This is a genomic window from Segatella copri (assembly GCF_026015295.1).
In the GTDB taxonomy this organism is placed as follows: domain Bacteria; phylum Bacteroidota; class Bacteroidia; order Bacteroidales; family Bacteroidaceae; genus Prevotella; species Prevotella copri_C.
Genome location: NZ_JAPDUW010000001.1, coordinates 1,324,324 through 1,439,666 on the forward strand (window position 1 = coordinate 1,324,324; position 115,343 = coordinate 1,439,666).

The window sequence follows — 115,343 nt, forward strand, 5'->3', positions numbered from 1 at the left end:
AATGGTTCGGGTACACTCCGCATCTACGACGGCATGAGCGCAGAGGGCGATTTCTCTAAGGTTACACCTACCAGCTATTCAGGCTTCGGCAAGATTGTAGATGCTACTTACCGTGAGCGTACCAACTAATCATCAACTTTAAAAAAGAAAGTAAAAATGAAGAATAGAATATTATCATTGCTTCTGTTCCTGCTGGCTGCAGTGAACATGCACGCCGCTGAGGGCATCACCATTAGATTTGACGTCAAGAATCCGGTGCTCTCCAATGTAGTACTCGTTTACCACATGAGCGTCAACGAATTTCCACTGACCGACGGAAAGGCTACCATGCAGCTCGACGGCATGGATGCTCTCTACGCCAACGTTTATTATGGCGAGAAAACCAAGAACGTATATCTTCAGAAGGGCGACGATGTAACCATCTCGTTCGATGCCAACGATTTCGACAACACCTTCGCCGTGAAGGGCGGCAACGAGAAAGCTATCGATTACTTGAACAAGATTCAGTTAACCGGCTTGCCTAATGAGGCTTACATCCAGCCTTGGAGCGAGTTTAAGGCTACCATTGACAAGAAGATAGCTTCGATGAAACGCCTGCTGAAGGCACGCAAGTTTGCTGCCGACGACAAATTCCTGAAGATGGAAGAAGGCAGAATCACCTACTTCTATGCCAATGCCTTCCTGATGTATCCGGTAAGTCATACTTATCTCACTCAGGATACCACTCTGGTATTGGGTAAAGACTATTACGATACCCTGCGCCAGTATGTGAAGGAGGATGATGATCTCGCCGACAACGATGAGTATCGCAACTATATGATTGAGACAGCCCACGTATTTGATGAAGCGGGAAAGAACATCCGCCAACTCTATCCTAAGGTGCTTGCAGAGATGAGCTATATCGGCGAGAATACGAAGAGCGACAAGGTGCGCGAATCGCTGATTCATTTCCTGGCTTTCACCTATGTTGAAGGTAATGGCGTGGAGAACATCACCGATCTGCAGAATCTGTACTATACCTATGTTACATCGCCTCGCCTGAATGACATCTTCAAGAAGGCATGTGCCAAATGGGACAAAGCGGCTGTGGGGCGTCCATCACCTATGTTCAAGGGTGTGGATGTAAACGGCAAGGAGATGACGCTCCGTGATTTCCGTGGCAAGTACATATATATAGATATGTGGGCTACCTGGTGCGGACCATGCCAGAAAGAGTTGCCATTCCTCAAGAAACTGGAAGAGAAGTTCAAGGGCAGAAACATCGTTTTCGTAGGTCTTTCTATCGACCAGGACAAGGCGAAGTGGGCTGCCAGGGTGAAGAGCGGTGCACTGAGCGGTACACAACTTTATATCGGTAAGGGCAGCAAGTTCCAGAGCGATTACCGCATCAGCGGCATTCCTCGCTTCATCCTCCTCGATCCTAACGGCAGAATCGTGAATCCAGACATGACCCGTCCTTCAAGCGAGGACACAGAGAAGATTCTGAACAGTCAGCCTGGGTTGTAAGAATAGAGTTTAAAAACAATATATTTATTAATTTAAACACAGCACTATGAAAAAATTGATTTCAATGATGTTGATGCTTTGTGCATTCATCACTTTCTCAGCGTGTTCGTCAGACGACGATGGTCCTACTAACCCAGTAAGCAATGCAGTGGTTCCAACTTCTGCAAAGATTGGTGCCGAGGTAACCGTACAGGGTAGCGGTTTCGCTGCTGGTCAGACTCTTTATCTCCAGCCAGAGCAGGGAACTGAGGTTAACACCAATGCCAAGATGACTTCTAACGGTGCAACCTTCACCATTCCTTACACCATGACTGAAGGTAAGGTAAACGTAGTATTGAAGACAGGTAATGATAGCTGGACATTGGGCAGCATGACTCTTCTTGCAGCTGACAACCCAATCTCTACCTTGTCATTGCCAGGCGAGATGGGTATTGGCGAGGAAGTAACCCTTACCGGTATCGGTTTTGCCCAGGGCGACAAGATTGTAGTTGGTGACAAGAAATTAGAGACAACAGTTACAACTGATGGCGTAAAGGTTACTATTCCTGCTGATTTGGCAGAGGGCGAATATGCCGTATCTCTGGTTCGCAGCAATGCTTCTTGGGAGTTAGGTAAGGTATATGCCTTCCAGAAACGCCAGGTTGAGAGCATTACTGTATCAGATAATGCGGCACTCAACCTGTATGCCCCTACCTTGGGTCTTACAGAAGGCGTTTTAACTCTCAACATGTTTTACAATGAAGATGGAACTCTCAAGGAAATTACTTCTAATGGTAGTCTTGGTTGGGTTTTCAATTACAACGGAAAAACTGTTTCTGTAGAAAATAATCCTTATACTTATACTCTTGATGATCAGGGTCGCGTTATCAGCAGTACAGGTATGGATATGATGACAGGCGAAAAGGCAACTTATACTTGGAGCTACGATGCAAACGGTTACCTCACAAGCGTTAAGCAGGTAGGTGCAGCAGATGACGCTGATGTAAATTTCCTGAGCACTTATACTGATGGCAACTTGTCTGCATATACTCTAAGCTTAACTAACGAGTTCACAACAAATAAGAGTATCCGTACATGCCCAAACACCGTAGAGCCTTATTATTTGCTGAACACCTTTAGCTGGTTAATGAGCCGTGATGACTTATTCCTTGGTTTCCTTCTCAACCGCAACGTAAAGGTATCTACCTATGTTCCAAATCAGGTAGTTGCTGATGATCAGAATATGGAGACAGGAGAAATGATCAAAGCCACAACAGGTATTGAGAGTTCATTTGGGAACAACGCTTTGACCATACAGAGCACAGGTGCTGCCATTTCACAGGCACAAGGCATTTATGCCAACAAGGTAGTTGTCAAGTACAAGAACAAGTAATCGGTTAAGCCTTTACAAATCGCTTAAACGATACATAATAATTAAAGCCCGACAGGAAGCAGCAACGCTCTCCTATCGGGCATTAATTATTGTGTAAAGAAGAGACATTCAAAAAAAAAATATGGAAAAGGCTTGCAAGTTTCGGAATATTGGCGTATATTTGCAGAAAAAAAGAAAGGCTTATGAAATATTTGGATCCTAAGGCCGATTTGACCTTCAAAAAAGTGTTTGGCGAACATCCCGAGTTGGTAAAAAGTTTGCTTAACGCCCTTCTTCCTTTTAAGAGTGAGGAAGAGGAAATCACTTCTGTGGCATATCTTACGCCTGAAATGGTTCCCCAGACACCCACACGAAAATATAGCATAGTGGATGTGAGATGCGAGGATGCCCAGGGACGTCAGTTTATTGTAGAAATGCAGATGGTTTGGTCTGCGGAGTTTAAGCAGCGAGTTCTCTTCAATGCTTCCAAGGCATATGTAAAGCAGCTAAACAGGGGAGAAGATTATTCTCTTCTGAAGCCAGTTTATTCTCTCAACTTGGTTAATGAAGTATTTGAGCCTGAACTGGATGATTATTACCACTATTACCATCTTGTACATGAGGAACATACCGAAAAAGTAATTGATGGTTTGCATCTGGTATTTGTAGAGTTGCCGAAGTTTACGCCTCATACGTTTACAGAGAAGAAAATGCAGGTTTTATGGCTTAGGTATCTGACAGAAATTGATGAGAAAACGAAGGAAGTTCCGGCAGAACTGCTGGCAAATCCGGAGATAGCCAAAGCCGTATCAGAGATTGAAGAATCAGCCTATACCGAGGAGGAACTTCTGGGTTATGATGAATTCTGGGATATGGTGAGCGTAGAGAAGACGCTTGCCGGCAGGTTGGAGCGTTTGACGAAAGCTAATGATGATACTGAGGAGAAACTTAAGGCAACCTCTAGTCAGTTGGTGGCAACGTCTAGTCAGCTGGAGGCAACGTCTAGTCAGCTGGAGGCAACATCTAGTCAGCTGGAGGCCACATCTAGTCAGCTGGAGGCAACATCTAGTCAGTTAAAAGAAGCTGAGGAGCAGAGAAAAGAAGCTGAGGAGCAGAGAAAAGAAGCTGAGGAGCAGAGAAAAGAAGCTGAGGAACAATTAAAAAGAGCTAATGAGGAAAAATTGCAATCAGCCCAAAAACTTCTACAGGCTGGAGTATCAGCTGATATTGTGGCAAGTACTCTTAACTTAAGTATGGATGAAATAAAAATTCACTAACTTTGCATCAGATATATACATTAGAATTCTTTACAAACAATAAAATGGAGAATAAAATAACGACAATGGAGCGGGGAATGCAGCGACGCACCGAACTGCTCCTGGGAAAGGATAATCTTGAGAAAATTCAGAAGGCAAGAGTGCTCATCTTCGGTATCGGAGGAGTAGGATCATGGTGCGCAGAAGGACTCCTGAGAAGCGGCGTGAGAAACATCACAATCGTAGACAGCGACAGGGTATGCGTAACCAACTGCAACCGCCAGCTGATGGCTACAAGCCGAACCATAGGCGAAGTGAAGGTAGAGGCGCTGCGCAACCGACTGCTCGAAATCAACCCCGATGCCAACATCACAGCCTATCAGAAAATATATCAGGCAGAAACTGCCGATGAATTCCACATGGAGCAATACGACATCATCATCGATGCCATCGACTCGCTGAAGGATAAGGCTGACCTCATTCTGCGTGCCACTGCCCTGCCTAAGGAAATCACCTTTATATCTTCTATGGGAGCTGCCCTGCGCACCGACCCCTTCAAGGTAAGAAAATCTGAATTCTGGAAGGTGGATGGAGACCCGCTGGCAAGAGCACTGCGAAAGAAATTCAAGAAGAACAAAACCTTCCCACGACGAAAATTCCAGTGCGTATACAGTGAAGAAAAGCCGATGCAGAACCAAGGGGTGAACAAAGCCTGCGGCACGGGCGGATGCCTATGCCCGAAAGCCAAACTCATTAGCGGAGAGAGGGGTACTGATACTGCCGTATATGATGCTCCGGGCGACCAGCGACTGGTAGAACACGAATGGTGCTCTACTAAGGCACAGATCAACGGTTCGCTCTGTCACATCACCGCAACCTTCGGAATGGCTATCGCTGGAATGGTCATCAACCACATCATTGAATAACTATTTTCTTTACAACAGTCACTTGAAAAGAAACTTACAAAACATACGCAAAAGGCGAGGCGCTTTCACAAGCTCCCCGCCTTTATTAATTATTCAAGTTCAGAAGTTTCTCGGGAGTAGTCTTATCGGCATTCGCCTCTATTCGTCTCTTCATATCTTCAAAAGAATAAAGGTTAAATCCGATAAATCTTGTTAAACAAATTCTATCTTACCTCTTATGTTTATACCTTTGCACGCAAATTTATAATCACAAAGGACATTTTCATGTCCCAAAAAGGATAATATTTAATTTAAATAAGAGAAGAAAAATGAAAGAAAAAGCAGAAAGTTCAGTAGCCTGCAATCATCACAAAGTAGGCTTTCTGGGATTGCTCGTTACATTAGGCATTGTATTCGGAGACATCGGAACATCACCTCTCTATGTGATGAAGGCTATCCTGCATACGGGCGAAAGCATCAGCGAGAGCACCATCCTGGGTGCACTGTCATGCATCATCTGGACACTCACCCTCCAAACCACCATCAAATATGTATGCGTGGCGCTACGTGCCGACAACAATGGCGAGGGAGGCATCCTCGCCCTCTATGCCTTGCTGCGCCGACTCAAGAGCAAGTGGATTTACCTACTGGCCATCATTGGCGCAAGCACCCTGCTGGCAGACGGAATCATCACCCCTGCCATCACCGTGACCACAGCCATCGAAGGACTCGAAAGCATCAGTCCCAACCTGCCAGTTATCCCCATCACCCTGGGCATCATCACCATCATCTTCTTCGTGCAGCGGTTTGGCACAGAGAGTATTGGCAAATCGTTTGGCGTATTTATGCTGCTATGGTTCCTGCTGCTGGGCGTGGTGGGAGCTTTCAGCATCACGTCTTACCCATTGATACTGAAGGCTTTCAACCCCTATTATGCTGCCATGCTGCTGGCAAAATCGCCTGAATGGTTTCTGATTCTGGGTGCCGTATTTCTCTGTACTACCGGTGCCGAGGCTCTCTATTCCGACCTGGGACATTGCGGCAGAAAGAACATCGCCATCAGCTGGGGCTTCGTAAAGACCATGCTCATTCTCAACTATCTGGGACAGGGAGCATGGGTGCTGAATCATGCTGATACGGCACTGGCAGCGAATCCGTTCTTTGCCATCATGCCGCAGAGCATGCTCTTCTTCGCCATCATCATGGCCACGGGTGCGGCAATCGTTGCGAGCCAGGCACTCATCAGCGGAACCTTCTCCATATTGAGCGAAGCCATGAACCTGCACTTCTGGCCGCGCATGCGAATCAAGCATCCTACCCATGTTAAGGGGCAGCTCTATATCCCGATGATCAACCTCGCCATGTATATCGGCGTGGTTCTCATCATCCTGCTCTTCCGCGACTCCTCGCACATGGAGGCAGCCTACGGACTCGCCATCACCATCACCATGCTGATGACTACCCTGCTGCTCGGTTTCTACCTGCACAGCAAGGGAGTGGCACGGATTTTCACGATGCTGTTTATGGGCGCATACTGCATCATCGAAGCCATCTTCCTGACTGCCAATCTGTCAAAGTTTCTTGCAGGTGGATGGTGTACGATGCTCATTGGAGGAATCCTGTTCCTGATGATGTACGTGTGGGTGAAAGCCATGAAGATACGACGCCATTATATCAGCACCAAACCGCTGGATGATTATTATCAGATTATCTCCGACATCAAGGCCGACGAGAGCATCCCTAAGTACGCTTCCAACCTGGTTTATGTGAACCACGCCAACAAGGAAGGTGCCGTAGATGACAAGTTGCTCTACTCCATCATCAACAAGCAGCCGAAACGTGCTGACCATTACTGGCTTATCAACATGGAGTTTGTTGACACTCCTGACACGCTGGAGTACAACTGCGAGACCCTGATTCCCGACACCCTCTACAGCGTAACCATGCACATTGGTTTCCGCATAGAGCCTAGGGTGAGTCTCTATCTGCGACAAGTAGTGGAAGATCTGGTAGCAGACGGAAAGGTAGATTTGCAAAGCACCTATCCTTCGCTGCGCAAATACGGAATTCCGGGCGATTTCCGATTCATCATCATTCACCGCGTATATTACCCGGAGAGTTCAGATAATCGCCAACAGAACCTGCTGATGAGTATCTACGCTCTTATCAGCAAGATAGGCATTGACGAGCCTAAGGCATTGGGCCTCGACACTTCCATGGTAGTGGTAGAAAGAGTGCCGCTCATCATCAACCATCCGGTCATTAAGGACAAGGTCATTAAGGTTATTAAGGATTCTGAAACATCACAAAGCTGACAATAAGCAAAAAGGCGAGGCGCTTTCTCAAGCTCCCCGCCTTTAACCTATTAGCTAGAAGATTATAGCTAACAACTAACACAAAACCTTATAACTGTTTTTCAAATCTTAATCGTTATTTGAACCTATGAACGAACATGTTTTTTTTATTAGAGGATAGTCTTAACAGCCTCCAGCATGCCCTTCTCCTGAATAAGGTCAAGATCTTTCTTAACCAACTCAGTCAAGCCAGGAACTGTCTTGTTCAAATCCTCGTGCCAGATATAGTCGAAGCCCAATACGCCCTCAGCTACCTTCTGGGTATCGCCGGTAGCCCAAAGCTCGGTGAGCTTGTCCATAATCTTCTGGTCATCGTTTGGCTGGATAGGAGCACCATCCTCGCGAACACCACCCTTATAGTAAGTGATGATAGCAGCGAGACCGAATACCAAACCCTGTGGCAACTCGCCCTTACGCTCAAGATAAATCTTGACACCAGGCAGGTCGCGAGTCTCATACTTAGGGAATGAGTTGAGCATGATGCTGGTTACCTGATGATCTACGAATGGATTCTCGAAACGCTCCAATACGTCAGAAGCGAACTTCTGCAGCTCATCCATTGGGAGGTTCAGCGTCTGCATCAACTCCTCAAACTGTACCTTGTGGATGTACTTGCCCAATACCGGGTGCTCGCAGGCATCGCGAACAATGTTTACACCGCTGAGGTATGTAACAGGGCTCAATACGGTGTGAGGACCATTCAGCAGGGTAACCTTACGCTCGTGGTATGGCTTCTCATTATCTGTGATAAGCACGTGGAGACCTGCCTTGTGAGCTGGGAACTCCTCCTTCATCTGCTCTACGGTCATATTTTCTGCCTTCTCGATAACCCAGAGGTGGAAGCTTTCTGCCTTAACTACGAGGTTGTCCTTGTAGCAAATCTTCTGCTGAATCTCCTTGATGGTATCGCGTGGGAAACCAGGAACGATGCGGTCTACCAATGTAGCGCAAACGTAGCAGTGGTTGGTGAACCACTCCTTGAAGCCCTCGTAATCAGCACCCATATCGCCCTTCCAGAGCTCGATATACTGATAGATGCACTCCTTGAGGTGGTGACCGTTGAGGAAGATCAGCTCACATGGCATCAGGATCATACCCTTGGTTGGGTCGCCCTCGAAGAACTTGTAGCGGTGGAACAAGAGCTGAACCAACTTGCCTGGATAAGAAGCTGCAGGAGCATCTGTAAACTTGCAAGAGTCATCGAATGCGATACCAGCCTCTGTAGTGTTAGAGATGATGAAACGCATCTCTGGCTGCTCAGCCAAAGCCATGAAAGCCTGGTTCTGAGAATATGGATTCAGTGCACGGCTGATAACGTCGATACGCTCCAATGTGTTGATAGCCTGGCCGTTCTCCTTACCCTGAAGGTTTACGTGATAGAGGCAGTCCTGACCGTTCAGCCAGTCAACCATACCACCAGCCAATGGCTGAACTACAACGACAGAACCGTTGAAGTCGGTCTTCTTGTTCATATTCCATACAATCCAATCTACGAATGCACGGAGGAAGTTACCTTCACCAAACTGAATGATTTTCTCTGGAGCGACGCTCTTAGGAGCAGTGCGCTTGTTTAATGCTTTTAGCTCTTTCATGATTTGTTTATTTTGTCTTTATTATTTTTACTTTCCGTTTTAAATTCCAATCTATTCATCAGATTGTTTTTTTCTGAGTGCAAAGGTAGTAAATATTTCGTTTGATTGTTCCAAAAACAGCGAAAAACTTCACGCAAACCTTTACGCTCCACTCCGGTTCTATACCTTATTATATATAGAACTGCGCAGGCACAAAATAAAGAAGTAGGGATTTTCCCCCACCCCTTTAGGGGAAATCCCGACCGTGGAAGCAAAAAACATCGTATCTTTGCACCAGAAAAAAGAAACATGAAGTATAACAATTTAAAGATATACGATTATGAAACGAATGATAATAGCTCTGGTAGCCATGTTCATGATGACATTCACTACCGCTTCTGCAATGAGTTATGAGCAGGCAAGACAGCAGGCTCTCTTCCTGACAGACAAGATGGCTTACGAGCTCAATCTTACGGAAGACCAGTATGAGGCAGCTTACGAGGTGAACCTCGACTACCTGATGAGTGTAGATACATACGATGACCTGTATGGTGCTTACTGGCGCCAGCGCAATATGGATTTGAGCTATATCCTGCTCGACTGGCAGTATAGAACATATCTCAATGCCACCTATTTCTACCGTCCGCTCTACTGGAATGCGGGCTACTGGCACTTCGGCATCTACGCCCGCTATCCGCGCCGCGACTATTTCTACTTCGGTCGCCCTCACTTCTACGTATCTTACCGTGGAGGTCATAGCTGGCGAGTAAACGGAAACAGAAGCTGGTATCACGGAAGAAGTTTTGGCGGACCTCACCCAGGAGGACATCCTAGAGTAGGTATGAGAGACGGATTCAACCGTGGTGATTACGGCAGAGGAAGATCTTTCGGAAATCTGAACCGCGAGAACAGACCTCAGATGAACCCAAACCGTGGTTTCGGTAATGCAAGCCGCCCTAACAACAACGCTGGCTTCGGAAACAGCAACCGCCCTCAGAACGGAGGCTTCGGAAACAACAACGGAGGCTTCGGCAACAGCAGCAACCGGGGCTTCGGCAATAGCAACAGTCGCCCTAACCGCGGGTTCGGCAGCAGCAACAGCAGCACCAGCAACAACCGCGGGTTCGGAAACAGCAGCCGTGGTTTCGGAAACAGCAGCTTCGGAAGCGGAAGAAGTAATATCTTCGGGGGCAACCGCAGCAGCATGAGCCGTTCATTCAGCAGCGGGTCTGGCAACCGTGGCGGCGGATTCACCCCTCGCTCTTCTACACCAAGCAAGAACAATGGCGGTGGAAGCTTCGGACACAGAAGATAAGAAAAGAGAAAGAGTTAAAATTTCAAGTTTATAAAGACAGAGAGTTAAGAAAAATCAAGACCTCAAGCAAGAGTGTAAGAAAAATCAAGACCTCAAGCAAGAGAGTAAGAAAAATCAAGTACAAAAAATGGGAATTTGCATCGGTTCATACCATTCGCAAATTCCCATTATTATTTTATCAACTTTCAGTAAAAGTTTTACTCCAATCCGAAGAGCGATTTCAAACCGCCATCTACGCCCGAGAATCCCATGAAGGCGAGGCTGAGGAGCGCTGCAGTTACCATGACGATAGCTACGCCCTGCATGCCCTTAGGAATACGGACCAAAGCCTGCTGCTCGCGAATGCCGGCAAAGACAATGAGAGCTAGGGCAAAGCCGAGAGCTGTAGAGAAGGCGTAAACCACGCTCTCAAGCAGGTTGTAATCCTTCTGGATAACCAGGATGGCTACACCCAGCACGGCACAGTTGGTAGTAATCAAAGGCAGGAAGATACCGAGTGCCTGATAAAGTGCAGGAGAAACCTTCTTCAGGATAATCTCTACCATCTGAACCAAGGCTGCAATCACGAGGATGAATGCCAGGGTCTGGAGATATTGCAATCCGAACGGATCGAGTACATACTTCTGAACACACCAGGTAATGATGGTTGCCAGGGTCAAGACAAAAGCGATGGCACCACCCATACCGATGGCTGTATCAACTTTCTTCGATACGCCCAGGAATGGACAGATACCGAGAAACTGCGACAAGACGATGTTGTTGACGAATATCGCAGAGATAAATATCAATAAATATTCCATAATTTCTATTTTATTTCATTGATTTGAAGCGATGCCTACGCTTACTTCTTTACCTTATTAAATATAGCAATAATATATCCCAAGGTGAGGAAAGCTCCAGGAGGCAGGATGAACATCAGAATGTTGGTAGTCTCTGGCAACAGAGTGATACCGAATACACTACCTGCACCGAGTATCTCGCGGGCACTACCCAGGATGGTCAAACCGAGGGTGAAACCCAAACCGCAACCAATGCCATCGAAGAGGCTGGCAATAGGCGAATTCTTGGCAGCAAAGCTCTCTGCTCTACCCAGGATGATACAGTTTACTACAATCAGCGGAATATAAATACCCAGCGCCTGATTGATGCTGTCAGGAGCATAAGCGCTCATCAACATCTGAAGGATGGTTACGAAGGCTGCAATCACTACGATGAAAACAGGGATGCGAACCATATCCGGGGTAATCTTCTTGATACAGGAAATAACAAAGTTGGTACAAATCAGCACCGCCATGGTAGCCAATCCCATAGAGAGACCGTTGATGGCGCTAGTTGTTGTAGCCAAAGTAGGACACATACCGAGAAGCAACACGAAGGTTGGATTCTCCTTGATGAGTCCGTTCATCAAAATCTTAACATTACTCATATCGGTTTATCCTTTCTTTTCGTTATGTTCAACTTTAGATGCACCACTCTCTGCATCTGCTTTCTGAGATGCACCGCTCTCGCCGTCAACATCCTTCTTGGCATAAACGGCATAAGCCTGGTTGATAGCCTTGAGGAAGGCACGGCTGGTAATGGTAGAAGCGGTGATGGCATCTACTGCATTGCCACTCTTATCGTCCTTAGATACGTGGAGGTCGCCATCCTTTGGAGTCTTACCGATGATGCTACCCTTTCCGTCTTTCTGGAACCAGGTAGCAGCCTTGGCGCCCAACCCCGGAGTTTCTGAAGCCTGAAGCACGGTATAACCCATAATCTTGCCCTCGGTATCGAAGCCTACGAGCACCTTCAGATCGCCACCGAAACCACCGGTAGTACTCTCTACGGCAGCACCCAGCTGCTTGCCGCTCTTGTCTGAGCACTTGTGGATGGTGAAAGAGAATTCCTTACCGCCAAACTCCTGCTTTACCTCTTCAGGCTCAGCCACCTGGAGTTCTTCTGTGCCCATCACACTCTTGATACCGGCAGCCAGACTCTGTGCTGCCTTCTCGGCGATAGGACCAGATGTAAGATGATTGATATATGCAAGCACGGCACCTACGATGAGCGCTACGCCCACCAGCACAAGCACCATGTTCTTCAATGATGATTCTAATTTCTGCATGTCTCTGTCCTCCTTATTTCTTAGCTGGCTTCTCACCGAAGCGCTTTGGTTTAACGTATGTGTTAATAAGAGGTGTGAACGCATTCATGATGAGAATGGCGAACGACATACCTTCCGGATAGCTACCCCAGTTACGGATGATGACGGTGAGAAGACCGATGCAGACACCGTAGATGAGCATGCCCTTGTGGGTCATCGGAGAGGTTACATAATCAGTAGCCATGAAGATGGCACCGAGCATCAGACCACCGCTGAAGATGACTGCCAGAGGATTGGCATAAACAGGATTAGCCAAATGCATCAAACCGCTGAAAACGAATACGGTAGCGATGATGCTGACAGGAATATGCCAAGTGATGACCTTCTTCCAGAGCATGTAAGCCAAACCGAGCAAGAGGGCGAATGCACAAACCTCACCGGTAGTACCGGCTCCGAAGGTATCGCCAGTAGCACCGAAAAGCAGACTCAGCGCATCAGGCAACTGGTTGAGAACAGAAGCATCGCCCGTCTTGATGGCTGTCTTCATGATAGCCAGCGGAGTAGCACCCGTTGTAGCATCAGTATAGCTGAGCATCTGTCCGGCTATAGGCCATGAAGTCATCTGGGCAGGGAAGCTGACGAGCAGGAAGCAACGGCCTACCAAAGCGGGATTGAAAGGATTGTTACCCAGACCGCCGAAGCTCATCTTACCTACACCGATGGCAAACAGGGCACCGATGATGATGATCCAGAGAGGAAGGTTACTTGGCAAGTTCATGCCGAGCAAGAGACCGGTGATGATGGCAGAACCATCGAGCAAGCTGGTCTCCTCCTTCAGGAGATATTTTGTAATTGCCCACTCAAAGAAGACGCAGGCTGCCACAGAGGTAAGCAGTACGACTGCTGAACCCAAGCCGAAGAAATAGAAAGATGTGAGGATGGCAGGCACGAGAGCGATAATCACTCCGTACATGTTCTTCTCTACGCTCTCATTTCCATGAGCGTGTGGCGATAATGAAACGATTAATTTTCCCATTTTATATTTTAAATTCTTTCTTAAATGAAATTCATTCTTGACGTGAACGCTTACTTCTTGGCGTTGCGAGCTCTGATAATGCCCATTACCGCACCCTTACCATTGATAATATTATCGAGGATAGGACGATGTGAAGGACAGGTGAACTGGCATGAACCGCAGGCGATGCAGGATGTTACCTCTTCTGCCTCCAGGCGCTCATAATCCTTCACTACGCTCAAGGTTGCAAGCAAGTATGGCTCCAGGCCCATTGGACAGGCATCCACACACTTGGCACAGCGGATACATGGCTGAGCCTTCTTGCGATGAGCATCAGCATCGGTCAATACGGTGATGGAGTTGGTACCCTTGGTTACCGGTACATCGAGGCTGATTACAGCCTTACCCATCATCGGACCACCAGCCAACACCTTGTTGTCACCCTCTGGCAAACCTCCGCAATTCTCAATCATCTGAGAGAATGGAGTACCCATACGTACGAGGAAGTTGCCCGGGTTCTTCACCTGCTTACCGGTTACGGTAGTATAGCGCTCGAAGAGAGGTTTGTTCTTCATAACTGCCTGATAAACAGCGAAGGCAGTACCTACATTCTGAACAATTGCTCCAACGTTGACAGGGATAGCTGGAGGAGCTGGAACCTGACGGCGGATAACCGCATCCACCAGCTGCTTCTCACCTCCCTGAGGGTACTTCTTAGCCAGAGGTACAATCTCGATACGAGAATCATTGGCTGTCTTCTCCTCGAAGAGTTTGATAGCAGCAGGCTTGTTATCCTCGATACCGATGTAGCCCTTCTCTACCTTAGCCGCCTTCATCAGGAGGTTCAAGCCAACGAGAATCTCATCGGCATGCTCCATCATCAGGCGATAGTCGGCTGTGATATAAGGTTCGCACTCTACACCGTTGATGATGACGCACTCAGCCTTGGCTCCTGGAGGAGGACAAAGCTTGATGAAGGTAGGAAAACCGGCACCACCCATACCAGTGACACCTGCTACCTTGATGCGGTTTACGATTTCCTCTGGAGTAAGCTCAGTATGAGCCTCAAGCGTCTCGAGTTTATCAGAGCGGTCGATACTCTCCTCCCACTCATCGCCTTCTACATTAATAATGATGCAAGGCTTGCGATAACCGGTAGCATCAATAGATGTATCTACCTTGAACACAGTTCCTGATACGGAACTGTAAATAGGAGCACTCACAAAGCCACCAGCCTCAGCAATGAGTGTACCCACCTTCACCTTGTCGCCCTTGGCAACTACAGGCTTGGCAGGAGCACCGATGTGCTGACCAAGTGGGAAAATAGCCTGCTTAGGAAGAGGAGCTACCTGAGTAGCCATCTCGGCAGTAATCTTATTCTCTTCTGGGTGAACTCCACCAATTCTAAAAGTTCTCAAATTCATGATTTAATCCTCCTTCTTCTTAACTGGGAAATTAACTTTTACGAGAGCACCTGTTGGGCATTCGTCAACACACTTGGTACACATGCGGCACTTATTGAAGTCAACATAAGCCACATTGTTCTCAATGGTGATAGCATCAAACTTGCAGACCTTCTGACACTTACCGCATCCGATGCAAGCAACACTACAAGCCTTCTTGGCAACAGCGCCCTTGTCGTGGTTTACGCACTGAACGTAAACTCTACGGCCCTTAGGACCCTTCTTGCGGAGCTCGATGATATGACGTGGACAAGCGTTGGCGCAAGCACCACAACCCGTACACTTCTCTTCATCAACCTCAGGAATGCCAGTTTCAGGATTGATAGAGATTGCGCCAAACTGGCAGGCAGCCACGCAATCGCCACAACCCAGACAGCCGAACCCGCAGCCTGTTTCGCCAGCGCCACATGAATTCATAGCTGCACAAGTGTGCAAACCATCATACTCGGCAATGCGAGGACGATTCTCGCAAGTACCATTACAACGAACCACAGCCACCTTTGGCTCGGTATTGGCTACTGCCATACCTAAAAGGTCGGCTACCTTGCCCATCACGTCGGCACCACCTACCGGACACATCAGTCCATCGATAGAACCGGCATCAGCACCCTTCACCAGAGCTGCAGCCATACCGGAACATCCGGCAAAGCCGCAACCACCACAGTTGGCACCTGGCAAAATCTCTCCTACCTGGCCCAAGCGAGGGTCTTCTTCGACGGCAAACTTCTTAGATACTCCGAAGAGAACCAACGCTGCAATCAGCGCGATTGCTCCGAGAACCAAGACAGCAATCAAAATAAAATTCATAATTTTTTGTGTTTTGTTTTGTTATTTTCTTTGTTTTAAAATAAAAGCTCATCGCTGAAGCCACAGAAGCACATCACGTACCCTATGATTCTATAGAGAAGCTCAGTTTGTTTTTAAGTTTGTTTCTGAATAAGTAGAGCACCACATAGTATGGAATGAGAATGCCCAATGCCGAGAGCGCTGCGGCTCCCTCTGAGTGAGTAGCTTTCAGTACACCCACCAAAGCGATCACCATCAGTATCAGCGGCAACAGATAGCCATAGAAACTGGCTCTGAATCCTACAGCCGAATCAGCCGTCACCACTACGCTATCGCCTTTGTGGTAGAGAGACGCCTCTGAGGTAGAAACCTCAATCATCTTCTCTTTCGATTCAGATGCAGTACAATGAGCAGCCACCTTGCAAGCGCTGCAGGCTGACGACTGTACGATGCGAATGCACACACAACCTTCTTCTACGCTTTCTACGATGCCAGAATGTTTTATTTTGTTATTCATTTGTAATGTTGAGATTGCATTTTTGCAATTCAAGTGCAAAGATACTACATTATTTAGAAATGGCAAACAAAATCGAAAAGAAAATATAAAAAAAGAAGCGTAAACGTTATCTATACCCTGGAATCAGGCAGTTTGAGAACAAATTAAAAGCAAAAATGCTTTTTTTTAGCAACTTCTTTTGGTGATATCAATTTTTTATGTATCTTTGCATTGATTATTAAAGAATTGATATGGAAACATTAGAGCAAACAATCATGCAAGTAGAGCGCTTTATCAGAAAAGTGGCTCAAAAGTTCCCAGCGCCAGAATCTGACGACGAGACTTCTCAAATGACCGACATCCACGTAAGGGTTTCGCAAGACAGTGGCGAACTCCTGGCCTTTGACGACGATGACAACGAGATTACCCGCTGCGTTGTTGAGCAATGGATAGAAAACAAGGATGAAGACTTCTACGACGAGGTAGCAAAGCTGCTTCGCGATGTATTGCGCAAACAGGCTGATATCATAGATCATCTCGGCATTCTCAAGCCATACAGCTTTGTGCTCGAAGATGAGGATAAAGAGCATATTGGCGAGCTCTATCTTGCTGACGATGATACGATCATCGTAGGTGGTGATTTGATGGAGAATCTGGACAACGATCTGGATAACTTCCTGAACGACCTGCTGAAAGAATAAAAAAATACCGGATGAAAGAACTACCCGCTCCCCCATCCCAACAAAATAAAAAACCGTTGCACTCTCTCCTATCGAGTACAACGGTTTTCTGTTTTTAACGGTCTTTCCGTTTATATCATCTAACCAATCTAAAAAGAAATTTTCTTTTTCTTACCTTTACTTTCGTTTCCTACACGGTCGAGAGCAGTTACTACATACACATATTTCTTGCCACTCACATAAGGGATGCGATAGAAATTATCATAAGTAACTGCCTGGAGTGCAGAAACATCATTGAGATTTACCTTAGCACCTTTCTCAAAACGGTAGATAGCAAAACGGTTCACCTGATCGCCCCACTTTTTCTTGCTAGCCTTAGGAGCCTTCCATACCAGCAGCGGACCTTTCTCGGTCCACATCAGTTTGACACCCTTTACCCCCTTTGGCGCCTTATTATCAAGGAAAGGCATAGAGGGTGGCAATGCTGGATACTTCCAATAATTGTTGCGGAGTGTATGTCCTATATTACCTACATTATCGGCAGCTGTCTGCGCATACCAGAGCACAGTGCCCTTCACATTATTCATCTGCTGATGCAAACGGTGCTTGGCAGGCAACTGATGACTGCGCGGATTGACTGGGTCAGCAAACTTGGCTGTACGCTCTATATCTTCACCTATATATAATGGGCGGTTGCCAGCATGCTTATTCCACCAGGTTATGAGCGTCTTGTAATCGGCAGCACGATTGCCTATCTCCCAATATATCTGAGGCACACAATAGTCTATCCAACCATTATTCACCCAAAGCAATACATCTGCATAAAGATCATCATAATTCTGGAGGCCGAAAGTTTCTGAACCATTAGGATCGGTACGCTTGTTGCGGTAGATGCCGAATGGAGAAACACCAAACTTAACCCAAGGCTTAACGGCATGAATGGATTCGCTGAGCTGCTTTACAAACCGGCTCACGTTATCACGGCGCCAATCACCGATGTTTCGCATGCCGCGCGACTGCTGGCGGAAGAGCTGCTGATCAGGAATCTGACGTCCGGCCTCTGGATATGGATAGAAATAATCATCAATATGGAATCCATCAACATCATATCGGCTTACAATGTCCACAGCCACCTCGCAAATATAGTCGGCTGCAGCCTGCAACCCAGGGTTCAACAGCGTCAGCTTGCCATACTGAAAACAGAGATCAGGACGCCTCTTCACGATATTCTTCGGCGAAACTTGCTCATAAGAAGTTACGCTATGCTTGGCACGATATGGATTAATCCATGCATGAAGCTCCATGCCACGATTATGACACTGCTCTATCATCCACTGCAACGGATCCCAATAAGGAGAAGGAGCCTTTCCCTGCACCCCCGTAAGAAACTTGCTCCAAGGCTCTAAATCACTCTTATACAGAGCATCACACTCGGCACGAACCTGAAAGATAATCGCATTCACGCCATCCTTCTGCAGTTCATCAAGCTGTCTGGTAAGCATCGCCTGGATCTGCTGCGTACTCTTGCCAAGATACTGTCCGTTAACACACTGTATCCAGGCTCCACGAAACTCTCGTTTGTTCTGAGCCTTCATTGTTGCCGACGACATCAGCATCATTGCAACAACGAGCATCAAAATCGCTTTCAGTCTTTTCATCTGTTATCTGTTATTTATCAATTTCATTTTTTCCTTTTCATTCTACAGTTTGTTCTTCATCCCTCAGCTTCGGGAGTGAAATATGGTATCTTACAGCCAGCAATCGGATGGCGCAGACCACACTGAAAGCTACAATCACCGTAATATAGAGGCTCACACCCAGATAGCTCAATCCCCAATAAGCCAAACCACCGGCGACACAAGCCATCGCATAAATCTCCTTTCGGAAGATGACCGGCTCTTCATTAAGAAGCACATCGCGGATAACACCGCCTGCAGCACCCGTAATACAGCCCATGATGATGGCTACCCAAAAAGAGAAACCACATTCGAGCGACTTCTGGATGCCCGCAATATTGAAAAGCGCCAAGCCCAATGTATCAAACAGAAACCAGGTATTGTCAAGACGCTTAAGATAGCGGTGGCAAGCAATCACTACCAACTGAGCAAACAGCGTACAAATCAGGTAGATAGGACTCAACATCCAAAACGGACGCACACCAAGCATCACATCTCGTATGGTTCCACCACCTATGGCTACAGCCACACCACAAACAAAACCGCCCAGCCAATCATAGTGCTTACTTGCTGCCAGGCGAATGCCCGAAAGGGCAAAAGCAAATGTACCGATGAATTCTATCACACTATGAAGCGTGAGCACGAATTCAGGATCGCCATGTATCATCATTTTCTCGTATCAGTTAGTTGCTCTAAATATCAATTCCTAATTATTCTTTCTAATCACTAATTCTTGAATCTTTCTCCCCAGCAGGTAACCATCCAGTTGTAGAGGCGCTCCTCGGAAGGCGAATGCTGCGCATGCCAGAAGCGGGCATCCTTCAGTTCGTCTGGCAGATACTGCTGCTCTGTGAAATGTCCTGGATAATCGTGAGGATACTTATATCCGTCATGATAGCCCAAATCTTTCATCAGTTTGGTAGGAGCATTGCGGATGTGCAGCGGAACAGGCAGATTACCCGTTTGCCGTACAGTAGCCAGCGCATCATTAATGCCCAGATAAGCACTGTTGCTCTTCGGACTCGTGGCCAGATAAACCACAGCCTCAGCAAGGGCGATACGCGCTTCGGGCCACCCTATCTTCATCACCGTATCGAAGGCAGCATTGGCAAGCAGGAGTGCATTCGGATTGGCAAGTCCCACATCCTCAGAGGCACTAATCACAACCCTACGGGCTATAAACTGCGGGTCTTCTCCACCTTCTATCATCCTCGCCATCCAATAAAGCGCAGCATCGGGATCGCTTCCGCGAATACTCTTGATAAAGGCAGAGATAATATCATAATGCATCTCACCCTGTTTATCATAAGCCAGCGGATTCTGTTGCAACTGCTCTTCTACCATCTTGTCGGTAATCACAATCTCTGAAGAGCCGGCAGATTCTACCACCAGTTCCAGGATATTAAGCAGTTTTCGGGCATCTCCACCACTATATCGCAGCAGCGCGCCCGTCTCTTCCAGTTTAATATTCTTCTCTCTGAGTTCTACATCCTGCGTAATGGCACGATGCAGAAGCCCTTCAAGATCAGCCTTTTCGAGCGGTTTGAGCACATAGAGCTGACACCTGGACAACAGCGGCCGAATCACCTCGAATGAAGGATTCTCGGTGGTAGCACCTATCAGCGTAACAATACCCTTCTCTACCGCACCCAAAAGCGAATCCTGCTGACTCTTGGAGAAACGGTGAATCTCATCAATAAACAATATAGGAGAAGCCGAATTAAAGAATCTACCACTCTTTGCTCTTTCTATCACCTCGCGGACATCCTTTACGCCACTGGTCACCGCAGAGAGGGTGAAGAACGGCACCTTGATGGTTTGTGCCACGATTTGAGCAAGGGTAGTCTTGCCCACTCCAGGGGGTCCCCAGAGGATAAAAGAGGATATGCGCCCTGCATCAATCATCTTGCGCAGCACGGCCCCCTCACCTACCAAATGCTGCTGTCCTACATAGTCAGCAAGCGTGTGAGGTCTCATTCTTTCAGCTAACGGTTCACTCATAGTACGTGCAAAGGTAATGAAAAAAATCGAATTCCAAATAAAAAAGTGACCAAAAACACAAAAAAACAGCAAGAAAATTTGGATATATAAAAAGAAGTACTTACTTTTGCACACACAAACATAATTGAAGATGAATAAAGATAAAATATTAACACTGAAGAATGTTACTAAAAGTAGCATTTGGGAATTGCAGGAGAACGATGTGTTCCGTCTTTGGGAAGCAGCAGAAAAGGATGCTGACCTCAAGGATTTCCAGAACAAGTATATCGCAGTGATCCGCAGCGCATTCGAAATGGAACCAGTGACGGTAGACCGTCCTGAAGTGATTGACAAACTGATGGCACGCGGCTTTAAGATTGGCACTTTCCGTATCAACGACAAGAAAGAAAAGTATGCCATCAAAAAGCGCCCTATCATGCGTGTTACTGATCTTACTTACGAAAATGTAAGTCACATCACCGCCAATAAGCTCATCGAACTCTTGGAGCGCAACTTTGGTGGTGGCTGGGAGAGTCTGCCTCAGAGCATCCAGGACATCATCGAAAGTAATTTCGACATCAGCACAACTACTCTTCCTGCTGACCGCCTGAAAAAGCCAGGAGGTCTGTACGAGAAAAAGCTCGCCGATGACTACGAAGTGCTCGTGGTACCAAAAGGTTCTTGGGTAGAAGCTATCTTTGCCAAGGAGAAGCCAAAGGTAGAAAAGGTTCGCATGAGATTCGAAGATGAGAATGATTTGAAACGCAACGACGACCTGCTCGACCCAGACGAGGATGAAGACGAGGATGCACCAGAAATCGAGGATCACTACAACGATCCAGATGAGGATGACGATGCATTCGATGACGACAAGCTTACTGAGGAAAGCTACCGTACTACCTTCGAAGACCCGGAGAACCTCGGTCTTGATGATGCAGAAGACGTAGCCGACGATGATTATTAATTCAGTTTATACATTATTATAATATAAAGAGAAATGAACGCATTAATTGGATTTGTTGCATTAATCGCTGTAGGCCTCGTAGGTTGGGCGATTGCAGAATTTAAGTACAAGGCTTTCACTTTCACCCGTTCAGAAAAGGACATCGAGGAAGAGAAAGAGCTTGAAGAACAGAAACGCGCAGAGGGTTTCAAGGAGATGAACATCCGCGACATCATGCGCAAAAACTCAACCAATGGTTATAACGCCGTAGGTTAGTATTATATTAATTTACCTATGCTTATGATACAGTATATCATCATAGCAATCATATTGGCGGCATGCATCACGTATGCCGCCATTTGTATCTACCGCTCCATCAAACAAGCACGAGAGTGTAAAAACTATCAATGTTCAGGTTGCCCGTTCGTTGAAAAATGCCAAAAGAACAAAAAGAAAGAGGCTACTCAGCGGAAAGAACAAGAGCAGTTCTCATAAAAGAGCTGCTAAAACTACTTTTACTGTCATGCAGCGAGGAAACCAGACAAAAATTAAAGCATTTCAGAACCCGTTCATTATGAGCAAGATACAAAGAAAGTGATTGTTTTAATTAAAAAAGTTGCATAAAAATTTGGTAGAACCAATAAAAAGTAGTACCTTTGCACTCGCAAATCAGAAATGATTGTTCTACACAAGGTGTCTTAACCGAGCGGTTAGGTAACGGTCTGCAAAACCGTGTAGAGCGGTTCGACTCCGCTAGACACCTCATAAAAAAGGAAGTTCTTCAATAAGGACTTCCTTTTTTCATATCTACTCTCCCCCATTTTCATTCCTCATTTCTAGGTATTCATCAAAACCCCCATTTTTAGGTATTGCACAATTATAAAAATCTTCGTACCTTTGCAACCGTAAATGATAAACATCAGAACTGAGGTTATCCTACGAGTAGGAATTGCCCCTTGCCAAAAGCAATTCTGGTGAACGTTTGAAACTTTTAGATAATTGAGACAAAGATAGAAATTAAAATCTTGTTCGCTAATAGAAATAATTCATAATGTTTTTGTATAATATGAAAAGGGGTGCTTGTGAAAGTACCCCTTTTATGTATAGGTTTACTACATGGCGATGCATTTTGTTCTATGTCACGACGCACAGATTTCTACATCGCCATGTAATTTCAAAGATATCGGGAGTTTTAAAAAAGCCTGTTACTATTTGATTTTAGCACCAAATGACTTGACAAACTTAATCTTCTTGCCTTTTGCGATGATTGGCTTCTTCCATTCACCACCCAAAATACGGATAACAGCCTTCTTGCCTACAGGAACCGCATCTACAGCCTTCTGCAAATCCATGAAATTGCCTCGACCTTCTGCAGAGACTACATAATCATAATGGCAGACATGAGACTTCAGCGCTGGCACCTGCTCAGCTACAGCATCAGCAAGCGCACCGGCAACCACACGTGCACCATATACATTATAATGGGTATTATCTTTCTTACCCTTAGGAACCTGCGGATTCTCGCCAGGCATAAACCACATATGTAATTTGCGGCTGCCTTCAATACCCATGCCCGTTTCTATATCGTGGGTAATCTTGGTAGCATCAACAAACGGAACATTCAGCTGCTTTGCTACATTGCGGGGAGCTATCACATAAGCTCCGTGGGTGTCGATAAGCGTATCGCTATTAATCTGCTCCTTTCCATCATATACTTTATTGCGAAGCTTCTCGTCATCATCATTTTTCAATTCTGCAGAATAATAGCAGCGACGAACCACCGCATTGAACAGTACAGGAATGCCACCCTTGGCACGGGTCTCATTTACATATCTGGCAAGGTTTGCATCAAAAGTAGATCCCGGATCAGTATGACGGTCAGGCATTGACTTCTCATCGTTATGCCCAAACTGGATAAACACATAATCACCTGGCTTTATTCTATCCAAAACCTTTTTCCATCTTCCTTCATTGATAAAGCTCAAAGAAGAACGACCGTTAACAGCATGATTGTCAACAATCACCTTGTCATCAAAAAAGCCTTGCAATACCATCCCCCATCCTCGCTCTGGATTATTTCTAAAACCACCTTTCTCGGCAGCAGTAGAATCACCTATTACAAAAATCGTTGTTGTCTTTGTGCTGGATGTCATCAGCAACGCCAGTATGAATACACATAAAATAGCTTTTATTTTTTTCATTTGTCTGTAGTTTTTAGAATTTACTAAAATTATAGTTAGGCATACACGCTAACACATAAAAAACTCTCGCCCTGCCGCACTGCATATTCACATATACGAGCACGAGAGGACGAGAAAGAGAGTATTATTTATTTACTTTGGCTATCAATTCCTCGGCAGTAACCAAGGTTTGTTCGCCAGTTTCCATATTCTTAAGTGTAACCTTGCCCTGAGCCATCTCATTCTCACCTGCAAGCACCACAAACGGAATATTCTTGGCATTGGCATAGCTCATCTGCTTCTTCATCTTCGCCTTATCAGGGAAGATTTCGGTACGGATACCGGCTGCACGAGCTGCACTTACTATAGGCAGGCAGTAAGCTGTCTCCTTTTCACCGAAGTTGATAAACAGTACCTGAGTAGCATTTACAGCCTCCTTCGGATAAAGGTCGAGCGCACCTAACACATCATAAATACGGTCAGCACCAAAACTGATACCAACACCGCTCAAACCTGGCAAACCGAAAATGCCGGTGAGGTTGTCGTAACGACCACCACCTGTAATACTTCCCATTGGAGTATCAAGCGCCTTCACCTCGAAGATTGCACCTGTATAATAGTTCAAGCCACGAGCCAGAGTGAGATCCAGTTCTATCTCGTTGTTCAAGCCAAGAGTCTTCAAGGTATCGAGGATAAACTTGGTTTCCTCTACACCCTTCAAACCAACTTCTGAACCTTCGAGAACCTTCGCTATCACTTCAAGTTTCTCATCATTAGTTCCTGACAAGGAGATGATTGGCTGCAACTTCTCAATGGCATCTTCAGAAATGCCGTCATTGCGCAACTCTTCGTTTACATTGTCAAGTCCGATTTTATCAAGCTTATCGATGGCCACTGTGATATCTACAATCTTCTCAGCCTCGCCGATAACCTCTGCAATACCGGTAAGAATCTTGCGGTTATTAATCTTGATGCATACACGAACACCAAACTTAGTGAACACGGTATCAACAATCTGCATCAATTCGACCTCGTTCAGGAGAGAATCAGAGCCAACCACATCAGCATCACACTGATAGAACTCACGGTAACGTCCCTTCTGAGGGCGGTCTGCACGCCATACTGGCTGAATCTGATAACGTTTGAAAGGCATCTGCAACTCCTCGCGGTGCTGCACTACGTAACGTGCGAAAGGAACGGTCAGGTCATAACGAAGACCCTTCTCACAAAGTTTCGCTGCTAATTTGAGTGATCCGAGAGAATGAATATCCTCATCGCTCACCTTATTCATATAGTCGCCTGAATTCAATATCTTAAAAAGCAGTTTATCACCCTCTTCACCATACTTGCCCATCAAAGTCTGAAGGGTTTCCATGGCAGGAGTTTCAATCTGCTGGAATCCATAAAGAGCATACACTTCCTTGATGGTGTTGAAGATGTAGTTGCGTTTCGCCATCTCAACAGGACCAAAATCTCTCGTGCCCTTTGGTATACTTGGTTTCTGAGCCATTTATTAATGTTTAATATGAATGTTAAATGTTTAATGTCTAGCGCCATGTAAACCCCTCAAAGTAAACATTAAACACTAAACATTAAACACTATATAATTTACTTGCGTACAATAGTCTGAGCACGGTCTGGACCGATAGAAATGATACCGATCTTAGTCTCAAGGAACTCTTCTACGAAAGCAATATAATCCTTGAACTCCTGTGGGAACTGATCTTCAGATGTGAACTTAGTCATATCTGTCTTCCAGCCCTTGAACTCCTTGTAAACAGGTTCTACATCATCGATTTCGTATGGGAAATCTGTTGTAACAGAACCATCCTTCAACTTATATGCCACGCATGCCTTGATGGTATCGAAGCCATCGAGCACGTCGCTCTTCATCATGATAAGCTCGGTAACACCATTCACCATGACAGAATACTTGAGCTGAACAAGATCGCACCAGCCACAACGACGCTCACGACCGGTAACAGCACCATACTCATGACCGAGGTCACGGATCTTGGCACCCGTCTCATCGAAAAGCTCTGTAGGGAATGGACCTGCACCAACACGTGTACAGTAAGCCTTCATGATACCATAAACATTGCCGATGCGGTTAGGGCCGACACCCAAACCTACGCAGGCACCTGCACAGATAGTATTAGAAGAAGTAACGAATGGATAAGAACCGAAATCAACATCGAGCATAGTACCCTGAGCACCCTCGCAGAGGATATCCTTGCCAGAACGGAGCACCTTATTGATTTCTACCTCGCTATCAATAAGTTTAAACTGCTTCAAGTATTCGATGCCCTCCATCCAGGTCTTCTCAACCTCTGTGATATCGAAGTCGGTATAACCGAGACTTGCGATGGTTTTGAGATGAGCAGCCTTGTGAGCAGCATACTTCTCCTCGAAATTGTCAAGGATATCGCCTACGCGAAGACCGGTACGGCTAACCTTGTCAGTATAAGTAGGACCGATACCCTTACCAGTAGTACCTACCTTGTTCTTTCCCTTAGAAGCCTCGATAGCAGCATCGAGTACACGGTGAGTAGGCATGATGAGATGTGCCTTCTTAGAGATGTAAAGACGGCTCTTCAAATCATGACCGCTCTTCTCAAGATCCTTAGCCTCACCCATAAAGAGGTCTGGAGCCAAAACCACACCATTGCCGATGATGTTCACCTTACCACCCTGGAAAATACCAGAAGGGATAGAGCGAAGCACATACTTCTCGCCCTCAAACTCCAATGTATGTCCAGCATTAGGACCACCCTGGAAACGAGCAATGACATCATACTTAGGGGTCAACACGTCAACCACCTTACCTTTACCTTCATCGCCCCACTGCAAACCCAGCAGGACATCTACTTTACCTGTGTTCATTTTTTATCTTTTTATCTTGATACTTATTCTTTTTTTCGTTTGCGAGTCATCTTGCTTTGACAGCCGCTGCATACGCCATAGATGTAAAGAGCATAAGCATCTTTACGAAAGCGCTGCATCCTGATATCCTTCACCGCAGCCGTAACCTGCGGTGCTACAATTTCGGTTACCTTGCCACAAATCGTGCAAACCTGATGCACATGATTGTCCTCGCTATAACTGGCCTCATACTTGGTGCCGTCTGCCAGACTGTGCTTTACCACAAGCCTTAGTTCCAGGAACAGATGCAATGTGTTATAAAGCGTAGCCCTGCTAACGCGAAAATTCTTTTTCAGTAGCTCTCTGCCCAAATCTTCTATCGAGAAATGCTCTCCCATAGAATAAATGGTGTCGAGGATAGTGGAACGCTCCGGAGTGCGCCGGTGATGATTGCTCTCCATATAATTGTCCAAAACCTCATGAGCTTTTGCTAAAATTTCTTCACTCATAATCCTTGTTAGTTACATAAAACGCACAAAGATACTCATTATCTACGACATAGAACAATATTTAATTTTAAAAAATCTAAATTCGCCTCAATTCCTCATAGATACGCTGAACCGGAAGCCCCATCACATTAAAATAACTCCCCTTCAACCCCGTACAACCTATGTAGCCAATCCATTCCTGAATACCATAGGCGCCAGCTTTGTCAAACGGCTGATAATGATTTATATAATAACTGATTTCATCATCAGAAAGCGGTTTGAACGTCACTTCTGTTGTTACTGAAAAGGAACGCTGCTTATGCTGGGTAGTAAGACAAACACCTGTAACTACATGATGCGTCTTTCCGCTCAACATCTTCAGCATTCGCCTGGCATCTTCAGCGTCACGAGGCTTCCCGAGAATGCCTCCCTTTCCTTCCAGATCATTCTGTTCGCCAGCTGTTGGCGCAATCACAACCGTATCTGCTGTAAGAATCAAAGTTTCTGACTCGTCCAACTCTTCAACACTATTATTTCCGTTCAAAAGCGGACGATAAGCCTCAGCCTTTTTCTTGCAGATGAATTCTGCCACCTGATAAGCATCGAGGTCAGCAGGATAACTTTCATCAATACCACTAATCACCTTCACCTCAAAAGGAACATCCAAACCTGCCAGAAGTTCCTTGCGACGAGGCGAATTACTCGCCAAAATGATCTTATAATTCATCTATTTAAACCTTATTACTTTGAACTTTATGATTAAAATTCAGTTGCAAACTTTCTACTATAAACTATCAACTTTCAACTATTAACTATTAACTAAATACTACCAGCCAAACGCCTTAGCATCTGAAAGCCATAAACCCTTGGCTCTCAGTACCTGTTCTACGACATCACGTCCCACACCATCACCTCCGTTACAAGCCGAGATATAAGTAGAAATTTCTTTAATATCAGAGCATGCATCTGCTGGGCAACATGGACATCCGCAACGACGCATAATCTCATAATCAGGAATATCATCACCTACATATATTATTTCCTCATCTGTAATTGAATATTTCTGCTTGAACTCCTCATAAGTCTTTATCTTTACAGAACACCCCATGAAGATATCCTCTACACCAAGATTTTCATAGCGTACCTGTATGGCATGAGAATTACCGCCTGTCAGAATTACGATACGAACACCTTTCTTCTGAGCCAGCTGAATGGCATAGCCATCTTTGATATTAACAGTACGCAAAGGTTCGCCGGCACTGGAAAGCGTGATGGTCTGTCTTGAAAGTACTCCATCAACATCAAAGATGATTGCTTTTATCTTATTTAAATCGTAATTTATCATATTTATTTCTGTTTCTAGAACTTAAATTCCTAACTGCAAACTTAAACCGACAACCGTTTTATCTCTTGAAGTAGAATATGCTTTTGCTCATCATTTCATAAATCTGCTGTAGTTCTGGCTGTTTTTCAAGGAGTTGCATTTGTTTCTCCATTACGTTCCGATCATCACGAATAGCCGGTCCTGTCTGCACTTCAACTGCCGAATGCGAAGAAGCCTTGTCCATAGTTTCCATAACCAGAGGACGGAGAACACTGCCAGGAATATGATGATTTTCGAGAATCTGCTGACCTATAGCTACGCAATGATTCGCAAAATTACAAGCAAAAACAGCTGACAGGTGCAGATACTTACGATTATCAGAATCCAATTCATAGACACTACGAGAAATCTGTTCTGCCAACCTCTTCAGGAAAGAAGTTTCGAAAGCACCACATCCCTCAATGAAAATAGGAATATTTTCGAATGCAACCTTTTTATCTTTCGTAAATGTCTGCATCGGATAAAATACGCCATAATGACGGGCATAATCTTTGAAAACATCCATCGGCATGGAACCAGCTGTATGAACAAACATCTTATCTTCTCTTCCTTTGCACAGTTCAGGAATAAGCATTTCAAGCGCATCATCCTTCACTGAAACGATGTACAAATCTGCATCACAGACCACCTTACTCATCTCATTGACAGGCTCACAATTCACCTTCTCAGCCAATAGAGAGGCCGACTCCCTAGTTCTACTGAAAACTTGCACAATCTGATGTTCTGATTGCGATATTTCGAGCGCAAGATTGGTAGCAAGATTACCTGCCCCAATAAACACTATTTTCATACGTAATTTTGTTTAAAGTTCTACTTTTTATGCAAAAATACTAAAAAATAACGATAGAGAAGCCCTTTTTCTTGCTTTTTTATGATAAATTTATTATTTTTGCCTTCGTGAGAAAATATGAAGTAGAAATATATGGTAAACTGGAAGAAATGCCGCATTTATTGGAAGGCGACTTTTTTCATAGCTTGGAGCTTTTTCAGATTCTTGAAAAAACACCCGGCATAACCCCTTTTATGGCTGTCGCCACACAGGAGAACAAGGTGGTAGGACAAATGCTCGTCATCCTCTATCACCGCAAATCTTTATTTCCACCTTATTTATATACGCACGCGCACGCGTATGGAGAGGGACTTTATGCACCCGATGCTGAACAGAATGCTATTTTCCCATTGTTACTCCGCAGCATAACTATCCACTTACACAAACGACTCTGCTTTTACATCGAGTTCTCCCGAATGAGCAAAAAGATGCTGGGTTACCGGGAATTCAGAAAATTGGGCTATGTACCTATTGCCTGGCAAGAGATACATAACTCCCTACACAGCAAACTTCCCCAAGAGCGACTCTCAGACAAACAAATTGCTATGATTGAAAAAATGAAGAAAAAGGGAATAAGTTGTAGAGAGGCAACTTCACCCGAAGACATCCATCGTTATCACCAGTTGCTCAAAAATTATTATCGGCTGAAAATTCGCCGTTTTGTTCCTGACGAAACATTCTTTCAGAAACTGAGTACAAGTAGTAATGCCAGAAACGTCATCATCACCTATAAGGACAAAGTGATTGGCGGCTATACCTGCATCTACAACCAAGGCAATGCCTTTCTTTGGTTTTCTGCATTCAAGAGAAAGACTTACATCCATCTGCATCCGGACACAATGACCATCTGGCAAGCACTCTCTGATGCACAGGAGCAGGATGCCCAACACCTCCACTTTATGGACGCAGGACTTCCGCTTAAGAATAATCTCTACCGTGAATTCATTCTCGGTTTCGGAGGCAAACCTGTTACCAAGTTTCGCTGGTTCCGCTTCTATCCAAAAGTTATAAACCTGCTCCTCCACTGGCTATACAAGGATTAAGAAAAAGAGGTTCCGTGAGCCTATATAAAGCATCTCCGAAACCTCTTTCTCTTTTTTAAGCGTAATTACACATACGCTCAAAAAGTACATTTTGTATATTAAAGCCAACGCCTCTACTCTTTCAAAGCACGGTCAAGCTGCTCCAAGCCGCGCTCTGTACAGAATCCACGAATCAGGCACAAAATATAATTGTCGTATATCTCCTGCATCGAATGAACACGATAGAGCTGATGGTGCATGATTTCCTCCATCATCACATGTCCTATGTCCATAACAACATTGAAGTCTACATCCTTACGGAAAAGCCCCTCCTTGACACCAGCCTCAAAGAAACGCACACTCTCCTCCCGTTCATGAGCATGATTTTCCTGGAAGAATTTCACAACACGAGGCATCTTATGAACCTCCTCATAAAAAAGAACGCCCACCATCCCATTGCGCTCCATCTGCAATTTATAGACATAGCTGATAATATCTATCACATTCTTCGCTTGGGTCTTGGCGAAATTTTCTAACTTCGAACGATTTTCTTCTAGCTGACGCATCATACCAGCAAGCAACAATTCTTCTTTGTCACCGAAAATCTCGTACACAGTTCTCTTAGACACATGAAGTCCCTGTGAGATTTCATCCATCTTGACAGCTTTTACCCCACGCTTATAGAATTCAGGCATCGCATAAGAGATGATTCTGTCTTTCAGTTCTTGTCTATATTGATTGATTTCTATCATTTTACTTGTTTGAAGACTATTTTTGTGCAAAGATACAAAAAAAATCAAAAAACCATTCTTTTTTACTAAGTTTTTTTGTACCTTTGCACAAACTTTTAAATTTCGTGCGAAAAATCCACGAATATGAAAGAAAAATAAACTTTAAACCAATATATTGTTATGGTAAAAATTACAAAAGAGGCGGCTTTAAGTTATCACGAGACTGGCCGTCCTGGCAAGATTGAGGTTAAGCCAACAAAACCTTATCACACACAAACGGATCTGAGCCTTGCTTATTCTCCTGGCGTGGCATTCCCATGTCTTGAGATCCAGCAGAACCCAGACGATGCATACAAGTATACTGACAAGGGTAACCTGGTTGCTGTTATCAGTAATGGTACAGCAGTGCTCGGACTTGGCGATATCGGTGCCATGAGCGGAAAGCCAGTGATGGAAGGTAAGGGATTGCTTTTCAAGATTTACGGTGGTGTGGATGTCTTCGATATTGAAATCGATGAAAAAGACCCAGAAAAGTTCTGTGAAACCGTAGAGAAAATCGCTCCTACATTTGGTGGAATCAACTTGGAGGACATCAAGGCACCTCAATGTTTCTACATCGAGGAACGCCTGAAAAGAACTCTCGATATCCCTGTAATGCACGATGACCAGCATGGTACTGCTATCATCTCTGCAGCAGGCTTGAAGAACGCTCTTGAGGTAGCTGGCAAGAACATTGCCGATGTGAAGATTGTCGTAAATGGTGCTGGTGCAGCTGCTATCAGCTGTACAAAACTCTACGTAGCGCTAGGTGCACAGGTAAAGAACATCGTTATGCTCGACTCTAAGGGTGTCATTACCAGCGACCGCGAAAATCTGACAGAGCAGAAAAAGCTCTTTGCAACAGACCGCCGCGATGTCCATACACTCGAAGAGGCTGTGAAAGGCGCCGATGTATTCGTAGGACTCAGCAAGGGTAACGTGCTCTCCAAGGATATGATTCGTTCTATGGCAGACAACCCTATCGTTTTCGCTCTTGCTAATCCAGTACCTGAGATCAGCTACGAGGACGCTATGGACAGCCGCCCTGACGTATTGATGTCAACTGGCCGTTCAGATTATCCTAACCAGATTAACAATGTAATCGGTTTCCCATACATCTTCCGTGGTGCACTCGATGTTCACGCCCGTGCTATCAACGAAGAAATGAAGATGGCTGCTGTTCATGCAATTGCCGATTTGGCTAAGCAGCCGGTTCCTGATGTAGTAAACGATGTTTACCACGTTAACGACCTTACATTCGGTCCTAAATACTTCATTCCGAAACCTGTAGATCCACGTTTGATTACAGAAGTTTCTGCTGCCGTAGCTAAGGCTGCAATGGAAAGTGGTGTGGCTCGCACCCCTATCACAGACTGGGAGAAGTACAAGCAGGATTTGCGCCAGCTGCTTGGTCAGGAGACCAAACTGACCCGCAAGCTCCACGATACAGCGCGCCTTCACCCACAGCGTGTAGTATTCGCTGAAGGTGGCAACCCAACTATGCTGAAGGCTGCAGTCCAGGCAAAGCAAGAGGGTATCTGCCAGCCAATCCTGTTGGGCAACCCAGACCGCTTGAACCGTGTTGCTAGCCGTTTGAAACTTGACCTTTCAGATATTGAGATTGTAGATATGCGTGCCGATAACGAACAGGGCCGCCGTGCTAAGTTTGCCAAGCATCTGGCAGAGAAGCGTGCTCGCGAGGGCTACAGCTTCGAGGAAGCTTATGATAAAATGTACGAGCGCAACTACTTCGGTATGTCAATGGTAGAACAGGGTGATGCTGACGCATTCATCACTGGTCTTTACACAAAGTACAGTAATACTATCAAGGTGGCAAAAGATGTAATTGGAATCCGTGAGCCATATAAGACTTTCGGTACCATGCATATCCTTAACACCCAGAAGGGTATTTATTATATCGCAGATACACTTATCAACCGCCACCCAGACGAAGATGTGCTAATCGATGTTGCCAAGCTGTCTGCAGGTACAGTAAAGTTCTTCAACGAAGAGCCGGTTATGGCCATGTTAAGCTACTCTAACTTCGGTACAGACAATATTGGCTCACCGGTTAAGGTAAAGAAAGCCGTTGCTGAGATGCAGAAGGAGTTCCCAGAACTCGCTATCGATGGTGAGATGCAGGTAAACTATGCACTCAACAAGGATCTGCGCGACGAGAAGTACCCATTCTCCCGCCTCAAGGGCAAAGACGTCAACACTTTGGTGTTCCCTAACTTGAGTAGCGCCAATGGTGCATACAAACTTCTCCAGGGTTTGAATCCTGAAGCTGAGATTATCGGCCCTATCCAGATGGGATTGAATAAGCCTATCCACTTCACTGACTCAGAAAGTAGTGTACAGGATATCGTAAACATCACAGCAGTAGCTGTCATTGATGCTTACGTAGAGAAAATCAAGAAGCAGAAGTAATCACTTCTTTTTCCTGATTCGAACAAACAGAATAAGATAATAGTATTTTCCATAAACAGGTTGGCACTTCTGCGCCAACCTGTTTTTATTTTCTCTACTTCACTACTCGTCTCGGAAGTTCGTCTCTTTATACTTTTGAAGATATCCAAACAAAAACAAAAAGACAACAGAATTGCAATCGATTACACAGTCTTTCTTACTAAAATAAGTTAATTTATACCCTTGTGCGCCCACACAATTAAATTACGACAAAAATAATCAAATAAATATTTGGTGATTTGAAAAAAATCGTGTATCTTTGCAGCCAGTTATCCTGAAAACAATCTTTTTACCTTAATGGAAACTAATACCTATTGAAGATTTGGAGCGGTAGCCTGTGAAGGTCATCGCTTTTTTCTTTTTATACACCTCCTCCATCAAATAGCATATAGCATATATTGTTCCCAAGAAGAAAGAATACAATTAAAAGGTAATATCACTTGAGTCGGAAGACTTGCTCACTATAGTCAGCAGACCTGCCGACTATAGTGAGCAGACCTGCTGACTAGGCTCAGCAGAGCTGCTGACACTAGTCATAACTTTAGCGAAGGTATCTTCTTGAACCAGAGAAGTCGTATCCTTAAACCTAAGGAGACATCTCCTTGAACCAGAGAAGACATATCATTGAGCCAAAGGAGACATATCATTGAACCTACGGAAGTATATTATTGAACCCAATAAAGAACATTATACTATTCACGAGTCCCTTATCTGGTAGCAAATAATCGGTATTCTTATAAAAAACAGGCTTTTCTGTTAAATCTTTCTAAAAAGCAATCTTTATTTCCCCAACATTTTGTTCATATCAAAGATAATTTGTAATTTTGCACCCCGAATGCTCATGGATTGGGCAAATGTTACAGAAAAGTTTAGTTCGAAGGGGCTCAAAGAAGATCCGGCACAATGCAGGACGCCTCCCGAAGAAACCCGTTTATATAATTAATTTAATGTACGCAATTGTAGAAATTAACGGTCAGCAGTTCAAGGCTGAGGAGGGCAAGAAGCTCTTCGTACATCACATCAAGGATGTTGAGGCAGGTCAGACTGTTGAGTTCGACAAGGTTTTGCTCGTTGACAAAGACGGCTCAATCACTGTCGGTGCACCAGCTGTAGAGGGTGCAAAAGTAGTAGTAGAAGTAGTGAACCCACTCGTTAAGGGTGACAAGGTAATCGTCTTCAAGATGAAGCGCCGCAAGGACTATCGCAAGAAGAACGGTCATCGTGCTCAGTTCACTGAAGTATCAATCAAATCTGTAATCGCTTAAAATTAGGAGGAATTAGAAAATGGCACATAAGAAAGGTGTTGGTAGTTCTAAGAACGGCCGTGAATCAGCTTCACAAAGATTAGGCGTTAAGATCTGGGGTGGTCAGAGCATCATCGCAGGTAACATCATCGTTCGCCAGCGTGGTAACAAGCACTTCCCAGGTGAGAATGTAGCTCAGGGTAAGGATGATACATTGTATGCTTTGGCAGATGGTATCGTTTACTTCCACAAGGGCCGCAAGGACAAGAGTACAGTTTCTGTTCTCTCTCCAGAGGTTTACGCTGAGAAGACCAAAAAAGCTGACGCTTAATTTTTAAAGTTTTAGAAAAAACTATTCCAAACAAACAACATAGAAGCCTGCTCATACCTAGAGCAGGCTTTCTTCGTTTATATAAGTTTTTAGGCAAGGATTACACCACACCCCCTTTCTCTAAGCTCCTTAACCCTGTAAAACCACAAAAAAAACTTTAATTCTACCCTTCCCTGTAAAAAAGTCAGCAATTTTTTACGCTATCACAAATATTTTTTGTACTTTTGCCTACAAATAAGTAAGTGATCTAAATTATTTATATATATCAGTACTAATATGGTTCATTTTCCGTTTTATAGAAAAAGTAGAATTATGAAACCAATAAAAGTACTTGAATTATCAGAGGTTGATCGCCTCAAATTAGAGAAAGGCTATCATAATGGCCCTACTCATAGTTTTCGTATCAGATGCAAATCCATATTGCTGAAGTCAGAAGGTAAATCAGCTCCCAAAATAGCAGAAATGCTTGAGGTGACTGTACCTACTGTCTACGCATGGGTAAAACGTTATGAAGAAAATGGCATCAAAGGCTTGGAGACACGTCCTGGTCAGGGTCGAAAGCCTATTATGGATTGTTCTGATGAAGAAGCAGTCCGCAAGGCAATTGAGGAAGACCGTCAAAGCGTGTCTAAAGCACGTGAGGCATGGCAGAATGCGACTGGCAAAGAAGCCAGTGACATTACCTTCAAACGTTTTTTAGAAACATTGGTGCAAGATATAAGCGTATAAGAAAACGCCCAAGGGGCAAACCCTCACCGCAGCTCTACGCATACAAGAAAGAGAAGTTGCAAGAACTTGAAGAACTTGATTCCAAAGGGGAACTTGTGCTATATTATGCCGACGAAAGCCATGTCTGTACAAATGGATATGTTCCATATGGCTGGCAATTCAAGAATGAGGATGTTTACATCCCATCCGAGAAAGCTGCCCGGCTTAATATCTTTGGTATGATTACCAAAAGGAACCAATATAAAGGCTTTACCACAAAAGAGTCCATCAACGCAGACAAGATTGTGGACTATCTTGACAGATTCTCTTTCAATGTCACGAAGAAGACTGTAATTGTCTTGGACAATGCTTCTGTTCATAGAAATCGGAAGGTGAAAGAACTGAGGAAAATTTGGGAGAATAGAGGATTGTTCCTCGTCTATCTTCCACCTTATTCTCCAGAACTTAATCCTGCCGAGATTCTTTGGCGTATACTTAAGGGCAAATGGATAAGACCGATAGATTACGAGACTACGGACTCGCTTTTCTATTGTACGAACAGGGCCTTGGCCTCTGTGGGTACGAACTTATTCGTGAATTATTCATATTTGTAAAATTAATTTTGAACAGTTACTTAGTAAATTATTTAATTAAAAGACATTTTATGCTTACACTTAAACTTATCAGTGAGGAAACTGAACGTGTAGTTAAGGGGCTCGAAAAGAAGCATTTTCCAAATGCTCGTGAGGCCGTAGAGAAAGTTTTGGAGTACGACAAGATTCGTCGTGAAGCTCAGCAGAAGTTGGATAACAACAAGCAACAGGCTAACCAGTTTGCTAAGCAGATTGGTGCCCTAATGAAGGAAGGTAAGAAAGAGGAAGCTGAGAGCGCAAAGGCTCAGGTAGCTATGCTCAAGGCAGACGCTAAGGCTCTTGAAGAGATCATGGAGAAAGCACAGAACGATATGACCAACCAGTTGCTCGAAATTCCTAACATCCCTTGCGAGCAGGTTCCTGAAGGTAAGGACGCAGCCGACAACGTTGTTGTGAAAGAAGGCGGCGAAAAGCCAAACCTCGGCGAGGATGCTCTCTGCCATTGGGATCTCTTGAAGAAGTATAATCTTGTAGACTTCGACCTCGGCGTTAAAATTACTGGCGCAGGTTTCCCTGTATATATCGGCAAGATGGCTCGTTTCCAGCGTGCGCTTGAGGCATTCTTCCTCGATGAGGCTCGCAAGAGCGGATATCTGGAGATTCAGCCTCCTTACGTAGTAAACGAGGACTCTGGTCGTGGTACCGGTCAGTTGCCAGACAAGGAAGGTCAGATGTATCATGCTAATCTGGATAATCTCTTCCTCATCCCTACTGCTGAGGTTCCTGTAACCAACATCTTCCGCGATGTTATTCTCGATGAGAAAGATCTCCCTATCAAGCGTTGTGCTTACTCAGCTTGTTTCCGTCGTGAAGCAGGTAGCTATGGTAAGGATGTTCGCGGTTTGAACCGCCTGCACCAGTTCGACAAGGTAGAGATTGTTCGCATCGATAAGCCAGGTCACTCTTACGAGAGTTTGAACGAGATGCTCGACCATGTTGAAGGTCTTTTGAAGAAGTTGGAATTGCCATACCATATCCTCCGTCTCTGCGGTGGTGACATGAGCTTCACCTCTTCTATCTGCTACGACTTCGAGACATGGAGTGCTGCACAGGGTCGCTGGTTGGAAGTTTCATCAGTATCTAACTTCGAGAGCTACCAGGCTAACCGTCTCCACTGCCGCTATCGCCATACAGATGACAAGAAGATTGAACTTTGCCACACATTGAATGGTTCAGCTCTTGCCTTGCCACGTATCGTAGCAACCATCTTGGAGAACAATCAGACCCCAGAAGGAATCCGCGTACCTAAGGTATTGGTTCCATACTGCGGTTTCGAGATGCTTGATGACAAAAATTTCGATTAATTTGAAGTATCGGTAAGACTTTCAGTTTTTCTCGATTATACAAAACATTCGAAAAATAAAAATAACATATATTGTACGAGGATAACTTCGACTGCCACAAAGGTAGCCGATGTTATCCTTTTGCATTTTTATGTACCATGAAGCAAACTCTAAACAGCTAACCAGAAATATTAATATATCAGCATTAAGAAATTTAATAGCCAATGAACAAGATTATCAAGAAAGTACAATACTCAGAGAAAGTATTCCGCTTCGATGTAGAAGCACCACTTATAGCCAAGAGCCGAAAGGCAGGTAACTTTGTTATCATCCGTGTAGACAACAACAGCGAGCGCATGCCGCTGACCATCGCTGATGCTGACATTGAGAAAGGAACCATCACACTGGTTGTGCAGAAGGTAGGTCTTTCATCTACCAAACTCTGTGCATTGAATGAAGGCGATGAGATTCACGACGTGGTGGGACCACTTGGAAATCCTACACATATCGAGAACTTCGGAACAGTCATTTGTGCCGGAGGTGGTGTAGGCGTAGCTCCTATGCTCCCTATCATCAAGGCACTGAAAGCCGCAGGAAACAGAGTCCTTTCCGTAATTGCGGGTAGGAACAAAGACCTCGTGATTATGGAAGATGAAGTGCGTGCATCTAGCGATGAGCTCATCATCATGACCGATGACGGAAGTTACGGCGAGAAGGGTGTTGTAACCGTAGGAATCGAGAAGTTTATCAATCAGGAGCATATCGATAAGGTTTTCGCCATCGGTCCTCCTATCATGATGAAGTTCTGCTGTCTCCTGACCCAGAAATATAATCTTTCCACAGACGTTTCGCTCAATACCATCATGGTGGATGGAACCGGTATGTGCGGTGCCTGCCGCCTGACCATCGGTGGCAAGACCAAGTTTGTCTGCATCGACGGTCCTGAGTTTGACGGCGCCCAGGTAGATTGGGACGAGATGTTCAAGCGCATGGGCACTTTCAAGGATGTTGAACGCGAAGAGATGGAACACTTCGAAGAGCACCTTGCAACTGTAGACGCAGGAAAGAAGAAAGAAACTACGGATGTAATCATGGACGTAGAACCTACAGATGCGAGCATCGAAGAGTTGACAGACCGTAACGCTGAGTGGCGCAAGGAGTTACGCGCTTCGATGAAAGCAAAAGAACGTACAGCTATAGAGCGCGTAAAGATGCCAGAACTTGACCCTCTTTATCGTGCCACAACCCGTACGGAAGAGGTAAATATCGGTTTAACCAAGGAAATGGCTTTGACCGAAGCCAAGCGCTGTCTCGACTGTCCTAAGCCTACCTGTATGGAAGGTTGTCCGGTAAGCATCAACATTCCTTCCTTCATCAAGAATATTGAGCGAGGCCAGTTCCTTGCCGCAGCCAAGGTTTTAAAGAACACCTCTGCCCTACCAGCCGTTTGCGGACGAGTTTGCCCACAGGAAAAGCAATGTGAAAGCAAGTGTGTACATCTCAAGATGAACGAGCCTGCTGTAGCTATCGGATACCTGGAGCGTTTTGCTGCCGATTACGAACGTCAGAGTGGAAACATCTCTGTACCAAAGTGCGATGAACCTAATGGCATCAAGGTAGCTGTAGTTGGTTCAGGACCTTCCGGATTGAGTTTTGCAGGCGATATGGCAAAGAAGGGATTCGACGTTACCGTCTTTGAAGCATTACACGAGATTGGCGGTGTATTGAAATATGGTATTCCTGAATTCCGTTTGCCTAATGCTATCGTAGATGTAGAGATTGAGAATCTTCAGAAGATGGGCGTAAAGTTTATTACAGACTGCATCGTAGGCAAGACCATTTCCGTAAAAGATCTGGAAGAACAAGGATTCAAGGGAATCTTCGTTGGCTCAGGTGCGGGTCTGCCAAACTTCATGAATATTCCTGGAGAGAATGCCTTGAACATCATGTCTTCTAACGAATATCTTACACGTGTAAACCTGATGGATGCAGCCAATCCTCATAGCGATACCCCTATCAACTTAGGCAAGAAGGTGGTTGTTGTAGGCGGCGGTAACACAGCTATGGACAGTTGCCGTACTGCAAAACGACTCGGAGCAGACGTAACCTTGGTATATCGCCGTTCGGAGGCTGAAATGCCTGCCCGACTCGAAGAGGTGAAGCATGCCAAGGAAGAAGGAATCAACTTCTTTACATTGCACAATCCTAAAGAATATGAGGCAGATGAGAAGGGCGCAGTAAAGGCTGTAGTTCTCGATGTGATGAAGCTTGGCGAACCTGATGCCAGCGGCCGTCGTCGTCCAGAAGCTACAGGAGAGACCATCACGCTGGAGTGCGACCAGGTAATTGTTGCCGTAGGAGTAAGTCCTAATCCACTCGTTCCACAGAGTATCGAAGGCTTGGAACTCGGCCGGAAGAACACCATTGCCGTAAACGACCAGATGCAAAGTTCCATCGAAGAAATCTACGCTGGCGGCGATATTGTACGAGGAGGAGCCACAGTAATTCTTGCCATGGGAGACGGCAGAAAGGCCGCTCTCAATATGAGCGAGAAATTATTGAATAAATAAGAAAAACGGGAAACAATAAAAGGGCAGCCATGCATCACGCAGACTGCCCTTTCCTTTTCTCGTATGTAATGTTATAAAATGAAATGTAGTTCGTACATATATTTATTAATAATTGGACTCAAACACTATTTCAGATTAATACGGAGTCCGAACTGGAGATTAAAATTCCACTTCTTATCTTTAAACGTATTTTCTATTTCGCTGCCATTATCAAAATAATATTTTGCACCTGGCTCTATATAGAAGCCCACTTGTGGTGTAACATCATACTGTGCACCAAGCGAAGCCTTACCCGAGAACTGAACGCCATCACGTTTCACGTCCTCTTTATGACCAGAAACCTTTGTATCATTCTTTACGTTGAAATCGGCTTCTCCACCCGCCATTACGTACGCATGAAAGCCTCCCGTGCTCCAAACCTCATAGTTTAAACCAAGTGGAACACCCACATAATGCAAAACCTGATGTGTATCAAATTCTGAAACGCCATAAGATTTGAAATCAGAAGCAACACGCGTATAAACGACACCGGTACTCAAAGACAAACGAGGCGCAAGTCCGATACCAACCTGAGCACCTATAGCCAAAGGAGCATGATGTTTCGCTTCAACATATTTCGGTATTGCATATCTTAAAGGAGAAGCAGCAGCCAGGAAAACACCATGATCAGCAAAGCCGCCACCAGCAAGAGGATCTGAAGACGCATACATGCCGTTTGACATTCCATCACTGCCAGAACCCAGACTTACATTCTCTGCATACAGGTTCATGGTCCAGTTCTGTTCATATTTATCCTTATAACTGCGTTCAAAATGACCATCCTGCGCCCTGCCAGCATAAAGTTTCTGCCCACCATCCGCTTCCAACGGCTTGGTTGCATGATTAGAAGAAACGGCCATCTGTCTTTCAGAATCCTCATTTTGCTTTTGCAAAACAGATAATTCCCGACCATTTACCTCTGCATTAACAGACTGTTCTGGCATTTCTACCTCTGCTGCAAGCATTATTTCATGATTATCAGCAACAGTTCTATCCAAAGAAGATACCGAAGATTTACTATGGTTCAATTGACGCCCCGATGAATGGCGATTCACCTGATGTGCAGATGCATTGTTTTCAGCAAGCAAGATAGCATTTTTACTTCCTGCCGATTGTGCTTCTGCACGGACAGCAGAAGAAGTCCTGCTTGAACCTGATGCTGTAGAGAAAGAACTCTGAACAGCTAAGTTAGTCTGTCCCGGTTCATCATCATGCAGATAAACATAACTGCCTCCTACTCCCAATAAAGCAATCGCTGCAGCTACCGACCATCTTTTCAAGACAACATAACGAGCCTGTGGGATCTTTTTTACATCAGTTTCCTCATCACCAACCTTTTTAGACTGAGCAAGCGATTGTTCTATCTCAGCCCACATGTCGTGGCTGACAGGCTCTTGGTAGTCTGCCAACTGATCTCGAAGTTTATTTGTCCAATCGTTACTCATTACTTTTCTCGTTTATATGATTCAACTCTTTATTATCACTACAATCTGCCTGGCTCAGATAATCTTTCACCTTTTTGCCCAACAGCTTTTTCGCCCGCAAATATTGTGAAGCAGAACTGCTTTCTTTGATGCCTAACAGCTGTGCAATTTCTTTATGGCTTTTCTGTTCAAAAACAAACATGTTAAGAACCAGTCTGTACCCATCAGGCAATTCTCCTATCATTCTTGTCAGTTCTGCAGGCGGAATTCTTTCTACTTCAGGCTCTTCATCCTCAATATCATCGGGAACTTCGTCCACGATAGTGAAGCGCTTTTGCTGCCTTACAAAGTTGACAGCTTCATTTGTCACTATCCGCAAGAGCCAAGCCTGAAGAGCGCCCTCACCCCGATATTCAAACTTTGAAATGCTGGAAAAGACTTTTATAAAACTATCTTGCACTACATCTTCAGCATCATCGCGCATAGGGACATACCTCAGCGCTACCGCCATGGCATACCCCACATAGCGTTCGTACAATCTGTGCATGGCTGCCCGACTGCCGCTATTGATGTCGTCTAAGAGTTCCTTTTCCGATTCCAATTTCAAATCCTTTTTAAAGATTAAACGTTATAAAGAGAAAACCTTGCATCAAAAATGAACTTTTTTTTGATGCAAGGCACTTTTTTTATATTTCTACATTATTCTATAGAGAACACTTTACCTTCCTGAGTAAGATAACTTTCCGCAAACACCTCTTTAGCTTCATTCAACAATACCTCTTCATTATTATATCTTGCACTATAATGTCCCAGAAGAAGTTTGCCTACACCCGCATTTCTGGCTATAGTTGCAGCCTGTCGGGCCGTACTATGATAATAGAGTTTAGCCCTGTCCTCATTCTCCGAAGTATAGGTGCTCTCATGATAAAGCACCGTAACCCCCTTTACCTTTTCTGCCAACCCAGGAACAAACCGGGTATCACTGCAATAAGCATAACTGCGGGGAGTAGCGGCAGGCATTACCAATCTGGCATTAGGTATTACATCCCCCTCCTTCGTAGTCCAGTCAGCTCCATTCTTGATGTTATTAATCTGGCTTACAGGAATCTCGTAATAATCTATCATATCACGACGGATATGAGGCAATGTCGGTTTCTCTCTGAAGATGTACCCACAACAAGGCACACGATGCTGCAGAGGAACGGTTTCTACGGTTACAGAATGATCTTCATATACAACTTGCGACTTCTCGGTATCTACAGGAACAAATTCTATTTCATATTCCATTCCCTGCATGAAGAAATCAATCTGACGCTTAAATAAATCTCCGTAACTTTCTGGTGCATACACCTTTAACTTAGCCGTTCTGCCCAGCATACCTAAGGTAGAAAGAAGTCCCAGTAAGCCAAAGCAATGGTCACCATGAAGATGCGAAATAAAGATAGCATTTATCTTAGCAAAGTGAACATGAGTGCGACGGAACTGCATCTGGGCACCCTCTCCACAATCCATCATAAAGCATTTGCCACGCATCTCAATAATTTGGGCCGAGGCACTATGCTGAAGGGTGGGCAAAGCACTGCCACACCCCAATATATGTACTTTAAATGGTTCCAAAACTAAATCATAAATTACAGGTTCAACATGATGACCTTACTCTTGGCGCTTGAAAACAAAGATACCCTGAGTATTCTCCAACATAAGACTGTCAGAACCCAATTTGTCAATAGCAAAAGTATCCTTATTCAGCAAGAGTTTACCATTGAGTATCTTCCAGCTAGTCCAAGGATTAGTTTCAGCCTTCACATTGTTCTTCACCTCTCCACCTTCCAAGATATCAAAATTCTTATCCAGAGAAGTCCATTTACCCAAGAGGGATGTCAGGTTGATAATCTTCTGGGCCATCATCTCTCCATCCTCTGCCTTATAACCGATAAGAGCAATACGGTCGCCAGCCAGCAATCCTCCCTGAACAACATCAGGATTCTCATCGTCAATAAACACCGAAAGGGTGTCACCATCATCAGAAATCAGCTCCAGATTATGCATAGAGGTTCCCTCACCGCATACACCATAGATGGTAGAATCGTTCATTGCATCCTCTACCTCTACCGAATCTGCTGCACTGATAACAGGAACATTATTTTTGTTCTTACAACTGTTGGCAGCGAAAAGCGCCACCAAAGCTATTGTTACATAAACTAATTTCTTCATAACACTTTAGTTTTTATTATTATATTGATGAGTCGATAAGATTATCTGATTCACCGTTATTTATCATCCTTTTTCTCCTGAAGTTTTGCTTCATTCCATAGTTTATCCATTTCTTCTAAGCTCATATCTTTCAAGTTTTTACCTTGCTTTAAGCTATGATCTTCTACGTAGTTGAAACGGCGGATAAACTTCTGGTTGGTTTTCTCAAGCGCATTATCCGGATTGAGTTTATAGAGACGTGCTGCATTGATTACAGAGAAGATGAAATCGCCCAATTCCTGGGTAGAATTCTCTTTGTCGCCTTTAGCCAGTTCCACCTTGAGTTCTTCCAGTTCCTCCTGCACTTTGTCCCACACATCTTCTTTTTCTTTCCAGTCGAAGCCTACATTTCTAGCCTTGTCCTGAATGCGATAAGCCTTGATAAGAGACGGAAGAGAATTAGGGACACCGCTCAACACCCGCTCATTTCCATCCTTCTCCTGCTGCTTAATCTGTTCCCAGGTTTTCTCAACAGAAGTAGCAGTTTTCGGCTTGCTGGCGCCAAGAGCCAAGGTTTCTTCCGAGCTGGCAGTTCCAGCCTTCCCGGTTTCTGCTTCTTCAGACTCTCTATATACCACCTGTCCCTCATCGTTGATATACATATCAGGATTCGAAACCGTCCAATTTCCTTCCTCCTTCCAGTTGATGAAAGGATGGCGGAACATCAATTTATCTGCCTCCTGATTGCAAACATCGCAAATATCGAACTCGCCGTCTTCTCTGCCGATGATGCTATAGAACATCACGTGCTCCAACACATCGCCCAACTCCTTCTTGATATCCTTGTAATCGCGCTTCATCAAGGCGTCACAAAGCTCGAAAGTCTCCTCGATCGTATTCGGACGAAGACTCTCGAATGTCTGCTTTTTATCCCATGGACACTGCAGGCGCAAACGGTCCTGCACATCCAGCAAGCGGCTGAACGCCGCCAGTTTTTCTTCTTTCGTATGTCCTTTTCCTGTATTACTAACCATCGTTTTGTGCAAAAATTAATAATTTTGATGCAAAGATAGTATTTTTCGCCCAAAAATTAGTATCTTTGCACCGTTTTTTAAAGAAAAAGAAAGAAAAAGAATAAAAATTAGATATAAACAATGGAATTAGCAAGTAAATACGATCCACAAGCAGTGGAAAGTAAATGGTATCAGTACTGGCTCGACAACAAGCTTTTCAGCTCTAAGCCAGATGGTCGTGAACCTTATACAGTGGTTATCCCTCCACCAAACGTAACGGGTGTGCTCCACATGGGACACATGCTCAACAATACTATCCAGGATATTCTCGTTCGCCGTGCTCGCATGGAGGGCAAGAACGCATGTTGGGTACCAGGTACTGACCATGCCAGTATCGCTACCGAGGCAAAGGTTGTAAACCGCCTCGCTCAGCAGGGCATCAAGAAGACCGACCTTACCCGCGAGGAGTTCCTCAAGCACGCTTGGGACTGGACTCACGAGCATGGTGGCATCATCCTCAAGCAGCTCCGCAAACTCGGTGCCAGCTGCGATTGGGACCGCACAGCATTCACCATGGACGAGACCCGCTCTCGTGCCGTTATCCACGTATTCTGCGACCTCTACAAAAAGGGGCTCATCTATCGTGGCGTGCGCATGGTTAACTGGGACCCTAAAGCTCAGACTGCACTCTCTGACGAGGAGGTTATCTACAAGGACGAGCACTCTAAGCTCTACCACTTGAAGTATTACGTGGTAGAACAGGACTGCCAGCAGGTGGATGAGGAGAACGTGATACACAAGGATGAGAAGGGATACTATGCCGTGGTAGCAACCACCCGTCCTGAGACTATCATGGGTGACTCTGCCATGTGTATCAACCCAGAGGATAAGAAGAATACCTGGCTGAAGGGTAAGCACGTTATCGTGCCTCTCGTAAACCGCGAGATTCCTGTCATCGAGGATACATACGTAGATATCGAGTTCGGTACTGGTTGCTTGAAGGTAACTCCAGCTCACGATATCAACGACCACGCACTCGGTTTGAAGCACGGTTTGGAAACCATCGATATCTTCAACGACAATGGTACCATCAGCGAGGCAGCAGGTCTCTATGTAGGTATGGACCGCATGGACGTGCGCAAGCAGATTTCCATCGACCTTCAGAACGCCGGTCTGATGGAGAAGATTGAGGACTATAATAATAAGGTGGGCTTCTCTGAGCGTACCAATGTGCCTATCGAGCCAAAGCTCTCTACACAGTGGTTCCTCAAGATGCAGCACTTTGCCGACATCGCCCTTCCTCCAGTAATGGACGATGATATAGAGTTCTATCCTAAGAAGTACAAGAACACCTATCGCCACTGGTTGGAGAACATCAAGGACTGGTGTATCAGCCGTCAGCTCTGGTGGGGTCACCGCATCCCAGCCTACTACTTCGACAATGCCGGCAAGAAGGATTTCGTGGTAGCTGAGACTGCAGAGGAGGCTCTGAAACTCGCTCAGGAGAAGAATGCCAACATCAAGGCTGAGGATCTTGAGCAGGAGAGCGACTGCCTCGACACCTGGTTCTCTTCATGGTTGTGGCCTATCTCTCTGTTCGATGGCATCGAGCATCCTGACAATGAGGAGATCAACTACTACTACCCTACTTCCGACCTCGTAACTGGTCCGGATATCATCTTCTTCTGGGTAGCACGTATGATCATGGCTGGCTACGAGTATCGTGGCAAGATGCCATTCAAGCACGTATATTTCACAGGTATCGTACGCGACAAGCTGGGCCGCAAGATGAGCAAGAGTCTCGGTAACTCACCAGACCCACTGGTTCTGATTGACAAGTTTGGTGCCGACGGTGTCCGTATGGGTATGATGCTCAGTGCTCCAGCCGGCAACGACATTCTCTTCGACGAGAGCCTCTGCGAGCAGGGACGTAACTTCAACAATAAGATCTGGAATGCCTTCCGCCTCGTGAAGGGTTGGGAGACTGCAGATATCGAGCAGCCTAAGAGTGCAGAAATCGCCGTGAAGTGGTTTGACGCCAAGCTCAAGGAGGTGAACGAGGAGATGCAGAAGCAGTTTAAGGACTACCGTATCTCTGAGGCATTGATGACTGTATATAAGCTGTTCTGGGATGAGTTCTCATCTTGGTACCTGGAGATGGTGAAGCCAGCTTACGGCCAGCCTATCGACCAAAAGAGCTACGATGCTACCCTCCGTTTCTTCGATGCCCTCCTGAAGATGTTGCATCCATTCATGCCATTCATCACCGAGGAGTTGTGGCAGCACATCTACGACCGCAAGGATGGCGAGAGCATCATGCGCGAGAAGCTGGATATTCCTGCACCTACAGCCGAGGAGCAGAAGTTGGCAGCCGACATTGAGGCAGTGAAGCAGATTATCGCCGGCGTTCGTACCGTTCGCAACCAGAAGAACATTGCCCAAAAGGAACAGTTGTCTCTTCAGGTAGTAGGCAAGAACGATTTCGAGGCTTACAACGACGTAACGCTGAAGATGGCGAACCTTGATAAGATTGAGGTCATCGCTGAGAAGAGTGCCGATGCATCAAGCTTCATGGTAGGTACCGACGAGTTTGCCGTACCATTGGGCGACCTCATCGACGTAGCAGCCGAGATTGAGAAGGCAGAGGCTCAGCTCAAGCACTTGGAAGGCTTCCTGATGGGCGTACGCAAGAAACTCAGCAACGAGAACTTCGTAGCTCACGCACCTGAGAAGGTAGTAGCCCTGGAGCGCAAGAAGGAAAGCGACTCTGTTGAGAAGATTGCTGCCCTCAAGGCAACCATCGAGGAACTCAAGAAGAAATAATAGTATTATATTTAATGTTGAATGTTGAGTGTAGAATGTTGAATTAGTCAAGCTGATTCGTTAGCAAGATTGCAACTCAACATTCAACATTCAACATTCAACATTTTTAATTATGATCAAGAAGCTTTTCACCTTATTTATATGTACGCTATCTCTAGCAGCAACTTTCACCAGTTGCGGTGATGAAGCTATTGATGTAGAAAGCGTCAATAAGCAGACTATCTTCGTCTTCTTTCCATGGACGGGCGACACAAGACGCACAGGTCTATATAGTGATTTGAAAAATAACGTAGACAGCATGTGCGAAGGTATTGTTGCCAAGAAGGGATTGAACAATTCACGTGTAATGGTTTTCATGAGCCAGAATTACAAGAAGAGCTATCTTATAGATCTTCAATATGACGGCAATACGAAAACCGTCATTCGCGACACTTTGAAAACATACGATGAAGCTACATATACTACAGCAGAAGGATTTGCAGAGATTCTGAATGAGGTGAAACGCCGTGCTGAAGCCCTGAATTATTCGCTCATCATCGGAGCTCATGGCTGCGGATGGACCTACAAGAGCGATTGGGTTCACTATCCCTATATGGCAAGACCTAATGCTGGTTTTGCTCAGAAAGGAAGCACCAGCTACCCTACCGCTACCGGCAATTTCAGCGGAATACAGTTTGGTCCCGATCCCAACAAACCTATCACCCGTTTCTTCGGAAGCGTAAGTTTAGAAGAAAACGCTCTCGACGTTCCTACCCTGGCTGAAGGAATCAAACTCAGCGGCACCAAGATGCAGTACATCCTTTTCGATGCATGCTATATGGGCAATGTTGAGACTGCATACGAACTGAAAGACGTCACTAATTTCCTAATCAGTTCAAGTAGCGAAATAATGGGAGCCGGCGTTCCATACAAAACCGTATGGAGTTATCTCAACAGTTCAGCACCCAACTACTCAGGATTTGTCAACGGAGTTGTCAATTTCTATAAGAATAATAGAACCCCATATTGCAACATGGCAGCCATCGACTGCCGTCAGATGGATAATCTAGCTAGTGTGATGAAGGAAATCAATAGCAAATATACCCTCTCATCATCCGTTCCGCTCGATTCCATACAGTCTCTGGATGGTTTCTCTCCCAACCTCTTCTACGACATGAGCGTATACGTAGATAGTCTTGTTCCAAGCGGCTCTCTGAAAGACAAATTTAATTCACAGATGAAACTCACAATCAAAGCAGCAGCTCATACAGATGAAGCGTATACAATGTTAATGAGTGATAGAGGTACAACCTTTAAAGTAAAGAACTATTGCGGTCTTTCTATCTCCGACCCTAGCCAGCACAGCGTAGCTATCAAGGGCAGAGAGAAAACAGCATGGTGGAAAGCTACACACTAATAAGCAATGAAGAGTGAAAGAAACTCCTTATTGGCTTTTAAGAAAAATATTATATAAAAGAATACATGATGGAATATTTTATCATTGAGAATAACGGACTGCAAGCGGGTCCATTCAGCCTGGAGCAACTCGTCCAGAAGGCTATCACACCCGAGACCCTTGTTTGGGCACAAGGCATGAAAGACTGGACTCCTGCTTGGAAAATAGCAGAACTGAAGACAGTTCTAGAAACTATAGAAGCAATCAAAGCTAATACAGCCAACAAAGAAAATGCAGAAGGAACATCAGCAGATGCAGCCGGCAACAACGGAACAGAAGCAGCAAACTTTCAGGCTGCAAACCAGCAGGGTTTCCAGCAGGCACAGCAGGAGGCTTACCAGCAAGGCTTTCAGCACGGCGCTGCCATGAACCAGGGCTACAGACAGGAACCGGAAAAGAAAAAATCGAGCAAGACCCTCTGGAAAATCATCTTAGGTCTTATCGTACTTCTCTTCCTGGTTTTCGCCATAACCAATCCAGGACCTGATGCCCACAAAGAAAAGGTAAAGACTGAGGCAGCCAAGGCTATCGACAAGGCTACAGAAACCAGTGATAACAACTTCTTCACCCAAAGCATCCGTTCCATTGCCAAAATGATGGCAGGAAGCGCTATCGATGAAGTGATGAACCAGCTCTTCGAATACCACAACTATATCGTATGCTCTAAGGGAACCGTTGAGTTTAATGGCAAGCAGCACACCATAAGCTTCGGAATCCTTGGCAGCGTTTACACGATGAATGCTGATGATATGGTGAAAGCGCTGGAAGGTGCCGACAATCTGCAGATAGAAGAAACCACCAGCTCATCAACCGATGAATCCCCTTCGGTAAGCGATAATAGCAGCGATGGTTCAGAAGAAGACGGACTGGGCGCTTCCGTTCAGAAGAAACTGGAAGATAAGGCAAACCAGGCCATGGATCAGGCTGCCGACAAGGTAAGCAAGAAACTGGAAGAGAAAATCAACAAGAAACTCGATGAAGCAACCGATTCTTCAACCGTAGAAAAGATTCTCGACAAGATTCTGGAACTGATCTAGCATCAGAAATCCGAAGAAACATAAGAAATATGACACATTTCTCAATTTGACAGCATGGCGGCTTGACGTATATCAAGCCGCCATTGCTGTTTAGTTGACGTGTATCAAAAAAAGCCCCTTTTTCATCATTTTGTCATGTCTTTGTGACAGATATTCAAGAAAAAGGCATTACCTTTGCACCAGAAAACAGTGAGATTGTAAAAGGATAATGTAAAACAGGAGACCTCACATGGAGGCTCCACAAAGAAAGAAAGGAAACAAATTATGATGACGACAGTAATGATTCTTACAGTTGTGGCAGCTATGATTGTCAAGGCTGTAAATGTAAACAACAACATGGAGATGGGCAAGTAAAATTGACCACCGTTCATGAACAAAAAGAAAAAGGAAATGGCAGAAATGCCAAGTATTAATTTTAAAAAAAAGGATAACGATTATGAAAACAATGTATGCAAACATCAAGAAGGCCTTGAAGGCTATTCTTGCAAATTACATGACCGCAATGGAAATGTATGGTGAGGCTTTGAACAGAAGCCGTGGCTGTGCTTGCGCATAAGGGTTCCAATCCCTTCATGCTGCGGCATAAACTAGATTGAAAGCAAAAAGTAATTACGTTTAAATAAAGAAAAAGCGTGTAAGTTACCATACTTACACGCTTTTTTTGTATCTTTGCAACCAGTTAGTAAAATTTTTAAAAAGAAGAAACGATGAACTCACAAGATATGATCAACAGGCTGGAATCGAAAGGCATTCGGCCAACCGCCAACCGCATACTCGTAATGAAGACCCTGATGGGCGAACAGAACCCGCAGAGTCTGAGCAATCTGGAACGAAAGATGGTTTCGATGGACAAGTCGAGCATCTTCCGTACCCTTACCCTCTTTCTGGAACATGATGTGGTACATGCCTTCGAAGATGGGCGAGGCGTACTCTGCTACGAACTCTGCGAAGAAAAAGGCGCCTGCGATCATCACGACGGGCATATTCATTTCTACTGCGAATCTTGCCAGCGTTCCTTCTGTATGGAGGATATCCATATTCCAAGTTTCGAGCTGCCCGAAGGCTTTTACCCCCACTCTATTTCCTTTGTCATCAAAGGCGAATGCCCGGATTGCAGAAAGAAACACCAGTAAAGCGAAAGGTACATTCTGCGTTAATTTAGCATAAATATTTTTGAAATTCTATTGTTTTTCCGATATTATCATTACTTTTGCAAGCGATTATCACGGGGTGTTGAAAGATTCGGCTGAGATGATACCCATTGAACCTGATGCAGGTAATGCTGTCGCAGGGATATTTGATAGCGCTTTATTCTTTCTCTTAAGGCTTTCATCTGGAAGTTCACCGTGTTTGATTACATATTATCTTATCATCGCTTTCGGGCGATAGAAAAAGCGTAAACAAACGGATTATTCATCATATAAAACGAACAGAATATGAAAGTAACTATCAACAACAAAGAGACCGAGACACAGGCTAAAACCATCAGGGAGTTAGCCCAGGAACTCGATTTGCCAGCTACAGGAGTTGCTGTAGCTATCAGTAACGAAATGGTGCCTCGTGATGAATGGGAAAACACAATCATCGCAGAAGGAGCAGACATCGTTATCGTAAAAGCGTTCTGCGGAGGATAATGGTCTCAGAATACTGCGGAAAAGAATCATCCAAAAGTACTTTTCCTACAGAAATGAAAACAAAAATAACAACTCTATAATAAAACAATGGAAAAATTAGTAATCGCAGGCAGAGAGTTTAACTCCCGCCTCTTCTTGGGTACAGGAAAGTTTAACAACAATGCCCTCATGGCTGAAGCCATCAAAGCATCAGAAACAGAAATGGTTACTGTTGCTATGAAACGTATCGAACTCGAAGACAAGCAGGACGACCTGCTCTCTCATATCGTGCAGAATCCAAATATCCAGCTCCTTCCTAACACCAGTGGCGTGCGCAACGCCGAGGAGGCTGTCTTCGCTGCACAGATGGCTCGCGAGGCTTTCGGAACCAACTGGCTCAAACTCGAAATCCATCCAGACCCTCGCTATCTTCTTCCTGACTCTATCGAGACGCTGAAGGCTACCGAGAAACTGGTAAAGCTCGGTTTCGTGGTATTGCCATATTGCCAGGCAGACCCAACCCTCTGCAAGCACCTCGAAGAGGCTGGTGCTGCTACCGTGATGCCACTTGCTGCACCTATCGGTACCAACAAGGGATTGAGAATGAAGGACTTCCTGCAGATCATCATCGAGCAGGCTACTGTTCCAGTAGTAGTAGATGCAGGTATCGGTGCACCTAGCCACGCTGCCGAGGCTATGGAGATGGGTGCCAGCGCTTGCTTGGTTAACACAGCTATCGCCGTTGCCGGTGACCCTGTAGAGATGGCTAAGGCATTCAAGGAGGCAGTCATCTGCGGTCGCCGTGCTTACGAGGCAGGTCTCGGAGCCATCAGCGATTGTGCTGAGGCAAGTTCTCCTCTCACCGCATTCCTCAACGACTAATTATAATATAGATAATACAAAGGCATGAAGGATGAAGGCAAAGAAGCAAGAACGCTCTTTTTACCTTTTTACCCTTTTACCTTTTTACCTTTAAAAAATTATGCCAAACGATAAGAAAGCTTACGCCCAGAGAGAAAAGGCGTATATGCAGGGAAAACTCTTCCCACAGATCAAGGTTGGAATGACCAAGGTAAACCTCACTCCTACTGTTGTGAAGGATGAGCGCGGCATTCCTCATACAGAGCCAAACGCTCCGGTTTACATCTACGATACCAGCGGTCCTTACAGCGACCCTAACTATCAGGTAGATTTGAAGAAGGGCTTGCCAAGAATGCGCGAGCAGTGGATTCTCGACCGCAACGATACCGAGCAGCTCAAGGAAGTTACCAGCGAGTATGGCAAGCAGCGCCTTGCTGACCATAGCCTCGACCACCTCCGCTTCGAGCACATCCAGTTGCCTCGCCGTGCACAGGCTGGCAAGCACATCACCCAGATGGCTTATGCCAAGGCTGGCATCGTAACTCCAGAGATGGAGTACGTGGCTATCCGCGAGAACATGAACTGCCAGGAGTTGGGCATCGATACCCATATCACCCCTGAATATGTGCGTGATGAGATTGCACGCGGACGTGCCGTTCTTCCTGCCAACATCAACCACCCGGAGAGCGAACCGATGATCATCGGCCGCAACTTCCTCGTGAAGATCAATACCAACATCGGTAACTCTGCCACTACCTCCAGCATCGAGGAAGAGGTGGATAAGGCTGTATGGTCTTGCAAGTGGGGAGGCGATACCTTGATGGACCTCTCTACCGGCGACAACATCCACGAAACCCGTGAATGGATTGTGCGCAACTGCCCTGTACCGGTAGGAACCGTGCCTATCTACCAGGCTTTGGAGAAGGTAAACGGCAAGGTAGAGGATTTGAACTGGGAGGTATTCCGTGATACCCTCATCGAGCAGTGCGAGCAGGGTGTTGACTACTTCACCATCCATGCCGGCATCCGTCGTCACAACGTGCATCTCGCCGACAGCCGTCTCTGCGGTATCGTGAGCCGTGGCGGTAGTATCATGAGCAAATGGTGTCTCTACCACGACCAGGAGAGCTTCCTCTATGAGCACTTCGACGATATCTGCGACATCGTGGCACAGTATGACGTTGCTCTCTCTTTGGGTGATGGTCTGCGCCCAGGCTGTATTGCCGATGCCAACGATGCAGCCCAGTTTGCCGAATTGGATACCATGGGCGAGCTTGTTACCCGTGCCTGGGACAAGAACGTACAGGCATTCATCGAGGGTCCTGGTCACGTGCCATTGCAGAAAATCAAAGAGAACATGGAGCGCCAGCTCGACCACTGTCACGAGGCACCATTCTACACCCTCGGCCCATTGGTTACCGATATCGCTCCAGGTTACGACCACATCACATCAGCCATCGGTGGCGCCCAGATAGCATGGCTCGGCACCGCAATGCTCTGCTATGTAACACCTAAGGAGCACCTCGCATTGCCTAACAAGGAAGATGTGCGCACAGGTGTGGTAACCTATAAGATTGCCGCTCATGCAGCCGATTTGGCTAAGGGTCATCCAGGTGCAACCATCCGCGACAACGCCCTCTCCAAGGCACGTTTCGAGTTCCGCTGGAGAGACCAGTTCCACCTCTCCCTCGACCCAGAGCTCGCCTTAAAGTATTTCGAGGAGGCAGGTCATACAGACGGTGAGTACTGCACCATGTGTGGTCCAAACTTCTGCGCCGCCAAGTTGACACACGATTTGAGAAAGTTTAAAAAGTAAGAAAATGTTTTCAGACGAATTAAAGAATATCAGTTGGGAGGAGACCACGGAGCGCATAGCTCGAATGACCGATAATGATGTGCGTCGTGCCCTTGCCAAGGACCATTGCGATGTGAACGACTTCATGGCGCTGATTTCACCTGCAGCCGAGCCATACCTGGAGGTAATGGCGCGTCTTTCCCGCAAATATACCGAGGAGCGCTTCGGCAAGACCATGTCGATGTTCATTCCTCTCTACATCACCAATTCATGCTCTAACTCCTGCGTGTATTGCGGTTTCCATCGTGAGAATCCGATGGCTCGTACCATCCTCACCCCAGAGCAGATTGAGAACGAGTATAAAGCCATCAAGCAGCTGGCTCCATTCGAGAACATCCTTCTCGTTACGGGCGAGAACCCAGCCAAGGCTGGCACCCCTTATCTTGCCAAGGCAATCGACATCGCCAAGAAGTATTTCTCTAACGTGAAGATTGAGGTGATGCCGCTCTCTACAGAGGATTACAAGACCCTCGCCGACCATGGTATGAACGGCGTGATCTGTTTCCAGGAGACCTACAACCACGAGCACTACAAGCTCTACCACCCACGTGGCATGAAGAGCAAGTTTGAGTGGCGCTGCGATGGTTTCGACCGCATGGGTATGGCAGGTGTCCATTCCATCGGTATGGGTGTGCTCATCGGCTTGGAGAAGGAATGGCGCACGGATGTAGTGATGATGGCTCATCACCTGCGCTACCTGCAGAAGCATTACTGGAAGACCAAGTACAGCGTGAACTTCCCTCGTATGCGCCCTGCACAGAACGAAGGTTTCCAGCCAAACTGCTTCATGACCGATAAGCAGTTGGCACAGGCTACTTTCGCCATGCGTATCTTCGACCACGATGTGGATATCTCCTACTCTACCCGTGAGCCAGCCTACATCCGTGACAACATGGCAACATTGGGTGTCACCACCATGTCGGCAGAATCAAAGGTAAATCCTGGCGGTTATCATACCTATCCTCAGGCATTGGAGCAGTTCACCGTAAGCGATGAGCGTACCGCCAAGGTAATCAATGCGAGATTGAAGGAATTGGGCAGAGAGCCAGTCTGGAAGGATTGGGATGCCTCATTCGATTTCTTCGGAAATATCGCAAACGGATAAAGAAGATGTAATTAAACAGAATAAAAAAAGAGTGTATCATAAATTCATGACACACTCTTTTTTGTTAATATTCTCAGACTGACGCCCCTATATCGCCCCCAGCCCATCAGCAACTTATCAGCCAATTCCCCCAAAATCATCAGTAAACAGCAAACTATAAACTATTAATTGTAAATTACTAAAGTTTCGCAAGTGAATAAATATCAACTTGCTTGTTTATAAATATACATATTACGTAGCGTATGGGAAACAGGATTACTTTCGATGAAATCTGCCAGCAACTCTGTAGCATCTATAGAGTAACGCTCTGCTGCTTCCAGAACAAAGTCCAAAATGATAGCCCATAATTACCTGCGCACCATTAGATACAGCCGTAGTACTATCTACACCACAATATCTACCTATCACGAAAAGATCGGCCAAACCATAGAGATTCTGTAGGAAATAAGCCAGAATATAAGGTAACAGAAAGGTCGTGATATTCCCCAAAATGCTACCTTGTGTCAAGTCTGTTCTATTCATCGGTTGCAAAGATACGATAAAAAGAGAGTTACTCCATGCCGGGCATAGATACAAAAAAACTCCGAAGAACCAAGATTGATTCTTCGGAGTTTTTTGTACACCCTTAGGGATTCGAACCCTAGACCCACTGATTAAGAGTCAGTTGCTCTACCAACTGAGCTAAGGGTGCCTCTGCTAAAAGCTTTGTTTTCAAAAGCGAGTGCAAAGGTAATACATTTTTCTGAAACCACCAAACTTTTATGGATATTTTTTAATAAAATTCTGCTAAAATCTACTGAACAGCTTAAAATGAGCTATTTATGAATAGTTCACCTCAATAGAGGTAATGACTTGGCAATAGTACCAACTTCTTCATTATACATAAGTTTGCCTTGCTTGTCAAACAACTCTGTTACGATTGCAAAGATAAATTTAAAATCTGAGAAATAACATCTTTTGCGTTGTTTTTATAGATTATTAAATTATGGTCGGAAAATGTCTCAGAAATGCAACTGTACAATATCTAAAGAAACACATATAAGTTTCATATACAGCATTAAAAACATGAGAAATGTTAAATGCAATTCCCTTTCTAACAATACAAAGCAAAATTTTCTCGTTTGTAGATTGTTTTTCGTACTTTTGAAATTAGAATTATAAAAATGGGTATTTTTAGAATTTATGACTAAGGAGTAACAATATACCCATTTTGTAAATAAAGGGAATGTTGAACACCTAAAAATATCAATTTATGAAAACCAAAGGACGCAACATATGCGATACCCTCAAGGCTATTCGCAAACAAATAGCGGATGCCAATGGGATAGACTATTCACCCGAAGAATGCCACTTCAAGGGCGAATGCAAGGGAACTTGCCCAAGATGTGAGCAAGACGTGAGAGACCTGGAACATGAGTTGAGAATCAGACAAATGGCCGGGAAAGCCATCAAGGTCGCAGGAGTGGCATTGGGAATCACCGCCCTCACCGCATCCACCACATCATGCGCCACCCAGAAGGGATATTATAGTTCTATATCAGAGAAAACCCTCCCTATTCTATTTCAAGAATATACGCCAAACGATTCCGTCCTCCTCAAAGAAAAAGAAGCACTAAACAAGAAAGGAGTACTTTTTGTACAAGGGCATCTCATTGACGAGCAAGGAGATCCACAAGTAGGAGCCACGATTACGGCAAAAATTTCTGGCAGCAAGACTATTGCTGACAAAGATGGAAACTTTACTATCGAGGTGGAGAAAGAAGATATAATCACCGTGAAATATCTTGGCATGCAAGACAGAATCATCAAAATCACAAAAATGAGCCAAGAGAAACTCAATATTATCACTTTGACAGAAAGCAGAGATGTCTTGGGGGAAGTCGCAGTTATCAGAGGAACAGCTCCTATCATCAAGAAAGATACTCATTCAGAAGAAGCAAAGCAAGAAAAGTACACGAATGATGGTAAGACCGCCATCATCCAACAAACCGTCGCATCAGACTCCACCAAGAGCAGCAAGCTATTTGGCGCAGCAATCGAGGAAATGGCATCATTCCCTGGCGGTTCAGCTGCATTGATGCAATACATCGCCCAAAATCTCCGCTATCCAAACATACAAGGAGATTGCAATATACAAGGAAGAGTCATTGTTGGTTTCACTGTCAATGAAGACGGAACCCTGAGTGACATCAAGGTGATGAAAAGCATTTCCCCTACCTTCGACGAGGAAGCCATTCGGGTAGTGAAAAGTATGCCGAAATGGAATCCTGCCAAGCAAAATGGCAAGGCCGTAAAAACGAAATATACAGTCCCCGTTACCTTTAGATTAGAATAAAATGAAGACCGCCCCACTCATTTGCATCGACCGCCACCGCCTTACGATAGACGGCGAGGGTGTCACCACCCTCGTGGCATTCCACGGATGCCCTCTCCATTGCAAGTATTGCCTCAATCCCCAATGCCTCGAAGCCGACGGCGTATGGCAGGAGATGGACACGGAACTGCTGATGATGAACGTGGAGATGGACAATCTTTATTTCTTGGCGACAGGAGGCGGCATCTGCTTTGGTGGAGGCGAACCACTCTTGCGAAGCGCATTCATCAAGGAATTTTGCGAGCAATGTCCTGAGGGATGGCAGTTTACGATGGAGACGAGCCTCAACGTGCCTCGCCATCACTTGGAGGAAGTCATCTCCTTCATCGACTCCTTCATCATCGACATCAAGGACATGACACCTGCCATCTACCAAGCCTATACCGGCAAGGGCAATCAGCAAGTTATTGAGAACCTTGTCTGGCTCTACTCCCATGCCAAACATAAAGATAAAATCACCCTCCGTCTCCCCATTATACCCAAGTTCAACACTGAAGAGGACAGAAAACACAGTCGTCAAGTCTTAGAAGAATTAGGGTATGAGAATTTTGATGAATTTGAATATGTGATTAGAGGATAAACTGGTTAAATCTATGCCCTACCGAGACTATGGTCTCATTTCAGTGTTGTTTCTACGGACTATCTTGCCGTTCAAGGTGGACTCACGGATATACTCAGCCAACTTGCGATTGGTTTTTCTCGCCATCAATTTCAATACCTCGTAGCTTGGCAGAGAGAATTTCTTCGTGTCAAACTTTGACAGCTTGCGAATCCTTTTAGTGGGCAGTTTTCCACCCTTTCTCCTGGCTTGTTCATGCATGCTTGTAATTCGACATACTGTTTATAGTTGGTACACTCACTTTCTGCGACCGTTGGGAACAAAAATTCTCCGCCCTTATGGTGGAGCGAGGAGTTTTGGGGTTCCCAAAACATAACCTCGCTCCCTCCTCTAAGAACAAAAGACGAGACATTTGCCTTTCAGCTCTCCATGCCCAAGGTTGCAGACCTTAATTCTCGCAATTTGCACCAAAAATCAAAGCTGCCACATTGAAGAATAAGGTCACAGATACAAACTACCTTGTTATTGAAGTGTGCAAAGGACAAGGTGATAATATTCAGTGCGCAACTTGCCAAGTGTAGTAATTGTGTTTTGTCGTTTTACTTTGTGAACTATGCCGAGTGTGTTATATGCGCTGTGTGTCCTCGGTATAGTCTGCATAAATCTAATGCCATGCTAAAACACTGCGGAGGTTTGCCCAAGTGGCTGGAGGCGCAAAGCCTCCAAGGAACGTTGCTGCAACCATTTCGGAGAATAGAGCGGTTGCCAATAAATCCACAAGTACATTCTACGGCAGACCAAGTGATGGGTATTTTTCAGTTGAGTAGTTGAGAATATGTTGTATGGTAATGAAAATCAAAGACTTAACTTATCAACAAGTTCTCAACAAAAGTTTCTACACAACACTTCACTGGGCAAAAGAGAAACATAGGCATGAACATTGAGGATTTCTCTTTTCATCATTCTCTTTCTTTTGTTGAGATATTTGTTGAGAGTATGTAGAGCCGTAAATACTTGATATTCAACACTACTTTCTGTATATTCAACAAATCAACAAAAATAAGGGGATTAGTCCGCCCTTTTAATGGCTTAGGACTATCCCCATCAAATAAGCTGCTTCATACCAATGCTTATGTACTTCTTCGTGACAGAACGACAGCATTAAGCCAACGACAAGAGGACATTCAGTTAATAGCGTTTGTCCCTCCATTGAGTTGTAGGATAATGACACTACCTTTCTCTTTTGCCCCGTACAACCTCTTTATGATTGTGTCACGAAATCGAACAGCACCGTATGAATTTATACGGAAACAAAGGGCAACAATCATCGGGAAGCCATACTGCGTTTGCCAAATGCCCTTGGAAGTTTCCTTTTTCTGTTGGACATCCGACACCAAAAACAAGCCTTCCTTGTACATTGACCTTATCACAGCATGGAGTTTCGGGGCGGTGACATGAAGCATATCAACCAATTCACCCTCAATCATCCACAAGTCTTGCAAGTTGGACGGAATGGAAAACTCTCCATTTCCGTCCATAGTGATTACAGTTCTTTTCATGCCATTCCTCCCATTGTTGGCAAATGCCCCTTGATTCGATTTTCAAAGACTGATATGTCATGCTCCAACTTGGTGCTTGTCACCTTGGCATATATCTGCGTCGTGGTGATGTTCGTGTGACCGAGTATCTTGCTTACTGTCTCAATCGGCATACCGTATTCCAGGGACAATACTGCAAACGAGTGCCTACTAACGTGGTACGAGATTCGTTTCTTGATGCCACACATTGCAGCCACTTTCTTGATGCGCTTGTTGATAGTGTCAAGTCTGCCGATATTGAACAAGTGGCTGTCCTTTCTCAATGGCTTGTATCTCTCAACAATCTGCATCGGAATATCCATCAGCTTGACTTGAAACGGCACGCCTGTCTTTTGACGCTTGGAAACTATCCAAGGAGCACCGTTTATCATACAGATGTTGTCCTCCGTCAGGTTCTTTGTGTCAATGAAAGAGATACCTGTCCAACAGCCAAAAACGAAAAGGTCTCTTGAAAATGCCATGTTTGGGTCTTCCAACTTTATCTCGGTCATGGCGGTAAGCTCGTCCAAGGTCAAGAACTCACGCTCCTTGTGGTCTGGGTCAACGTGGTACATGGCAAAAGGGTTTCTCGGTATCTTGCCGTTGTAGTGTGCTGCCGTGACGATATGCTTCAACGGAATGGAGTATATCCAAATGGTGGACTGCGTAAGCCCTACAACGTTCTTCAAGTACAGGCAAAAGTCACGGATGAACTCCTCGGTAAGCTCATTCATTGCCATGTCGCTGCGCTTGTACTGAAACTTGATGAACTCGGCAACGTACTTTCTTACCACAAGATACTTGCGATAAGTCCTAACAGCTCGGTCTTTGCCCACACGTTTGGCAAAGGTTGCGTTCTCCTTGTCAAAGGCTCTGAGCAATGTCTCGTACTCCATGCCTATGCCTTGATAAGCGTTTCTCACCATTTCAGCGGTAACGAACGCCTCACGGTCGGAAAGTCGTTGGTAATGCTTGGTGATTTGAGCCTTGATGTTGTCAAGCGCAAAGTTCACCTCCTTGGCTTCCTTGCTTCTTCCCTTTGCTCTGTTGCCCTTGGCATCCCATATCGCCTTGCTTACGCTCTGCTTGCAGCTGAACTGTGCGATAGTTCCGTTGATTGTCACTCGTCCCATGATAGGGACAATTCCGTTTCTCTCCTTGCTTCCATTTACATAGAAGACTGTCTTAAATGTACTTCTCATAATTCCTTGCTTTTGTTCGGTGCAAAATTAAATCATGAGAGTTGCATGGCAAATTCTAAACCTGTGCAGAATGGAGAAGTAAGAACCGAAGCCGTTAAATATGCTTATTAGGGCATTTCTTTGAGGTAATGACTTGAAAGCGTTTCCACTTCTCAAATCCGCCATTTTCGCATTTCCTCACGAATGCCACTTAAAGCCAACGACTACCACAACCACTTGAAACTCAAAACAAAAGCTCAAATCTGCTATTTTTTGCTTTTTTTATCAGTCTTTTTTGATAAAAACTTTCATTTTATCCATCATGGTTGGTTGATGAAAGCATTATTCCTTCAGCCAACCACCTATCAGACTGATGATTTCCTGTCTTGTAGGCTCTGGGAACGACAAGATGCGAGTTTTGTGCGAACCGCCATGACACATATAAACATGCAGGTTCTTCTTGTTCTTGGTGAAAGGCAAGCCATAAATGCCCGAAGCTCCCCAAGGATCGATATCGCCATAAATATAAACCATCTTCGGATCATTCTTGGTCAGGAACTCTACCGTATGATTATAGAGTGCTGGCGAAAACTCCACGTTTTCTGCCCCCTTTGGTACCATCAGTTTCTTCAGATAGCCTTTAGCTGTCTTGATACTGAGATATTTCTTGAATGGTTTGGTATAATAGCCGTAATAACCCAACTCCCGGGCTGCCTGCACATCAAATGAGGCAGTGGCATTATAGTTGGTGAAATAGTCAGGTTCACACATGTTGATCCAGTAATCAAACACCGTCTTGTCATCTGCCTCTCTTGCAGGAATCTTGTTGATGTCTTCTCCCCACTGCCAGAAAGCAAAGGCGTATTCGAATACAGAGTAATCAAAAATCTCTGCCAGCGGAGCATTGAATACATATTTCTTATCGTTGCAATATTTCTCGAACATTGGCAGCAACGCAGCCTTTCGCTTGAAGAGGAGCAACTGGAAATCGAGCACCTTCTGTCGGTTTTCCTTGGTTGATACCTGATATTGCAGGAACTTCTCATGTCGTCCATCCTCCACACCCTTGTTGAGCGGAGCTACGTATGGCACAGAAATATCTACATCATCAGGGAAGTAAGAACGGTAGAACATCGTAGTCTGTCCGCCCTTGCTGATGCCGGTAGCAATCCATTTTCCCTTGTACATCGCATGCAGGGTCTGGTTTACATGATGCAGGTCATAGAGCGAATTCTCAACGGTAAGATAATCCCAGTTGCAAGGACTAGGCATCGACTTGTCGAAATAACGGTACTCTACGGTAATGATATTCGTATCGAAGAGTTTGGAAAGTTCCTCGATATATCCTTCACGCAGCGCATAGTTGGCATTATATCCTTCTGTCACGAGCACGGTAGGACGGTCGAATCCTCTATGGCAGAGCACCACCCTCTGTTCGAAATAGCCCTTGGATGCATCCTTGGCATCGAGCTGCTGCTTGATAAAGAACACATACTTTTCCGGGAAATGCGTACTTTTCAGCGTTTCCACGTTACTTACTCCAGGCAAAGCAGCCAGTTGCTTACCAGCCACGCCCAGTTCTGCCGCCAGCATCTGCAAAGGCAGGATGAAGAGCAGCAGCATCAATTTCAAAAATCTCAGTTTCATCTGATTCTCTCTTTTTATATATTATATTCTAAAATTCAAGATTGCAAAATACATTCTATATGTTTTCTAAACAGCTGCAAAGGTAATGATTTATTTTTGTTCGGCAAAGAGAAACCCCACCTTATTTATTATATGGGCAGCAATTAAGGAAATCAGAACAAGAATCCTGCATTGATATAGAATCCTACATTCTTACCCAAGCTGGAATAATTAGCCTGAATGCTTACCGGACCCAACACGAAATCATAGGATGCTCTCAAGGCTCCTCCCCACAAATCATCACCGATGAGAATATGGGAAAACTTGCGGGCTTCCTTGCCATACTCTCCCAGAGCGGTAAGATAGAACTTTCCTTTCACCCGATAGCGGAAACCGAGCTGACCTGTCACCACATTGCGCTCCAGCAGATGAACATGCTGCGTACTCTCCCATGCCACCTGCCAAGGCAGATAGTAACCGTCAGCTACTCCACCTGCATAATTCTGATAAATGGCTGGTACGGAACTGCCAAACAAGAAACGGCTCTTGAGTTTAGGAAGCAGATAGAATCTGGAATTGAGACGTACGGCACATTCTCCTTGAAAAGCAGCCTCGCCAAAAGGATTACCTTCTGCATAATGTATTCCGTCATCCGTATGCAGAATGCCCTGAACCTGAATGCGGCTGCCACGGGTCGGGAAATAGCGGCGGTCGTAAGTATCCATCACAACAGATGCAAAGTAGTTCAGAAAATGGTCTGACGAACGTGTCTGGATGCTTCCGTCCCGTTCGAACATATCAGAATGATAATGGTAATAATCAAACTGCACTCCCGATTTCAATCTGAAATTACCGATATCGCGGGTATAGAATCCAGCGAAAGAATGCGAAAGAAACTCCAGGGCATCCAACTTATGCTTGTCCGCATAAAGGTCGAAATCATAATGAGCCATACGATAGGAAATGCCTATTTTCGCTCCGAAAAGGTTGCCATAGGCATATTTCATTTCCAGATAGGGATTACGGGAAATGCGACCTGTAAAGGCATAATGATGACGGGTAGAAAACTGCTGGTTATTGGATATCTGAGCTATGACGCTCGCCAAATCCTGCGTATCAAAACGTGCACCTACACTGATTCTTCTTGATTCGTTGGGTTCCAGCATGAATACCAGGTCATAAGGTTCCTCGTTAGACTGTCTGTATTCTACACGCGAAAAGATATTCAGTCCCCTGAGCATGGCAAGTGTGCCATCTATCTCCTCAGGACTGACTTCCGAATTCTCCCGTAAAGCTATTTTCTTTCTAATCCACTTTTCCTCCTCTCCGCTGATGCCTTCTATCCGGATGCTTCCTATATGATAAGCTTCCGTCTGAGAAGGTTTCGGCTGTTTGAGGCGTTTATCCTGTAATGTATCATCAGAGGCTACAGAATCACAAGCATCTGCATAGATATACTTTCTCAGAGCCATCAGTTCATCCCATTTCTGGCGGGCAGCCTGTTCTCCCCGCTGTATCATGGTATCAATGGCTTCAGATTGGAAACTGGCTGCCGAATAACCTTTCAGAGAAGGATTGATATAAAGATCGGCTTCAGCCATATTCTTCCGGTATTTGTTCTGCCCCATCATACTTATGAGCTGTTCTACAACAGAAGAAGCCGATTTCAGCTCTTCCTTCTTCTTCCAACCGGTACTCAAATCTACACAGATAATCACATCCGCTCCCATTTCCTTTGCCACATCAACCGGCAGATTGTTCAAGGCGCCTCCATCCACCAGCATCTTCCCTTTCCATTCTACCGGAGCAAACACGCCCGGTATCGACATGCTGGCACGCATCGCCATAGGCAGCGAGCCCGAAGAAAACACCACCTCCTTGCCTTCTACCAGATCTACCGCCACGCAACGGTAAGGAATAGGTAGGTTGGAGAAATCATCCACCTGATGATACCCCACGGTAAGTTTAGAGAAAAGGTTAAAGATATTCTGCCCCTTCACATAACCGGTTGGCAACGAGACCTTCCTCTCTTTGGAAAGAGGAATATGAACGATATATTTCTCCCTTTCTTCTTTAGAAAGAAAAGTCTCCGATTCACGTTTCACCTGGTCGCTCAAAAGGAAAAGCCAGTTCTGGTTACGGTAGAGGCTATCAATATCCGCAGCATCGTAGCCGATGGCATAGAGTCCGCCCACGATGGCACCGATACTGGTTCCGGCAATATAATCTACAGGAATATCAGCCTCTTCCAGCACCTTGAGCACACCTACTTCAGCCGCGCCCTTGGCACCACCTCCACCCAACACCAGCCCCACCTTCTTGCGTGGCTGCTGGGCTTGCAGAGGAGTATATGCAAAGAAGCAGCAGAATAAAACCAAAAAACATAATATCTTATCTCGATGTACCATCATATTGCTCCTTTTTTAAATGAATAACTGACACGGCAAATACTCTTCACTCTTCACCAACCCCTCTGAAATACCGATAAACAGGGCGGTTGGCGGAGGTGAAGAGTTCTCAGAAGCTCTTCACCCACTCTTCACCACTCTTCACCTAAATACTTTTTCAAGAATCCGACAGAAAAGAGAAGAATGATATTTCTTTTCCTCCATATTTCTTTCGCTTTTAAAGTTATATAAAATCACTTGTATTTTGAGACAGAGAACCTTTTTGGATTCTGTCTCATATCCCAAATATCAACAATATGCACCACATCCAAGGATTCATCATAATAATAAACCAACTTGAAATTACGCATAAAATTAGCACCCCGAAGCAAATAGCTAAACTTTGGAGCACCAAGAAAAGGGGGCTTACCTTCAGGATATTTTCTCAGGAAGTTCTGGATTTTCATCAGTTCCTCTTTCCATCTTCGAGCTGTTTTCTTACCAAAATTCTCATAAGCATCGATAATATACTGGCGTTCCTTTTCTTCATACAGTTTGTGAACAACTATTTCAGCCATGGGAATTCCTCATATAAACGTTCGTTAAAGGCATCAACAGATTCCCATTTAGAAGAATCATCCTTAATGGTTTCACAATAATCGATACTATCCAAAAGACCCTCATAACTAAAATGATTTTTAAGAACAGGTATTTCATCTTCCTGCTCTATCCCAGAATCAATCACATGATGAGACACAGACTCTGATGCAACAGATGCATAAGCAGGCGATGGCTCACAAACCTTATCCCCTGCTACCTTAGATTCATCGATATGATATTTCTTTTCCTCCATATTTCTTTCGCTATTAAAGTTCCACGATTCTTATGTAAAGATGGTGCAAAAATACGAAGAAAGATTGGAAACCGCAAGAAAATCTACAAGAAAATGGCAGAGAACACTGAAAATTAATAGATTATACGGATTAAGTTGGATAAAAAAAAGGCCCTGTATAAATTTTTCTTCTTAAAATCTTTGAAGTATTAGCAATTATCTGTATCTTTGCACATGAAATATTTAAAATTAACAATTATGGCAACACAAGTGAAGCGCATGAACGAGCGGATGCAGCAAGAATTAGATAAACTTTGGGAATCTGGCGAACTGAGTAATGAGAAGTTGCAGGAAATGCAGTCTGAACACTTGCGCACGGCTTATAAATAATGCTTAAGACTAGACTTTTTATTTATGCGGAATGCCCAACAAGTAGAGCATTCCGCAAAAAAAACTACTTGTTAAAATACTTCTTGCCACCCTGCAGGATAACAATTCCCTTAGCATTCTTGCCAACTGTCATACCAGCCATATTGAAAGTCTTAGCTGACTTTACTACATTTGTGCGAGCTAACTCAGTAATACCGGTGCCTGTATTGTCAAGCAAGTAGATGACATATTGAGCTTCTCCATTACCTAAATATTCACTATTTCCTATATAAATCTTTCCATTCATACGATAGATAGACAGATCCTTTCCATTATTACCATTCGGTATAGTGAACAATTCCTTTCCATCCTCATTCTTTACGGCTATATAAGACTCATAGTACTTGTCAGGCACATCCTGACATAAAACGAGCTTTCCATTTTCAATACCATTTATCATTAGACTATTAGCGCTAGCTTCTGGCTGTGATACTTGCCTATAACATTCTACAAGAAACTCATATTTATCATCATTGTTAAACACATTTTGAGTAAGGTATACATATGAATCCTCATTGTAGTTCGCATCAAAATCATACACCTCTGTCTGCATGATTCTTTCTTGCTGTGTTATCTCACTACCTTCACGGCTATCATCTACCTTCCAAGCTAATTTAGACATATCAACTTCAACTAACCTAGTAAGACCATCTACATTATATAATTTATTGTCGGAAGGATTATAATAAGAGTAACGCTCACTTACGTAAATACTATCATTACCACCAAAAGTTTCTGGCCGATCATATTTATTATAAAAAGCAAAATTGCCTTTATAATCAGTGAAGTAAACCTGTTCACCATCGCCTATCAATTTGGTAACAGCAGCCTTAAATTCATCCATCGTTGTAATTGGAGTTTCAAATCCATTATCACCATATACTCCATCAACTTTGTTCCAATAAGCTTCCTCTTTACCTTCCTTAACAACCTTCTTTGTTTTGAAATCAGCTAATGCTTTCATTGGTACCAAATTGCTTTTGAATACCCTAGGGTCATACTTAAAAGTTTTCTCCACGTTAAAAGAAGCATCATAAACAGTGAACTCTGATATTTGGTTACTACCACCATGATATTCAACTCCGATAGTTGAATAAGGGGTAATAACACCTGTAGTAGTAAGCCCTTTAGGGATGAAATCAAATCCATCACCTTTCACCTTAGTCACTTCAGAAACCTGTGCACTAGCAGCCAAAGCCATGACTGCAAATGCGGAAACAAGTAATGTTCTCTTCATAATTAATTACAACAACAAGTTTGGATGTCCTGCAAACTTAATTTAAAAAAGTTTATAAGTTCTTTTTCCTGCAATAACAAAGCGTAGACATCTTCACTTGACATTTGCCTAGCGACACATTTGCTATGCAGTTGCTACATATTATTCTACCCTTGTGAGCATCACCCTTCATAATGATTTTGCAAAAATAGTCTTTTTGATAGTATTCAGAAAATAAAAGCTACAACCAAACACCCTTATCCATAGCAACAAAGCCAACCCTGATGCACATCAAGACCAGCCTCATCCCCATTAGAACGCAGAAACGTGGACGATCCACTTATCCAACGTTCCAAGGTGTTTGGCCTAACCTATATGCAACAGATAAGTTTTACGTCCACGCTATAGCGGACGCTTACTTATTTATTCTGTTGCACATGTTCTTCCGCGGCCAAACTTCAGGAACATTATTATCGAATAAACAGCAAACGCTATTATTTTAACCCACAAAAAACAGACGTCATCACCCTAGGGCGAATCAATCCGAATGCAAAGTAAATGCAAACGAGCGCAATGAAAGCTTGCTTTCAAATTGCCGAGTGCAGCTTTGCTTCTGCAAAGATACTGCAAAAATCAGAGATAACAAAAAGATTCGCCATTTTTTTTATATTATCCCCAATTTTTTCTTGCGAAATCAAAATATTCTTCTCAAAAAACAAATAGCAAAGCGTTTTTATCTATCACTTCTCGAGAGATTGCTAACACTTTGAACATCAATAGAAGTGCCATCCTTAAGCATCTCAAGAAGATGCAGGAAGATCATATCATCCGCAGAGAAGGCTCGCAGAAATCAGGCAAATGGGTTGTCATATCATAATCCTGACCGATAAATATTATGTGGAAGCAAACACGGAAATACTCTTCACTCTTCACCTTACCCCTGGAAACACCGATAAACAGGGCGGTTGACGGGGGTGAAGAGTTCTCGGCAGCTCTTCACCCACTCTTCACCACTCTTCACCTGAATACCTTTTCACGAATCCGACTGAAAAAACATTGGGCTACCTCCATCATAAATAAAACGCCCCGCCATTTTACGAATTGACAAGAATACTGCAAAAATCAGAGATAACAAAAAGATTCGCCACCTTTTTTATATTATCCCCCATTTTTCTTGCAAAATCAAAATATTCATCGTATCTTTGCAAATAGAATTTATAGTAAGGCGAATAGCTCGCAAAAAGCTATCCTGAAAACATAGGAGATTAGATTATGACAGAAATGAACGATAGAAAATTGCCTGTAGGCATCCAGTCTTTTGCAGAAATAAGAAGAGAAGGATATCTGTATGTTGACAAGACTGATATAATCTGGAGACTTGCCAACAGGGGAAAAAAGTATAATTACCTGAGCCGCCCACGCCGCTTTGGCAAGTCGATTCTCGTGGATACACTCCAGGCTTACTTCGAGGGGAAAAAGGAACTCTTCGAAGGATTGAAGGTGATGAAGCTAGAGAAAGACTGGACCTGCTATCCCGTAATTCGACTCGACATGAGTTGCGGAGGAGCTACCCCCGAAGAACTCAACTCCTATCTCGACGATGCCTTCTATAAACTCGAACAGAAGTATGAAGTTGCGGTACGTCCGGAGGTTTCCCTTGCCGTACGTTTCCAGAACATCATCGAAACGATGTTTCAAAAGACCGGAAAACAGGCGGTTATTCTTATCGACGAGTATGATTCTCCATTGCAGCATTCTTGGAAGACTCCTCAGCATGATGCCTGCACAGCCATCTATAAATCCGTATTTGCCGTCTTGAAAAAAGAAGACGAGCACGAGCGTTTCGTCTTCATCACGGGCATCACCAAGTTTACACAAATCTCCCTCTTCTCCGTGCTCAACAACCTGAGCAACATCAGTTTTGATGCACCTTATGCCACTATCTGCGGCATTTCAAAACAGGAAGTTGCAGAAAACTTCATGCCTGAGATTGAGGCGATGGGAGAAGAAAACGGATGGACTCCTGAGGAGACACTGAAGCAGCTCACGGCTTTTTACGACGGATATCATTTCTGCCGCAAAAATATGGTGGATATTTTCAATCCGTTCAGCCTCATCAATGCCCTGGATGATAGGGAATTGAGAAATTACTGGACTTCATCAGGGGCCACTTCCCTATTGCCAAAGTTCGTGGATGACATGGAGATGAAGATGGAATATTTTGACCATTGCTTCATCGAGCGCGACACCCTGGAAACATCGGATGTGGTGAATGGCGGAGCCGAACTCTTCCTCTACCAGTCGGGGTATCTCACCATCAAGGGTTACGACGATGGCGTTTACATCCTGGGCTTCCCTAACTTTGAAGTTCGCAAGGCATTATACCGAGTAGTGGTTCCTGCCTTGACCATGAAGTCGAATTCGGAAGTGGTTTCTGCGCAGAGTTTCCTCAGAAAAATGATGCAGGACGGCAATACCGCTGAAGCCAAGAAGGCATTAAAGGCTCTTATCGCCGATGTTCCATACAGCAACAAGAAAATGGCGAGCATGAATATGGAGGAGCGTTACCGGCTGATAATGAGCACGATATTCAGAGCCTTGGGATTTAGGGTGGAAGTAGAAAGGATGCTAGCCACTGGCAGAATTGATATGATTGTAGAGGTTCCATCCATCATCTACGTCCTGGAACTGAAGCTATCTAACAATGGCGGCATTTCTGCAGCCGAGAGCCAGATAAAGGAAAAGAGCTACACAGAACCATTCAAGGCCGACAAGCGCAAGGTCATCGCCCTAGCAGTGGAACTTGATGAAACAGGCAAGGGATTGATAGATTGGAAAGAAGTGGATGAGTCTTTGTAATCAAGATAAAGCTCTTCACCCTACCCCAGATAAACAGGGAGGTTGACGGAGGTGAAGAGTGGTGAAGAGTGGGTGAAGAGTTGCTGATGACTCTTCACCTCCCGAAATGCCGATAAACACAGGGGATTTGGGAGGAAAGGTGAAGAGTGAAGAGATTTTTGCAGAATGCTAAACATAAATCATATTGATAGGATTGGGAAATCTGGTTTCCCCGTCTGAGATGACTGTCTTATAGGAACAGCCGACTGTTCCCTATTCCGCTAGTCTGCTGTTCGCCCCAAACAGCCTACTGGCCATACGCAAACAGCACACTTATCTTTCGGAGATAAATATCAGAACATCGGAGATTGATCTGACAAAAACAGCCATATCAAAACAAAAACGAAATGAAACTTCCCTGAAATTTGGAGGGTTAAAAAAAATATATTACCTTTGCACCCGCAAAAAAATAAGATTATGAACGGATTGTATACAATATTATTATTGGTGCTGAGCAACATCTTCATGACGCTGGCTTGGTACGGACACCTCAAGTTGCAACAAACGGGCGTGAGCAGCAACTGGCCTCTTATCGGTGTCATCGCCTTCAGTTGGGCCATCGCCTTCTTCGAATATTGCTGTCAGGTACCAGCCAACCGCATCGGTTTCGTGGATAATGGAGGACCATTTAATCTGGTCCAGCTCAAGGTGATTCAGGAATGCGTATCGCTTATCGTCTTCGCCATCATCGCCAATATCCTCTTTCAGGGACAGGGATTGCACTGGAATCATTTCGCAGCCTTCTGCTGCCTGATTGCAGCCGTTTATTTCGTATTCATGAAATAGCCGGATAAGGAGTTAACTCAATATAACTCCTTATCCGGCTACCTTTTTAGTTTTACACCTGCCCTACACCAGCTTATAGATTTCGCTCGGTGTCTTGCGCTTCAATACTTCCAGTTGGAAGTCCTTGCCGGCTATGATGCCTTTGCTGCGCAGGATCTGCTCCACGGTTTTGCGTGCCAGCTCAGGATGGTTGTTCTCCTCGCTGAGATGACAGAGCCAGACGTGATGAAGCTCCGGTGTAGCATAATTGGCAAGCGCCTCGCCACAATCGTCGTTGCTCAGATGACCGTTATCTCCCAGAATGCGATCCTTCAGATACTGGGGATAATGACCCTGCTGGAGCATCTCTACACTATGGTTCGCCTCGAGTACAAGATAGTTGGCACGGCCGATAAAGTCGTGCATCTCTTCGGTAATATGGCCCACATCGGTGATGAGACAGAAGTTCACACCTCCGCACTCCACGAAATAGCCAACATTGTCGGTACTGTCATGGGGTACGCCGAACGGAGTAATCTTAAACTCGCCCAGTGTGAAAGTTACGTTCTTCTCTATCACACGAGCATGGTTAGGCTCTATCTTCTTTCGAACACAATAGTTGCGCTCGATGCCTTGATGTACTTTACGGGTCGTATATACCGGTAGATGATAGTCAGTACTCAGACTCCCCACCGACTTTACATGGTCGGCGTGGTCATGGGTGATGAGGACGTGATGCACATCCTCGAAGCGAAGTCCATAGTTATGGAAATGCTTCTTTAATATTCTTATTCCTACTCCTACGTCTATCAGTATCGAATCCGTATCAGTGTAAAGATAATAGCAATTGCCACTACTTCCACTGCCAAAGGATATAAATTTCAGCATTTTAATTGTTATTTTCCATGCAAAGTTAGCAAAAAAGATTCTTATTACAAAGTTTTTTACTATCTTTGTACCGAAATATCGCAAAAAAATAGAATTTTTAAGATTTGAGAATCATGATGAAGAAGTCGATGATAGGTTTATGCATAGCTGTGGCATGCATGACCGCAAGTATATTCAGCCTTTCGGGATGTGAACCTCACGAAGGCAGCGAGGACCAGCTGAAGGCTGATGTTGATTCGTTTGCCAACTATTATTTCAACTGGCATTTCCCGAAAGCCGTGAAGTATTGCACCCAGGAATCGGAGCGCTGGCTGCGCTATGCTGCAAGTAATGTGAACGAGACCGACGTGGAACAGCTGCGCCAGAAACCGGAGGATGCCAGCATCGAGATTACGGATATTGATTTCGGTGATGATGAAAAAACTGCCACCATTACCCTTACGGTTCATAATTTTCTGCAGATGGACAGCATCGGGCAGGATCCGCAGCTCATAGAACAGGCCGATTTCCAACTGCCGATGTGTATGGAAAAGGGGCTCTGGAAGATTAAGTTGGATAAATTGCCTTGAAAAAAGTAAGGAGTTTCTGAGGGGCATCATAATCAAAAAAAAGATGCCCTACAGAAACTCCTGGCTATAAACTGTTAACTATTAACTATCAACTGTTAACTATTAACTATCAACTGCATTTAGAACGGCAAACCTACTGCGAAATGGAAGGCGAAATCGCGGTCTAGTTTCGGGTGGATAATCGCCCAATGCTCTTCCTTCGTTCCGTAGGCTGGATTGATTGCCTTCATACCCATATCCAGACGGAGGATGAAGTAATCGAAATTCAACCTGAGACCTAAGCCATAGGCTACAGCTATCTGTTTGTAGAATTCATCTATCTTAAACTGGCCGCCAGGCTGATCCTGATAATTGCGAAGTGTCCAGATATTACCGGCATCGATAAACGCTGCACCCTCAAACTTCCAGAAGAGCGAAGTGCGATATTCTGCATTCAAGTCGAGCTTCACATCACCCGTCTGGTTGATGAAATCTATTCTGCCGTCAGTTCCCTTAAACTTGCCCGGACCTAATTCTCTTACGCCCCAACCTCTTACCGAGTTGGCACCACCCGAGAAATAACGCTTTTCGAAAGGTAGCACCGTACTGTTGCCATAAGGATAAGCCACACCGATACCCGCATGCAGCGCCAGAGCATTGCGCTTATCAAACTGCATCAGATGGGTATAATCTACATCAAACTTGGCATACTGGGCATAAGCTATATTAAATAATGTACGCTGCCCCTGGCTGTTCACCTTGAAACCGAAAGCCTTGGAAACACCGCTCAGCAGATTGCCCGAACTCTCTACATTCACTCGCACAGCATCTACCCCATCGCTATAACTCAAACCGAAACCCATCTTCATGATAAACAGGTCTTCGTAATTGTAGCGGAGGATGGCATTTCTGTTTTCTGCATTATCGAGATAGTCTCTCTTGAATGTCTCGGATATCCATGGCATATACACATAGTTGAGATCGAGCAGGTCGAAACGCCAGACCAGGTGATGACGCGGTTCTGTCCAGCGATAACGCCAGGCAGTAGAGAATACGCGGCGATGAAACTCCGGACGGTTCTGAAGATTCCAACTTGCCGACAACTCGCTGTTTGCCGTCTGTCTTCTTCTGAAATTTCTTGAAAGGAAAGGCGCCAAGAAACGAGGGAAAACCAGTTTGCCTTCAACCGAATATTCAGTATAGTTCTGATCCTGATACCCCTCCAGACCGGTAATAGCCTCGTAGGCTCCACGAAGTTCGATGCTCAGCTGCTCACTACCTCTGAAGAGATTTCGGTTGGTATAAGTGAGCGAAGCAGCAGCTCCCAAGTCGCCCGCCGTATTGGTTCCCTCCGGCTGGAAGGCGATGGTAGAAGGCTTGTTGGTACTGATCTGGATATTGCAATCCATCTGCCGGCTGATGCTGTCCCTCCCCATTCCGTTCTCCGTAACCTGGTTGCTGTCAGGAACTTCTGAGAAACTGATGTTGGTATACTTCACCGCCTGCAGACGGGCGAAGTTGTTATAGGTGCGCTGCAAGGCTGCGGCGCTGTAGGGACGGCCTTCTCTGAGGGCAGTGGCATTGAGCAAAACCTGGTGGCGCAGATGGATTCGGTCGCTGTCATTACTCAGATAGTTGATGTTTCTGATTTCATATCGGGGATGATCAACCTCAGGAGCATTACTGTTTGCCTTATACTTCATCAGGTGGAGCGTCAGGGCGATATCCTTCTGTCCCGCAATCGTATCGGCAGAAAACTGGATAAAATCTTTATGAAAGCGAAAATAGCCATCATTGGTCAGAAGGCTGGAGATACGCCTGCGCTCATTATCCAACGTTTCTACCGTAAATCTCATACCCGGCTTAATCTGCTGATTATCGGGATTATCGAGATGCAGAAGTTGCTGGATATGTTCATCTTCCACCTCATATTTCACCTTACCTATCACAAAAGGTTCTCCGGGATGCAACAGATAGGTAGCATCCAGTTTCTTTCCTTTCTTGGTGGTATAGAGCGACACTCCGGCATGCATGAAGCCCTGGTTCTGCATGGCGGTAAGCAGATCCTGACAGGAGAGCCGCGCCTGCAAAGTATCGTAGATGACAGGCTTCTTGCTGAAAGGATTCTTGAAGAGCGAGAAGAGTTTCGGTTTCTCTTTCTGGCGCACATACTGCTTGAGCGCCCCGGCATTATACCCTGCCGAGTCGCTCTTCACTTCTACCTTATTTAATATATACTCCCCTTCCGGCACCATTTTGCTTGAAGAACAAGATGCTATGAGCAGCGGCAAGGCAAGTAATGAAATCGTTTCTTTTTTCAAAATATCTATCGTTTTTGATATGCAAAGATAATGCAAAACAAATTAAATACAAAATATTTAGCACTTTTTATTTTGAAATGTCTATATTTTATGTTACCTTTGCACACATATAGACAAAAAATAAATGATTAGCAAGAATAAAATAAAGTACATACGTTCGCTCGAACTGAAGAAGAACAGAAATAAAGAAGGAAAGTTCGTGGCAGAAGGTTTCAAGGTGGTAGACGATCTGCTCGCTCTGCAACCTGCCGACCTGATTGTGGCTACCGGCGAATGGCTCCGAGGCAAACACTTCGGGGCTGAAACCGAAGTGATAGAGGTTACTGATGAAGAACTGAAGAAGGTAAGTTTCCTGCAGCATCCGCAACAGGTGCTTGCCGTATTCAGACAGGCAACATCAGGAGATTACTCTATTAATACCAGCGAACTGAGTTTGGCGCTCGACGGCGTTCAGGACCCGGGCAATCTGGGCACCATCATCCGCATCGCCGACTGGTTTGGCATCACCCATATCTACTGCAGTCAGGATACTGCCGACGTATACAATCCGAAGGTGGTTCAGGCTACGATGGGCAGCATAGCAAGAGTGAAGGTAGAATATGGCGACCTGCTGGGACTGGTAGAATCACTTCCTGCCGATGTTCCCGTTTACGGAACCCTGCTCGATGGCGACAACATCTATCAGCAAAAGCTCGAAAACCGGGGACTCATCGTGATGGGAAACGAAGGAAAAGGCATCTCGCCAGACCTGGCAAAGAAGGTAAATCACAAGTTGCTCATCCCTAACTTTCCGGAAGGTAGAGCTACAGCCGACAGTCTGAATGTGGCTATCGCTACCGCCATTACCTGCTCAGAATTCAGAAGAAACTTTTAAAGGTAAAAAAGTAAAAGGGTAAAAAACTTTTAAAGGGTAAAAAAACAAAAGCGATAATTAGAAATTAAAACAAGATAGTTATGGAAGTAAATGAATTATTTAAGCACCGAAGTATAACTTCCTGCATGAGAGCATCATACGATACCATAACAAGTGACTTCAGATCACTCGTAAAACAGACATGGACTACCCATGTTCCATTTGCTGTATTGCTGGCTATCGTACTCTATTTCCTCCTCCCCAACAAACCACTTCACGATTGGGGAGCCGTAAATCCGATGGCTTCGTTCATCCTGCAAACCATCATTTACGGAGCCACTATCGTGATGGCTATCGTATCATTCTGGCATCTTCTGCCAAGAAAGCAACTGTGTCCTAAGGGCGAAAAGCGCAAGATAGGAAAATCCCTCCTCCGCGTTCTCCGCCACTTCGGAGGTTTCTTTCTGACCAGTTTTCTCGGCATGATTATCGTAGGCATCGCTACCTTTATCGCAGCCCTGCCTTCCATCATCCTCATCATCGCACAGTTCTATTCACAGCTCGGTGCACTTGATGGCGACCCGCTCGGTGTGCCGGGTTATTTCACCCTACTCCTCTTCCTGGTGTTCACCATCACCTTCCTGCTCATCATCTATGCCCTGAGCTGGCTTGGCATTTCACTTGCCTATCAATTCGGCTCTTACAAGGTACAAGACGAAGAGAAACAGAGAATGAAGGAAAGCCAGAAAATGGCAACTACAGAGATAGAAAAATATTAATCGTATTAACATAATATATAAGAGACATGAAACAGAAAAGATTACTCTTCATCGACCGCGATGGAACTCTGATTCAGGAACCAGAGGACGAACAGATTGACAGCTTCGAGAAGCTGGTATTCACCAAGGGCGTGTTCCGCAATCTCGCCTTCATTGCCCAGCACACCGACTACGAGCTGGTGATGGTGAGCAACCAGGACGGACTGGGCACCGACTCCTTTCCGGAAGATACCTTCTGGCCAGTCCACAACTTCATCATCCAGACCCTGGAGAGCGAAGGCATCCACTTCGCCAAGCAGCACATCGACCGCCACTTCCCTGAAGATAACTCGCCGATGCGCAAGCCAGGAACAGGCATGCTGACCGAATACATCGATAACCCTGCCTACGATATGGCAAACAGTTATGTAATCGGCGACCGTGAAACCGATGCCCAGCTTGCAGAAAACCTGGGTTGCAAGAGTCTGATTCTCGGAAAAGGCGGCATGGACTGGGATAAGATTGCCGAGATCCTCTTTGCCGGTGACCGTATCGCAGAGGTGAAGCGCACCACCAAGGAGACGGATATCTACATCAAGGTAAATCTCGATGGTTCAGGCAAATGCGACATTTCTACCGGTCTCGGTTTCTTCGACCACATGCTGGAACAGATAGGCAAGCACGGCATGATGGACCTCACCATCCATACCAAGGGCGACCTCTATGTGGATGAGCATCATACCATTGAGGATACGGGTATTGCACTGGGCGAATGCTTGCTGCAGGCTTTAGGTGATAAGCGCGGAATAGAAAGATACGGCTACTGTCTGCCGATGGATGATTGTCTCTGTCAGGTAGCATTGGATTTCGGTGGCCGTCCATGGCTGATTTGGGATGCCGAGTTCCACAGAGAGAAGGTGGGCGAAATGCCAACCGAGATGTTCAAGCATTTCTTCAAGAGTCTGAGTGATGCGGCAAAGATGAACCTCAACATCAAGGCTGAGGGCGAGAACGAGCATCATAAGATAGAAGGCATCTTCAAGGCGCTTGCCCGTTCGCTGAAAATGGCGGTAAAGAGAGACATCTACCACTTCGAGCTTCCTAGTTCTAAGGGAATGCTGTAAGAAGTTTATAGTTAAGAGTTTATAGTTTATAGATGACTGTTGCTATAAACTATAAACTCTTAACTATAAACTATTATTAGAACTTTGTCATGAACTCCACAACAATCTTATCTTTTTCTGAAACTTTAGCTATGCCACCTTTACGATAGAAATATTTCTCGTAGTTGATACGGATATCAGAGATGAATGGCTTGGCAAGGCTCAGGGTTACACCGCCCGTAACACGATGGCGCTTGTAATCGTTGATTTTCAAGGCACCGAGTTCGGTATCAGAACCGCCATATCGGGTACCATCACTATGGTCGCTCATGAAATCATATCTTGCCAAAGGAGAAACCTTCCTGATGATGCTCTTGGGATTAGCCACCGGAATATCATAGCAAACGAAACCATCGAATGCATGAACATCGTGGAAAGCATCCTTGCTGTAATGTTTGTAAAGATACTCTACCTCAGCTATGAAACCACTCTTGTGGAAGGTGATACCGCCATCATACATCGTTACCGTAACATCAGATGGCTTGATCTTCTGGGTACTCAACACCAGGTTCACATTCGGAAAGAGGAACTGAGCCTTGGCTGAATAGTTAACACCCTTGGTCCAGTAATCTTTCTGGTTGGTCAAGCCCGAACCGTTGAAGATACCGGCATTCACCACGATAGGAAAACCTACATTCCAGGTGTATCCGATTTCAGCACCCACGTCGCGCACGTTGCCCACCTGCTTGGCGATGAACGAGCGGTTGGCGAAGTACTGCTGATGAGGAGAACGGTGAGCATCAATAGTGAATGGCACACGCTCCTGACCGATGGTAAGCTGCAGTGTCTTCCAAGGCTTGATGCGGGTATAAGCATCAAGCATCTTGATCTTACCCTCATCACAGAGATCAATCTCAGCCTTATAGCTTACCTGAGGTGTTACATTGCCAGCCACGTTGATGCGGGCTGTACGCACCTCGAATCGTCCCTCCCCTTCTTCGGTCTGGTACTCATACTTGGAGCGGATGGTTCCACCAATGGTCATCGACTTGGTGAATTCCTCAATGCCCTTCTCAACAGAGCTTTTTTCTGTATTCTGAGCATTCATTCCCATCGACACCATCGTGAGTGCCATCAACAAATACGTTTTCTTCTTCATTTCTTACCTTAATTATATATACACGTAAATCTGATTTTCTTTATTCCGAATGAAATCTTTTCCGATGATGCGGAAAGACATCTTCTTCATTTCGACTGCAAAGGTAAGGAGAAGATATTTCTACCGTAAAACATAAGTGTTACAAAGCTGTTACATCACTGATTTTCTGCACCTGTAATATCATTGTAATGATGGCAAAAACAGAGGAATAAACCACTTCATCCGCAAATAAAATAAAAGATATGTCTATATCTCAAATTTTTATGCTATCTTTGCACGGAAATGTGCGAAGATGGCATTTTTTTGTTTACCTTTCGCCTCTTCTTGCGTCATACACATAAAAAGGAACAAATGGAAGAAACAGAATTTGAACATATCGCCCAGGAAATGCGCCCCAGGTTGACGGCACATTGTCAACGCTATCTCTCGGCAGGAACCCTTGCCGAAGAAGCCGATGACATCGTGCAGGAAACCCTGGTGAAGCTCTGGAAGATGCGCGAAAGGCTCTCTGAATACCAGAGCATCGAGTCCCTAGGTATGACGATAGCCAGGAATCTCTGCATCGACCATCTGAGACGCAACAAAGCACAGACGGCATCGCTGGAACAGATGAAGCATCCCGCAGAAATCTGTACGGCAGCAGAGCGTACCGACCAGACCATCATCGGCGAAGATACGCAAAGGCGACTCAACAGGGCGATGGACAGGCTTCCCAGTACGCAGAGAAGAATGCTGCTATTGAGAAGCGAGGGAAAGAGCCTCGATGAGATTGCCGAAATCTGTGGAGCCAACAAGACGAGCACCAAGACGATGATTTCTGCAGCAAGAAGATCATTGTTGAAAATGATGAAGTCATAAACTCTAAAAAGGAAAGAAATGAAGAAACTAGAAGATACAACCTATCGCCACGAGCTGATAGAACGCTACCTCGATGCTGATACCAGCGTGGAGGAAGAACAGGCATTGACTGATTTCTATCACCATTGCGAGGATAAGGATTTAACGGATGAGGATCTCGACATCAGAAACTTGATGCTGGGAATGGAGAACTATACTCCGAATATTCATCAGGTGGGAAAGGAAGATAAACAGTCAGATATGAAAGAGATGTCCCTTGCAACTTCTAAGAAGCACGAAACAAGATGGGTACGCCTCTCTGCGATACTTCTCGCTACGGCAATGCTGGCAGGACTCATCTTCCTGCTCTTCCCTATCAAGGATTATTTCTCATCCTCTTCCGAACAACCTGGTCTTGCCAATCTGGTTCCTACAGAGCAGATGGTTCGTTCGCAGCCATCTTCCGAGGATGAAGACGGGAACCTGAACGCATACGAAAAGATGGAGCGTGCCGACTCCCTTTTCCTGGCTGCAACCCAGAATATCGTGACTCCACAGGAAATGAAGTCAAGCAAGATATCCCTTACCAAAAGAAAGAATATCTCAGGAAGAAGTGAGAACCATACAGGGAAGACTGCAGGAAATACAGAAGAGACCTCTTCTGACAATAAGGAGAAAACTTCCGGCAATGCCGAAAAGACCTCTTCTGAAACAGAAAGAAGCATTCATGAAGATTTCAATCAGATTTATGAAGTAGCCTCTGCCGCCCTGCCTTCTGCCGAACAGCTTACCATCAACCGCCAAGGCGATAACATCGTTATCTCAACCCTGGACAACGACGGCAACATGCAGCATTACACCATCAATATCAAAGAAACACAAGATGGTAGTTATCAGCTACTTCCATTAGCACAGTTAAACGAATGATAAAACATTTCACGCTTATGAAAAAGTATATTTTCACCATTGCATTTGCCCTGCTGGGCATAACCAGCAGTATGGCATCCAAGGCAGATACCCTGCGTATCTACACCATCGACGGCGAGCGCATTCCAAACTTCACCGGCAAGGAACTCATCGGTAAAACCATCAAGAATTACCAGGTAAACACCAACGTCCTGCCGGCACCCAAAAGAGATGTGATAGAGAGTCATATCATCACCACTACCACACCTCCTGCCCCCAAGCCAGCCCCTCACTATCTGGTCAAGGGCAGAGAGCAGGAGCTGACTAAAGAGGAATTCAACAAGATTTCTCCCAGCAAAATCAAAGCCATCGAGATCTTGAAAGAGGGCACCAAAGCCATTCAGGAAAGAGGCCTGAAAGAGGATGGCAGAAGCTACATCATCGTTACTCTGGAGAAATAACAGACAAAACATATCCCTTTTTCTTCAGCGACTCAATCTTAACGGTCACATCATGCTGAAGAGCATGGCGGAGATACGTCATCTGCACATTCACAGCCAGGGAGTTGGCATAGCTTACGGTACCCCACACCGCCTCCTGTATCATCTCCTTACTTACTACATTGCCGATATTCTTCGCCAACAGACGGAGGATGTCGGCTTGTCGGCTGGTGATGAGCACACGAGAGGAACGGGTGCGAAGCTCATTGTTATTATAGCAGAAAGTGGTTTCACCGAAATGATACACCTCCTCTTCTATCGTCTCACTCTCATTCATAGAGAACCGCTCCTCTATTCTTGCCAGCAACTCTTCCGGATAGAAGGGTTTGGCAAGATAATCGTTTGCCTTCAGGGAGAAACCTTTCAGTCGATCGTTCTTCTCCGTACGGTCAGTGAGAAAGAAGATAAGCACCTTCGGGTCGATGGTTCTGATGCACTCGGCCACCTCATAGCCATCCATCTCCGGCATATTGATATCGAGCAATACCAGGTCGGGCTTCACCTCAGAGAACTGCTCCCATGCCTTCTTGCCATTGCCGGCATAAGTCACATCGTAGCCATGCTGCTGCAGGAAACTCTTCAGCAACATGGAATACTTCAAGTCATCGTCTGCAAATAATATCTTGATCATTTTTTCTGTTGTTTATAGCGTTAAACCGGATGCATCAGGAGTGCTGCGGGATGACTATTGAAATTCTGGTTCCCTTGCCCACTTCGCTCTGCATCATTTTTCTGCCCCCATGGGCCTTCACAATCATATCAACAAAACTCAAGCCCAAGCCGATGCCCGGCTGCATCATATCCGGGTAAGCATTGCTGCGATAGAACTTCGTCCAGACTCTCTGCTGCTCGTCGGGCGAAATTCCGATACCATTATCTGATACAGAAATCATGACTTCCTCCTTCTCGGTATCTCGGCAGGCAACATGGATATTGACTATGTCGCCAGAATACTTCACCGAGTTCTCCATCAGATTGCTGACCACATTCAGAAGCTGGTCTCTATCTCCCATCATCCGGTCGGAAGTGCGCTGGTAATCGAGCGAAGCATTCACCTCCTTCTGCTTATTCTTTCGATAAACTGCCACCAGATTCTGCAAGGCGGCATGGATATCGAAAGAAGTTATCTGGAGCGGGATATGTTCCTCTGCCCTGATTACTTCCCGGAGTTTGGCGAGATAGGCAGTCAGGTTATCGCTCTCCTCTCTTACCGTCTCCATGATAAGGGCATTCTCATCCTTCTCATCTGTCTTTTGAGCAGAGAATACGGATACACACATCTTCAGCGTCTGCACGGGGCGTTTCAGCTCGTGAATCATCGTATGCACGAAGTCGCTTCGCATCTTATCCACCTTCTTCTGCAGGAGCATCACCTTGATGAGATAAGCTATGCTCAGGAGAAGCATGATGGTAACCAGGAGACTTCCTATCATCTGCCACATCATTCCCTTCAGGATGGGCAGCATCGGCACCTGCATCCTCATCTGCATCGACTGATACCGGATAGGATTGAAAGGCACTTCCACCAGCATTTCGTGATGAAACAAGGTAGGAGGCTCTACGATTCTTGTCTGCCACAGACGATGCTTTCCCGTCTTCATCTCTGCCCCGATGAAATCATTGCCCAGTTTCCTACTGATGAAACGGTCAAAATGCGCCTTGTCAAAGTGGGTAAGCTGGTAAGTGGTGTAAGTATTCAGGCAATCAAAAGAATTGTTGGAATCCGTCTCACGCAAATCGAAAGTATCTCTCTTCTCCATCACGTTGCCGAATCCCGGCTTGCTATACACCACTCCACCAATGATTGTATCCGTATCCAGCGGAGAGCAAATCGTTGTACAGGGACGCTTGCTGTCTGAAAAATATGCAGTAACGACATAACCGATATGTGATTTTTCTCTTACCGCCGCTCCGATATTTGTCTGATAGGCAATAATCGCCCGTTCCGCCTTTTCGGCGTTTTTCTTCCCCATCTCTCCCATCGAATAGGTTACGCTATTATAGAGCCAATAGGTCTGCAAGCCTATCAGCAGGAAAGAGGAAAGGATGGCGAGCAGCCAGACTTGTTTGATTCTTCTATTCATATCATTTTTTCTTTTTCAATGCAAAGGTACGAAGATTTCATTATATATAATAAGGTGAAGCAAGATTATTTTGCCAGCGTAATGTTTCAGTAATGATTATTTGCATTTTTGAGCCCGAAAAGCTGTTCCTTTGCAAACGAAAACAAAAAACAAGGAAGAATATGAAGAAAGAAACAGTTTTATGGGCGATGCTAGCCACCACCACCTGTGCAACTGCACAAAATGGGAAATTCCCGACATCTGGAGTTTCCGTAGACTCGGTACAGACGGAAAAAGATTCGATCAAAGCTAACCAAGAAGCTGAGAGCAAAGCAGACAAGGAGGCCGAGATTCAAGCCGTAACCGTAACAGGTCATCGCCCGATGTACAAAATGAGAAACGAGACCCTGGTTACCCGTGTCCGCAATACACCTTTGGCAAAGGAGCCAACGCTGGAAGATGTATTGAGGCACATTCCCGGCATGAAACAAACCGCCGATGGAACTCAGGAAGTAAACGGACTGGGAGCACCCATCATCTATCTCAACGACAAGAAGGCGACTTCTGCCGAACTCTCTCATCTCGATGTGAAGCTGATAGATGAAATAGAACTCATTACCACTCCTGGTGCAAAATATGATGCAACGACGGGAGCCGTACTGAGAATCCTGACGAGAAGAACAGACGAGGGTATATTCGGCAAGATGCAGGTGTATGATAAATTGAGCGAGGTGAACACCAACCACGAGGAATTGACCCTGGGTTGGGTAACGAAGAAGATTTCGCTCACAGGATTTTACGGCTACACAGACAACCGATACAATGTGCATCAGCCACAGGAAGCGCTCGTAAGAGCCAAAGATGGCGAATATCTCTTCGGAACCGACCGCCATGGCAAGAACAAGGCAAATTATAACGCTACAGAACTCAACTTCGACTGGTTGCTCAGCAAGCAACACGAAGTGGGAATACAATGGGAAGGGCTTTGGCTGAATGGCGGTAGAAGCGAGAAACAGCAGCAGTACTATCGCTATCCTAACCCAACAGGAGAAGATACAAATAGCGAGATGAAGCTTTCTGATATAGATGGCAAGATGAAGTATTTCGATGCGGAGAGCCAGCAATGGGGACACCAGCGCAGTCACCACTTCAACCTCTTCCATCTGGCTAAATGGTCGAAGCATTTCTCATCACAGATTTATCTGGACTATGCAAGGAACAAGGATTCTGACAGCCAGCCTATCACGGAGAAAGAAGGTAGCGAGATACAGGAAACCCTCAACCGCTCTAATTCCAACTACGATATCTATAGTGGAAGAATCGAAGTCAAGCAACTCATCTCTGATAAACATTCCATCAACTATGGTGGCGAATGGAGCCTGATGGCAGGCAAGGGAAAAACCGAAAGTTCTGCCGATATGCTTGGAACTACGGAATACAAAAACCACGATACCAAGACGGCAGCTTACCTGCAATATCAGGGTGAAGCTGGCAGATGGAGCTGGTGGGCAGGCATCCGATACGAGCATCTCACATCCCGATACACCAATCTGTCGGAGGAATCTCCCGACAATATGGAGCGCCATTACAACCAGTGGTTTCCATCGTTCGGTATCACTCTCAACGAACCATCGTGGCATCACTCGCTCAGCTTCCGAACTACCACCGCCCGACCTTCTTTCAGTCAGCTCAGTGGAAACATCTACTATATCTCGCGCTTTCAGTATCAGATCAGCAATCCGAAGCTGCAGCCTGTCAACACCTATCGTCTGACCTACTCCGTGCAGTGGAAAGATTTCATGGGAATGCTGAGATACACCCGTACCGACCACTCCATCATGTATGTGCATAAAGTACCGGAAGACAAGCCCGTAAGATACGTGAGTACATTCATGAACTTCAACAAGATTCAGAAATACATGGCATATCTCAACTGGGGTCACGTCTTCGGCTGCTGGCGCCCAAATGTAAATGCAAGCATCACTTACCAGCGCTTCTCTGTAAATGATCATGGAGAGCTAATCAGCTATAACGGAGCAACTTGGAATGCATCATTTGACAATTACTTCACGCTACCAAACGACTATCAGCTGTCGCTCTCCTACAGTTTTGACAACGGAGGGCAAGTGGGCAAAACGAAGTTCCGCCCCACTCAGAACTGGAGTCTTGGTGCCAACAAATCGTGGATGGACGGCAGATTACAGGTTGCCTTCAGTGCCAACGACCTCTTCCATCAGCAGCTCTTCAAGGAGCGAACCCACGAGCATGCCGTTGACTTCTCCCAGACTGAGGATTACAAGCTATGGAGCTACAAGTTGACCGTAACCTGGAAATTCAACAAGCGCAAGGGAAGATACAACGGCATGAACAGTGCGGAAGATGAATTGAACCGACTATAGCCGGACAAGACTCTCTTATCTTAATGATTTTATAATTTCAAGTATCCGGGTTATCCCACTCCCAGCAGTTCTACTTCGAATATCAGGGTAGAACCGCCTGGGATGCCCGGCTGCGAGAACTTGCCGTAGCCCATCTCGGCTGGGATGTAAAGTTCCCACTGGTCGCCCACGTGCATCTGCTGCATGGCAACAATCCAGCCATCAATCAGGTCGCTCAATCGCATGGCGAAAGGCGTACCGCCACGGCTGGAATCAAACTTCTTGCCATTGATGGTCCAACCGGTATAATGAGCCGTCACGATGCTGCGTCGGCTAGGCTGTGCTCCCTTCGGGTCGCCCTGCTTCAACACCTTATAATAAATACCACGAGGCAGCGCCATAACGCCCTCCTCCTTTGCCTTTTCCTCCAGCCAACGCTTGTTGGCCTCAACATATTCTCTTTTTGCCATAAAACTATTTGATACTTGATATACTATGATTTTTGCGCAAAGTTACAAAAATCTATCGTATCTGCAAAAGAAAAAGGAGAACTTTTCTTCTTTTATCAAAGAAAAGCAGTACCTTTGCACCCTAATCATCAAAAAATACGATATGCCACAATCACTACATATTGCAATTATTGGTGGGGGTGCCGCAGGATTCTTTGCGGCGAAGTGCTCGACATCGATGCCATCACCGGCGGCTTCAATCTGCAGGCAGCCTGGACCACGGGGTATGTGGTGGGACAACATATCGGAGAATAGCCTATTTCTCTTTTGAAACAAAGTCTTTCACGATGCGGGTGTATTCCTCGTGATGGTCGCGATATGCCATGGCATGAACGGAGCCCTTGGCGATGAAGATAGCTTTTCTGCCCTTCGTCTTTGCCTCAAAAAGCGGATGAAGCATGGCGTAGGGCACGAAGGCATCCTTATCGCCATGGATAAAGAGCATCGGTTTGGTGCTCTTGCGAACCTGCTCTATCTGCTGCGCCTCGGCAAACGACCAGCCGTAGCGATACTGGCAAAGGGCGGAAGTGGTATTCATCAGCGGGAAGGCAGGCAAGCCAAACTGGTCTTTGAGCTGAGCGGAAAACTCATCCCATACGCTGGTATAGCCGCAGTCCTCCACAAAGCACTTCACGTAATCGGGAGTCTTCTCTCCCGATACCGCCATCGTGGTTGCCGCACCCATCGAAATACCGTGAATCACCTGACGGGTATTCTTCATTCTTCGGTCTTCACCCTTCAATCTAAAAATCTCATTGGCGATTTCCGACCATCTGATGACATCCCATCTATCCTTCCATCCCATCTGGATATGGTCGCCCTCGCTCTCTCCATGTCCATACAGATCTGGCAGGAGCACATTATACCCCATATCGTGATTATAGAGATAGGCGATGTGCAGCATTCCTTCGGAGCGCACCTGATAGCCATGCACCACCACGGCAGTCTTTTCCGTAGTCTTCGGTGCATAGAGATAGATGGCATGGGCCTTGTAGCCCGATGGCATCGTGACAAAGGTATCCTTCACGCAATGGTGCTGATACACGGAGTCCATCCAGCCAACCATCCAGGGGCACTCGTTCTTCATTCTGTTCTTCCAATGCTCAGCCGTCATTCTCTCCTTCTTCGGATAGTTGAGCGAATAATTGAGCATATAGTTGCTGGCACCATATAGTCCCAGCACCACGAGCACCACCAAGCCCAGAGCCGAAGCGATGCCTATCTTTCTCATCTTTTCCTGTTTCATCTTCATTCTTATTGCCATTACAAATATCTATTATTGAGTTTCTGCTGCAAAATTAAGGAAAAAGATGGAAATGGCAAAGAAACGAAGGAAAAAATCCTGTTAAATTGAAGCATAAAGCTGCATTTATAAGGGTATATGAACTACGACAAACAATCGATAAGCATATCCCAGAATGGATAGAGTTTCAACAGCTTACAATCTATCCATTTCCTTTTTCCCTGCCCCTTTACCTTTATATTTTGTTTTAACTGTATTAAACTTATATCTTACGATACATTCCACTGCCCTTACAGACGCAGCCTTTTCAAGATAGACATCATTCATTCCGCTGAAAATGGTAAAAGTATTTTTGCGGGCAGTATTAAAGATGTCATTTGCAGACAACTTGACATTCCATTTTTTAGATAAGTCCTTAGCCAAAGAAAGATTTATCTGTCCAACACTCCCCATCTTAATATTCTCACTATTTCCCTCACTACGCCAACTGTAATTTACTGTCGCCATATAGTTGTTATGGAATTTGAAAATATTATTGAACTTAACTACAACCAAAGGATTGTCCACGGGCTTTATATTCCCTCTGTAATCAATCTTGTAAAATTGCGAGACAACACCACATGCCAATACGGGATAATAGCATTTCCAAAGGAATCCGGGCATAAAAGAAGCCATTATCTGTAAGTTAGACAGACTGTTTCTAGAATTTTCCTTTTTGAGCAAAGCAATAGTCTTCGCATCATCATAATATGTATATGATGTTATTATTTGGTTTTGCACCTTTTTATAATTAGCAGTTAATGCCAGCCAGCGATACCTCAAATTCAAAGTTATGTTGTCGCTATAGGATGGTTGCAAATACGGATTTCCACTTTGATAGAGATATTTGTTAACATAGTGAACCGTGTTGCTCAACTGAGAGTACAATGGACGATAGCATTGCTTAGAATAGCTCAGCTGCACCATAGTTTTTCCAATGGGCAGAGACAATGAAGCAGTCGGAAAAAACTTATCATAAACATGTGACTGTTCGTGATTTTTTCTGCCACCTATAAAATATTCACTGTTCACATGCTCATACCTGCCACCGATACGGAATGTTACATTGCCTAGATGCTGCATAGTTTCAACGTAATATGCCATGTTAAGCTCCTGTATTTTATTGTTCTCGCCTGCCATAATGCTATTTTCACTTTCTGAATTTTCCTCACGGCTACTATTGGTGAAATCTACTCCAAAGCTAAAATTACCTTTAAGAAATGGGTGTGACACATATAATTCCGTTGCCATAAACCTAGCATGCCCAACATCTTTTATTCCGAAATCCTGATTGATGCCGGTTTGCTCTATAACGTTTTGATTTTCATGTGTTTTTTTCCACATTAAATCAAAAGTCATTTCCAAATTCCATTTTCCCCAAACCCCATGGCAATATCCATCTAACAAATGTTCCAAATCTCTTAATTTGATATCCTTGTATGCAGAAGTCTCACTTTCAATTACATCATCAGAATATAATGATGACATAATGCTCGAATTGGTCTTTATTGGAGCATAAGACACTTGGTAAAATGCGCCAAATGAGAGTTTTGGAGACGAGGAAAAATCAAATCCCCATTTACCATCAATCAACTTTGAGTGCTGTGTCGATTTCATAGTCGTATTCTGCTGATGATGTGACGAGAGCCATGAATTCTGAACATTTTTGCTAGAGTTCGTATTCTTGCCTTTCTCAAATCCCAACGTTCCAAAAACATCCAAATTGTCAATTCTATAGTTCAAGTCCAAATTGTCTTTGCCATACATATAATTACGACAACCAAAAGTCGCGATGTTATCAAAGGAGAAACCATCCCCAACCTTTTTAATGGTTGTTATCTTTATGATGGAACCTATGGTTGATGCATAACGTGAACTTGGATTCGTTATAACTGTTATCTTATCTATTTGGTTAGCCTTCAATTGCTCAACTTCTATATTATTGCGGACAATATGTCCATTGATATAGAAGACTGGTTTTCCCTTGCCAAAAACTTCAATGGAACCATTATTATTCAGTACACCAGGCAATATACCCATAACATCTTTTGCAAAACCAAGTTTTTCCAAGACGGTACCTTTGACTTCTGTCACAAAGCCTTCGCTGTTCAACTTTGCCAAAGGGCGGGTTGCTCTAACAACAACCTCCCTTAATTGCAAAGTATCCTTTCCAAAATTTTGGTTAGCGATGCCAGTCTGTGCCAAACAGATTTGAGCTAAAATCAAATGAAATATAATACCAACAAATCTTTTTACCTTAAAATCTAACATTTTCATCCGTTCCTATATCTTTTGTTTAATAAAACTCTATTCCACTCTTAACAAAGAGCTGTTTATATTCTTATTAACATCCTTCTCTACTTTTTTGGTTTTCCTGCCAAAGTCGAAGGAGTAAGCAACCTTGATGCTGGCATATTGCGAAGCCGTCTGGTCTTTGATGCTCTTACTGTAGCTGTAGATAGGCAAATCCAACCAATATTGCTTCTCCTGCTTTTTGAAAGGCGATACTGCCTGAAGTTCTACATAGAGGTTGTCCCTGCTGTAAGAACACGACATTCCATAGTCAATAGGAGTCTTGCTTATCACCAAAGCAGCTTCATCTAAAGACTTCTTGCCAAAATGCAGGTAAGGCTTCAAGGCAAAATCACCCATGAACATATTCAACCCAAGATTACCCGTCAAATTATTGTTATGCTTCGACCAGGTAGTCTTCACCTCCGCATGGTTATATCTGATATCTCCCGACAGATTGGCAAACTTACACAGTTTGTACTGCAAGGCGAGGATAGCAGAATAATATTGAGCATTTCCACCATTCGAGTAAGTCTTCACTATTTTCCCGTTTGCCTCATCCAGGTAATAATCATCAGTTACAGGATGATGATTGTAGCGGAATTGTCCGATGGCAGAAACACTCAACCTGTTGAAACGCCCCATATAATATAAATAGGTGTTGATGTCATGCGATTTCTTCAGTTCGGGCATTCCCTTTTCCATCATGTGGGAATTGACCTGAATCATAGCCCGGTTGATGACATCCATACCATGATTGGAGTTCATGAAGTTGAATGACCACAAGAGCATTCCCTTATTCAGCTGGTATTGCACATTCGTATTGATGCGAGGAGACAGCTGGCTAAAACTGTTGTCTCCATGCAGATGATATTGAAGCCAATCCAATCCGATGCGGGTTTTCAGGCTCAAGCGCCTGCTAGCCTGGAAATTATAGGAGAAGAAAGCCAACGACTCCCCTTTCCACAGATGCTGCCAAAGTTCGCAATTGCCGGAATAATCGGCATTCCAGACATCGTGGTAATGAAACAGTTCCACAGATAAGGAATGCTTGTGAGAGAAATAATTATAGATGGCAGACAGCTGGAACGACAGCGCATTCTCGTCTTCATCGGTCATTGCCTCGAAAGGCTGTTCCTGATAAAGACGATGATAGGAGTTGGCAGAATACTTGCCATGTACTCCCAAAGTAAGCGTCTGATTCTTGCTTAATGGTAAGTTGGCGTTCAGGTCAATCTTAGGAGACAGACTCTTCTTCCGGATATTTGAGAAGATGTCCGTCTCTGTGCTTTCCTTCGCAAAACCAGAAGATGCATTTCTTGGAGTAGAGAGGTTGACGAGCGTAAACTTGCCCACCCAATATCTCTTTCCCTTCTGGTTCTGATAGCGGAACTGCATATATTCCTGGTGGTTCCGGTAAGAATTCTTACTATAGCTCTCCCTATCAAATAGGGATTGTGGAAACTGATAGTTCTCATTGTTCCAGGTCTCAGTACCATCTACATGACTATAGTTTGCACCAGCAAACACAGTATAGGAATTGTTACCTTTTACATAATTGGTGGCAACGTTATAGTCGCCATGGTCATATCCTATCGTCTGCAGTCCGTCAGCCTGCACATATCCTCCATATCGGTATTGTTTGGTGATGAAGTTGACGACAAGCTTATCCTTGGCGTATTTTCCCGATGGAGCATCATGATATTCTATCTTCTCGATGTCACGAGGACGGAGCATCTGTATTTCCCGGATGTCGCATTCCTGCCCATTCAGATACAAGGTGGCTTGCAGTCCCATCACATCCACCTGATTCGATTTTGCATCGATGATGAGTCCTGGGATATTCAGGTTTTCCAACACTCCGAATCCATTGACCGCATGTTTTCGTTGCTGGCTGTTGGGATAGATGACGAGATGATCACCCACACGACTGATATTGGAGGCTGATACCACCACATCATCCAAAGCTTTAGTAGAGACAATAGAGTCCTTCCCAGTGTTCTGAGCGAACACGGGCACAGCAGCCATCAGCAGTCCAAAAGAGCAAAAAACCGTCTTCATTCTTACAATATGTTTTTATTTCATCATTATCTAGTACAAAAGTACACATTATTATCCAAAGCCCTTACATCTCTTCCGTTAAATTTGTATAACTGCATCAAATTACCAATTCCATCCAGTTCTTCATCCCTCCTAGCCTGAATGTATTCCCGTTTTTTGTCATACATCATCTCTTAAAAAACCTAACTCATAGAGTTAACATCCAAAAGTCATAGAGTTACGGGGAGAAAAGCTATAGGGAACAAAGCTAAAAAAGCCTGATTTTGACTCCAAAACCACAGAAAAAAATAACACGGATAAATTGAATTTGTCCGGTCCCTTTGTCCGTCGGTTTATAATATTCTAAATATCAACCACTTAGAATCAACCGGACAAATTGTCCGGACAAATTCAATTTGTCCGTGTTTTAAAAATGAGCTATAATCTGCTCTTTTCTGCATTACCAGCACCTGTACCCTTATACTTACTCTTGGTGGCATTGAAGTTATAAGTTACATTGACCAAGAACATGCGGGTATTATCTATACCGATTCTGGTGAAGTGCGCATACGAATTATTATATTTCCAACTCTCGTTCTGACCATGAAGCAAATCCTCCGCTTCCAATCTTACAACCAGCCGGTTGTTCAGGAACGACTTGGAAATAGACGCATCCAGGGAATTCCATGCATAGTTGACACCCAATTCGCTATAATTACGCGACTGGTAAGCGTATTCCAATCGAGCCTTCCAATGATGTGGCAATACCCAGGTATTCTCCAAATCCAGATAGAGAGAAGGACGGTTGGCATTATAGTCGCTGACATATTTGCTGGCATCAAAGAACTGATTGACCAGACCTACCGTATAGTCAAGATGCCATAAGCCTATCACCGGAGTAGCCTCAAGATAGAACTTGAGGTTCTGAATCTTATCTACATTTTCATAATATGACAGGGCTATATCCTTATTGCCCTGGAATGGCTTCATCATATATACCGAGGCATTCTTGTTGTAGATATATTCAGCAGAGAAACTCAACCAGGAATATTGCGCATCCCATTCCAGATGATAGGCATCCGTTGGTCGCAAGTTAGGATTACCGCTTTCATAGGAATGACGACTCGTATATCGGGTATAACCGGAAAGACGGAAGTAACTTGGTCGATAGGTCTTTGCCGTGAAACTCAACGAAGAATGCCACTTGCCCTTGTCATATCCCAAGGATACATTAGGAAATACATTATCATACTTTCTGCTCATATCCGGATTGAGTACTCCCTCGGCATAATAGTCTGATTTTACATGCTCATATCTCACACCGGCATTCAGAGAATAATCTCCCAACGACCATGCAGCCTCAGCAAAGGTGGCAATGTTCTGTTCCTTGATTCTGGAATCATTGGATGCAGCCACACCACCCTCATTCTGGTTGTTGGTATGACTATCAGAATTTGTGTATTCCGAACCAAAGTCTATGTTCAACTGGTCGGTCAAAGGATAAGAAACAACCAATTTACCAGCAAGCAACTTTCCTTTGGTATGACTATCTGAACATACAATCTGGTCGCCCAACTCAGAACTGGTTTCGGTGGCTTTCTGTATCTGGTCTTTCGTCCTCCACAACGCTGATGCATTCAGGTCTATACTCCACTTGCCTATCTTACCATCATAATAAAAGTCTGCCTGATGAATAGGAGTCTGCTTGGAATCAGACTCATCGTTGAGATAATTTACATCTCCCTGGTGAACTCCATCCTGAAAGATAGAATAATTATTCTGATCCGTAAAATACTTTGTATAGCCTGAACCAAACTTATACTTCAGACCAATGGTATGATTTTCGTTGAATTCATAATTGAAACCCAGATTGGCATCAGGTCCATAATCTCTAGAATCAATGCGCCCTACTGATTTTTGATATATCTGATGCTGATTGCCATTGATATATTCATCCAATCCCAACTTATCATAGAAATACGAATCTGACCACATCAATCCACCGAATACATCCAGTCCACCCACACGGTAATTGAGATTAGCCTGCTCTTGCCAGGCATTCTTCATGGCAAAACCATATTTTGCCTGGAAATTACCACTCCATCCATAACCTTGCTTCTTGACCGTAGTAATACGAATCACCGAATTGACCTGGGCATCATACTGCGCACCAGGAGTTGTGATAACCGTCACGTTCTTCACATCCTTGGAAGATATGGTTTGCAATTCATTTTTATCGGTCAGCTTTCTGCCATTGACATAAATCTCCGGTGTGCCTTTTCCAAACACCGAACAGTTTCCATCCTTATCTACACGCACTCTTGGAACCTGCTTCAACAAGTCGGCAACCATACCCGCATCACTCAGTATCGTACCCTGCACCTGGGTTTGGAATCCCTCGCGAGTCAGTTTTGTCTTGGGGCGAACCGCCTTTACTATCACCTTCTGCAGGTTCATCGTTGCCTCCTTCAGAGTAATTGAACCTATCTTACCAGTATTATAAGTATCTACAGCGGTATGATAGCCCACGCAACTTACTCTTACTATCGCCTTTCTAGCTCCACAAGGAATCACAAACTGGCCGTTCTCATTCGTCACGCCGCCATTTATCAATGAAGAGTCACGAACATTCAGCAGGGCTACATTGGCGAAATCTACAGGGCGTTTCTTATTGTCTATGATGCGGCCTATCATCTTGGTGGGAGTTTTCTGCGTACACTCCACAAAGATGTTTTCGCCATCTATCGTCATCTTCATCGGATAGAAGCCCATGATCTGGCGGATGGCATCCGGAGCGGTTCGCTTCACGATACTCGTTGTAACCGTGAAATCTTCCAGTTCATCATACATAAAGTTGATACGATAATCCTTGGTGCTCTTGGCAAGGATGGTGAGTGCTTCTGACATAGAAGTGTTACGGAAGCTGCGGGTGATGCGTTGAGCATAGATGGTCTGAAGAGAAAGGCTCATCAGACCTGCCAGCAGCATGATATATCTTAATCTTTTCATCTTATTCCACGATTAAAGTTTGACCTTCATGACGAATATTCACTTTCTCGAAATGATTCATCAGTTCGATGATATCATCCAGACTCATGTTCTTCTCCAGTTGCAGGAAGAGACGGATATGGCGAGCCGACTCGTTCTGATAAGTTACCTGGAGATGAAAATGCTCGGCGATGGGAGTCAGGATATTCTGAAGCTCAGCGTTTTCGTAAACCAATGGGAGCTGGGCAAGACTTGCAGAATCTGTCTTTTCTTCTATGTTGGATTTCTGAGGAGCGGAAACCTGCTGGATAGAATCCTTTCGGGATGACACGAGTTCGGTATTGTTCTTATCAGATGGCTGATGAGAACGGGTTACCAGATGAATGGCAGCAAAGGTGATGCCGGAGACGACAAGGACGGCTGCAACGGCAGCCACCTTTCTCATCGGGCTCCAGAAAGGAAGCTGCTTGGCGGTTTGCTGGGTTTCTGCACTCTGACTCATCTCTTCTTTCTGCTGCTTTTCTTCTTTCTGCTGCTTTTCTTCTTTCTGCTGCTTTTCTTCTTTCAGCTTCATCTCGTCTTTCAGCTTCTCCCATTCTGCATCAATCGAAGGCATCTTCATCTTTTCCTTCGACTTGGCGAAATCCAGAGACTGTCGGGTCTCTATCAGCTGCTGATAGAGTTCGTTCACTTCCTCATCGCCCAGAAGTTCATCCTTCTGGGTTTCGGAATACTTTTCGGGATGCTCCAGGAGATCGAGGAGCATATCCCATTTCTGAGAATCCATCTTCTGAGGATTTATGTCAGATAATTCATGTTTCATTTTCTTTTCCTTTCTTCATTTTAGGGTTCCATTGTAAGGACGTCTTCAGACAATAGAATCATGGTTATGCTATTTTCCTTTCAACTTTTCTCTGAGCGTTCGCAAACCTTTCACGATATGCTTGTTCACTGCCGAGATACTGATGCCCAGTTCCTCCGCCGTATCCTTATACGACATTCCTTCCCGATAGCACAATCGGATGACGGAAGCAGTCTGGTCGGTCAGGTCATGGTCGATGCAATCCACCGCAGCCTGCCATCGCTCTTCCAGACGAGAAGGTTCTTCCTCCGTCAATTTCTCTTCCGAGAGAGAGAGAAGCCGTTTCAGTCTTTCATCTCTCTTCTTTCTGGCTATAAGATTGATGCAGGCATTCTTCACGCTCCGCATCAAGTAAGCCCGGTCTGGAACCAGCTGTTTATCCCACAATCTGGAGAATACGTCGCTCACCACATCCCTCGCCTCCTCATTATCATGGAGCAAGGCAAAGGCGAAGCGATACATCTGCTCGTAATGGTCGTGGAACAGCCGTTCCATCCGCTGTTCATTTTCTTCTGTCATCACGTCATTTTCTTTTTGTTTCTACTCTTATATACAAGCTTTCCGGAAATCAATTACCCCTAAAATGAAGAAATCTTCTACTTTCTTTTGAAAAACCGATGCAAAGGTAATAAAAAACATCGGTCAAGCAAAGAGCAAACCAACATTGTTTTGCCTTCGCTTGACCGATTGTCATATATTCATTGTTGTATTGAGAGGGAAATCTATTTAATCGGCTCTGCATGGATACAATAGTAACTCTTCAAGGGATTTTCCTTATTCTTTTTCAAGATTAAAGCAACTAAACATCCCTCATAATCAGAGTTCCATTGCGCAGGCGTATAGCCCTTCCAATACATCACAAGGTCTGCATCGGATGGCAAAGCCTTGAAACGATTGCGGTACTTCTCTCTGTTCGAATCATCTACCACAACACCCTTACCATACTGACCATAATACATATCCATCAGATCAACCAGCATCCTCTTTTGCTCAGACAACACAGCCTCATGCTTCTTCATGCTTTCCGGATCCTCAGAATCTAACAGTACCCCTGATACAATGTATTCCAATTCAGAATATGGCTTTTCTGGAAAATCAGGAGAATAACGAGGAGAGACTATCCGGAACCGCTTGCTCTGGTCGAAGATGCAATACAAATCATAGTCTTCATTAGATGGATTCAGCAAATCAGAAGAGCCGAAATCGTAACCCATGAAACCAGTATTATAGATATTGAGATAGATGCCGGAAGAATAAACCACACGTCCACCCTTATAGCCATCAGCAACAATCAATGTTCTATCTTCCTCCGTCATAGAAGTATTACGGCTGATCTGAAAAAGATAAGTGCTAAGGTTGATTGACACAGCATAACAATTGTTCTCATTTCTGAGACTCACTACCCTATCTGGCATTCCCTTACATGACCATACAATGGAATCATAATAATGATAATAAGGGTTAGCTGATGAGTTATTGTTCAGATAATCTGTCAAATCCAAACTCAAAAGTCGGAATGACTGAAATTTACTATGTCCATCACCCATTCCATGCGCATCCTTAGAATTGGCATATACACACCGAATATAATAACGGCAATCATCCGGTACTTTTTCAGTTTCATTTGGCTTGTCTTCTTCATCACTCTTATCAATAGTATAAGTATTCTGCACATCAATCAGTTCTAATGAAGATAAACGCTGATATACCACCAAGCCATAAATGGCTTTTTCCTGATTGTCAGCTACTGTCACCGAACCAATCTTCTCCATCACATATAGGTAAGCTTCATCTTCATGAAACTTCACATCCAGGATTTGCATATAATCATCCACCTTACCGGCCTTATTCGTTTTGATGACAATGCCCGTCGCATCATCATACGACCAATCCTGCTTCTTGAAACAGAATGTACGTGCATCTTCATCACGATAATAAGTCATCAACTGATTCTCTGATAAGAATTCATAGACCTTCGGACTATAATCCTTGATGCCTTCACGATAATCAGTTGTTGCAAGTTTACCGTTTTCCTTCATCTGATAGATGCCGACAGGTTGCCAGCCATAACTTACAAGCCAAGAATTCAGAACATTCCTATCTATATCACAGACTGGAGCCTTTCCATCTAAGATGCAATACCCGTCCTGATTTAAAACAAATGACTGGTTGAACAGTTCCTTGTCATTCCAAGGAAGGCTGTCCAACTTATCATCATCACTACTACAGCCAGTTAGCATACAGATGCCAACCACCATGAATATCATCCATAAACAACGCTTCATATACTTTCTGTTTTTTTATTTTACAATCTGTTCTTTTCTGTATTACCGGCACCCGTACCCTTATACTTGCTTCTACTAACATTAAACTTATAGCTAAATGAACACATGATCATTCGGGTATCAGTATATTTTCTGGTATAGATATCGCTGGTACCATATACCAATCTTGTGGAATTGCGCATCGTCGCAAAGAGGTCATTGCCCGCCAAAGTGACATTCAGGCGGTCGTGAAGAAAACTTCTACGCAAAGAGACGTCCACTCCTCCTTGTGCCATATAAAGCGGAAGCGCAGAATGGCCCTGCGTGTTCCAACTCATATCAAGATTAAGCGTCCAACCGCATGGTAGCGAAAAGGCATTATTAAAAGAGCCGATGAATATCGGCTTACTGTATGCCTTACCACCAATGGTCAGGAACTGCTTTCTCATACCAGCGTCCAACGTAGGATGCCACCATCCTATCGTCGGCGATGCCGTCAGTCCCACGTAACAAACCTGAGTATGATTCAAATTACGAAAGGTGTACATACTGATTAACTCATTGTCATGATACGGTTCTATCACCTGATAGCAAGGATCTACAAGATAACGCCAGTTGGCAAAAAACTGGAACCATTTATATCCCAGATTAATCCCTATGCCATGTTCGAAGCTTGACTTGAGCAATGGATTTCCACCCTGATAATAATAGCGACTATTATATTGCACGTTACTACTTAACTGACTATAGGAAGGACGACTTACCGTCACCTTATAGACCATATTCATTTTCACATTCCCGATAGGAAAGGTCAAGGAGACATTCGGAAAGAAATGGTCGTACTTACGACTCTGATTAGGCACGAAATAATCCTTATTTTCCTCGCTCCAATAATCACCACCTGTATTATAGTAATTGGAAGAAACATGTTCGTATCTGAGGCCAGCATTCAGTTCTACCTTGTTCAGTCTCAATCCATAAGAAACAAAGGCTGCAAGATTACTTTCCTTCACCTGGTCGTCCGTCTTGCCTGGCAAGTCAGTTCCCTGTTCATCTATAGTATAAAGATTGGCACGGCAACTTTCGGTAAACTCATTACCAATCTTCAGGGTACCTTTCCATACCGGAAAGCTCAGTACCAGCTTAGATGCATACATCCAACTATCAGCCGTGAAATCAGATTCTATCGTACGAGAATCTCCGCCCTCAATTCCTGTTTCTTCAGAATATTGAGTCTGTCCTGTTTTACGAAGATATATTTCCCCATTCCATTCTATGCTCATTTTTCCTATCTGTCCGGCATAATAAGCCGTAATATCCTGCGTAGGTCGGCTTTTGAAACGACAATACATATCATTTGTATAGCTTTCTGTCTTGGAGCCATTCTTCCAGACATCCATCAGCGAATTCCATCCAACCCGACTATAAGGATTGATGTTCACCTCGTAAGTAGCACCCACGGAATGCCTATCATTGAAAACATAATTAAAGCCAAGACTTCCACTGGTATAGTAACTCTTGTTTTTGATAATCAAATCTTCGTCGATACTCATGAGCGTCTTGCCGTAGAGTCTGTTATCATTATGCTGATTCTGATAGCCCTGAGACAAACCGCCATACAAATTGGAGAAGATATCCAATCCCCGATAGCGATAGTTCAAATCGAGTACTTCACGATGATTGTCCTGATGATTGCGCTGATAGACCTGCCGATAAGTCAATCCCAGTCCTTCTCCCTTCTTTCTTGTCGTCTTGATTCTGATGACAGACTGATAGGTTGCATCGTATTCTGCACCCGGCTCGGTTATCACCTCCACATGTTTGATGTCAGAAGAACTCAATCTATCGAGATCAATGGTTCCCTTGATTTTCTTGTTATCGATATAAATCAAAGGTTTACCTTTTCCCAAGACTTCTATATCACCGTTCTTCTGCATCACTCTCGGAAGATGCTTCAATACATCTTCTGCCGAGCCCATTTTCTCCAAGGAGGTTCCTTCTACCTGAGCCACCAATCCTTCAGAAGTCATTCTGAAAGGCTGTCGATGGCCTTTCACTACTATTTTCTGCAGGTTCATTGTTGCCTCTTTCAGAGTTATTGTCCCTATCTTACCTATATTAAAGGTATTGCTTGCCGTAATATAGCCCACGCAACTTACTCTTACTATCGCCTTTGTGGCTTCGCAGGGAATCACGAACTGGCCGTTCTCATTTGTCACGCCACCATTTATCAATGAAGAATCACGAACATTCAGCAGGGCTACATTGGCGAAATCTATAGGGCGATTCTTATTGTCGATGATACGGCCTATCATCTTGGTGGGAGTCTTCTGCGTACACTCCACCATGATATTATCCTCCACCTGCGTCATTCTGATGGGATAGAATCCTATCAGCTGCATGATGGCATCGGGAACACTCTGGTTCCTGATGCTCTTGGTTACCCTGAAATCCTCCAGTTCATCATACACGAAGTTGATGGTGTACTTATGCTGGCGGGCGTTCAAATCCTTCAACGCCGCAGAGAACGACACATTATTATATTGTCGGGTGATGCGCTGGGCATAAGACTGCTGAACTCCAAACAGCAGGAAGAGAAGAAGAAGCACACTGATAAGCTTGCCGCTAACGGGCATTGGTTTCCAAAAATCTCTCATAAATATATCCTCCTATCTTATTTCACCAACAATGTACCGTCAATATACTCTATCTGTATGCGGTCGAAAGCATTCAAAATCTCCAGGTTCTGCTCCAAAGTCTTCGTCTTGTTCCAGTTGAAGAAGAGACGGATGTGCTGGGCACCGGCATCCACATACTCCACCTTGACATGATAGAAACCGGATAGCTGAGCCAGGATGGTTCCCAATTCGGCATCATCAAACACCTCGGGTTTCATATCAAGAGAATCCTTCTTCTCTGCTGTTGCAGCACGAAGACTGTCATTCGGCAGCGCCTGGGTTGTTTCCAGCTGTTCTGTCGCAGCCTTGTTATCCGCTGTCTGATCAGAAGCCGGGAACCCCAACCAGCCATTGTGAATCGCAGCCAAGGCTATCCCCGAAAGGAAGATGATGCCGACGATGGATGCAGCAATCTTCATCCGGTTGCGATAAACGCCCTTGGATTTGCCGGCATCTATCGCCATCTTATCCTCGTGATGTGCCTGAACAAATTCCTTCCAAGCTCCATCCACATCCACCTCCTTCGGATTGGCTTTCTTGCCAGCCATTCTCGCCATCGCCAGTTCATGGAAGAACTCCTTCACTTCCTCATCGGCAAGCAGGCGCTCCACCTGCTCGTCGGTATATTTCTCGGGATGCTCCTGCATGTCAAAGAGCATCATCCGCTTTTCGTCTTTACTCATGTTTGTCATTGTCTTGCTCATTTAAATTGTTCCTTAATCCAGTCCATCGCCTTCGAGAGATGGTTGAACACCGTCACCTTGCTCACTCCCACTTCATCAGCCACCTCCTGATAAGATTTCTCCTGAAGATAGCGCAGACGGAAAATGAGTTGCCGGATAGGCGGTTCCAGGTCTTCGATGAGAAGCATCAGCCGGTCGAGCCGTTCATCGGTCTCTTCCGAGAGAATCACGTCGGCATCATCCAGCAGCAGCTTCGCCACCCTTTCCTTCACGCTCTTATGAGCTATCAGGTTGAGACAGCGGTTGCGTACGCTCCGCATCAAGTAACCATCCTCACTCCCAGGCACCAGAACCACATCATCGGCAAGAATCTGGGCGAATACTTCGCTCACCACATCCTTGCTCTCGTCATCATCCGAAAGAATGCATCTGGCCAGATTGTACATCTTCGCGTAATGCTGACGGAATAACTGTTCTATGTCCTTTTTTCTGTTCATATACTATCTATACAGTTGAGCCAAGCGAAAAACTAAGCAAAACATCAACTTTTTTGTTTTTTCCTTTAAATCCGAATCGAAATCACCAAGATTCTCCCCGGATTTGAATGCAAAAGTACACAATCTATCGGAGATAGAAGACAAATGGTTAGGATAAATCGATTTTCAGTTGATTTATTTGTTCATTCCAACATTTTTTAGTACTTTTGCCCACCAAATTACGAACAAGTAAATAAGATTGGTATAAAAATAGGTATTACCAAGATAAAATAAAGAATAGATTAGATAAAGGAGAATAAAATTATGTCAACGATTATTTATCCATCACCGATATTCGGTCCGGTAAACTCCCGCCGTCTGGGAGTTTCATTGGGCATCAACCTCATGCCATCTGATGGCAAGGTCTGCTCATTCGACTGCGTTTATTGCGAATGCGGATTCAACGCCGACTTCCGTCCTAAGAAGAAGCGCCCTACCCGCGAGGAGGTAAGAGAAGGACTGGAGAAGGTTCTGAAAGAGCGCCACGACAACAACCAACCTCTGGATGACATCACCTTCGCAGGAAACGGTGAACCTACGGGACACCCAGACTTCAAGGGAATCGTGGAAGATACGATGGAACTCTGCAAGAAATATTTCCCTGAAGCACAAGTATCCGTACTCAGCAACGCCACCTATATATATAAGGAGGAAGTGAGAGAGGCGCTGATGCTCGTGGATAACAACATCCTGAAACTGGATACCGTGGATATGGATTACATCAAGAAGCTGGACCGCCCTCAGCAGCCTAACTACGACGTGAAGGATGTAATCAAATATCTGAAGATGTTCAAGGGGCACGTCATCATCCAGACCATGTTCCTGAGAGGTGACGGTTTGGACAATACCAGCGAGCACTTCGTAGCTCCTTGGCTGGAGGCAGTGAAAGACATCCAGCCTCAGCAGGTAATGGTTTATACCATCGCCCGCGAAACACCAGACAAATTGCTAGAAAAGGCACCAAAGGAAGTACTCGATGCCATCAAGGAGCGTGTAGAGGCTCTGGGCATCAAGTGTACAGCCAGCTACTAAGAGATAATCAGGATAAGAAAGAAAAGCAAGTAGAAAAAAGAAAGAATGAAAGCGAAAAGTAATATCCTTATTATCAGCGATATGTGTGGTTACGGAAAGGTATCTGCCGCAGTTCAGATGCCTATCCTCTCTTATATGGGACTCGACGTGTTCAATCTGCCCACCATGCTCATCAGCAACACCTTCCCATACGGCAAGTACGCCATTCTGGAATGCACTTCGTATATCGAGGAAGCCTTGCAGAAGTGGAACGAACTGGGCATTCACTTCGATGCCATCACCACGGGTTTCATGGCTTCGGAGCGTCAGGCTAAGCTGGTGGCACGCTATTGCAGAGAACAGGCAGCACTGGGCACCGACATCTATGTGGATCCCGTGATGGGCGATTACGGCAAGCTCTATGGTGGAGCCAGTGAGAGTACCGTAAGATGCATGAAGGAGATGCTGAGCGTATCGCATCTCTGTTTTCCCAACTATACCGAGGCTTGTCTGCTGACGGATTCGGAATATAAGGAAGAGGGAATCTCGGAGAAGGAAGCCTATGAACTGATAGATAAACTGAGAGCCATCGGTTCCCACTCCGTGCTCATCACCTCGTGCATCGTAGAGGGTCAGCATGCCGTGGTAGGTTTCAATCATCTTACAGAAGAGTATTTCCTCCTGCCCTACGAAGAAATACCTGTTCAGTTCCCGGGCACCGGCGACATCTTCTCCAGCATCATCGTGGGCAGACTGAAGGATGGCGATCAGCTTCGCCATGCCACCCGCATCGCCATGGATACCCTGCGCAACTGGATAGACATCAACAAGGATGATAAGGACAAGAACCGCGGTATTCCGATAGAAAGACATCTGGGGGACTTGTAGATTGCCACTTTGCAAAAACGGAAGCAAGGGAATACCAATTAAATTATAATGGAAAAGAAAGAAACAAATACACTCAGTATATTTCAGCGCCCGGTATGGGTAAGCCTGTTCGCCCTTACGGCTGCTATCTCGTGGGGATGGGCTTACCCATTGATAAAAATGGGAATGGAGGAATATCAGATTACAGCAGACATGACCGGAAGCAAGATGCTTTTTGCAGGCATCCGCTTCTTCATCTCCGGCATCATCATCCTTGCCATCGCCAGAAGCTCGCACCGTAAATTCGGATTCAAGAAGAAAGCTGTTCAAGAGAATGTCTGGTTCCTTCTCCTCTATGCACTCCTCAACACCACCCTTCATTATGCCTTTTTCTATTTCGGACTCTCGCATAATGCTGGAGCACGTTCGGCGATACTCAATTCGATGAGCGTCTTCACGGTGGTTATCCTTGCCTGCATCTTCTTTAAGAGCGACAGGATGACGTGGCGAAAGGCATTAGGCTGCATCATCGGCTTCCTGGGCATCCTTGCCCTGAACCTTGGCGGAAAAGAAAGCGGAAGTTTCACATTCCTGGGCGATGGTATGATTATCCTCAATGCCCTGTGTGGAGCCAGTGCTTCCCTGCTGACCCGAGGATTGAGCAAGAGGGTGGATGTTTTCGTAGGAACCGGTTATTCGTTGAGCATCGGTGGAGCCTTGCTGGTGATTCCTGCATTGTTAATGGGTGGCTATCTGCCAGTCATCAGCCTCTGGGGCATCACCATCCTTCTGCTGCTCATTGCCATCTCAACCATCAGTTTCGCTCTCTACAACAAATTATTGAGCTGCAATCCCGTAGGAAAGGTAGCAATATACAATTCGCTCATCCCCGTAGTAGGAGCCATCACCTCCTGCCTCTGTCTTGGCGAAACCTTCTACTGGAAGTATCTGATAGCAGGCGCATTGGCTACTGCCGGAATTTATATCATCAATAAAGGGAAGAAATAAATTCCGGCTGTTGCCCATGCAACCCATATAGAAAGCAAAGCCAACTATTTCAAGATACCCGTTTCTCGCTCCTCATTGTTGATATTCCGCTGTATCTTGCAGTAGTCCTTTCCCCGATTGATATTCCAGGCAACACCGATACGGAACAAATTACCTCCCGAATTGTCATAACCACAAACCTGCTTACGGAGCAAGGCGTTGACGATTTCTGCAGAATAGGATTTCGGATGAGCCATAAACGGATTATGCATATAGAGCGTAAAATCGAAATCACCTATATGATAACTGGCTGAGGCTGCCAATGAAGGAGGATTATGCCCGATGTTCTCTCCCTCCATAAAGTTCCAACCGCTATCAGCATACAGCATCACTGTCCATTTTCCCCAATATCCCTGTAATGTTCCACTATAATTATAAGCGGTATAACAATGACTGTACTCATCGCCCTTATTGAAAAAACGGTAAATACCTGCATTCACAGATAATATAAGGTGGTCGGGAATAATGTCAAACCGGGTATCATTCGTAAGATACAACATATTACAATGGGGCTGATTCGTCTGGGAATAAAGAAACTGATCATTTTCCGTGCGGGTGTATTTCGCCAAATCACAATGACGATTGATGCGATAATTCAAGGTAAAATCAGTATTTATCCTTGGTTTACTGAAAGAGAATACCACCCAGTTCTCATATCTACTGTTAGGCTTAAGCGAAGGATTACCCACAGTCCATTCCATACTGTTCTTTCGAATACGGGTATCCGAAATCATGGCTATCTGCGAAATATGCTGTGATAATTCACTTCCCAAGCGGATCTGAAACGAAGATGTCAAGGAATAAGCCAATGTGAGTTTCGGACGACAAAGCCAAAAACTAAATTCCTCATCTCCCTGTCGATAAGACTGATTACTCAACCCGAAGCCAGCCACATAAGTTAAACGGGATGTTCCTTCCTTGAATTGTCCCAAACTTCCCTTGATTTGTGCAAAACCATAAATACCCAATGAACGGATACCATTCTCGCTAACCACATCACCCAAATACTGATTATCCATATATTTCCAGTTCAAGTTGGTTCCTGCAGAAAAAGTAAAGGGTTTCAACCGGTTTTCATAGATAGCCTCGGCTATGAGCGAATAGGTCTTTCCATCTACCTGATATTGATAGGGTTCGCCCTCACCTTCATAATAGGCTCCTTTGGTGTGGATATAAGTGCCCAAAACATCTGCCGACAAAGACTGATGCTTGCCCAACTGATGATAGAAATACAAATCGAGAGCAGGAGTAAAATCCCTACCCTTGCTGGTTCTGTAAACAGGATACGCAGGCTTTCCTGATTCAGAAAACCACATCTCATTCGATGTATAAGGCTGATTGCTGAAATCCGTGGTAAGCGTTGTCTGGAATACATATAATGCAGAATCAGCCAGATTATACTTCAACTGCAATGTATTATCATAATTTCGAGTTGCCACATTCATGATTTTTCGAGATATCTGATACTCAGAACCATCATGTAGAAGATACTGAGCATCCTCATTATATTCGGATGCCTTATTATCCACATAAGTCTGCTCATATAAAATATTCAATTGGCTCTTGCCCCTATTGACAGATGCATAGACATCGTTCGAACCGAGCTTGGTAGTTAGCGCATTGGTCAAGTTAAAGCCCAAACTGCCACCCGATGAAGCCCTGCGGGTATGAATATCTATCACGTATGCAATATTCTTTCCATATCTTACGCCAGGACTGTCGATATAATCTACACTCATAATAGAAGCTACATCCAGCATCTGCACGTCATGCATATTGGCGAGAATGCCATTGATACGAATCTGCACTTCTCCCTTATGATCGGTAGCAGAAATGGATCACCATAGCTGTTAACAATTTACTTTTCGTCATTGTCATCATATACTTTTCTAAAACTTGTTTTCTGCTGCAAAGGTATCAAAAAGAGAAGACCGAAGCGAAAAATATGGCTGACATGAGTCTGACATTTATCAATTAACGAATATTATATCTAGTTTTATACCATCTTTCATAGAATTTCTGTACTTTTGCATTTGAATCTTTAAACAGCATATCATTTAAACAGAATAGATAATATGAAACTGAAAGCATATCATTCCATCCTCATCTTTGCCATCCTTGTGATGTCTGCGGCATTCTCCAGCGTGAGTAACTACCGTAAGGCACAGTATGCCATTGTACAAGATATGAACAAAGCTTTGGCTCTGACTCTTCAGGAAAATAAATATCAATGGATTACGCCTGATACCATCCAGAGCTACCGCTCACATCTCAGCATCGACCTGCTGAAATCGACCAGTAATCTCTGCTATGTGATGGAAGACAGAAGAAGAGGCAAAAACAATTCCCAGCTGGTAAATAGCGCCAACCTGCTCAGCAGCAAAGAGATGCTTCTCAACGAGCATTCTATCCAAAGTTATGCTAACTGTTCGATGGCAGATGTTTTGAGTATGAGCAACCAGCGGACATCTTTGACGCTTACTCTCATGGCTATGATTTGGGCAATTGCATCGCTATACTATCATCGCAGAAAACAACCCTGGAATCATGAGGCTGATATGTTCGGCACCATGTGCTATTCTCAAGACGAGGATTCCTTCTACAATCAGGAAAGCGGACAAGCCATCAAGTTTACTCCGATGCAGCACCAGCTGATGCAACTCTTCTTCAACAATACGCATCATCAACTCTCCAAACAGGAGATTTGTGATGCTCTTTGGCCCAAGAAACCGGATGCCAGTGAAACGCTCTATACCTTGATTCGCCGTATCAAACCGGTGATTGAGCAGAATAGCAACCTCATGATTGAGTCGGAAAGAGGCAAGTCTTACCAACTGATAATCAGATAATTTCAGAAATGTCAGCCAAATGTCATACTTGTTATTTGGCTTTTTCCCATCTTCTTCATACCTTTGCAGCTAAAATACAAAAGAAGCAAAGATATGAAGAAGATTTTTTTGATAGCAGTTGTCTTGCTGATGATGATAAACTTCATCATCAACTATCACCATGAGGTTACGAAAGAGCAGCAAACACCGATGGCGGATTTCAAGACCAAGGTAGAGATGGCGCCCATGAAGGAATACAATGATCCGGACTTCGGCTACGTTGTCAAGTATCCTTGCTTCTTCCAGCAGGAGGATACTTCGGTATCGGGATACCAGGGCTATGCCCGCTTCTCATTCACTAATCATGCCAACATCATCCTGGAGAGTTACGTTACCCCCAACTATAGCAACACCCTTCAGGCTTGTGCCGATTCTCTAGCCCAGAAGCTTCATTCGGAGCGGACGATGCAGGCATCGAATAAAGCATTCATCCTCTCCGGTCCTGTCTTTGAAAACGGAGTAAGAATAGATGGCTACAGTCATTATGATAAATTCATCAAAAGTGGCAGAATACTCTTCGTCTATTCCCTCACCTATCCCGACAGTTACAAGCCAGCCATGCCCCGACTGTTCAAACTCATAGACGACTGGAAGGTTTTAGGTGCATATTAATCAGCCTTGAAGATATCCTCATGAGCCTCTTGGAATTGTATAAAAACTGCTTTCTAAGAAGATAAAAGCACTTGATTATTTGCATATATCAAATAATAATTGTACATTTGCGGTGGAAATATAAACATCGAAGATTATGTCAATATTCAGTCGCCTCTTTGAAAGGAAAAACAATCTCACCGTAAGTTCTGACATCAAGAAGAAATATGCCAGAAGCAGGAACATTGCCTTCGTGGATACCGAAGTGGGACTGAAAGACCATAAAATACACGACATCGGAGCATTGCGTTATGACGGAGCCACCTTTCACCAAGCATCGCAGACGGCACTGAACAAGTTCCTGCAAGAAGGAAAGGTTGACTATATCTGCGGTCATAACCTCATTCATCACGATGCCCGCTATCTCCAACTCAACGGCATACTGATAGATACCCTCTATCTCTCCCCACTCCTCTTCCCCAAGCGCCCTTACCATCATCTGGTAAAGGACGACAAACTGATGAGCGAGCAGATGAACAATCCTGTCAACGACTGCGAGAAAGCCAAGGAGCTTTTGATGGATGAAATCGCTGCATGGAATCAATTATCAGAAAGGAAGAGGAAAATCTTCACCTTGCTGCTCCAGAATGAAGAGGAATTCAGAGGATTTCTGATGTATGTGGGAGCCATCGAAAAGGATGATGCAATCATAGAAGTTTCAGAATTCATTCTTTCTGAATACAAAAATCATATTTGCGCCCATGCCGACATTCCGGCTCTTGCAGCCCAGTCTCCTTGCGGCTTGGCATACGCCTTGGCCCTCATAGGCACAGACGATTACCAATCTGTAACCCCAGGTTGGGTACTCTTCCATTATCCCGAAGTAGAACATATCATCTATATGCTCTGCCATACCCAATGCACCGATGGCTGCGAGTATTGCAACCGCATGCTCGACATTCATCACAACCTGAAACAGCTCTTCGGCTATGATGCCTTCCGTACCTATGACGGCGAACCGCTGCAGGAACAGGCATCGCAGGCAGCAGTAGATGGTAAGTCATTATTGGCGATATTTCCTACGGGTGGCGGCAAGTCGCTCACCTTCCAGTTGCCAGCCCTGATGGATGGCAGAACCATACATGGACTCACCGTGGTTATCTCGCCTCTGCAATCATTGATGAAAGACCAGGTAGATAACCTCGCAGACCGCGGTTTCACCGATGCCGTAACCATCAACGGTCTCCTCGACCCTATCTCCCGCTCCCTAGCCATCGAACGAGTGCAGAGTGGAGATGCCACCTTATTATATATAGCACCAGAGATGTTGCGCTCCAAAACCATCGAGCGCATTCTGATGGCACGGCATGTGGTGAGATTCGTCATTGATGAAGCTCACTGCTTCTCTGCATGGGGACAAGACTTCCGTGTAGATTACCTATACATCGGCAAGTTTATCAAGGAATACCAGGAACGTAAGTTTGGCAAAGATGCTATGGTCCGCAATCATGGTCAAACCCTGATACCCGTATCTTGCTTCACCGCCACTGCAAAACAGAAGGTGGTGCAGGACATCTGCGACTATTTCAAGCATTGGCTGGGTACCGACCTCCAGCTCTTCGCCTCATCAGCCTCACGTACCAACCTGCACTATTCCGTTATCCACGTAGATAGTGACGGCAACAAATACAATCTACTGCGCTCGCTGGTGGAACAGGCAGATTGCCCTACCATCATCTACGTATCCCGCACCAAGCGAACCCGTGAACTCGCCCAAAAACTGACACGTGACGGCATATCCGCCCTGCCCTATAATGGCAAGATGGATGCCGACGAGAAGATACACAATCAGGATGCCTTCATGAGCGATAAGGTTAGAATCATCGTTGCCACCTCCGCCTTCGGCATGGGAGTAGATAAGAGCGATGTGGGGCTGGTTATCCACTACGACATCTCCGACTCTCTGGAGAACTATGTACAGGAGGCAGGACGTGCAGGAAGAGACCCACACCTCAATGCCAAATGCTATGTACTCTATAGCGACGAGGACTTGGACAAGCACTTCATCCTGCTCAACCAAACCAAGCTGAGCATCAGCGAGATACAACAGGTATGGAAAGCCATTAAGGATTTTACCAAGCAGCGCCCACATGTAAGTTGTTCGGCACTGGAGATAGCCCGCCAAGCCGGTTGGGATGACTCGGTATCCGACATAGAAACCCGTGTTCGCACCGCCCTATCTGCTCTAGAACAGAGCGGATACATAGAGCGTGGCAACAATATTCCGCACGTCTATGCCACAGGTATCACTGTCAAAAACATGGACGAGGCAAGACTGCGCCTCACCGAATCACCCCTGTTCTCGGAAGATGAGATGAAGAATGCCATCCGCATCATCAAGTCGCTCATCACCCAGAAGCATATAGCCAAGGCACAGGATAGCGAGGCTGAATCCCGCATCGATTACCTCGCCGACATCTTAGGACTCAGCAAGCGAGACGTCATCTCTTCCGTTGACAGAATGCGACAGGAAGGCATCCTTGCCGATACCCGTGACATATCAGCCTATCTGCAAGACATCAGCGACAAGCAACGAAAGCCTCAGCAGATGCTGGAAAACTTCGCCAAACTGGAAAGATACATTCTGGAACATATCCCGGATGAATCGCTGCATATCACATACAAGCAACTCAATGACAATGCCGTACACGACGGCATCAATACTTCAACAGAAAAGAAAATCCGCACACTGCTATACTTCCTGGCAGTGAAGGGCTATGCGCACAAGAAGGAAGACGGCGTCCGCAATCTCATCGTAACAAGAGACAAGGACATAGAGACCATCATCAAGCGATTCGAAAGACGAATTGAGGTTTGCCGATTCATCATTGAAAGACTATACAGCCTGGCTGAAGAAAACAGTAAAACTATAACAGAAGAGAGCAACAATAGCTCTTCTGTAGATTCAAAAGAGAAACCTCTTCAATTCTCGGTAGTTGAACTTCTGAACGATCTGAAATCCAGCAACCAGTCACTCTTTTCCGACTTCTCTTCCCTACAGTTGGAAGACGTGGAGGAAGCCTTGCTCTATCTCTCCAAGATAGGAGCCATGAAGCTGGAAGGAGGATTCCTGGTACTCTACAATGCGATGGCAATTAAACGCATCAAGGAACCTCGCCTCCACTATAAGCAGGAGGATTACCGCATGCTCAATGAATTCTACAAGCAGAAGATTCAACAGATTCACATCGTGGGCGAATATGCCAACCTGATGGTAAGGGATTATGACGCCGCCCTGCAATATGTGCAGGATTATTTCCAGATGGACTACCACCGCTTCATCTTAAAGTACTTCAAGGGCAACCGGGAGACTGAGATAGAGCGCAACGTAACACCTTCGAAGTATAAGAAACTCTTCGGAATGCTCTCCAAGAGACAGAAGGAAATCATCGACGACCACGAGTCTCGCTGCATCGTAGTCGCTGCCGGTCCTGGCAGCGGCAAGACACGTGTGCTCGTACATAAGCTTGCCTCTCTCCTGCTGCTGGAAGATGTAAAGCACGAACAACTCCTAATGCTCACTTTCTCTCGTGCAGCCGCTACCGAATTCAAGCAGCGACTGATGCAACTCATCGGCAATGCCGCCCATTTCGTAGAGATCAAGACCTTCCATTCCTACTGCTTCGACCTGCTGGGCAGAGTTGGCAATCTGGATGAGGCTGGAGATGTGGTTAAGCAAGCCGCCGAAATGATTAACAATGGAGAAGTGGAGCCTAATCGCATCAGCAAGACCGTGCTCGTTATTGACGAGGCACAAGACATGAGCAAGGATGACTATGCCCTTGTCTCTGCTCTGATGAAAGCCAACGAAGAGATGAGGGTGATTGCCGTAGGCGATGATGACCAGAACATCTATGAGTTTAGGGGTTCCAACTCGCAGTATCTCTATGAACTGACCCAGACAGAGCACAGCCGTTTCATCGAGATGACGGAGAATTACCGCAGCCTTCGCCACATCGTGGATGCAGCCAACGACTTTGCCCGCAACATCCGTCAGCGAATCAAATCTACCCCTATCATCTCCATGAGTCAAGAAGATGGAGAGGTAAGAATCGTGAAGCATCCATACGAGATTCAGGAGAAAAAGGTTTATATGTATCAGCCTATTCTTGAAGATGTTATGCGATTACTTGGAAGTAACTCTTCAAAAGAAGCCGATGCATCTTCCCGCAAGAAGAACGAAACCATCAGTATCCTCACGCAGACCAATGAAGAGGCAGTCATCATGCTGGCTCTTCTTCACAGCCATGGCATCAAGGCCAAGCTGGTGCAATCAATGGACGGCTTGCGCTTCTGGAATCTGGCAGAGGTAAGATACTTTTTAAAGAAGATAGACCAAGGCATCAAGGAAACGAAATCCCCTATCATCCCTGATGATATTTGGGAAACAACCAAGCAGCTGACATTCCAAAAGTATGCCACCAGCCAGGCATTGCCATACCTGCGCCGCAGCCTTCAGATATTTGAGCAGACCAATCGTGCCAAGTACTACAGCGACCTGAGGGAGTTCGTGTTCGAATCATCAGTAGAAGACTTCTGTGACATCTCGAAATCAGACATCGTGGTCAGCACCATCCACAAGGCAAAAGGCCATGAGTTCGACCATGTACTGATGCTCATTACCCATCCCGAGCATCCTACAGACGACATACTGCGCCGATACTATGTGGGTATGACACGTGTCAAGCATACGCTTGCCATCCACACCAACGGCAATCTCTTCGACAGCCTGAAAAGTGCCCAGCATCTCTATGATGCCCAAGCCTACGATGAGCCGAACGAAATAGTACTTCAGCTCTCACACAAGGATGTAAACCTGGGCTTCTCCAAGCCTCACAAGGATGCTATCCTTTCCTTGAGAAGCGGTATGCCGCTAACATACCACGACTATTGCCTCTGTCTCCCATCAACAGGCAGAGACATAGCCCAGCTCTCCATCAAGATGAAAGAGAAACTAGGCAAATGGGAGTTGAAAGGCTACAAGGTAACCGCTGCCCGAATCCGCTTCATCGTGGCATGGAAGTCAAAGGATGCACCTAGGGATGAGAAGGAATCCGCCATCGTGCTCGCAGATTTGGTGATGAAAAGAATAAGATAAGCTTCTGGAACCTTATCTACAAGCACAACCTATTTATCGGACGAAGCTATTGACACAATGGAGATTAGAAATCTCACCAAACGCATATTTTAAGATATTAGACCGAATTTTATGTTAAAAATTTGGTGATTAGAAAGAAAACTCGTATTTTTGCAACACATATATTAATATTGATAGATATGGAGAAGAAACGAATTATAGAAGCAATGCACAATAGATTGCATGAGATTGATCCTCATGCAAAAGCTATCTTGTTTGGTTCCCGCGCTAGAGGTACAGAACATGAAGGAAGTGATTGGGATGTATTGATTCTTCTAGACAAACCAAAAGTTACGCTTCAAGATTACGATAAGTATTCTTATCCACTAAGAGAATTAGGCTGGGATATTGATGAAATCATCAACCCTGTACTCTTCTCCCAAAAAGAATGGGAGGAGAACCATTATACCTTATTCAATCATAACGTAAATAAGGAAGGAATTGCAATATGATAAAGGGACAACTTACAGACACTGACAGAACCGAAATTGTAAAATATAGACTAGAAAAAGCATATCGAACATATAATGAAGCTATTGGCTCCATAGAAAATGGTTATGTCGAAACTGCAGCCAATCGTTTATACTATGCTGCTTACTATGCTGTTTCTGCTTTACTCATTTCTTACAAGTATGAAGCTAGCACTCATAATGGCGTAATCCAAATGTTTGGAAAAGTCTTTTTGAGGAACAACATCATTGACAAAAAGTATGGCAAGACTTTCAATCAGCTTTTCTCCTTACGATTAACTGGCGACTATGAAGACCGTCATATTCTTGATATGGAAACAGAGGTACTTCCATTGGTCGAGCCAGCTAAGGAACTAATAGATTTAGTGTCAGAAATGGCTAAAAAGCAATTAATGTGATTGCAAAAACACCCTTCAGTTGTTCGATGAGCAACTCGTATTACAGATACCACTACTGAAGGGTGCTTAGGTTCTTTTATCGTTTCCGACGTATTGGTCTTTCCATCAGACCTTTTTCATAAAATACCTCTTTATGTCCATTGTTATAAAAGCTCAAATCCATCATTTATTTTCCTCCTTTTATTCTATTACAAGTACGACAAAGCATTTGACAATTCTCGGCAACAGTCGTTCCACCTTCACACCATGGAGTAATGTGGTCTGCTTCCATTTCTTCTAACTTAAAAGGTTTACCACAATGGGCACAGATTCCTTTTTGTCGCTCATAAGCCTCACGTTTCTGTTTCTTATCAAAAGTACGGAAACTTAAATCGCGCAAATCACCACTCAGCACATAATGATAGATGCCTGCTTTCTTCATTATTTCATCATCCTCCATCAGTCGATGAATTTCGGACTCTAGTTGCTCCGTATCATATATGTTGCTTCCAAACTCATCAAACATAGCACCCCAGTCTAAGCCTTTCATTTCTTTTCGGTATTTCTTGAAAGTTGTTTTCACCCAAGTGATCACCTGCATATAATAAGCCCAAAGCTGATTGGCGTTTGGATCGTATTGATGAATCGCCATATACTTATCAATTGGGGCTGAATCTTGTATTCCATCATGACGAGCTGCCCATTTTAGTATTGTCTCAAGATACGCTTGTTCCTCCAGTTTGCCAGTCATATAATCACCACCGACCTTATAAGCCGCACAACCATTTTTACTGAAATAGCGACGAGCATCTGTTACAAAAGGACCAACATACACTGCATTACGCAACTCTTGGTCAAGCAAACGTTCTCCAGCTATATTAATCACACGAAACCAATCAAGTTTTTCCTTGTCTGTGCCAGTACAGAAATATACAGTCAATTCATAGTCAAGAAAATCCTTTTTCTCTTTTTCCGTAAGATTGTCAAAGTAAAGAACTGGACGGTCTTTATCAACGATATTGAAACCAT

At 44.8% G+C, this 115,343-nt stretch carries 97 protein-coding genes, 2 tRNA genes, 1 pseudogene and 1 riboswitch (2 of these 101 only partly in view); of the genes and pseudogenes, 49 read left to right on the forward strand and 51 right to left on the reverse strand.

From position 1 onward, the window contains the following. The 6 genes and pseudogenes from ONT18_RS05735 to ONT18_RS05760 form a co-directional block, all read left to right on the forward strand. A protein-coding gene (locus ONT18_RS05735) for a PKD-like family lipoprotein (protein ID WP_264904467.1) crosses the window boundary here: on the forward strand, positions 1–129 show its end. The gene continues 1,428 nt to the left of window position 1, outside the view; only the last 129 of its 1,557 coding nucleotides appear in the window; its start codon lies off the left edge, out of view; it ends in the stop codon at positions 127–129. 27 nt (positions 130–156) lie between these two features. Continuing rightward, positions 157–1,506, forward strand: coding sequence for a TlpA family protein disulfide reductase (locus ONT18_RS05740; protein ID WP_264904469.1), 1,350 nt, complete (start codon positions 157–159; stop codon positions 1,504–1,506). Between the two features lie 46 nt (positions 1,507–1,552). After that, complete coding sequence (locus tag ONT18_RS05745) at positions 1,553–2,878, forward strand: IPT/TIG domain-containing protein (protein ID WP_264904471.1); 1,326 nt, start codon at positions 1,553–1,555, stop codon at positions 2,876–2,878. Positions 2,879–3,060: 182 nt separating this feature from the next. Beyond that, positions 3,061–3,759 (forward strand): annotated as a pseudogene (locus ONT18_RS05750) (Rpn family recombination-promoting nuclease/putative transposase); the annotation flags it as partial. A gap of 419 nt (positions 3,760–4,178) precedes the next feature. Continuing rightward, positions 4,179–5,039: a tRNA threonylcarbamoyladenosine dehydratase gene (locus tag ONT18_RS05755; protein WP_264904473.1), complete on the forward strand. Its 861-nt coding sequence runs from the start codon at positions 4,179–4,181 to the stop codon at positions 5,037–5,039. A gap of 308 nt (positions 5,040–5,347) precedes the next feature. Next, positions 5,348–7,333 carry a KUP/HAK/KT family potassium transporter gene (locus tag ONT18_RS05760; RefSeq protein WP_264904475.1) on the forward strand — a complete coding sequence of 662 codons (1,986 nt, stop codon included), beginning with the start codon at positions 5,348–5,350 and terminating at the stop codon, positions 7,331–7,333. Positions 7,334–7,482: 149 nt separating this feature from the next. Here the strand turns inward: ONT18_RS05760 and ONT18_RS05765 are convergent, their stop codons facing one another. Continuing rightward, a complete protein-coding gene (locus tag ONT18_RS05765) occupies positions 7,483–8,964 on the reverse strand; it encodes a tagaturonate reductase (protein ID WP_264904477.1) in 1,482 nt (493 codons plus the stop codon). Positions 8,965–9,283: 319 nt separating this feature from the next. On the opposite strand from ONT18_RS05765, the gene ONT18_RS05770 reads away from it, so the two are divergent. After that, positions 9,284–10,258: a hypothetical protein gene (locus ONT18_RS05770; RefSeq protein WP_264904479.1), complete on the forward strand. Its 975-nt coding sequence runs from the start codon at positions 9,284–9,286 to the stop codon at positions 10,256–10,258. Between the two features lie 197 nt (positions 10,259–10,455). Here ONT18_RS05770 and rsxA read toward each other — a convergent pair whose 3' ends face one another. The 7 genes from rsxA to ONT18_RS05805 all read right to left on the reverse strand — a co-directional run bounded on the left by rsxA (position 10,456) and on the right by ONT18_RS05805 (position 16,125). Then, a complete protein-coding gene (rsxA, locus tag ONT18_RS05775) occupies positions 10,456–11,058 on the reverse strand; it encodes an electron transport complex subunit RsxA (RefSeq protein ID WP_006848658.1) in 603 nt (200 codons plus the stop codon). Positions 11,059–11,099: 41 nt separating this feature from the next. Then, complete coding sequence (rsxE, locus tag ONT18_RS05780; protein WP_022121864.1) at positions 11,100–11,684, reverse strand: electron transport complex subunit RsxE; 585 nt, start codon at positions 11,682–11,684, stop codon at positions 11,100–11,102. Between the two features lie 6 nt (positions 11,685–11,690). Next, positions 11,691–12,365 carry an RnfABCDGE type electron transport complex subunit G gene (locus ONT18_RS05785; protein WP_117727671.1) on the reverse strand — a complete coding sequence of 225 codons (675 nt, stop codon included), beginning with the start codon at positions 12,363–12,365 and terminating at the stop codon, positions 11,691–11,693. Positions 12,366–12,378: 13 nt separating this feature from the next. After that, positions 12,379–13,380, reverse strand: a complete 1,002-nt coding sequence (locus tag ONT18_RS05790) for an RnfABCDGE type electron transport complex subunit D (RefSeq protein ID WP_264904482.1) — start codon at positions 13,378–13,380, stop codon at positions 12,379–12,381. 50 nt (positions 13,381–13,430) lie between these two features. Beyond that, a complete protein-coding gene (gene rsxC, locus ONT18_RS05795; protein ID WP_118139411.1) occupies positions 13,431–14,783 on the reverse strand; it encodes an electron transport complex subunit RsxC in 1,353 nt (450 codons plus the stop codon). Positions 14,784–14,786: 3 nt separating this feature from the next. Beyond that, a complete protein-coding gene (locus tag ONT18_RS05800; protein WP_153081613.1) occupies positions 14,787–15,629 on the reverse strand; it encodes a Fe-S cluster domain-containing protein in 843 nt (280 codons plus the stop codon). A gap of 82 nt (positions 15,630–15,711) precedes the next feature. Then, entirely contained in the window at positions 15,712–16,125 is a 414-nt protein-coding gene (locus ONT18_RS05805) for a SoxR reducing system RseC family protein (RefSeq protein ID WP_006848664.1), read from the reverse strand. 230 nt (positions 16,126–16,355) lie between these two features. Between ONT18_RS05805 and ONT18_RS05810 the strand changes: the two genes are divergently transcribed. Then, positions 16,356–16,805 carry a hypothetical protein gene (locus tag ONT18_RS05810; protein WP_117585988.1) on the forward strand — a complete coding sequence of 150 codons (450 nt, stop codon included), beginning with the start codon at positions 16,356–16,358 and terminating at the stop codon, positions 16,803–16,805. Between the two features lie 128 nt (positions 16,806–16,933). Here the strand turns inward: ONT18_RS05810 and ONT18_RS05815 are convergent, their stop codons facing one another. The 3 genes from ONT18_RS05815 to ONT18_RS05825 are packed head-to-tail and all read right to left on the reverse strand — an operon-like array spanning position 16,934 to position 20,461. Beyond that, positions 16,934–18,442 (reverse strand): glycoside hydrolase family 10 protein, encoded by a 1,509-nt coding sequence (locus ONT18_RS05815; protein ID WP_117585987.1) that lies wholly within the window; start codon positions 18,440–18,442, stop codon positions 16,934–16,936. Positions 18,443–18,479: 37 nt separating this feature from the next. Further along, positions 18,480–19,127, reverse strand: a complete 648-nt coding sequence (locus tag ONT18_RS05820; protein WP_117585997.1) for a trimeric intracellular cation channel family protein — start codon at positions 19,125–19,127, stop codon at positions 18,480–18,482. Positions 19,128–19,186: 59 nt separating this feature from the next. Beyond that, complete coding sequence (locus ONT18_RS05825) at positions 19,187–20,461, reverse strand: replication-associated recombination protein A (protein WP_006848668.1); 1,275 nt, start codon at positions 20,459–20,461, stop codon at positions 19,187–19,189. A gap of 130 nt (positions 20,462–20,591) precedes the next feature. Here ONT18_RS05825 and ONT18_RS05830 point away from each other — a divergent pair, with 130 nt between their 5' ends. The 3 genes from ONT18_RS05830 (at position 20,592) to ONT18_RS05840 (ending at position 22,146) form a co-directional block, all read left to right on the forward strand. Then, positions 20,592–21,404 (forward strand): hypothetical protein, encoded by an 813-nt coding sequence (locus tag ONT18_RS05830; protein ID WP_264904486.1) that lies wholly within the window; start codon positions 20,592–20,594, stop codon positions 21,402–21,404. Between the two features lie 33 nt (positions 21,405–21,437). After that, a complete protein-coding gene (locus tag ONT18_RS05835) occupies positions 21,438–21,659 on the forward strand; it encodes a hypothetical protein (RefSeq protein ID WP_022121874.1) in 222 nt (73 codons plus the stop codon). A gap of 416 nt (positions 21,660–22,075) precedes the next feature. Then, positions 22,076–22,146, forward strand: a tRNA-Cys gene (locus ONT18_RS05840). A gap of 445 nt (positions 22,147–22,591) precedes the next feature. On the opposite strand, the gene ONT18_RS05845 is transcribed toward ONT18_RS05840, so the two are convergent. The 7 genes from ONT18_RS05845 to ONT18_RS05875 form a co-directional block, all read right to left on the reverse strand. Beyond that, positions 22,592–23,584 carry a rhamnogalacturonan acetylesterase gene (locus tag ONT18_RS05845; protein WP_153080183.1) on the reverse strand — a complete coding sequence of 331 codons (993 nt, stop codon included), beginning with the start codon at positions 23,582–23,584 and terminating at the stop codon, positions 22,592–22,594. 124 nt (positions 23,585–23,708) lie between these two features. Continuing rightward, positions 23,709–25,073: a histidine--tRNA ligase gene (hisS, locus tag ONT18_RS05850; RefSeq protein WP_022121877.1), complete on the reverse strand. Its 1,365-nt coding sequence runs from the start codon at positions 25,071–25,073 to the stop codon at positions 23,709–23,711. Between the two features lie 98 nt (positions 25,074–25,171). Further along, positions 25,172–26,446 (reverse strand): adenylosuccinate synthase, encoded by a 1,275-nt coding sequence (locus ONT18_RS05855; protein ID WP_264904488.1) that lies wholly within the window; start codon positions 26,444–26,446, stop codon positions 25,172–25,174. A 23-nt stretch (positions 26,447–26,469) separates the two neighbouring features. Next, complete coding sequence (locus tag ONT18_RS05860) at positions 26,470–26,934, reverse strand: Fur family transcriptional regulator (RefSeq protein ID WP_022121879.1); 465 nt, start codon at positions 26,932–26,934, stop codon at positions 26,470–26,472. Between the two features lie 76 nt (positions 26,935–27,010). Beyond that, positions 27,011–27,640, reverse strand: coding sequence for a Maf-like protein (locus tag ONT18_RS05865; protein ID WP_264904489.1), 630 nt, complete (start codon positions 27,638–27,640; stop codon positions 27,011–27,013). A gap of 99 nt (positions 27,641–27,739) precedes the next feature. Next, complete coding sequence (locus ONT18_RS05870) at positions 27,740–28,258, reverse strand: KdsC family phosphatase (RefSeq protein WP_022121881.1); 519 nt, start codon at positions 28,256–28,258, stop codon at positions 27,740–27,742. Positions 28,259–28,316: 58 nt separating this feature from the next. Beyond that, positions 28,317–29,087 (reverse strand): Rossmann-like and DUF2520 domain-containing protein, encoded by a 771-nt coding sequence (locus ONT18_RS05875; protein ID WP_264904492.1) that lies wholly within the window; start codon positions 29,085–29,087, stop codon positions 28,317–28,319. Positions 29,088–29,320: 233 nt separating this feature from the next. Between ONT18_RS05875 and ONT18_RS05880 the strand changes: the two genes are divergently transcribed. Next, positions 29,321–30,169 (forward strand): GNAT family N-acetyltransferase, encoded by an 849-nt coding sequence (locus tag ONT18_RS05880; RefSeq protein ID WP_259326685.1) that lies wholly within the window; start codon positions 29,321–29,323, stop codon positions 30,167–30,169. Positions 30,170–30,282: 113 nt separating this feature from the next. Here the strand turns inward: ONT18_RS05880 and ONT18_RS05885 are convergent, their stop codons facing one another. Further along, a complete protein-coding gene (locus tag ONT18_RS05885) occupies positions 30,283–30,900 on the reverse strand; it encodes a TetR/AcrR family transcriptional regulator (RefSeq protein WP_234564592.1) in 618 nt (205 codons plus the stop codon). 159 nt (positions 30,901–31,059) lie between these two features. Between ONT18_RS05885 and ONT18_RS05890 the strand changes: the two genes are divergently transcribed. The 7 genes from ONT18_RS05890 (at position 31,060) to ONT18_RS05920 (ending at position 40,176) form a co-directional block, all read left to right on the forward strand. Continuing rightward, entirely contained in the window at positions 31,060–33,348 is a 2,289-nt protein-coding gene (locus ONT18_RS05890; protein WP_117727682.1) for an NADP-dependent malic enzyme, read from the forward strand. Positions 33,349–34,334: 986 nt separating this feature from the next. Beyond that, complete coding sequence (rplU, locus tag ONT18_RS05895; RefSeq protein ID WP_006848683.1) at positions 34,335–34,652, forward strand: 50S ribosomal protein L21; 318 nt, start codon at positions 34,335–34,337, stop codon at positions 34,650–34,652. Positions 34,653–34,671: 19 nt separating this feature from the next. Further along, positions 34,672–34,962 (forward strand): 50S ribosomal protein L27, encoded by a 291-nt coding sequence (gene rpmA / locus ONT18_RS05900; protein ID WP_006848684.1) that lies wholly within the window; start codon positions 34,672–34,674, stop codon positions 34,960–34,962. A 312-nt stretch (positions 34,963–35,274) separates the two neighbouring features. Next, entirely contained in the window at positions 35,275–35,691 is a 417-nt protein-coding gene (locus ONT18_RS05905) for a helix-turn-helix domain-containing protein (protein WP_106812837.1), read from the forward strand. Continuing rightward, positions 35,688–36,284: an IS630 family transposase gene (locus ONT18_RS05910; protein ID WP_232823346.1), complete on the forward strand. Its 597-nt coding sequence runs from the start codon at positions 35,688–35,690 to the stop codon at positions 36,282–36,284. The genes ONT18_RS05905 and ONT18_RS05910 overlap by 4 nt, the downstream gene beginning before the upstream one ends. Before the next feature lie 50 nt (positions 36,285–36,334). Continuing rightward, the gene (gene serS / locus ONT18_RS05915; RefSeq protein WP_006848685.1) at positions 36,335–37,627 is read left to right on the forward strand and encodes a serine--tRNA ligase; all 1,293 of its coding nucleotides are present in this window, start codon (positions 36,335–36,337) and stop codon (positions 37,625–37,627) included. 203 nt (positions 37,628–37,830) lie between these two features. Then, positions 37,831–40,176, forward strand: coding sequence for a bifunctional dihydroorotate dehydrogenase B NAD binding subunit/NADPH-dependent glutamate synthase (locus tag ONT18_RS05920; RefSeq protein ID WP_264904496.1), 2,346 nt, complete (start codon positions 37,831–37,833; stop codon positions 40,174–40,176). 125 nt (positions 40,177–40,301) lie between these two features. Here the strand turns inward: ONT18_RS05920 and ONT18_RS05925 are convergent, their stop codons facing one another. The 5 genes from ONT18_RS05925 to mazG all read right to left on the reverse strand — a co-directional run bounded on the left by ONT18_RS05925 (position 40,302) and on the right by mazG (position 44,866). Next, the gene (locus ONT18_RS05925) at positions 40,302–41,660 is read right to left on the reverse strand and encodes a hypothetical protein (RefSeq protein WP_264904498.1); all 1,359 of its coding nucleotides are present in this window, start codon (positions 41,658–41,660) and stop codon (positions 40,302–40,304) included. Further along, complete coding sequence (locus tag ONT18_RS05930; RefSeq protein WP_264904500.1) at positions 41,653–42,246, reverse strand: RNA polymerase sigma factor; 594 nt, start codon at positions 42,244–42,246, stop codon at positions 41,653–41,655. The genes ONT18_RS05925 and ONT18_RS05930 overlap by 8 nt, the downstream gene beginning before the upstream one ends. Before the next feature lie 92 nt (positions 42,247–42,338). Beyond that, positions 42,339–43,256, reverse strand: coding sequence for a ribonuclease Z (locus tag ONT18_RS05935; RefSeq protein WP_254970399.1), 918 nt, complete (start codon positions 43,254–43,256; stop codon positions 42,339–42,341). Positions 43,257–43,292: 36 nt separating this feature from the next. Further along, the gene (locus ONT18_RS05940; protein WP_117692428.1) at positions 43,293–43,853 is read right to left on the reverse strand and encodes a hypothetical protein; all 561 of its coding nucleotides are present in this window, start codon (positions 43,851–43,853) and stop codon (positions 43,293–43,295) included. A gap of 56 nt (positions 43,854–43,909) precedes the next feature. Next, the gene (gene mazG, locus ONT18_RS05945; RefSeq protein ID WP_117692430.1) at positions 43,910–44,866 is read right to left on the reverse strand and encodes a nucleoside triphosphate pyrophosphohydrolase; all 957 of its coding nucleotides are present in this window, start codon (positions 44,864–44,866) and stop codon (positions 43,910–43,912) included. A gap of 120 nt (positions 44,867–44,986) precedes the next feature. On the opposite strand from mazG, the gene ONT18_RS05950 reads away from it, so the two are divergent. From ONT18_RS05950 to thiH, 8 genes are all read left to right on the forward strand, one after another. Continuing rightward, positions 44,987–47,668, forward strand: a complete 2,682-nt coding sequence (locus tag ONT18_RS05950) for a valine--tRNA ligase (RefSeq protein ID WP_218484180.1) — start codon at positions 44,987–44,989, stop codon at positions 47,666–47,668. Positions 47,669–47,780: 112 nt separating this feature from the next. Further along, a complete protein-coding gene (locus ONT18_RS05955; protein WP_144151536.1) occupies positions 47,781–49,064 on the forward strand; it encodes a clostripain-related cysteine peptidase in 1,284 nt (427 codons plus the stop codon). 65 nt (positions 49,065–49,129) lie between these two features. Further along, a complete protein-coding gene (locus ONT18_RS05960) occupies positions 49,130–50,140 on the forward strand; it encodes a GYF domain-containing protein (protein ID WP_264904505.1) in 1,011 nt (336 codons plus the stop codon). Between the two features lie 707 nt (positions 50,141–50,847). Next, positions 50,848–51,273 (forward strand): Fur family transcriptional regulator, encoded by a 426-nt coding sequence (locus ONT18_RS05965; RefSeq protein WP_264904507.1) that lies wholly within the window; start codon positions 50,848–50,850, stop codon positions 51,271–51,273. Positions 51,274–51,356: 83 nt separating this feature from the next. After that, positions 51,357–51,451: riboswitch (TPP riboswitch) on the forward strand. Between the two features lie 125 nt (positions 51,452–51,576). Beyond that, positions 51,577–51,774: a sulfur carrier protein ThiS gene (gene thiS, locus ONT18_RS05970; protein WP_006848697.1), complete on the forward strand. Its 198-nt coding sequence runs from the start codon at positions 51,577–51,579 to the stop codon at positions 51,772–51,774. 87 nt (positions 51,775–51,861) lie between these two features. Next, positions 51,862–52,635, forward strand: coding sequence for a thiazole synthase (locus tag ONT18_RS05975; RefSeq protein WP_117585967.1), 774 nt, complete (start codon positions 51,862–51,864; stop codon positions 52,633–52,635). Positions 52,636–52,735: 100 nt separating this feature from the next. Next, positions 52,736–54,430 (forward strand): phosphomethylpyrimidine synthase ThiC, encoded by a 1,695-nt coding sequence (gene thiC / locus ONT18_RS05980; RefSeq protein WP_119237117.1) that lies wholly within the window; start codon positions 52,736–52,738, stop codon positions 54,428–54,430. A gap of 4 nt (positions 54,431–54,434) precedes the next feature. Then, positions 54,435–55,574 (forward strand): 2-iminoacetate synthase ThiH, encoded by a 1,140-nt coding sequence (gene thiH, locus ONT18_RS05985; protein ID WP_006848700.1) that lies wholly within the window; start codon positions 54,435–54,437, stop codon positions 55,572–55,574. A gap of 618 nt (positions 55,575–56,192) precedes the next feature. Here thiH and ONT18_RS05990 read toward each other — a convergent pair. Further along, a tRNA-Lys gene (locus ONT18_RS05990) sits at positions 56,193–56,265 on the reverse strand. A gap of 561 nt (positions 56,266–56,826) precedes the next feature. On the opposite strand from ONT18_RS05990, the gene ONT18_RS05995 reads away from it, so the two are divergent. Next, positions 56,827–57,909: an energy transducer TonB gene (locus ONT18_RS05995; protein ID WP_264904510.1), complete on the forward strand. Its 1,083-nt coding sequence runs from the start codon at positions 56,827–56,829 to the stop codon at positions 57,907–57,909. A gap of 1 nt (position 57,910) precedes the next feature. Beyond that, positions 57,911–58,528 carry a radical SAM protein gene (locus ONT18_RS06000; RefSeq protein WP_077197181.1) on the forward strand — a complete coding sequence of 206 codons (618 nt, stop codon included), beginning with the start codon at positions 57,911–57,913 and terminating at the stop codon, positions 58,526–58,528. 27 nt (positions 58,529–58,555) lie between these two features. Here ONT18_RS06000 and ONT18_RS06005 read toward each other — a convergent pair whose 3' ends face one another. The 7 genes from ONT18_RS06005 to ONT18_RS06035 form a co-directional block, all read right to left on the reverse strand. Beyond that, complete coding sequence (locus tag ONT18_RS06005; RefSeq protein WP_061450686.1) at positions 58,556–58,768, reverse strand: hypothetical protein; 213 nt, start codon at positions 58,766–58,768, stop codon at positions 58,556–58,558. Positions 58,769–59,691: 923 nt separating this feature from the next. Further along, on the reverse strand, positions 59,692–60,066 hold the full coding sequence (locus ONT18_RS06010) for a hypothetical protein (RefSeq protein ID WP_118065237.1): 375 nt from the start codon (positions 60,064–60,066) through the stop codon (positions 59,692–59,694). Then, positions 60,063–61,286, reverse strand: a complete 1,224-nt coding sequence (locus ONT18_RS06015; protein WP_301331979.1) for a site-specific integrase — start codon at positions 61,284–61,286, stop codon at positions 60,063–60,065. Before ONT18_RS06015 ends, ONT18_RS06010 begins: the two co-directional genes overlap by 4 nt. A 321-nt stretch (positions 61,287–61,607) precedes the next feature. After that, positions 61,608–62,912 (reverse strand): S28 family serine protease, encoded by a 1,305-nt coding sequence (locus ONT18_RS06020; protein WP_264904511.1) that lies wholly within the window; start codon positions 62,910–62,912, stop codon positions 61,608–61,610. Positions 62,913–63,064: 152 nt separating this feature from the next. Beyond that, complete coding sequence (locus ONT18_RS06025) at positions 63,065–65,302, reverse strand: patatin-like phospholipase family protein (RefSeq protein ID WP_264904512.1); 2,238 nt, start codon at positions 65,300–65,302, stop codon at positions 63,065–63,067. A 230-nt stretch (positions 65,303–65,532) separates the two neighbouring features. Further along, entirely contained in the window at positions 65,533–65,856 is a 324-nt protein-coding gene (locus ONT18_RS06030) for a type II toxin-antitoxin system RelE/ParE family toxin (RefSeq protein WP_022120705.1), read from the reverse strand. Next, positions 65,844–66,131 (reverse strand): hypothetical protein, encoded by a 288-nt coding sequence (locus tag ONT18_RS06035; protein WP_264904513.1) that lies wholly within the window; start codon positions 66,129–66,131, stop codon positions 65,844–65,846. The genes ONT18_RS06030 and ONT18_RS06035 overlap by 13 nt, the downstream gene beginning before the upstream one ends. Positions 66,132–66,368: 237 nt before the next feature. Here ONT18_RS06035 and ONT18_RS06040 point away from each other — a divergent pair, with 237 nt between their 5' ends. Continuing rightward, on the forward strand, positions 66,369–66,500 hold the full coding sequence (locus tag ONT18_RS06040; protein ID WP_262884429.1) for a hypothetical protein: 132 nt from the start codon (positions 66,369–66,371) through the stop codon (positions 66,498–66,500). 64 nt (positions 66,501–66,564) lie between these two features. Here the strand turns inward: ONT18_RS06040 and ONT18_RS06045 are convergent, their stop codons facing one another. Further along, complete coding sequence (locus ONT18_RS06045; protein ID WP_264904514.1) at positions 66,565–67,776, reverse strand: hypothetical protein; 1,212 nt, start codon at positions 67,774–67,776, stop codon at positions 66,565–66,567. Positions 67,777–68,494: 718 nt separating this feature from the next. Here ONT18_RS06045 and ONT18_RS06050 point away from each other — a divergent pair. The 3 genes from ONT18_RS06050 to ONT18_RS06060 all read left to right on the forward strand — a co-directional run bounded on the left by ONT18_RS06050 (position 68,495) and on the right by ONT18_RS06060 (position 71,439). Further along, entirely contained in the window at positions 68,495–68,632 is a 138-nt protein-coding gene (locus tag ONT18_RS06050; RefSeq protein WP_264906810.1) for a winged helix-turn-helix transcriptional regulator, read from the forward strand. Positions 68,633–69,027: 395 nt separating this feature from the next. Then, positions 69,028–70,614, forward strand: a complete 1,587-nt coding sequence (locus ONT18_RS06055) for an ATP-binding protein (protein WP_264904515.1) — start codon at positions 69,028–69,030, stop codon at positions 70,612–70,614. A 456-nt stretch (positions 70,615–71,070) separates the two neighbouring features. Beyond that, on the forward strand, positions 71,071–71,439 hold the full coding sequence (locus ONT18_RS06060; protein ID WP_040553814.1) for a DMT family protein: 369 nt from the start codon (positions 71,071–71,073) through the stop codon (positions 71,437–71,439). A 63-nt stretch (positions 71,440–71,502) separates the two neighbouring features. Here the strand turns inward: ONT18_RS06060 and ONT18_RS06065 are convergent, their stop codons facing one another. Further along, positions 71,503–72,306 carry an MBL fold metallo-hydrolase gene (locus ONT18_RS06065; protein ID WP_117692458.1) on the reverse strand — a complete coding sequence of 268 codons (804 nt, stop codon included), beginning with the start codon at positions 72,304–72,306 and terminating at the stop codon, positions 71,503–71,505. 113 nt (positions 72,307–72,419) lie between these two features. Between ONT18_RS06065 and ONT18_RS06070 the strand changes: the two genes are divergently transcribed. Further along, positions 72,420–72,875, forward strand: a complete 456-nt coding sequence (locus ONT18_RS06070; protein WP_264904516.1) for a hypothetical protein — start codon at positions 72,420–72,422, stop codon at positions 72,873–72,875. Between the two features lie 119 nt (positions 72,876–72,994). On the opposite strand, the gene ONT18_RS06075 is transcribed toward ONT18_RS06070, so the two are convergent. Continuing rightward, positions 72,995–75,109, reverse strand: coding sequence for a BamA/TamA family outer membrane protein (locus tag ONT18_RS06075; RefSeq protein ID WP_264906812.1), 2,115 nt, complete (start codon positions 75,107–75,109; stop codon positions 72,995–72,997). Positions 75,110–75,299: 190 nt separating this feature from the next. On the opposite strand from ONT18_RS06075, the gene ONT18_RS06080 reads away from it, so the two are divergent. The 3 genes from ONT18_RS06080 to hisB all read left to right on the forward strand — a co-directional run bounded on the left by ONT18_RS06080 (position 75,300) and on the right by hisB (position 77,910). Then, positions 75,300–76,049, forward strand: a complete 750-nt coding sequence (locus tag ONT18_RS06080) for an RNA methyltransferase (protein WP_117692463.1) — start codon at positions 75,300–75,302, stop codon at positions 76,047–76,049. An 80-nt stretch (positions 76,050–76,129) separates the two neighbouring features. Then, complete coding sequence (locus tag ONT18_RS06085; protein WP_264904517.1) at positions 76,130–76,807, forward strand: hypothetical protein; 678 nt, start codon at positions 76,130–76,132, stop codon at positions 76,805–76,807. A 26-nt stretch (positions 76,808–76,833) separates the two neighbouring features. Continuing rightward, positions 76,834–77,910, forward strand: a complete 1,077-nt coding sequence (hisB, locus tag ONT18_RS06090; protein ID WP_264904518.1) for a bifunctional histidinol-phosphatase/imidazoleglycerol-phosphate dehydratase HisB — start codon at positions 76,834–76,836, stop codon at positions 77,908–77,910. A gap of 76 nt (positions 77,911–77,986) precedes the next feature. Here the strand turns inward: hisB and ONT18_RS06095 are convergent, their stop codons facing one another. Then, positions 77,987–79,048: an OprO/OprP family phosphate-selective porin gene (locus tag ONT18_RS06095; protein ID WP_264904519.1), complete on the reverse strand. Its 1,062-nt coding sequence runs from the start codon at positions 79,046–79,048 to the stop codon at positions 77,987–77,989. Between the two features lie 351 nt (positions 79,049–79,399). Between ONT18_RS06095 and ONT18_RS06100 the strand changes: the two genes are divergently transcribed. Genes ONT18_RS06100 through ONT18_RS06110 form a run of 3 tightly spaced genes read left to right on the forward strand, consistent with a single transcriptional unit; the run spans position 79,400 to position 81,252 of the window. After that, a complete protein-coding gene (locus ONT18_RS06100; protein WP_264904520.1) occupies positions 79,400–79,906 on the forward strand; it encodes an RNA polymerase sigma factor in 507 nt (168 codons plus the stop codon). Positions 79,907–79,924: 18 nt separating this feature from the next. Further along, positions 79,925–80,812 carry a hypothetical protein gene (locus ONT18_RS06105; protein ID WP_264904521.1) on the forward strand — a complete coding sequence of 296 codons (888 nt, stop codon included), beginning with the start codon at positions 79,925–79,927 and terminating at the stop codon, positions 80,810–80,812. A 17-nt stretch (positions 80,813–80,829) separates the two neighbouring features. After that, positions 80,830–81,252, forward strand: coding sequence for a hypothetical protein (locus ONT18_RS06110; protein WP_264904522.1), 423 nt, complete (start codon positions 80,830–80,832; stop codon positions 81,250–81,252). Here ONT18_RS06110 and ONT18_RS06115 read toward each other — a convergent pair. Next, on the reverse strand, positions 81,236–81,922 hold the full coding sequence (locus ONT18_RS06115; RefSeq protein ID WP_264904523.1) for a response regulator transcription factor: 687 nt from the start codon (positions 81,920–81,922) through the stop codon (positions 81,236–81,238). The two genes, ONT18_RS06110 and ONT18_RS06115, sit on opposite strands and share 17 nt — an antisense overlap. A gap of 34 nt (positions 81,923–81,956) precedes the next feature. Continuing rightward, a complete protein-coding gene (locus ONT18_RS06120) occupies positions 81,957–83,375 on the reverse strand; it encodes a sensor histidine kinase (protein ID WP_264904524.1) in 1,419 nt (472 codons plus the stop codon). Positions 83,376–83,536: 161 nt separating this feature from the next. On the opposite strand from ONT18_RS06120, the gene ONT18_RS06125 reads away from it, so the two are divergent. Further along, a complete protein-coding gene (locus ONT18_RS06125) occupies positions 83,537–85,753 on the forward strand; it encodes an outer membrane beta-barrel protein (protein WP_264904525.1) in 2,217 nt (738 codons plus the stop codon). Positions 85,754–85,803: 50 nt separating this feature from the next. Here the strand turns inward: ONT18_RS06125 and ONT18_RS06130 are convergent, their stop codons facing one another. The 11 genes from ONT18_RS06130 to ONT18_RS06185 form a co-directional block, all read right to left on the reverse strand. After that, the gene (locus ONT18_RS06130) at positions 85,804–86,202 is read right to left on the reverse strand and encodes an FKBP-type peptidyl-prolyl cis-trans isomerase (protein ID WP_022121977.1); all 399 of its coding nucleotides are present in this window, start codon (positions 86,200–86,202) and stop codon (positions 85,804–85,806) included. 295 nt (positions 86,203–86,497) lie between these two features. Continuing rightward, positions 86,498–87,505: an alpha/beta hydrolase gene (locus ONT18_RS06140; protein ID WP_264904526.1), complete on the reverse strand. Its 1,008-nt coding sequence runs from the start codon at positions 87,503–87,505 to the stop codon at positions 86,498–86,500. Positions 87,506–87,679: 174 nt separating this feature from the next. Next, the gene (locus tag ONT18_RS06145; protein ID WP_264904527.1) at positions 87,680–89,794 is read right to left on the reverse strand and encodes a TonB-dependent receptor domain-containing protein; all 2,115 of its coding nucleotides are present in this window, start codon (positions 89,792–89,794) and stop codon (positions 87,680–87,682) included. A 36-nt stretch (positions 89,795–89,830) separates the two neighbouring features. Next, a complete protein-coding gene (locus ONT18_RS06150; protein ID WP_264904528.1) occupies positions 89,831–91,876 on the reverse strand; it encodes a hypothetical protein in 2,046 nt (681 codons plus the stop codon). Positions 91,877–92,293: 417 nt separating this feature from the next. Continuing rightward, the gene (locus ONT18_RS06155; RefSeq protein WP_264904529.1) at positions 92,294–94,864 is read right to left on the reverse strand and encodes an outer membrane beta-barrel family protein; all 2,571 of its coding nucleotides are present in this window, start codon (positions 94,862–94,864) and stop codon (positions 92,294–92,296) included. Between the two features lies 1 nt (position 94,865). Beyond that, complete coding sequence (locus ONT18_RS06160) at positions 94,866–95,666, reverse strand: DUF4974 domain-containing protein (RefSeq protein WP_264904530.1); 801 nt, start codon at positions 95,664–95,666, stop codon at positions 94,866–94,868. 69 nt (positions 95,667–95,735) lie between these two features. Next, positions 95,736–96,224, reverse strand: coding sequence for an RNA polymerase sigma factor (locus tag ONT18_RS06165; RefSeq protein ID WP_264904531.1), 489 nt, complete (start codon positions 96,222–96,224; stop codon positions 95,736–95,738). Between the two features lie 203 nt (positions 96,225–96,427). Then, the gene (locus ONT18_RS06170) at positions 96,428–97,990 is read right to left on the reverse strand and encodes a hypothetical protein (RefSeq protein ID WP_264904532.1); all 1,563 of its coding nucleotides are present in this window, start codon (positions 97,988–97,990) and stop codon (positions 96,428–96,430) included. A gap of 20 nt (positions 97,991–98,010) precedes the next feature. Beyond that, positions 98,011–100,626: an outer membrane beta-barrel protein gene (locus ONT18_RS06175; RefSeq protein ID WP_264904533.1), complete on the reverse strand. Its 2,616-nt coding sequence runs from the start codon at positions 100,624–100,626 to the stop codon at positions 98,011–98,013. A 17-nt stretch (positions 100,627–100,643) separates the two neighbouring features. Then, a complete protein-coding gene (locus ONT18_RS06180) occupies positions 100,644–101,351 on the reverse strand; it encodes a DUF4974 domain-containing protein (protein WP_264904534.1) in 708 nt (235 codons plus the stop codon). Beyond that, positions 101,348–101,827: a sigma-70 family RNA polymerase sigma factor gene (locus ONT18_RS06185; RefSeq protein WP_117692487.1), complete on the reverse strand. Its 480-nt coding sequence runs from the start codon at positions 101,825–101,827 to the stop codon at positions 101,348–101,350. Before ONT18_RS06185 ends, ONT18_RS06180 begins: the two co-directional genes overlap by 4 nt. Positions 101,828–102,130: 303 nt before the next feature. On the opposite strand from ONT18_RS06185, the gene ONT18_RS06190 reads away from it, so the two are divergent. Genes ONT18_RS06190 through ONT18_RS06200 form a run of 3 tightly spaced genes read left to right on the forward strand, consistent with a single transcriptional unit; the run spans position 102,131 to position 104,752 of the window. Continuing rightward, the gene (locus ONT18_RS06190; protein WP_022120410.1) at positions 102,131–102,898 is read left to right on the forward strand and encodes a radical SAM protein; all 768 of its coding nucleotides are present in this window, start codon (positions 102,131–102,133) and stop codon (positions 102,896–102,898) included. Between the two features lie 45 nt (positions 102,899–102,943). Continuing rightward, entirely contained in the window at positions 102,944–103,765 is an 822-nt protein-coding gene (locus tag ONT18_RS06195) for a bifunctional hydroxymethylpyrimidine kinase/phosphomethylpyrimidine kinase (protein WP_118152393.1), read from the forward strand. A 48-nt stretch (positions 103,766–103,813) separates the two neighbouring features. Beyond that, positions 103,814–104,752 (forward strand): DMT family transporter, encoded by a 939-nt coding sequence (locus tag ONT18_RS06200; protein ID WP_117692490.1) that lies wholly within the window; start codon positions 103,814–103,816, stop codon positions 104,750–104,752. A gap of 44 nt (positions 104,753–104,796) precedes the next feature. On the opposite strand, the gene ONT18_RS06205 is transcribed toward ONT18_RS06200, so the two are convergent. Then, positions 104,797–106,599: a hypothetical protein gene (locus tag ONT18_RS06205; RefSeq protein ID WP_264904535.1), complete on the reverse strand. Its 1,803-nt coding sequence runs from the start codon at positions 106,597–106,599 to the stop codon at positions 104,797–104,799. A 267-nt stretch (positions 106,600–106,866) separates the two neighbouring features. On the opposite strand from ONT18_RS06205, the gene ONT18_RS06210 reads away from it, so the two are divergent. The 5 genes from ONT18_RS06210 to ONT18_RS06230 all read left to right on the forward strand — a co-directional run bounded on the left by ONT18_RS06210 (position 106,867) and on the right by ONT18_RS06230 (position 114,335). Continuing rightward, the gene (locus tag ONT18_RS06210) at positions 106,867–107,640 is read left to right on the forward strand and encodes a winged helix-turn-helix domain-containing protein (RefSeq protein WP_264904536.1); all 774 of its coding nucleotides are present in this window, start codon (positions 106,867–106,869) and stop codon (positions 107,638–107,640) included. A gap of 93 nt (positions 107,641–107,733) precedes the next feature. Next, positions 107,734–108,291 (forward strand): hypothetical protein, encoded by a 558-nt coding sequence (locus ONT18_RS06215; RefSeq protein WP_264904537.1) that lies wholly within the window; start codon positions 107,734–107,736, stop codon positions 108,289–108,291. A 136-nt stretch (positions 108,292–108,427) separates the two neighbouring features. Further along, a complete protein-coding gene (locus tag ONT18_RS06220; RefSeq protein ID WP_264904538.1) occupies positions 108,428–113,428 on the forward strand; it encodes a RecQ family ATP-dependent DNA helicase in 5,001 nt (1,666 codons plus the stop codon). A 179-nt stretch (positions 113,429–113,607) separates the two neighbouring features. Beyond that, complete coding sequence (locus ONT18_RS06225) at positions 113,608–113,919, forward strand: nucleotidyltransferase domain-containing protein (protein WP_089544510.1); 312 nt, start codon at positions 113,608–113,610, stop codon at positions 113,917–113,919. Then, complete coding sequence (locus tag ONT18_RS06230; RefSeq protein ID WP_264904539.1) at positions 113,916–114,335, forward strand: HEPN domain-containing protein; 420 nt, start codon at positions 113,916–113,918, stop codon at positions 114,333–114,335. The genes ONT18_RS06225 and ONT18_RS06230 overlap by 4 nt, the downstream gene beginning before the upstream one ends. A gap of 166 nt (positions 114,336–114,501) precedes the next feature. Here ONT18_RS06230 and ONT18_RS06235 read toward each other — a convergent pair whose 3' ends face one another. Further along, positions 114,502–115,343, reverse strand: partial view of an HNH endonuclease family protein gene (locus ONT18_RS06235; RefSeq protein WP_254963903.1) — the 3' portion only. It continues 277 nt past the right edge of the window; only the last 842 of its 1,119 coding nucleotides appear in the window; its start codon lies beyond the right edge, outside the window; its stop codon occupies positions 114,502–114,504.

Bases quoted from the DNA above. Each gene is read 5' to 3' on its own strand.
- ONT18_RS06045 (WP_264904514.1), bottom strand. From the start codon at position 67,776: ATGAAGAGAACATTACTTGTTTCCGCATTTGCAGTCATGGCTTTGGCT.
- ONT18_RS06125 (WP_264904525.1), top strand. From the start codon at position 83,537: ATGAAGAAAGAAACAGTTTTATGGGCGATGCTAGCCACCACCACCTGT.
- mazG (WP_117692430.1), bottom strand. From the start codon at position 44,866: ATGGTTAGTAATACAGGAAAAGGACATACGAAAGAAGAAAAACTGGCG.
- ONT18_RS06150 (WP_264904528.1), bottom strand. From the start codon at position 91,876: ATGAAGACGGTTTTTTGCTCTTTTGGACTGCTGATGGCTGCTGTGCCC.
- ONT18_RS05830 (WP_264904486.1), top strand. From the start codon at position 20,592: ATGAATAAAGATAAAATATTAACACTGAAGAATGTTACTAAAAGTAGC.
- ONT18_RS06200 (WP_117692490.1), top strand. From the start codon at position 103,814: ATGGAAAAGAAAGAAACAAATACACTCAGTATATTTCAGCGCCCGGTA.
- ONT18_RS05810 (WP_117585988.1), top strand. From the start codon at position 16,356: ATGGAAACATTAGAGCAAACAATCATGCAAGTAGAGCGCTTTATCAGA.
- ONT18_RS06215 (WP_264904537.1), top strand. From the start codon at position 107,734: ATGAAGAAGATTTTTTTGATAGCAGTTGTCTTGCTGATGATGATAAAC.
- ONT18_RS06210 (WP_264904536.1), top strand. From the start codon at position 106,867: ATGAAACTGAAAGCATATCATTCCATCCTCATCTTTGCCATCCTTGTG.
- ONT18_RS06110 (WP_264904522.1), top strand. From the start codon at position 80,830: ATGAAAAAGTATATTTTCACCATTGCATTTGCCCTGCTGGGCATAACC.
- ONT18_RS06040 (WP_262884429.1), top strand. From the start codon at position 66,369: ATGGCAACACAAGTGAAGCGCATGAACGAGCGGATGCAGCAAGAATTA.
- ONT18_RS06030 (WP_022120705.1), bottom strand. From the start codon at position 65,856: ATGGCTGAAATAGTTGTTCACAAACTGTATGAAGAAAAGGAACGCCAG.
- ONT18_RS05905 (WP_106812837.1), top strand. From the start codon at position 35,275: ATGAAACCAATAAAAGTACTTGAATTATCAGAGGTTGATCGCCTCAAA.
- ONT18_RS06170 (WP_264904532.1), bottom strand. From the start codon at position 97,990: ATGAAGCGTTGTTTATGGATGATATTCATGGTGGTTGGCATCTGTATG.
- ONT18_RS05885 (WP_234564592.1), bottom strand. From the start codon at position 30,900: ATGATAGAAATCAATCAATATAGACAAGAACTGAAAGACAGAATCATC.
- ONT18_RS06225 (WP_089544510.1), top strand. From the start codon at position 113,608: ATGGAGAAGAAACGAATTATAGAAGCAATGCACAATAGATTGCATGAG.
- rsxA (WP_006848658.1), bottom strand. From the start codon at position 11,058: ATGGAATATTTATTGATATTTATCTCTGCGATATTCGTCAACAACATC.
- ONT18_RS06010 (WP_118065237.1), bottom strand. From the start codon at position 60,066: ATGAAAAGAACTGTAATCACTATGGACGGAAATGGAGAGTTTTCCATT.
- rplU (WP_006848683.1), top strand. From the start codon at position 34,335: ATGTACGCAATTGTAGAAATTAACGGTCAGCAGTTCAAGGCTGAGGAG.
- ONT18_RS05995 (WP_264904510.1), top strand. From the start codon at position 56,827: ATGAAAACCAAAGGACGCAACATATGCGATACCCTCAAGGCTATTCGC.
- thiH (WP_006848700.1), top strand. From the start codon at position 54,435: ATGTTTTCAGACGAATTAAAGAATATCAGTTGGGAGGAGACCACGGAG.
- ONT18_RS05955 (WP_144151536.1), top strand. From the start codon at position 47,781: ATGATCAAGAAGCTTTTCACCTTATTTATATGTACGCTATCTCTAGCA.
- ONT18_RS05760 (WP_264904475.1), top strand. From the start codon at position 5,348: ATGAAAGAAAAAGCAGAAAGTTCAGTAGCCTGCAATCATCACAAAGTA.
- ONT18_RS06055 (WP_264904515.1), top strand. From the start codon at position 69,028: ATGACAGAAATGAACGATAGAAAATTGCCTGTAGGCATCCAGTCTTTT.
- ONT18_RS05770 (WP_264904479.1), top strand. From the start codon at position 9,284: ATGAAACGAATGATAATAGCTCTGGTAGCCATGTTCATGATGACATTC.
- ONT18_RS06175 (WP_264904533.1), bottom strand. From the start codon at position 100,626: ATGAGAGATTTTTGGAAACCAATGCCCGTTAGCGGCAAGCTTATCAGT.
- ONT18_RS06020 (WP_264904511.1), bottom strand. From the start codon at position 62,912: ATGAAACTGAGATTTTTGAAATTGATGCTGCTGCTCTTCATCCTGCCT.
- ONT18_RS05845 (WP_153080183.1), bottom strand. From the start codon at position 23,584: ATGAAAAAAATAAAAGCTATTTTATGTGTATTCATACTGGCGTTGCTG.
- ONT18_RS06075 (WP_264906812.1), bottom strand. From the start codon at position 75,109: ATGGTGCCGGAAGGGGAGTATATATTAAATAAGGTAGAAGTGAAGAGC.
- ONT18_RS06145 (WP_264904527.1), bottom strand. From the start codon at position 89,794: ATGTTAGATTTTAAGGTAAAAAGATTTGTTGGTATTATATTTCATTTG.
- ONT18_RS06190 (WP_022120410.1), top strand. From the start codon at position 102,131: ATGTCAACGATTATTTATCCATCACCGATATTCGGTCCGGTAAACTCC.
- ONT18_RS06130 (WP_022121977.1), bottom strand. From the start codon at position 86,202: ATGGCAAAAAGAGAATATGTTGAGGCCAACAAGCGTTGGCTGGAGGAA.
- rsxC (WP_118139411.1), bottom strand. From the start codon at position 14,783: ATGAATTTGAGAACTTTTAGAATTGGTGGAGTTCACCCAGAAGAGAAT.
- ONT18_RS05950 (WP_218484180.1), top strand. From the start codon at position 44,987: ATGGAATTAGCAAGTAAATACGATCCACAAGCAGTGGAAAGTAAATGG.
- ONT18_RS06180 (WP_264904534.1), bottom strand. From the start codon at position 101,351: ATGAGCAAGACAATGACAAACATGAGTAAAGACGAAAAGCGGATGATG.
- ONT18_RS06025 (WP_264904512.1), bottom strand. From the start codon at position 65,302: ATGATGGTACATCGAGATAAGATATTATGTTTTTTGGTTTTATTCTGC.
- ONT18_RS05920 (WP_264904496.1), top strand. From the start codon at position 37,831: ATGAACAAGATTATCAAGAAAGTACAATACTCAGAGAAAGTATTCCGC.
- hisS (WP_022121877.1), bottom strand. From the start codon at position 25,073: ATGGCTCAGAAACCAAGTATACCAAAGGGCACGAGAGATTTTGGTCCT.
- ONT18_RS06060 (WP_040553814.1), top strand. From the start codon at position 71,071: ATGAACGGATTGTATACAATATTATTATTGGTGCTGAGCAACATCTTC.
- ONT18_RS05865 (WP_264904489.1), bottom strand. From the start codon at position 27,640: ATGAATTATAAGATCATTTTGGCGAGTAATTCGCCTCGTCGCAAGGAA.
- hisB (WP_264904518.1), top strand. From the start codon at position 76,834: ATGAAACAGAAAAGATTACTCTTCATCGACCGCGATGGAACTCTGATT.
- ONT18_RS05785 (WP_117727671.1), bottom strand. From the start codon at position 12,365: ATGCAGAAATTAGAATCATCATTGAAGAACATGGTGCTTGTGCTGGTG.
- ONT18_RS05940 (WP_117692428.1), bottom strand. From the start codon at position 43,853: ATGAAGAAATTAGTTTATGTAACAATAGCTTTGGTGGCGCTTTTCGCT.
- ONT18_RS06070 (WP_264904516.1), top strand. From the start codon at position 72,420: ATGATGAAGAAGTCGATGATAGGTTTATGCATAGCTGTGGCATGCATG.
- ONT18_RS05860 (WP_022121879.1), bottom strand. From the start codon at position 26,934: ATGAGTGAAGAAATTTTAGCAAAAGCTCATGAGGTTTTGGACAATTAT.
- ONT18_RS06120 (WP_264904524.1), bottom strand. From the start codon at position 83,375: ATGAATAGAAGAATCAAACAAGTCTGGCTGCTCGCCATCCTTTCCTCT.
- ONT18_RS05825 (WP_006848668.1), bottom strand. From the start codon at position 20,461: ATGAGTGAACCGTTAGCTGAAAGAATGAGACCTCACACGCTTGCTGAC.
- thiC (WP_119237117.1), top strand. From the start codon at position 52,736: ATGCCAAACGATAAGAAAGCTTACGCCCAGAGAGAAAAGGCGTATATG.
- ONT18_RS06100 (WP_264904520.1), top strand. From the start codon at position 79,400: ATGGAAGAAACAGAATTTGAACATATCGCCCAGGAAATGCGCCCCAGG.
- ONT18_RS05855 (WP_264904488.1), bottom strand. From the start codon at position 26,446: ATGAACACAGGTAAAGTAGATGTCCTGCTGGGTTTGCAGTGGGGCGAT.
- ONT18_RS05815 (WP_117585987.1), bottom strand. From the start codon at position 18,442: ATGAAAAGACTGAAAGCGATTTTGATGCTCGTTGTTGCAATGATGCTG.
- ONT18_RS06160 (WP_264904530.1), bottom strand. From the start codon at position 95,666: ATGAAACATGAATTATCTGACATAAATCCTCAGAAGATGGATTCTCAG.
- rpmA (WP_006848684.1), top strand. From the start codon at position 34,672: ATGGCACATAAGAAAGGTGTTGGTAGTTCTAAGAACGGCCGTGAATCA.
- ONT18_RS06085 (WP_264904517.1), top strand. From the start codon at position 76,130: ATGGAAGTAAATGAATTATTTAAGCACCGAAGTATAACTTCCTGCATG.
- ONT18_RS06165 (WP_264904531.1), bottom strand. From the start codon at position 96,224: ATGACAGAAGAAAATGAACAGCGGATGGAACGGCTGTTCCACGACCAT.
- ONT18_RS06095 (WP_264904519.1), bottom strand. From the start codon at position 79,048: ATGAAGAAGAAAACGTATTTGTTGATGGCACTCACGATGGTGTCGATG.
- ONT18_RS05960 (WP_264904505.1), top strand. From the start codon at position 49,130: ATGATGGAATATTTTATCATTGAGAATAACGGACTGCAAGCGGGTCCA.
- thiS (WP_006848697.1), top strand. From the start codon at position 51,577: ATGAAAGTAACTATCAACAACAAAGAGACCGAGACACAGGCTAAAACC.
- ONT18_RS06080 (WP_117692463.1), top strand. From the start codon at position 75,300: ATGATTAGCAAGAATAAAATAAAGTACATACGTTCGCTCGAACTGAAG.
- ONT18_RS05875 (WP_264904492.1), bottom strand. From the start codon at position 29,087: ATGAAAATAGTGTTTATTGGGGCAGGTAATCTTGCTACCAATCTTGCG.
- ONT18_RS05925 (WP_264904498.1), bottom strand. From the start codon at position 41,660: ATGAGTAACGATTGGACAAATAAACTTCGAGATCAGTTGGCAGACTAC.
- ONT18_RS06035 (WP_264904513.1), bottom strand. From the start codon at position 66,131: ATGGAGGAAAAGAAATATCATATCGATGAATCTAAGGTAGCAGGGGAT.
- ONT18_RS05870 (WP_022121881.1), bottom strand. From the start codon at position 28,258: ATGATAAATTACGATTTAAATAAGATAAAAGCAATCATCTTTGATGTT.
- ONT18_RS06220 (WP_264904538.1), top strand. From the start codon at position 108,428: ATGTCAATATTCAGTCGCCTCTTTGAAAGGAAAAACAATCTCACCGTA.
- ONT18_RS05820 (WP_117585997.1), bottom strand. From the start codon at position 19,127: ATGATACATGGCGATCCTGAATTCGTGCTCACGCTTCATAGTGTGATA.
- ONT18_RS06065 (WP_117692458.1), bottom strand. From the start codon at position 72,306: ATGCTGAAATTTATATCCTTTGGCAGTGGAAGTAGTGGCAATTGCTAT.
- ONT18_RS05755 (WP_264904473.1), top strand. From the start codon at position 4,179: ATGGAGAATAAAATAACGACAATGGAGCGGGGAATGCAGCGACGCACC.
- ONT18_RS05745 (WP_264904471.1), top strand. From the start codon at position 1,553: ATGAAAAAATTGATTTCAATGATGTTGATGCTTTGTGCATTCATCACT.
- ONT18_RS05800 (WP_153081613.1), bottom strand. From the start codon at position 15,629: ATGAATTTTATTTTGATTGCTGTCTTGGTTCTCGGAGCAATCGCGCTG.
- ONT18_RS06185 (WP_117692487.1), bottom strand. From the start codon at position 101,827: ATGAACAGAAAAAAGGACATAGAACAGTTATTCCGTCAGCATTACGCG.
- ONT18_RS06230 (WP_264904539.1), top strand. From the start codon at position 113,916: ATGATAAAGGGACAACTTACAGACACTGACAGAACCGAAATTGTAAAA.
- ONT18_RS05805 (WP_006848664.1), bottom strand. From the start codon at position 16,125: ATGAATAACAAAATAAAACATTCTGGCATCGTAGAAAGCGTAGAAGAA.
- ONT18_RS06000 (WP_077197181.1), top strand. From the start codon at position 57,911: ATGAAGACCGCCCCACTCATTTGCATCGACCGCCACCGCCTTACGATA.
- ONT18_RS05890 (WP_117727682.1), top strand. From the start codon at position 31,060: ATGGTAAAAATTACAAAAGAGGCGGCTTTAAGTTATCACGAGACTGGC.
- ONT18_RS06155 (WP_264904529.1), bottom strand. From the start codon at position 94,864: ATGAAAAGATTAAGATATATCATGCTGCTGGCAGGTCTGATGAGCCTT.
- ONT18_RS05740 (WP_264904469.1), top strand. From the start codon at position 157: ATGAAGAATAGAATATTATCATTGCTTCTGTTCCTGCTGGCTGCAGTG.
- serS (WP_006848685.1), top strand. From the start codon at position 36,335: ATGCTTACACTTAAACTTATCAGTGAGGAAACTGAACGTGTAGTTAAG.
- ONT18_RS06140 (WP_264904526.1), bottom strand. From the start codon at position 87,505: ATGGCAATAAGAATGAAGATGAAACAGGAAAAGATGAGAAAGATAGGC.
- ONT18_RS06195 (WP_118152393.1), top strand. From the start codon at position 102,944: ATGAAAGCGAAAAGTAATATCCTTATTATCAGCGATATGTGTGGTTAC.
- ONT18_RS06015 (WP_301331979.1), bottom strand. From the start codon at position 61,286: ATGAGAAGTACATTTAAGACAGTCTTCTATGTAAATGGAAGCAAGGAG.
- ONT18_RS06105 (WP_264904521.1), top strand. From the start codon at position 79,925: ATGAAGAAACTAGAAGATACAACCTATCGCCACGAGCTGATAGAACGC.
- ONT18_RS06115 (WP_264904523.1), bottom strand. From the start codon at position 81,922: ATGATCAAGATATTATTTGCAGACGATGACTTGAAGTATTCCATGTTG.
- ONT18_RS05790 (WP_264904482.1), bottom strand. From the start codon at position 13,380: ATGGGAAAATTAATCGTTTCATTATCGCCACACGCTCATGGAAATGAG.
- ONT18_RS05880 (WP_259326685.1), top strand. From the start codon at position 29,321: ATGGCTGTCGCCACACAGGAGAACAAGGTGGTAGGACAAATGCTCGTC.
- ONT18_RS05835 (WP_022121874.1), top strand. From the start codon at position 21,438: ATGAACGCATTAATTGGATTTGTTGCATTAATCGCTGTAGGCCTCGTA.
- ONT18_RS05975 (WP_117585967.1), top strand. From the start codon at position 51,862: ATGGAAAAATTAGTAATCGCAGGCAGAGAGTTTAACTCCCGCCTCTTC.
- rsxE (WP_022121864.1), bottom strand. From the start codon at position 11,684: ATGAGTAATGTTAAGATTTTGATGAACGGACTCATCAAGGAGAATCCA.
- ONT18_RS05765 (WP_264904477.1), bottom strand. From the start codon at position 8,964: ATGAAAGAGCTAAAAGCATTAAACAAGCGCACTGCTCCTAAGAGCGTC.
- ONT18_RS06005 (WP_061450686.1), bottom strand. From the start codon at position 58,768: ATGCATGAACAAGCCAGGAGAAAGGGTGGAAAACTGCCCACTAAAAGG.
- ONT18_RS05965 (WP_264904507.1), top strand. From the start codon at position 50,848: ATGAACTCACAAGATATGATCAACAGGCTGGAATCGAAAGGCATTCGG.